A 111,542-nucleotide genomic window follows, 5' to 3' on the forward strand; every position below is an offset into this window, starting at 1 on the left:
GTCGGCCGCGTCGCGGTCGCCGCCGGGGAACAGCCCCTGCTCGACGACGAACGCCCGGTGCCGCAGCTGGTCGTGCGCCCGCCGCCCCGCCGCGTCGGCCTCCTCGATCCGCCACGCCGGTGCCCGCGGCGCGACGCGGTGGTCGACGAGCAGCACGTTGCGCACCAGCGACGCGGTGTCGGCCCGGCCCGCGCCGAGCAGGTCGTGGCTCCTCATGCCCCGGCTGCCTGCAACGCGCTGCACGCCCCGCAGGCCGCGCAGCCGGCGCCCTGGTCGGCGCCGAACATGCCGCGGGCCCGCAGGCCGGCCGCCACCCGCCGGGTGACGTCCTCCAGCACCCCAGGGTCGGGCGGCCCGACGCCGTCGGCCATCGCGAGCGTGCCCGCGAGCGGCCGGTAGGGCACCACGAACGGGTAGACGCCGCGGTCGGCCAGCCGCAGCGCGCCCGCGACGAGGTCGTCCGGGTCCTCGCCCAGGCCGACCAGGAGGTAGGTCGACACCCGGTTGGCGCCGAACACCCGCACCGCCTCGTCCCAGGCGGCCTCGTACTGCGCGAGCGGCACGGTGGCCTTGCCCGGCATCCAGCGGCGGCGCACGGCGTCGTCGAGCGACTCGACGTGGATGCCGATCGCCGTGGCGCCGGCGTCGCGCAGCTCGCGGATCACGGCGAGGTCCTCCGGGGCGGGTGGCTCGCACTGCACCTGGATCGGCAGCCCCGGCACCGCGGCGGCCACCGCCCGCACGCAGCGGGCGAGGTGGCGGGCGCCCCGGTCGCGGCCGTTGGTCGTGCCGGTGGTCATCACCATCTGGCGCACGCCGTCCAGCCGGACCGCGGCCTCGGCGACCTCGGCGAGCTGGGCCGGGGTCTTCACCGCGGTGGTGGCACCCGCCTGCAGGGACGCCTCGATCGCGCAGAACCGGCACCGCTGGTCCTCGGCGTAGCGGATGCAGGTCTGCACGACCGTGGTGGCGAGCACGTCGCGGCCGTGCAGGCGGGCGAGCTCGGCGTAGGGCACCCCGTCGGTCGTGGTCAGGTCGTAGAACCGCGGCCGCTGCACCGGCTGTGCCGAAAGCCCCAGGTCCGCCCCGTCCAGCAGCAGCCTGCCGCCGCTGATCGAGTACGGGCTGGTGGGGTCGATGGGCAGGGCGGCGGGGCGGCCGCCCAGCAGCACGTGGCCGTCGTCGCTGGGGCCTGCCCCGGCGCGGCGGGAGACGGGGGCGTCCACCCGGACGCCCCGGATCGCGACGTCCACGCGGGTGGACGGTCGGGTGCGGATGCCCGTCACGGCCGGCTCAGAGGTTGTAGGTCGAGTTGATGATGGCGCCCTTGCGCGCGTAGTGGATCAGCGCGTCCTGGACGTCGAGCGGGTGGCACGGGATGCACCCGGCGATCAGGTCCTCCTCGCGCAGGCCGTGCAGCGAGAGCCCGAACCGGCAGACGTAGACGGTGCCGCCCTCGGCGATGAACCGCTCGATCTGGGTGTTGATGTTGTGCTCGCCGGGGAACGCGGAGTCGCCGGTCGTCGGGAAGCCGCGGGTGGCCATCGCGTTCATCGCGCCGGGGCCGTAGAAGTACAGCACCGACTCGAAGCCCTTCCGCAGCGCGCGCAGCGCCTGCAGGATCGCCACGAAGCTCACCGAGGACTCGTGGGCGATGCCGTGGACGAGGGTGAAGTAGCACTCGCCCTCGCCGGCCTGGTAGTCGGGGAAGATCTTGGTGGAGCCGTAGAGGTTGGTGCCCGCGGGCAGCGACGGGTGCGGGATCTCGGCCAGGCTGGCCTGCTGGTTGGCCTTGAGCTCCTCGTCGGGGATCAGCGGCGTGCCGGTGGTGGCGGGGGCGGTCTGGGTCATGGCGGTTCCTCTCATCGGGTGGTGTCAACCGAGGCCGTGCAGGGCCTCGAAGTTTCCGGAGAAGGCGAGCGCGGCGAGCTCGCCGTCGCCGAACGCGGCGGCGAGGCGGGCGTGCTCGCCTGCGAAGTCGCCCCACGGCTGGTCGGAGGCGAACAGCACGCGGTCGGCGCCGATGCCGCGGCGTTCGATCTCGGCGGCGAGCCATCGGGGTGCGAACCCGACCGCCCAGCTGGTGTCGGTGTAGACGCGCTTGCCGGCGGCGATCCAGTCGAAGAACCGGTGGCCGATCAGCTTGATGTGGCCGCTCACCCCGCCGCCGAGGTGCACCAGGTGCAGCGGCACCTCGTCGGCGTAGCGCTCGACCAGGAGCGCGATCTCGTCGACGTCGCTGGCCGCGCCGGGGCTGGTGTGCACGTGCACGACGAGCCCGTGGGTGCGGGCCGCCGCGAAGATCGCGTCGAGCTGCGGGCGGCACGCCTCGTCGCCCGCGCGGCCGCCGAGCAGGAACGACACCTTGAGCGCGGCCACCCCGCGCTCGCCGGCGAGGGCGAGCGCTTTGTCGGTGGCGGCGGCGTCCTGTGGCCGCGGCGAGGTCCACAGCCCGGCCAGCACGCGGTCGTCGCGCTGCGCGGCCTCGATCACGAGGTCGTTGAGCGCGAACGACGTGCTCGGGTCCGGCACGCCGTAGTTCGGCAGCACCAGCGCCCGTTCGGTGCCCTCGCGGTCGAGGTCGGCGAGGAGCTCGTCGATGGTGGCGCGCGCCGTGGTGTCGGGGTTGACCGGCGGCCCGCCGTAGAACGGGTGCGCGGGCAGCACCCCGAGGTGCCGGTGCGCGTCGTGCACCCGCAGCGGGCTCCGCGTCGTCATGGTCGAAGCGTCGGGTGCGGGTGTGTCCTCGTGGTGACGTTCGGAACGAGTTCGTGTTGCCGGCGACGCCGCTGCGTTGCAACGCAGTTGCCCACGGTTACCGCGCAGGCACACGACCACCGCGTGGCTCCTGACGATCGCGCGACGGCCGTTGCGGCGCTGTCGCAGATATGCTGCCTGCGTGAAAGCGCGCTCGCTCGTGTTCGACCTGTTCGGCGACTACCTGCGCTACCGGGGCGGCGAGGTGCGGCTGCGGGCGCTGGTCGCGCTCATGGCCTGCTTCGACGTGCCGGAGCCCACGGTGCGGGTGGTGGCGGCCCGGTTGCGCAAGGAGGGCTGGCTCGACAGCCGCCGCGACGGGCGCGAGACCGTCTACGTGCTCACCGACACCGCGTGGCGGCTGCTCGACGAGGGCCGCTCGCGGATCTTCGACCGCGTCACCGGACCGTGGGACGGGGTGTGGCACACGGTGATCTACCAGGTGCCCGAGACCGAGCGCGCGCTGCGCGAGGGGCTGCGCAAGCAGCTCGCGTGGCTCGGCTTCGGCCCGCTCGCGCCCTCGGTCTGGATCAGCCCGCACGACCGGACGGCCGCCGTGCGCAGCCACGTGGACGGGCACGCCTCGGTGCGGCTGGACATCCTGCGGTCGCGCTCGGAAGGGCCGGCCGCGGACCGGGACATGGCGGGTCGCGCCTGGGATCTCGCCGGGCTCGACCGCGACTACGCCGCGCTGCTCGGCACCTACCGGCCCCGGCTCGAGGCCTACCGCCGCGGGCTGCCGGGCCGGGAGGCGCTCGTCGAGCGGATGCGGCTCGTGCACGACTACCGGCGCTTCCCGTTCCGCGACCCCGACCTGCCGCCCGAGCTGCTGCCCGAGGGTTGGTCCGGCCGGGCGGCGCACGAGGTGTTCCTGGAGGCCCACGGCCTGCTGCGGGCGCCCGCCGAGGCGTTCGTCGACGGGGTGCTGGCCGACCTCGCCCAGGTGTCGTGAGCTGCTAAGCGTTACGAAATCTAGACGGCCGTCGGCGCGCTGTTGTACCGTTCGGGCGCGCCGCCGACGGGGGCGGCGCTCGACGTCCCGGAGGTGCGTGCCCGTGAGCGTCCCGCCGCCCCGATCGGGGCTCGCCGTCGTCGCCATCTGCTTCCTCACGATCGTCAGCGACGGCTACGACCTGATCGTCTACGGCTCGGTGCTGCCGAGCCTGCTCGCCGAACCCGGGTGGGACCTCGGCCCGGCCGAGGCCGGTGCGATCGGCAGCTACGCGCTCGCCGGCATGCTGATCGGCGCGCTCGTCGCCGGCGCGGTCACCGACGCCGTCGGCCGTCGCCGCATCGTGTTGGTGGGGATCGCGTGGTTCTCCCTGGCCATGGCGCTGTGCGCGCTCGCGCCGTCGCCCGGGCTGCTCGGCCTGTTCCGCTTCCTCGCCGGGCTCGGCCTCGGCGGGGTGCTGCCGAGCGCGATCGCCCTCACCGTCGAGTACGCCCCGCGCGGGCGGCGGCAGCTGTACAACGCCGTGATGTTCGCCGGCTACTCGGTGGGCGGTGTGCTCGCCGCCGTGCTGGCGCTCGCGCTCGTGACCGGCCACGGTTGGCGGATCATGTTCTGGATCGGCGTCGTCCCGCTCGTGCTCGTGCTGCCGCTCGCGGTGCGCTACCTGCCGGAATCGGCGGGCTACCTGCTGGCGAGGGGGCGGCGGGCCGAGGCGGAGGCGCTCGCCGCCCGCTACGGCGTCGAGCTCGACGAGCCGCCCGCCGAGCGGGCCGGCCCGCGGGTGCTGTTCACCCCCGCCTACCGCACCGCCACCCTGCTGTTCGGGGCAGCGAGCTTCTGCGGGCTGCTGCTGGTCTACGGGCTCAACACCTGGCTGCCGCAGATCATGCGCCAGGCCGGCTACCCGCTCGGGTCGGCGCTGCAGTTCCTGCTCGTGCTCAACCTCGGCGCGATCGCGGGCGCGGTCGGCGCCTCGGCGCTCGCCGACCGGTTCGGGCCCAAGCCGGTCACCGTGTCGGCGTTCCTCGCCGCCACCGGGTGCCTGCTGCTGCTGTCGCTGCGGCTCGACACCGCGGTGCTGCTCTTCGCCGTCGCGATCGCCGGCCTGGGCAGCGTCGGCACGCAGATCCTCGTCAACGGCTACGTCGCCGTGCACTACCCGGCCGCGGTCCGGGCGACGGCGCTGGGCTGGGCGCTCGGCGTCGGCCGCGCGGGCGCGATCGTCGGCCCGCTGTTCGGCGGCTGGGTCGCCGGCTCCGGCCTCGGGTTCGAGTGGAACTTCTACGGCTTCGCACTCCCCGCCCTCGCCGGCCTGGTGTTCATCGCGCTGGTGCCCCGGCCGGCGCGGGTGCGCGCGGGGGCGGTCGCGGGGGAGGTGGCCGCCTGATGCGCGTCGCCGTCGCGGGCGGGGGACCGGGCGGGCTGTTCCTGGCCTCGCTGATCCGCAAGCGGGACCCGTCGATCGAGGTCACGGTGTTCGAGCGCAACCGCGCCGACGACACGTTCGGGTTCGGCGTGGTGTTCTCCGACCGCACGCTCGCCGCGATCCACGAGGCCGACCCGGTGCTGCGCGAGGCCCTCGACGCGCACGGCAGGCACTGGGACGCCATCGAGGTGCGGCTCAAGGGCGAGCGGATCCGCTGCGGCGGCAACGGCATGGCCGCGATCGTGCGCCGCACGCTGCTCGGGCTGCTGCAGGAGCGCGCCCGCGGGCTCGGCGCCGACCTGCGGTTCTCCACCGAGGTCGGCCTCGCCGACCTGCGGGGCTACGACCTCGTGGTGGCCGCCGACGGCACCGGCTCGCGCATCCGCACGGCGCTGGAGCCCGCGTTCGGCTCCACGGTCGACACCGCGACGGCGAAGTTCATCTGGTTCGGCACCGACTACCTGTTCGACGGCCTCACGTTCGTGCACGAGCGCGGCCCGCACGGGGTGTTCGCGGTGCACGGCTACCCGATCAGCCGGGAGGTCTCCACGTTCATCGTCGAGACCGATGAGGCGTCGTGGCGGGCGGCCGGGCTGGACGAGTTCGACGTGACCGCCCCGCCCGGGTCGAGCGACGAGAAGACCCGCGCCTACCTGGAGGAGGTCTTCGCCGAGCAGATCGAGGGCCACAAGCTCCTGGTCAACAACTCCCGCTGGGCCAACTTCCGCACCCGGCGCACCGCCCGCTGGACGACCCTCGAACCGCAGCCGGTCGTGCTGCTCGGCGACGCGGCCCACACCGCCCACTTCTCGGTCGGCTCCGGAACGAAGATGGCGATGGAGGACGCGATCGCGCTCGCGGGCGCCCTCGCCGCCCACCCCGGCGACCTGCCCGCCGCGCTCGCCGCCTACGAGGCCGCCGCGCGGCCGTCGGTCGACGCGATCCAGGCGTCGGCGCGCCCGTCGCTGTCGTGGTGGGAGCACTTCGGGCGCTACCACGACGCGTTCGAACCCTGGCAGTTCGCCTACCACTTCCTGTCCCGCAGCATCACCGACGCCCGCCTCGCCCGCCGCGACCCCGCCTTCGTCGCCGCCACCCACCGCGCGTGGGTGCAGCGGTACGGGGCCGAGCCCCTCGACACCCCGCTCGAGGTCGGCGGCACGACGCTTCCGAACCGGCGGCCGGAGCGGGTCCCGGACGGGGCCGCGTGGGTGGAGGCGCCTGCCGACGAGTCCGGCCTGCCCGCCGCCACCGCGCGGGTGCGGGAGGCGGTCGAGGGCGGGGCGCAGCTGGTCGCGGTCCACGGCGGCGCCGCGTTCACCCGCACCCTGCTCTGCGAGGAGGTGCGCCTGGTGCACGGGCGCACGGCGGTCCTGGTCGACCCGCAGGCCGACGCGCTCACGGTGGTCCTCTCCGGACGGGCCGACCTGGTGGTCGCCGGGTGAGCGCGCCGAGCAGCACCGCCCCCGTCGCGGGCGACGGCCGCGCGGTGCCCGCTGCGCTGTTCGACCCGCGGGGCATCGCCGTCGTCGGGGCGTCGCGGGAGCCGGCCAAGCTCGGCGCCGTCATGGCGCGCTCGCTCGCCGCGTTCCCCGGCCCGGTCGCGCTCGTCAACCCCCGCGACGGCGCGATGGCCCCGTCGGTCGCGGCCGCCGCCGGCGAGCACGGGCCGATCGACCTCGCCGTGCTGTGCGTGCCCGCCGCCGCCACCGCGGGCGCGCTCGCCGACGCGGCGGCCGGGGGCGTGCGCGCCGCCGTGGTGTGCGGGGGCGGGTTCGCCGAGGCCGGGCCGGAGGGGGAACGCCACCAGCGGGCCCTCGCCCGCACCGCCGCGGAGACCGGCGTCCGCGTGCTCGGCCCGAACACCTCGGGGTTCCTCGCCCCCGGCCGAGGGCTCACCGCGAGCTTCGTGCCGGGCGCCGCGGCCGTGCCCGCGGGTCGGATCGCGGTCGTGGCCGCCTCCGGCGGGGTCAACCACGCGCTCGCCTTCCTGCTGGCCGAGGCCGGGCACGGGGTGAGCCTCGCGGTCGGGCTGGGCAACGCCATCGACGTCGATGCCCCCGACGTGCTCGACCACCTCGCCCGCGACCCGGACACGACGGCGGTCGCGCTGCACGTCGAGTCGGTCGCCGACGGGCCCCGGCTCACCGCGGCGGTGGCCCGGCTGGCCGCCCGCAAGCCGGTGGTCGCGCTCGTGGTCGGCCGGCACGACGTCGGCGCGTTCGCCCGCTCGCACACCGGTGCGCTCGCCACCTCGTGGCGCACCACCCGGGCCGCGCTGCGCCAGGCCGGCGCCGTGCTCGTCGACTCGGAGCGGGAGCTGGTCGACGCCGTCGCCGCGCTGTCGCTCGTGCGGCTGCCCCCGGGCGCATCCGGTGTCGGGGTGCTCACCGCGCAGGCCGGCCCCGGCCTGCTGCTGCTCGACGACCTGCGCGGCCGCGGCGTCGACGTCCCCGAGCTCACGCCCACGACCCAGGCGGCCGTCGCCGAGCTGCTGCCGCCGCTGACCTACCAGCGCAACCCGGTCGACACCGGCCGCCCCGGCCCGGAGTTCGCAGCGGTGCTGCGGGCGGTGGCCGCCGACCCCGGCGTGGACGTCGTCGCGGCGTACGCGCTGCACGAGCCCGACGCGGTCGACCTCGCCGCCGCGGTCGATGCCGCCCGGCCGGGCGTGCCGCTGGTCGTCGGCGTCGGCGGCACCGGCCCGCAGGTGCAGGCGGCGCGGCGCGCGCTGCTGGCCCGCGGCATCCCGGCGCTCGCCGACCCGACCGGCGTCGCCGCGGCGGTGCACGCCCTGCTGTCGGATGCCCGGCGTCGGGACGGCGGCCCTGCGGCACCGGGATCGCTGGACGGCCACCTTCGGACCATCTCCCTCGGGCCCGGGCCGTGGGACGAGGACGCCGCCAAGGCCGTCGTCGCCGCGCTCGGGGTCGCGGTTCCGGACCGGCGGGTGTGCGCCGACCGCGCCGCCGCGCACCGGGCGCTCGCCGAGCTCGGCGGCCCGGTCGCGGTGAAGCTGCTCGACCCGGCCGTGCTGCACAAGACCGAGGTCGGCGGCGTGCGGCTCGGGGTGCGTACCCCCGCCGAGCTGGACGAGGCGCTGTCGGCCATCGGGGCCGAGCGGGTGCTCGTCGAGGCGATGGCCGCGCCCGGGGTGGACCTCGTCGTCGGCGCCCGCCGCGACCCCGTGTTCGGCCCCGTGGTGCTCGTCGGCCTCGGCGGCACGGTCGCCGAGGCGCTCGCCGACGTCGCGGTCCGCGTCGCCCCGGTCGACGAGCGCGCCGCGGCCGTGATGGTCGACGAGCTGGCCGGGCGCGCCCTGCTCGACGGCTGGCGCGGCGGCCCGGTCCTCGACCGCGCCGCGCTCGGCCGGTTCGTCGCCGCCCTCGGGGCGCTGCTCTCGGCCCACCCGCACCTGCAGGACGTCGAGGTCAACCCGCTGCGTGTCACCGCGGACGGGTTGGTCGCGCTCGATGCCGTGATCACCGCCGATACGGAGGACTCGTGATGGTCCGCGAAGGTGTCGTCCCCTGGCCCGAGGAGTTCGCGGCGCGCTACGTCGCGGCCGGCTACTGGCAGGGCCGCGCGCTCGGCGAGCTGCTGCGCGAGGCGGCCGAGGCGAACCCGGACGCCGTCGCGCTCGTCGACGGGCCGCTGCGGCTCACCCACGCCGAGCTGGCCGGCCGTGCCGACGCGATGGCCGCCCGCCTGGTCGGCCTCGGCCTCGCGCCCGGCGACCGGGTCGTCGTGCAGCTGCCCAACACCTGGGAGTTCGTCGTCCTCACCCTCGCCTGCCTGCGCGCGGGGATCGTCCCGGTGATGGCGCTGCCCGCCCACCGGCGCACCGAGCTCGCCCACCTCGCCGGGCACGCCGAGGCGGCCGCGATCGCGGTGCCCGACCGGCTGCGCGACTTCGACCACCAGGCGCTCGCCGCCGAGCTCGTCGACGAGGTGCCCCCGCTTCGGCACGTCCTCGTCGCGGGCGACACCGTCGCGCCGGACCACCACGACCTGCGCGCGCTCGGCGCACCGGGGCCCGCCTTCGCCGGGCCGCACCCCGACAGCCGGGACGTCGCGGTGTTCCTGCTCTCCGGCGGGACGACCGGGCTGCCGAAGCTGATCGCCCGCACCCACGACGACTACGCCTACAACGCGCGCGCCAGCGCCGAGGTCGCCGGCCTCGGCCCGGACACCGTCTACCTGGTGAGCCTGCCCGCAGGCCACAACTTCCCGCTGGCCTGCCCCGGCATCCTCGGCACCCTGCTCGCGCGCGGCCGCGTCGTGATGCTGCCCTCGCCCGAGCCGGCCAGGGCGTTCGCGACGATCGCGGCCGAGGGCGTCACGCACACGGCCGTGGTGCCCGCCGTCGCGGGCCGGTGGCTGGAGCACGCCGCCGGGCACGGGCCGCTCCCGTCGCTGCGCGTGTTGCAGGTGGGCGGCGCCCGGCTGGCCGACGAGCTGGCCCGCCGCGTCCGCCCGGTGCTGGGGGCGACGCTGCAGCAGGTCTTCGGCATGGCCGAGGGCCTGCTCAACTACACCCGCCTCGACGACCCCGAGGAGATCATCTGCACCACCCAGGGCCGCCCGCTGTCGCCGGACGACGAGGTGCGGCTGGTCGACGAGGCCGGTGAGGACGTGCCCGACGGCGAGCCGGGGGCGTTGCTCACCCGCGGCCCCTACACCCCGCGCGGCTACTACCGGGCCCCCGAGCAGAACGCGCGCGCGTTCACCCCCGACGGCTGGTACCGCTCCGGCGACATCTGCCGCCGCACCCCGGAGGGCTACCTCGTCGTCGAGGGCCGGGACAAGGACATGATCAACCGCGGCGGGGAGAAGATCTCGGCCGAGGAGGTGGAGAACCTCGTCTACCAGCTGCCCGCCGTGAGCCAGGTCGCCGCGGTCGCGATGCCCGACCCCCAGCTGGGGGAGCGGGTCTGCGTCTACGTCGTCCCGCGCCCCGGGGCCACGCTCACCCTCGACGAGGTGCGGGAGTCGATGGACGCGGCCGGCGTGGCGCGGTTCAAGCTCCCCGAGCGCCTCGAGCTGGTCGGCGAGCTCCCGACCACGAAGGTCGGCAAGATCGACAAGAAGGCCCTGCGCGCCGACGTCGCCGCCCGCGTGTCCGCCGTCCCGCGCTGACCCGGAAGGGCTCGGGTGCTCAGCCCTCGAGGTTGGGGGCGATCCGGTCGGCCAGGGCGCCCAGGTCGACCTCGTGCACGCTGTCCTTGCCCACGAGGTCGAGCACGTGCGCGGCGGCGAACCCCTCGGCGCCGCACGGGCCCATGACCCGCACGCTCGACAGCGCCGCCGCGTCGCCGTCGATGCAGCGGCCCGCGACGAGGAGGTTGTGCACCAGCGGCGGGGTCATCGCGCGCAGCGGCACGTAGTGGACGTGGTCGGGGCCGAACGTCTCCCACACGTACCCCTCGGGGGCGTCGTGCAGCTCGATCGGCCACGCCGTGCGGGCGACGGCGTCGGGGAAGCGGGTGCCCGCCCGGACCTCGTCGACGGTGAGCTGGTGGGCCGCGGCGACCCACCGGGTCTGCCTGCGGCCGGGGAAGCCGTAGCTGCGCACCCGCGCCCGGCCGAACACCTCGGGGAACTCCGCGCGCAGCAGGGCGACGGCGCGGTCGGCCTGCTCCTTGCCGCGGATCTGCGCGTCGGCGGCGGCGATCGGGTCCAGCGGCGCCTCGATGTGGGTCATGTTGAGCACGGCGGTGCCGCGGCCCGGGAAGAAGAAGGCCAGCCCGTCGTGTCGCACCAGGCCGAACGCGGCGGCCTTCGCGCCGATCCGCGCGGCCAGCTCGCCGGGATCGGGGCGGCGGTCCTCGTCGACGTCCTCCACGACGACCTGCTGGCTGCCGTAGATCTCCCGCTCGGGCAGCCGGCACGGCAGCCCCGCCTCCCAGGCCAGCGCCGCGTCGCCGCTCGCGTCGACGAACCCGGTGGCGGTGACCTCGAGGTCGCCGTAGCGGGTGGCGAAGCGGACCGCGTCGATCCGGTCCGCCGAGCGGGTCACGCCGACGATCACCGCCCCCGTCACCGCCTGGATGCCGTGCTCCGCCACGGTCTGCTCGACCCACCGGCCCAGGCGCACCTCGTCGTAGCCCACGGTGATGGTGTGGCCGCGCCGGTAGAACAGGTCGCCGGTGGAGCCGAGGTCGGCGAAGATGTCGTCGAACAGCCCGTGGGTGAGCTGGCGGTAGTCCGGGGCGTTGCCGAAGACCCCGCAGAACAGCCCGATCAGCGAGTTGACCATCTGCCCGCCGAGCACCGGCAGCGCGTCGACCAGCACCACCGAGCGGCCCAGCCTGGCCGACTCGACCGCCGCGGACAGGCCCGCGATGCCCGCGCCGACGACGCAGACGTCGGCGCTGACCCGGTGCCTCGCGCTCCCCGGGGGCCGGGTGACCGTGCGGACCGGGAGGTCGGTGAGCGGGTGCGGCATGGGCCACACGGTAGGGATCACCGCCGTGGGTGCGGAAATAGCGATTCCGTCTGCCCGCCATCAGCCGGACGGATGGTCGCGGTTGCACGGCGGCAGGGCCGTGCCCCCGTTCGGGGGCTCGCGCGCGTCCCGCCCGACCTGGATCGTGGTGAGCCCGACCGAGGAGATGGCCATGGCCGCGTGGACCCAGCAGGCCCTGCGCCGCAAGCCGGTCGAGCTCATGGCGGCGGAGACCGGGCTCGACGGCCACGGCGGCGGGCAGCTCGCCCGCACCATCGGGCTGTTCCCGCTCACGATGATCGGGGTCGGCGCGACGATCGGGACGGGGATCTTCTTCATCCTGAGCGAGGCGGTCCCGGTCGCCGGGCCCGCGGTGGTCTGGTCGTTCGCCATCGCGGGTGCCGTCGCGGGCCTCACCGCGCTCTGCTACGCCGAGCTGGCCGGCGCGGTCCCCGTGTCCGGGTCGTCGTACTCCTACGCCTACGCGACGCTCGGGGAGGTCGTCGCCATGGGCGTGGCCGCCTGCCTGCTGCTCGAGTACGGCGTGTCCGGTGCGGCGGTGGCGGTGGGGTGGTCGCAGTACCTCAACCAGCTGCTCGACAACGTCCTCGGCGTCCGCATCCCGGACGTGCTGGCGCAGTCGCCGGAGGGCGGCGGGTTGATCAACCTGCCCGCCGTGGTGCTCATCGCGCTGTGCGCGCTGCTGCTCATCCGGGGGGCGAGCGAGTCGGCCACGGTCAACGCGATCATGGTGGTGATCAAGGTCGCCGTGCTGGTGATGTTCGTGATCATCGGCATCACCGGCTGGAACACCGACAACCTCGCCGACTTCGCGCCGTTCGGCCTCGCCGGCGTCACCGGGGCGGCCGGGATCATCTTCTTCGCCTACGTGGGCCTCGACGCCGTGTCGACGGCGGGGGAGGAGGTGAAGAACCCGCGCCGGAACATGCCGCTGGCGATCATGCTGGCCCTGGTCACCGTCACGACCGTCTACGTCGCGGTCGCGCTCGTCGCGGTCGCCGCCCAGCCGCAGGGCATGTTCGCCGGCCAGGAGGCGGGCCTCGCCGCGATCCTGCAGGACGTGGTCGGTGCCAGCTGGCCCGGCACGGTCCTCGCCGCCGGGGCCATCGTGTCGATCTTCAGCGTCACCCTCGTGGTGCTCTACGGCCAGACCCGCATCCTGTTCGCCATCGGCCGCGACGGGATGCTCCCGGCCTTCTTCGAGCGGGTCCACGCCCGCACCAGGACGCCGGTGAACAACACGGTGGTCGTCGCGGTCGCGATCGCGCTGCTCGCCGGGTTCCTGCCGATCGACTTCCTGGCTGAGATGACGAGCATCGGCACGCTCGTCGCCTTCCTCGTGGTGTCCATCGGCGTGATCGTCCTGCGCCGGACCGCGCCCGACCTGCCGCGCGGGTTCACCGTCCCCGGCTACCCGGTCACGCCGATCCTGTCGGTGCTCGGCTGCCTCTGGATCATCAAGGACCTGCGGCCGGTCACGATCGGGGTCTTCGCAGTCTGGGTCGTCGCCGTGCTCATCTGGTACTTCACCTACGGGATCCGGCACTCGCGGCTGCGCGAGCAGGCGGCGGGGGCCTAGCGATGACGATCCTCGTCGGCCTGCCCCGCGACGAGCGCGCGCGGACCGCGATCCACCTGGGGGTGATGCTCGCCCGCTCGCTCGACGAGGACCTCCTCGTGTGCACCGTGGTGCCGCCGCCGTGGCCGCCCGGGATGGCGCGGATCGACGCGGAGTACCAGGCCTACCTCGACCGCAGCGCGCAGGAGGCGATCGACGAGGCCCGCACGGTGGTGCCGGACGACAGGCCCGCCTCGTTCGCCGTCCGGAGGGCGGGGTCGACCGCGGCCGGCCTGCTGGACGTGGCCGCCGAGCACGGGGCCCGGCTGCTCGTGCTCGGCTCGTCCACCGCCGGGGTGCTCGGCCGCGTCGCGTTCGGCAGCGTCGCCGACCGGCTGCTGCACAGCTCGCCGATACCGGTGGTGCTCGGGCCCCGCGGGTTCCGCTGCCGCGACGGCGCCGTCGTCCGCCGGGTGACGGTCGCGTACGGCGCCACGGAGGGGGCCGACGAGCTCGTCGTCGCCGTCGCCGGGGTGGCCGCGCGGGCCGGGGCGGCGCTGCGGGTGGCGTCGTTCGCGGTGCGCCCGCGCCCCCCGCTCACCGCCGGGGTCGGCTCGCGGGCCGAGGACGCCGTGGCCGGCGCGTGGCTCGCGGACGTCGGGCGGGCCCAGCGGGCCGTCCTCGGCCAGGTCGAGCGCCTGCCGCAGCGCCCGCCCGAGATCACCGCGGCGGTGGGGCACGGCACCGACTGGGCGGCGGCGATCGAGGACATCGGCTGGACCGACGGCGACCTGCTCGCCGTCGGCTCCAGCACGGCGGGACCGCTCGAGCGGGTGTTCATCGGGTCGCGCTCGTCGCGGATCACCCGGCACGCGCCGGTGCCGGTCGTCGTGGTGCCGCGTGGCGCGGCTCACGCGCTCGCGGAGCGCGCGGAGCGACCGGCGTAGGTTGAGCGCATGACGATCTCCGTTGGTGACCGCATCCCCGACGCCGAGCTGCGCACGATGACCCCGGAGGGTCCGAAGGTCGTCAAGAGCGGGGAGGTGCTCGGCAGCGGCAAGGTCGTGCTGTTCGCCGTGCCGGGCGCGTTCACGCCCGGGTGCTCCAACGTCCACCTGCCCGGCTTCGTCGAGCGGGCGGGGGAGCTCAAGGCCAAGGGCGTCACGACGATCGCCTGCGTCGCGGTCAACGACCCGTTCGTGATGGACGCGTGGGGCAAGGCCCACGGCGTCGGCGACGACATCCTGCTGCTCTCCGACGGCAACTGCGAGTTCACCGCGGCCATGGGCCTGGAGATGGACGGCAGCGGCTTCGGGCTCGGGACGCGCTCGAAGCGCTACGCGGCGATCATCGAGGACGGCGTGGTGACCAGCCTCGACGTCGACGAGAAGGGCATCGAGCTGTCGACCTGCTCGAACGTGCTGCTCAAGCTCTGAGCGCGGGCGCGCTCTACAGGCCGAACGCCTGACGCAGCTGCGACGCGTGCCGGCGCGAGACCGGCACCGTCTCGCGCGTGCGGGCGTCGGTGGCCAGGAAGAGCGCGCCCTTGAACCCCTGCTCGACCTCCCGCACCCGCCCGAGGTTCACCAGGAACCGGCGGTGGACGCGCAGGAAGCCCTTGTCCTCGAGCTGCTGCTCGAGCCGGTCGAGCCCCCGCGTCGCGGCCACCATGCGCCCCTGGTCCGTGGTCAGCCACACGGTGTTGTGGTCGGCCTCCGCGTACCGGATCTCGCGGGGGTCGAGCAGCACCCAGCGGTCGTCGCGCATCCCGACGACCCGGTTCGGCAACGGGCCCGACGTCGTGGTGGGGACGAGGTAGCCCGCCGGCTGGTTGCAGCCGTGGTCGCCCTTGGCCGAGCCGAACGCGAGCAGCATGCCGATCAGCTGGCTCCCGGTGAACACCGGCCGGACCACCAGCGGGACGGTGAGGTCGAGGAACGGCACGTAGACCTGCGTCGACCCGGTCCAGTCGGGATCCTTGCGCGCCCGCTCGACCGCCCGCCGCACGAGCACCGGCAACGCCGGGACCTGCGGCTGGTAGCGGTGCGCGGGTGAGTAGGCGGGCTGGTCGGCGGGCGTGCCCAGCAGCACGGCGGCCTCGCTGTTGGCCAGCACGACGTTCCCGGCGAGGTCGACTGCGGCCAGGCCGGTCTCGGGCGCCACGCGCAGGTCGCGCAGCGCCGCCGCGAGCAGCACCCCGCCCTGGTGGGCCCGCTGCCGCAGCTTGGCCTCGGTGGACGCGGCGACCTTGCCCAGCCAGGGCACCACCTCCGGGGAGAGGTCGGACTTCCAGCAGGAGACGTTGAGCACCGCCAGCGGCTCCTGGGTGACGACGTCGCGGACCGCGACGCCCGCGCACACCCAGTTGTGGAAGCCCTGGCACCAGTGCTCGGGACCGCGCACCAGCACCGGGCGGTGGCTCTCCAGGGCGGTGCCCATGCCGTTGGTGCCGCTCGCCCACTCCGACCAGGTCGACCACGGGGCGAGGTTGCTGTCGGCGGCCTGGTGCAGGAGCCGCCTGCTGCCCCACGTCGCGAGGATCCGCCCCCCGCCGTCGGCCACCGTGACGATGCCGTCGAGGCCATCCACCTCGCGGGCCGCCGAGGCCGCCATCCCACCCAGCTCGGCGTACACGACGTCGTGGTCGATCGAGTGCGTGGTCACCTCGGCCGCGGGTGGTGCGCGGTCCAGGCGCGGGTCCACCTCGTACTCCTCGCGGCAGCGGTACCAGGACATGAGGATCTCGGGGCGCACCCCGTCGACCGACTCGGCCCCGGTGGCGAAGCGTTCCCAGGCCTGGGTGGTGGCCCGGAGGTCGTCCTCGGCGAGTGCCACGCCGCTCGTTGCGGCGAGCGCCCCGTTCGTTGGGCTCTTGGCGCCGTTCATCCCACCTCCCTGTCGGTGACCGACCAGGCGCTCCAGGATCGGAGATCACCAGGCGCACCGTGGGAGGCCGACCTGATGAACGCCGCCCGGATGCCCGCCGCCACACCGAGGCAGAACCCAGGCTAACGAGCGAGTGGCCTCGCTCACAGGTCTGAACGCACGAACGACGGCCACGACAGGGTGAGGGGTCCGTATGCGGGCAGTCGTGTACCGGAAACCCTTCGACGTCGCCGTCGAAGAGGTTCCGGACCCGCGCATCGAGCACCCGAACGACGTGGTCGTGCGCATCACGTCGACCGGCATCTCCGGTTCCGACCTGCACGTCTACGAGGGCCGCAGCCCGGCCGAGCCGGGCACCGTCTTCGGGCACGAGGTCGTCGGCGTCGTCGAGGACGTCGGCAGCGCCGTCACCGGCCTCGAGCTGGGCGACCGGGTGGTGGTGCCGTGCACGATCGCCTGCGGCTTCTGCAAGAACTGCGTCGCGGGCACGAGCGGGTTCTGCCTCACGACGAACCCGCACGGCGTCGCGCTCGGCGTGTGCGGCAACTCCGCGATCGGGCCGCACCCCGGCGGCCAGGCCGAGTACGTGCGGGTGCCGTACGCGGACTACAACTGCGTGCTCCTGCCGCGGGGGCTCGACCACGAGGCGGACTACGCGCTGCTCGCCGAGGTCTTCCCCACCGGCTACCACGGGTGCGAGCTCGCGGGTGTGTCGCCGGGCGAGACCGTCGCCGTGTTCGGCGCCGGACCGCTCGGGCTCATGGCGTCCTACTCCGCCCTGCTGCGCGGCGCCTCCCGGGTCCTCGTGCTCGACCGCGTCCCCGACCGGCTCACCGTGGCGGAGCGGATCGGCGCGGTCGGGATCGACATCGCCGACGGCGACCCGGTCGAGCAGGTCATGGACCTCACCGGCGGCGAGGGCGCCGACCGGGGGATCGACGGGACCGGCCACCGCCTCGCCGGAGGACCGACCACCAACGAGGCGCTGAACCTGCTCGTGCAGGTCGTGCGCCCCACGGGCACCATCGGCGTGCCCTGCCACTGCGCCCCACCGGACCTCGGCCGGTTGCCGCTGCCGTTCGACGTGCTGTTCGAGAAGGGCCTGCGCGTGGCGTGCGGGCAGGCGAGCGTCAAGCGCTACGACCGCCAGCTGCGCGACCTGATCACCCAGGGCAGGGCGAGCCCCGGGTTCCTCGTCTCCCACGAGCTTCCCCTCGCCAAGGCACCCGACGCCTACGACAGCGTCGAGCGGCAGGCCGAGGGCTACCTGAAGGTCCTGCTCAAACCCGAGGACCCATGACCGCCGCCGCGGCGAGCGACGTCGACGAAGTGTTCCTACGAGGAGGTGGAGCCGGTGACGAGTACAGCGCAGGAGCGATCAGCCCTGCTCAGCAAGCTCGGCCTGGACGGCCAGAACAAGGCCGCGCTGGGTCGGGTGCTGGCGACGGGAAACATCGCCCAGGCGACCGAGCGGTCCGACGGCACGATGGAGGCGACCGTCCGGATCAATCCCGACGAGCTGTGCTGGGACCCGTCGGTCCTGGTCATGCCGCACGGCGGTGATCTCGAGCTGACGCTCATCAACGACGACAGGAACACGCACTGCGCGCTCCTGCCCAGCAACGGCGACCGCAAGTTCATCTGGTTGGTCAACCACTCCAGGGGACGCGCGAAGCTCAACCTGGACGGTCCCGGCTACTACTGGTTCAGCTCGCCGACCGGCAACGACGAGGGGCGAGGGCTCACCGGGGCGATCGTCGTGCTCGGCGAGGTACCCCCGGAGGCCAAGCTCGACCGACCCGAGCAGCCGCGGCCGTAGGGAGGAGGACAGGACATGACGACAGCCGATTACGCCGACGCGGGCGAGGCCATCGACCAGGGCCTGCTCAACTACAAGACCCCCGGCGCCGATGTCGCCCCTCCCGTTGTGGAAGGGGTCACCTACGAGCGCATCCTGAGGGCCCGTGAGGACGAGCCGCACAACTGGCTCACCTACTACGGCGCCTACGACGGCAAGCGCTACAGCCCGCTCGACCAGATCAACACCGACAACGTCAAGCGCCTCACCCCGGCCTGGGTGTTCCAGGCCGGCACCACCGGCCTGATCGCGGGGGCGTCGACCTACTCGTTCGAGGCCACGCCGATCGTCGTCGACGGGGTCATGTTCTGCTCCGGCTGGGACGGCTGGATGTGGGCCATCGACGCGAAGACGGGCCGGGAGATCTGGCGCTACAAGCACGCCATCCCGTTCGACGTGTCCCTGTGCTGCGGGAACGTCAACCGCGGGGTCGCCGTGGCGAAGGGGAAGGTCTTCTTCGTCACCGCCAACGCCCACGTGCTGGCGCTGGACGCCACCAACGGCAGGAAGGTGTGGGACAAGACCTACGGGGATGTGCGGGCAGGCGAGAGCGCCACGGTCGCCCCGCTGGTCGTGAAGAACATGGTCATCGTCGGCAGCTCCGGCGGTGAGTTCGGGGTGCGCGGCCACATGGACGCGTTCGACGTCGACACCGGCGAGCACCATTGGCGCTGCTACATGGTGCCCAAGCCGGGTGAGCCGGGCTCGGAGACCTGGCCCGCCGACGGCGAGGCGTGGGCGCGCGGTGGCGCGAACTGCTGGCTGACCAGCACGTTCGACCCGGAGACGAACCTGCTGTACGTGGGCACCGGCAACCCGGCGCCCGACTTCGACGGCGAGGTGCGCCCCGGCGACAACCTCTTCACCGACAGCATCGTCGCCGTCGACGTCGACAGCGGGCAGATCCGCTGGCACTACCAGTGCACCCCGCACGACGTGTGGGACTACGACAGCATCTCCGAGTGCATCCTGTTCGAGTCGCAGGGGCGCAAGCTGCTCGGCCACTTCGACAAGAACGGGTACTTCTTCGTCCTCGACCGCACCAACGGCGAGCGGGTCAGCATCACCCCGTTCGTGGACCGCATCACCTGGGGTGCGATCACCCGCGACGGCCAGGTGACGCCGAAGATCTACCCGGACAAGGAGGGCGAGCCGGTCCACTTCTACCCGGGCCCGGCCGGGGCGAAGGAATGGACCCACGCGTCCTACAGCCCGAGGACGGAGCTGTTCTACGTGCCGGTGCAGGACACCGGGGCGACCGCGACGCGCCGCCGTCGCGAGTTCAAGGAGAGCATCCCGTACTGGGGCGCGGGCGTTCAGGTCGACATCGAGGACATGCGGGGGTCGATCAGCGCGTTCGACGCGAGCGGCGACGAGAAGTGGCGCTACCGCAACGACCTGCCGATGTGCGCGTCGACGCTCGCCACCGGCGGCGACCTCGTGTTCGCGGGCAAGCCGACCGGCGAGTTCGTGGCGCTCGACGCGCGCTCCGGCGAGGAGCTGTGGTCGTTCCAGTGCGGCAGCGGCCACCACAGCAGCCCCTCGACCTACAGCGTGGACGGGCGGCAGTACGTCGCCGTCCCCGTCGGCTGGGGCGGCTGGGCCGAGGGCTTCCTGCCCGGGATGCTCGGCGCCGGCCACGGCAGCGCGCTGATCGCCTTCGCACTCCCGGAGTGAGTCGGCGCCACCCGCGATCCAGCGACGGAAGGAGGTGACACCCGTGGAGCTCACCGAATGGGAGACCCCTGAGTTCGAAGAGTTCGCGTGCGCGCCCGAGGTGACGATGTACGTCGCCCGGATGGACGACTGACATCGGGCAACGGGGGGCGCCGTCCGCGGCGCCCCCCGGTGGGAGGGGAGCACGACGTGTGGATCCGCGTGCTGGGGTCGGCGGCGGGTGGCGGGTTCCCGCAGTGGAACTGCGACTGTCCGTGCTGCCGGGCGGTGCGGGACGGCAGCAGGCCGTGCCGGCCCCGCACGCAGTCGTCGGTGGCGGTGAGCGCCGACCGGCGGCACTGGTTCCTGCTCAACGCATCGCCCGACGTCCTGACCCAGATCGAGGCGTTCCCCGCGCTGCGCCCGCGCGCGGGGCGCACCACGCCGCTGCAGGGCGTGCTGCTCACCGACGCCGAGCTCGACCACACGCTGGGCCTGCTGCTCCTGCGGGAGGGCCGTGGCGTCGACGTGCACTGCACCGAGGCCGTGCGTTCCACGCTCGCCGACGGCACGGCGATCCTGCGCACGCTCGAGGCCTACTGCCCGGTGCGCTGGCACCCGGTGGTCCCCGACGCGGAGGCCACGCTGACCGACGGCCTGTCGTTCCGGGCCTTCGACGTGCCGACGAGCAAGCCGGCGCGGTTCGGCTCCAGCACCGAGAAGGGCCGGGTCGTCGGCTACCGACTGACCGACGAGCGCACCGGGCGGACGGCCGTCCACCTGCCGGTCGTGCAGGCCCTCACCCCCGTGCGCGACCAGCTGGAGGGCTGCTCCTGCCTGCTCGTCGACGGCACCTGCTGGAGCGACGACGAGCTGATCGCGCTCGGCCTGGCGCAGAAGACCTCGCGCGACATGGGGCACCTGCCCATCGACGGCCCCAGCGGGAGCCTCGTGCAGCTCGCCCCGCTGCCGATCCCGCGCAAGATCTACATCCACGTCAACAACACCAACCCGGTCCTCCTCGACGACTCGCGGGAGCGGCGCATCGTCGAGGACCACGGCATGGAGGTGGCCGTGGACGGCATGGAGATCCAGATATGACGGCAGCCCTCGCCGCCGACGAGTTCGTGGCCTCGCTGCGCGCCCAGTCCGAGCGATACCACTCGCTGCACCCGTTCCACCGGCGGATGAACGAGGGGTCGCTGCGCCCCGAGCAGCTGCGGGGCTGGGTGGCCAACCGCTTCTACTACCAGGCCAACATCCCGCGCAAGGACTCGGCGATCCTGTCCAACTGCCCGCTGCCGCACGTGCGCCGCCGCTGGATCCGCCGCATCGTCGACCACGACGGCGCGGCCGAGGGGGAGGGCGGGATCGAGGCCTGGCTGCGCCTCGCCGAGGCCGTCGGGCTCACCCGGGAGGAGGTCCTGGACGAACGGCACGTCGTGCCGGGCGTGCGGTTCGCCGTCGACGCCTACGTGACGTTCGCCCGCACCCGGCCGTGGGTCGAGGCGGTCGCGTCGTCGCTGACCGAGCTGTTCGCACCGGACCTCATGGCGCAGCGGCTCGCGGCGTTCGAGAAGCACTACACGTGGATCGACCCGTCCGGGCTCGCCTACTTCCGGGCGCGGCTCACCCAGGCGCCCCGTGACGCCGAGCACGCGCTGGAGATCGTGACCGAGCACTGCCGCACCCCGGCCGAGCAGGCCGCCGCGGTGGCCGCGCTCGCGTTCAAGAACGACGTCCTGTGGAGCGTGCTGGATGCCATCGACCGTGCCTACCCGGATTGACGCGGGCGACCGGCCGCGCCTGGCCCGCGGGGTCCGCCTCACCTTCGACCGGGCCAGGCAGCGGCACGTCCTGCTGTCACCGGAGACCGTCGTCGTGCTGAACGCGACCGGCACGGCGATCGTCGAGCTGTGCGACGGTGAGCGCACCGTGGCCGACATCGTGGCCGACCTGGGCTCCCGCTACTCGAAGGTCGTCGACGCCGACGTGCGGGAGTTCCTCGCGGGCCTGGTCGGCCGGCGCTGCGTGGAGGTCGAGCGCGATGACCGTTGACGGGCCGTTCGCCCTGCTCGCCGAGCTCACCTACGACTGCCCGCTGCACTGCGCGTACTGCTCCAACCCGATCGAGCTCGCCCACTACCGGGACGAGCTGTCCACCGGGGAGTGGCAGCGGGTGTTCACCGAGGCCCGCGACCTCGGCGCGCTGCAGCTGCACCTGTCCGGCGGTGAGCCGCTGCGCCGCCGCGACGTCGTCGAGCTGGTGCGGACCGGCCGCGATCTGGGGATGTACTCGAACCTCGTCACCAGCGGGCTCGGCCTCTCGGCCGCCCGCGCCGAGCAGCTGCGCGACGCCGGCCTCGACCACGTCCAGATCAGCGTGCAGGCCGACGAGCCGGTCCGGTCCGACGAGCTCGCCGGCACGCCCTCCTTCGAGCGCAAGCTCGCCGCGGCGCGCACGGTCAAGGAGATGGGCTGGCCGCTGACGGTGAACGTGGTGCTGCACCGGCAGAACCTCGACCGCATCCACGGGATACTCCGCCTCGTCGAGGAGATGGGCGCCGACCGCGTCGAGCTGGCCAACACCCAGTACTACGGGTGGGCGTGGCGCAACCGGGAGGCCCTCCTGCCGAGCCGGGCGCAGCTGGAGCGCGCCGAGGCGGTGGTGCGGGCCGCGCGGGAGCGCCTGCGGGATCGGATGCAGATCCTGTGGATCCTCCCCGACTACTACGAGCGCTACCCGAAGCCGTGCATGGGCGGGTGGGCGAGCCGCCAGCTCGTCGTCACGCCCAACGGCGACGCGCTGCCGTGCCTCGCCGCCCACGAGCTGCCCCTGCCCCGCGCGAACGTGCGCGAGCACGCGGTGAGGTGGATCTGGGAGTCCTCGCCGCTGTTCACCCGGTTCCGCGGAACCGACTGGATGCCCGAACCGTGCCGCAGCTGCGAGCGCCGCGAGGTCGACTTCGGCGGCTGCCGCTGCCAGGCGTTCCTGCTCACCGGCGACCCGGCGCACACCGACCCGGTCTGCCACCTCTCCCCGGACCACGGGCTCGTCGAGGCCGCGGTGCGCGCCGCCAACGATCCGGAGCGGCCGGGCGAGCTCGCGCTCACGCCCCGGCCGGATCCGCGGTCGGGGGCGCGGGGGGCGGTGGCGCCGGCTTCCGCAGAACCCGGCGCCTGACCTCACCGGCCGAGGTGCATGCCGCCGCTGACGTGCAGCACCTGGCCGGTGATGTGGGAGGCCCGCGGTGAGGCCACGAACGCGACGAGGGCGGCGACCTCCTCGGCCCGGCCGAGCCTGCCGTCGGCGCTGCGGCTCTCGGCGAACGCGCGCCGCGCGGGAGGGAAGTCGGCACCGCCGAAGAAGCCGGTGCCCTCGGTCGGGCCGGGGGAGACGACGTTCGCCGTGATGCCCCGCTTCCCGAGCTGGAACGCCAGCTCGCTGGTCCAGGGTTCGAGGGCGGCCTTGACGGCGCCGTAGCTGCCGCCGCCCGCGCGCGCGGTCACCGAGCCGAGGTTGACGATCCGGCCGCCGTCGGCGATCCGCGGCAGCAGGGCGGTCGTCACGAGCACCGCGGTGAGCACGTTCGCCTCGAAGTTGGCCAGCCACGATGCGCGGGTCGCTTCGAGCTCGTCCGCCGGCCGGTCGGCCGCTCCCAGGTCGGTGTTGGCGCCCGCGGCGTTGACCAGCACGTCGACGCGTTCGGGCAGCCGCGGCAGCGCGGCCGCGACGGCGGCGGGGTCGGCGGCGTCGAACGGCACCGCCTCCGCGCCGATCTCGGCCGCCGTCGCCGCGAGGACGTCGCGCCTGCGCCCGACGATCGTGACCGCGGCGCCGTCCTTGACGAGCTCGGCGGCGACCGCGCGCCCGATCCCCGTCGCACCGCCGGTCACCACTGCGGTCCGTGCCATGACGTCTCCTCTTTAGGTCTAAAGACTGGGACGCCACGACGGTAGCAAAGTCTTTAGAGCTAAAGTTCGTGGCGTGGGCCACGACGAGCGCGACGCGGTGGACGAGATCGCCGACCAGTGGGCGCGCGAGCGCCCGGACGTGCCCACGTCGGCGATCGGGGTGGTGGCGCGCGTCCTGCGCATCGCGAAGGCATTCGCCGACCACCGCAGGCGCACCCTCGCGGCGCTCGGCATCGACAGCGCCACGTTCGACCTGCTCGCCACGCTGCGTCGGACGGGGGCGCCGTTCCGGTTGAGCCCGGCCGAGCTCGCGCAGGCGTGCCTCGTCACGGGCGGCGCGATCAGCCAGCGGGTGGCCCGGGCCGAGGCCGCCGGGTTCGTGCAGACCCGGCGCACCTCGGGCGGGCACACCACGGCCGTCGAGCTCACGCCCGCGGGCCGGGAGCGGATCGACCGCGACATCGCCGAGTTCCTCGCGGCCGAGGAGCGGCTCGTCGCCCACCTGTCGCCGGGCGACCGCGCCGAGCTCGCCCGGCTGCTGCGGGCGCTCGGCGCCGGTCTCTAGGCCGTCAGTCGACGCTGCGGGCGAACTCCACGATCGCGGCGCTGACCTCCTCGGGGCGTTCCTGCTGGGTCCAGTGGCCGCAGTCCGGCAGGATCGTGGCGCCGCGCAGGTCCGGGAGACCGGCGCGCAGCGCGTCGAGGAGCGCGTCGCGGGGGATGCCGGCGATCACGAGGTCGTGCTCGCCCGCGAGGAACAGGGCGGGCCGGGTGATCGGCGTCTCGTACCACGCGCCGGTGAGCTCCCAGTTGCGGTCGAGGTTGCGGTACCAGTTGAGCCCGCCGGTGAACCCGCGGTCGCGGTACTCGTCGACGTAGGTGTCGATGTCCTGCTCGGTCAGCCAGGCCGGGAGGGCATCCGGCTCCGGCAGGAAGCCGAGGAAACCGCCGCCGGGTTCGACGACGGGCCGCGGCGGGGCGGTGCCGCCCGACGTGGCCGCGAGCAGCCGCCGGAACGTGGTGCGGGGGTCGGCCGCCAGCTCGGCGTCGGCGACCCCGGGGGTCTGGAAGTACAGCATGTAGTAGCCGGGGCCGAAGCGGCTGGCGAACACCTCGGTGGGGCGCGCCGGGCCGCGGGGGCGGGGCGGCACCGACAGGCCGACGACCCCGCGCACGCGGTCGGGCCGCAGCAGCGCGGTGTGCCAGGCGACGGGGGCGCCCCAGTCGTGCCCGACGACGATCGCCCGCTCGGCCCCGAGGGCGTCCAGCAGTCCGACCACGTCGCCCACCAGGTGGAGGATCGTGTAGTCCTCGATCGCGGCGGGCGCGTCGGTGCGCGCGTAGCCGCGCTGGTCGGGGGCCACCGCGTGGAAGCCGGCCGATGCGAGGGCCCCCAGTTGGTGGCGCCACGAGTACCAGCACTCGGGGAACCCGTGCAGCAGCAGCACGACGGGCCCGTCGTCCGGACCGGCCTCGGCCACGTGCATCCGCAGGCCGTGCGCGTCGACGAACCGATGCCTGATCGCGGTGGCGTCCATGGTGGACGAACCTAGAGCGGCGCTAGCGTGAGCGGGTGGACGCCACACCGGGAGCGCCGCGGGTCCTGATCATCGGCCTCGACCCCTACCGCGTGCCGGGGCCGTGGGACCCCGCCCCGGTGGCCCGGGCGATCGACGCCGAGATGGCGCGGTTCGCCGACGCCGGCATCGCGGCCGAGAGCTGCCTGGTCGGCCTCGACGGGAGCGACGACGTCGCGGCGGTCGTCGCCGCGGCGCTCGACCGCGGGCCGTGGGACGTGGTGCTGGTCGGCGGCGGCATACGCAAGGACGAGGACCAGCTGGAGCTGTTCGAGGACGTCGTCAACCTCGTGCACCGCCGCGTCCCCGGCGCCGCGATCGCCTTCAACAGCACGCCGGGGGACACCTTCGCCGCCGTACAGCGCGGGCTCGACCGGTCAGGAATCGTGAAGCGCAGGTCGACCGCGTGGCCCTAGCGTGGCTCGTGGTGCGGGGCGGTCGCACGCAACCGACCCGCTGGAGCGACCGTGGCTGTGCAGGTGAGCGTCATCCTGCGCGGCGTCTCGGACGGCGACCGCGCCGGGAAGTTCTCCGTGGACGGCCTCGGCTGCGTGGTCGAGCAGGACTATCCCGGTTTCGTGTCCGGTGCACGTTCGGCGACGGACGGCTACTCCAGCGACCCCGACGGCTACCTGTGGAAGGTGACGACCTCGGCGTGACCGGGCGCGAACACGCCGAAGGCCCGGCCCCGGACCGTCCGAGGACGGAACCGGAGCCGGGCCTCCACCCGACGATCAGACGTCGTAGTAGAGCGCGAACTCGTACGGGTGCGGGCGCAGCCGCAGCGGGTCGATCTCGTTCTCCCGCTTGTAGGAGATCCACGTCTCGATCAGGTCGGGGGTGAACACGCCACCCTCGAGCAGGTAGTCGTGGTCGGCCTCGAGCCGGTCGATGACCTCGGAGAGGCTGGAGGGCACCTGCGGGATGTCCTTGGCCTCCTCCGGCGGCAGCTCGTAGAGGTCCTTGTCGACCGGGGCCGGCGGCTCGATCTTGTTCTTGATCCCGTCGAGGCCGGCCATGACCATCGCGGAGAACGCGAGGTACGGGTTGCCGGACGAGTCGGGGCAGCGGAACTCGATGCGCTTGGCCTTCGGGCTGCTGCCGGAGATCGGCACCCGGATGCAGGCCGAGCGGTTGCGGGCCGAGTAGACCAGGTTCACCGGGGCCTCGAAGCCCGGCACCAGGCGGTGGTAGGAGTTCACCGTCGGGTTGGTGAAGGCCAGCAGGCTCGGCGCGTGGTGCAGCAGGCCGCCGATGTAGTAGCGGGCGGTGTCGGACAGGCCGCCGTAGCCGGACTCGTCGTGGAAGAGCGGCTCCCCGTCCTTCCACAGCGACTGGTGCACGTGCATGCCCGAGCCGTTGTCGCCGAACAGCGGCTTCGGCATGAACGTCGCGGTCTTGCCGTGCTCCCACGCCGTGTTCTTGACGATGTACTTGAACAGCATGATGTCGTCGGCGGCGTGGAGCAGGGTGTTGAACTTGTAGTTGATCTCCGCCTGGCCCGCGGTGCCGACCTCGTGGTGCTCCCGCTCGACGGTGAAGCCCATCCTGGTCATGTTGGTGACGATGTCGGCGCGCAGGTCGGCGTAGTGGTCGACCGGCGGCACCGGGAAGTAGCCACCCTTGTAGTTGACCTTGTAGCCGAGGTTGCCACCCGGCTCCTCGCGGCCGGTGTTCCACCAGCCCTCGACGGAGTCGATGTGGTGGAAGGTCTCCTGCGGGTTGGAGCCGAAGCGGATCGAGTCGAAGATGTAGAACTCGGCCTCGGGTCCCACGTAGGCGGTGTCGGCGATGCCGGAGGCGCGCAGGTACTGCTCGGCCTTGCGGGCGACGTTGCGCGGGTCGCGGCTGTAGGGCTCACCCGTGATCGGGTCGTGCACGAAGAAGTTGATGTTCAACGTCTTGTGCTTGCGGAACGGGTCGAGCCGGGCGGTCGCCGGGTCCGGGAACAGCGCCATGTCGGACTCGTTGATGGCCTGGAAGCCGCGCACGGACGATCCGTCGAAGGCCACGCCGTTCTCGAGCATGTCAGCGGCGTTGGCGACGGGGACGGTGAGGTGCTGCATCACTCCAGGGAGGTCGCAGAACCTGATGTCGATGTACTCGACACCCTCGTCCGAGATGTACTTCAGGACCTCTTCGGAGTTGCTGAACACCCAGGTACTCCTTCATGACATGCCTGGTGGGGCCGTTCTGGCTTCGTCGACGGCGAACCTATGGGGGCGTTGTTGCCCAGCGGTCACTCGTTCGTTTCGCAGACGTTAACGGCGTCGCCGGCCGCACGGGTCCTCGTCACACCGCATAGGCTGGGCCTATGGCCCGCTGGATCGAGTCCTGGCTGCCCGGCGCCGCGGCGCAGGAGGGCGGGCGGTACCCGGGGGAGCGGCTGGGGCTGCCGGCCGAGGGAGCCAGCTCGGTGGCGGGGATGGGCCGCCGGTTCGCGGCGCTCGCCGTCGACTGGCTGCTGGCGTACGGGATCGCGGCGCTGGTCACCGGGCCGAACGCGCTCGGCGACCCCGACCTCGGCTGGTGGGTGCTCGGGGTCTGGTACCTGCTCACGGCGGTGCCGGTGGCCGTGTTCGGCGCCAGCGCGGGGATGACGGCGCTCGGCATCCGGGTGGCGTCGCTGGACTCCGCCGCGGTGATCGGGGTGCCCCGTGCGCTGCTGCGGACGGCCCTCATCGCGCTCGTGCTGCCCGCGCTGGCCCGGGACGAGGACGGCCGCGGCTGGCACGACCGCGCGACCCGCACGGTCGTGGTCCGCAGCCGCGCCTAGCGCGGCACCGGGCACCGGACAGCGGATCGTCAGCGGAGCGGACCGTCAGCGGCGGCGGACGGTGCGCTGGACGCTGCGCATCTTCGCGCCGGTGGGCAGGGGGCCCTTCGGCATGGCCGCGGCGCGGTTGCCGAGCGCGGACAGGCGCGTCTCCAGCTGGTCCATCTCCTGGCGGCTGATGTTGCGCGGCAGCTTCATGAGGTAGCGCTGCAGCTTGTGCAGCGGCACCTGGCCCTCGTCGTTGCCGACGATCACGTCGTAGATCGGCGTGGTGCCCGCGACGCGCGCGGTGCGCTTCTTCTCCTGCGCGAGCAGGCCGCGCACCCGGTGCGGGGCGCCCTCGGCGACGAGGATGATGCCCGGCCGGCCGATGACCCGGTGGACGGCGTCGAGGTGGGTGGTGCCCGCGACGCCGGGGGTGACCCGCCACTGGCCGCGCAGGTTGTCCAGCGCCCAGCCGGCGGCGCCCGGTTGCCCCTCGGCCTTGCTGAAGACGTTGCGCTGGACGCGCCGCCCGAAGATGCTGACCGCCACCAGCACGCCGACGGCGATGCCGAGCGGCAGCAGGATCCAGTGCAGGTCGAAGATCAGCCCGATCCCGAAGAAGACCGCGATCGACACCAGCAGCGCGCCGATCATCAGCGGCAGCAGCGCCTTGTCCTCGCGGCGCTGCATCTGGAACGCCTGCCAGATCTGCTTGTAGCGCGCCCTGGACGCCTCGCGCCGCGCGCGCTTGGCGGCCTTCTTCGCTTCCTTGTCGGGCTTCCCACCGGCCATGGCGTCGAGGATACGGGGTGGGAGCCGGACGGCTCAGCGCGCCAGCAGCGAGCTCGCCTCCTGCGCGGCCGGGCCCTCCGCCGCGAGGTGGGCGAGCTGGGGCGGCAGCTCCTCGCCGCGGTGGGCGATGGTCTGCGCGTAGAGCCGCCCCGCCCGGTAGGACGAGCGCACGAGCGGCCCCGCCATCACGCCCGCGAAGCCCATCTCCTCGGCCGCCTTGGCGTGCTCGACGAACTCCTCCGGCTTGACCCAGCGCTCGACGGGGTGGTGGCGCACCGACGGGCGCAGGTACTGGGTGATCGTGACGATCTCGCAGCCGGCGTCGTGCAGGTCGCGCAGCGCGGCGGTGACCTCGTCGGGCGTCTCGCCCATGCCGAGGATGAGGTTGGACTTGGTGACCAGGCCTGCGGCCCGCGCCTTGGTGATCACCTCGAGCGAGCGCTCGTAGCGGAACGCGGGGCGGATCCGTTTGAAGATCCGCGGCACGGTCTCCAGGTTGTGCGCGAGCACCTCGGGCCGGGAGCCGAACACCTCGGCCAGCTGGTCGTCGCGGGAGTTGAAGTCGGGGATCAGGAGCTCGACGCCGGTGCCCGGGTTGAGCGCGTGGATCTGGCGCACGGTCTCGGCGTACAGCCATGCCCCGCCGTCGGGCAGGTCGTCGCGGGCCACCCCGGTGACCGTGGAGTAGCGCAGCCCCATGGCGCGCACCGACTCGGCGACGCGGCGCGGCTCGTCGCGGTCGAGCTCGGCCGGCTTGCCGGTGTCGATTTGGCAGAAGTCGCAGCGGCGGGTGCACTGCTCACCGCCGATGAGGAAGGTCGCCTCCCGGTCCTCCCAGCACTCGTAGATGTTGGGGCAGCCGGCCTCCTCGCACACCGTGTGCAGCCCGCCCGAGCGCACCAGCGACTTGAGCTCGGTGTACTGCGGGCCGGTGCGGGCCTTCGTGCGGATCCAGGACGGCTTGCGCTCGATCGGGGTCTGGCTGTTGCGGACCTCGAGGCGCAGGAGCTTGCGGCCCTCCGGTGCGATCGTCACGGCCCCAGGCTACGCCCCGTCGGCGAGGGGCTCAGGGGTTGCACCGCAGCTGCACGCCGGGCGGCGTAGGTTCGCGGCGTGGACCTGAGGATCTTCATCGAGCCCCAGCAGGGGGCCAGCTACGACGACCAGCTGCGCGTCGCGACGACCGCCGAGGCGGCGGGCTACGACGCGTTCTTCCGGTCCGACCACTTCCTGGCGATGGGCGGGGCGTCCGGTGAGCCCGGACCGACGGACTCGTGGCTGACGATCGCCGGGCTGGCGCGCGAGACGTCGCGGATCCGGTTGGGCACGCTCGTGAACTCGGCCACGTTCCGGCTGCCGGGGCCGCTCGCCATCGCGGTGGCCCAGGCCGACCAGATGTCCGGTGGCCGGGTGGAGCTGGGGCTGGGCGCCGGGTGGTTCGAGGCGGAGCACGCCGCTTACGGCATCCCGTTCCCCGACGTGCGCGAGCGGTTCGACCGGCTCACCGAGCAGCTCGAGATCGTCACCGGGCTGTGGAGCACGCCGCCGGGGGAGCGGTACTCGTTCGCCGGGCAGCACTACACCGTCACCGACTCGCCCGCCCTGCCCAAGCCGGTGCAGCGGCCGCACCCGCCGGTGATCGTCGGTGGGCACGGCAAGAAGCGCACGCCCGAGCTCGCGGCCCGCTTCGCCGCCGAGTTCAACGTGGGCTTCTCGCCGATGGACGTGGTGGCGGCGCAGTTCGCGCGCGTCGACGCCGCGTGCCACGCGATCGGCCGCGACCCGGCCGAGGTCGTCCGCTCGGTCGCGCTCGTGATCGCCGTCGGCCGCGACGACGCCGAGGTGGCCCGCCGGGCGGGCGCGATCGGCCGCGAGGTCGACGAGCTGCGCGCCAACGGGATCGCGGGCACCACGGCCGAGGTCGTCGACCGGCTGGGGGAGTGGCGGGAGAAGACCGGTATCACCCGGATCTACCTCCAGCTGCTCGACCTCACCGACCTCGACCAGGTCGAGCTGATCGCCTCGGACGTGGTGCCCCAGCTGGATCGATGACCGGCTAGCGCAGCTGGCCCGCCACGTCGGACGCGGCGGTGAGCAGCACCAGCGCGGGCACGACGGCGCGGGCGTCCACCCGGTACGACCCGCGGCCGTCCTGCTCGACCAGCCCGCAGTGGGTGAGCGCGCGCAGGTGGTGGTAGAGCTGGCCGGTCGAGGCCAGCCCTGCCGCCTCCTGCAGCGCGGAGGTGCCGCTCGGCCCGCGGGCCAGCAGGAGGCGCACGAGCCGCGCGCGGACCGGGTGGCCGAGCGCGGCCAGCACGGCCACGCGCGGCTCGTCGGGCAGGTCGAGCGCCGCGGCGGGGTCGACGGCGATCTCCCACGTCACGTCGCCGTGCAGGTGCACGTCGCCGGCGTAGCGGACCGTGCCCGCTCCCCGGCCGGCGGGGGCCGGGGCCTTCCCCCCTTCCAACGCCGCGACCCGGCGCTCGAGGTCGGCCAGCCGCTCCAGCACGCCCAGCTCGTCGGTCATGCGATCAGCATGCCAGGTCTGCAGATTTTCCGTAATTACGGAAATCCGGTACCGTGGCGGGATGGCGAACACCAGGTGGATCGACGCGAGCTCGATGGCGATCGGGCTGCCGATCGGGGTCGCGATCGGCCTCCTGCTCGGCAACGTCGCCTTCGGCATCCCGATCGGGCTGATCTTCGCGATGGCGCTCGCGTGGGAGAAGGGCAGCGGCCCGGCCCGCGAGGACGGCGCCCCGGAGGACGACCGCGGCGCCTAGTGCAGGGCCGGGTGCAGGCGCAGGTCCAGCCCGGCCGGCGCGGCCCGCCGCGGGACGGGGTGCTCGACCACCGGCAGGGCGCCGTCGAGCACCGCCTCGACGGTCTCGGCCACGGCGTCGATGACCTCCGCCACCGGCACCGAGCGGCCCAGCTCGGCCGCGAGCGACGTGACGCCCGCGTCCTTGATGCCGCACGGCACGATCCGGTCGAACGCGGTGAGGTCCGGCTCGCAGTTGAGGGCGAACCCGTGCAGGGTCACCCCGCCCTGCACCCGCACGCCGATGGCGGCGATCTTGCGTTCGGGGCGGTGGTCGTCGGCGGGCAGCCACACGCCGCTTCGCCCCTCGACACGGCCCGCGGTCGGGATCCCGGCGTCGTGCACGACGCGGATGAGGGCCTCCTCGAGGCGCCGCACGAAGTCGACGACGTCCAGCGGCTCGGCCAGCCCGATGATCGGGTAGCCGACCAGCTGGCCCGGCCCGTGCCAGGTGATCCGGCCGCCGCGGTCGACGTCCACCACCGGGGTGCCGTCGGTGGGCCGGTCCTCGGGCTGGGTGCGCTTGCCCGCGGTGTAGACGGAGGGGTGCTCCAGGAGCATCAGCACGTCCGGGCCGGCGCCGGCGCGGCGGGCGTCGGCGTTGGCGCGCTGGACGTCCCAGGCGGTGAGGTACTCGACGGTGCCGAGACGGTCGATCCGCAGGGGCTCGGTGCTGGCGCGGCAGGAGCGGGTCACCATGCCGTTCACGCTACCTCGGCCGGGGCGCGGGTCGGAGCGCCCGAACCACCGCACGTCTCAGGGGCGCTCGACGGCCGCCTGGAGCGCGTCGCGGATGGTGGTGTGCCGGAAGGGGTAGCCGTGCTTCTGCAGCACGGCGGGGACCGCGTACGGCCCGGTGAGCACGAGCTCCTCGGCGAGCTGCCCGAGCACCTTGCGCAGCACGGCCGCGGGCACCACGAACGGCGCGGGGCGGTGCAGCACCTCGGCGAGCGCAGAGGTGAACTGGGCGTTCGACGCCGGCTCGGGGCCCGCGAGGTTCACCGGCCCGGCGACCGCGTCGTTCTCGAGCAGGAACCGCATCGCCCCGACCTCGTCATCGAGCGAGATCCACGGGAACGCCTGTTCGCCGGAGCCGATGCGGCCGCCGAGCATCAGGGAGAACAGCGGGCGCAGCCTGCCCAGCAGCCCGCCGTGCGGGGCGAGCACGCCGGCCGAGCGCATCAGCACGACGCGGGCGCCGGCCTCGGCGGCGGGGGCGGTGGCCGCCTCCCAGTCGCGGCAGACCTCGGCGAGGAAGCCGGTGCCCGCCGGGGCGGTCTCGTCCACGACGCGGGTGCCGGTGTCGCCGTAGAAGTGGATGCCCGACGCGCTGAGCAGCGTGGGGATCCCGTGCCGCGCGACCGCGGTCGCCAGCACCTCGGTGGGCACGTTGCGGCTGTCGCGCAGCAGCTGCTTGCGGGCCCCGCTCCACGGCCGGTCCCCGATGCCCGCACCACCGAGGTTGATCACGGCGTCGACGGCGTCGAACGTCCCGTCGTCGATGCGCCCGGCGGGCGGGTCCCAGCCGCGTTCGTCGGGGGCGGCGGGCGCTCGCCGCACGAGCCGCAGGACCTCGTGGCCCGCGTGCCGCAGGTCGGCGACGAGGGCGGTACCGATCAGGCCGGACGAGCCGGCGACGACGACGCGCACAGGTCAGATCTTCTCCGAACCGGGCCCGTCCCGCGAGTCCGGGCCCGGGTGGGTGCGGACGCCGCCCGCACCCACCCGCGGCGGACTACAGGCCCAGGTCGGCCTCGAAGGCGCCTTCCTCGAGCCGGGCCTTGATCGCGCTCACGAACCGGCCGGCGTCGGCGCCGTCGATGATCCGGTGGTCGTAGGTGAGCGGCAGGTAGCAGACCGAGCGGATGGCGATCACGTCGTCCCCGTCGGGGCCGGTGACCACCGTGGGCTGCTTGGTGATCTTGCCGGTGCCGAGGATGGCGACCTGCGGCTGGTTGATGATCGGCGTGTCGAACAGCGCGCCGGCGCTGCCGATGTTGGTGATCGTGAACGTGCCGCCGGACAGCTCGTCCGGGCCGATCTTGTTGTCCCGCGTGCGCTGCGCGACGTCGGCGATGCGGCGGGCGAGGCCCGCGATGTTCAGGTCCTCGGCGTTCTTGATCACCGGCACGACCAGGCCGCGCGGGGTGTCCACGGCGATCGCCAGGTGCACGGCGCCGTGGTAGGTGACCTCCTTGGTCTCCTCGTTGATCGACGCGTTGACCTGCGGGAACGCCTTGAGGGCCTCGATGGTGGCCTTCGCGAAGAACGGCAGGAACGTGAGCTTCACGCCCTCGCGCCGCTCGAACTCGGCCTTGGCGCGGGCCCGCAGCGCGGCGATCCGCGTGACGTCGACCTCCTGCACCGTGGTGAGCTGCGCGGAGATCCGCAGCGACTCGGTCATGCGCTGGGCGATGACCTGGCGCAGGCGCGGCATCTTCACCGTGGTGCCCGGCTCCGGGGCGCCCGGAGCCGGCCGCGGCACCGCCTGCGGGGCGGCGGGAGCCGACGCCGCCGCCGGGGCCGCCGCCGGGGCGGCCGCAGCCGGGGCCTCGGCGGGCGCCGCGGCGGGCGCCGAGGCGGCCTTCTTCGCCTCGGCCGCGGCCAGCACGTCCTGCTTGCGGATGCGGCCGCCGACGCCGGTGCCCTTGATCGTCGACAGGTCCACGCCGTGCTCGGCGGCGAGCTTGCGCACCAGCGGCGTGACGTACGGGGCACGGGTGCCGTCCTCCCCGCCCGCGGGCTGTGCCGCTGCGGGCTGTGCCGCTGCCGGCTGTGCCGCTGCGGGCTGGGGGGCCGGCTCGGGCTCCGGCTGTGGGGCGGGCTCCGGGGCCGGTGCGGCGGCGGCCGGCGCCGCGGCGCCGTCGCCGGACGGCTCCTCCTTCGCCTCCGGCTGCGGGGCCGGCTCGGGCGCCGGGGCGGGGGCCTGGGCCTGGCCGCCGCCCGCCGACGGCTCGCCGATGACGGCGAGCTGCGCGCCCACGTCGACCGTCTCGTCCTCGTTCACCGAGATCTCGAGCAGGGTGCCGGCCACGGGGGAGGGGATCTCGGTGTCGACCTTGTCGGTGGACACCTCGAGCAGCGGCTCGTCGACCTCGACCCGGTCGCCGACCTGCTTGAGCCAGCGGGTGACGGTGCCCTCGGTGACGCTCTCGCCGAGCTCGGGCATCCGCACCGGGGTGCCCTGGGCGGCGGGTGCGGCGGCGGCCTGAGGCGCCTCGGCGGGCTCCTCCGCGGCCGGAGCCGCGGCGGGCTCGGGCGCGGGCTCGGGCTCGGCCGCGGCGACCTCCTCCGCGGGTTCGGCGGTGGGCTCGGCGGTGGGCTCGGCGGTCCGGGTGTCGCCGCCGGAACCGCCGCCCTCCACCTCGTCGGCGTCGGCGATCACGGCCAGCTCGGCGCCCACCTCGACGGTCTCGTCCTCGGCCGCGACGATCCGCTGCAGGATGCCTGCGGCGGGCGAGGGGATCTCGGTGTCGACCTTGTCGGTGGACACCTCGAGCAGCGGCTCGTCGACTTCGACCCGGTCGCCCTCCTGCTTGAGCCACCGGGTGACGGTGCCCTCGGTGACACTCTCACCGAGGGCGGGCATCTGGACGGAGAAGGCCATTTCGGGTCGGAGCTCCTCTTCCTGCGGGTTCGGGGTTCTTCTGGGCCGGGCCGGTTCAGCTGTGGCTGTGGAGCGGCTTGCCGGCGAGCGCGAGGTGCGCTTCCCCGAACGCCTCGTTCTGGGTGGGGTGAGCGTGCACGAGTGCGGCGACGTCCTCTGCCTGGGCGTCCCAGTTGTAGACGAGTTGGGCCTCGCCGATGAGCTCGCCGACGCGGGCGCCGACCATGTGGATGCCGACGACCGGGCCCGGCGTGCCCTCGGCGCCCGCCTTGACGAGCTTGATGGCGCCCTGGGTCTGGAGGATCTGGCTCTTGCCGTTGCCCGCGAGGTCGTACACGAGCGTCTGGACGTCGCCGTGCTTCTCCCGCGCCTGCGCCTCGGTGAGGCCGACCGAGGCGACCTCCGGCTCGCAGTAGGTGACGCGCGGGATGCCCGCCTCGTCGATCGGCGCGGGGGACAGCCCCGCGATCTCCTCGGCCACGAAGATGCCCTGCTGGAACCCGCGGTGGGCCAGCTGCAGGCCGGGGACGATGTCGCCGAGGGCGTACACGTTCGGCAGGTTGGTGCGCAGCCGCTCGTCGACGAGCACGAACCCGCGCTCCATCGTGATGCCCGCCTCCTCGTAGCCGTGGCCCGCGGTGTTGGGGCCGCGGCCGACGGCGACCAGCAGGAGGTCCGCCTCGATCTCCTCGCCGGACTCGAGCGAGACGGTGACCGACTCGTCGGTCTGCTTCGCGCCGGTGAACTTCACCCCGGTCTTGAACGCGATCTTGCGGCGGCGGAACGCGCGCTCGAGCTGCTTGGAGGAGAACTCGTCCTCGGCGGGGACCAGGCGCGGCAGCGCCTCGACGATGGTGACCTCCGCCCCGAAGCTGCGGAACACCGACGCGAACTCGACGCCGATCACCCCGCCGCCGAGCACGACGACCTTCTCGGGCACGGACTCGAGGTGGATGGCCTCGTTGCTGGTGATGATCCGGCCGCCGATGTCGAGGCCGGGCAGCGACTTGGCGTAGCTGCCGGTGGCGAGCACGACGTTGCGGCCGGTGTAACGATCATCACCGACGACCACGGCGTTCGGGGCCTCGAACCGCCCGGTGCCCTCCACCACGGTGATCTTGCGCGACTTCACGAGCCCTTGCAGGCCCTTGTACAGCCGGGCGATGACGCCGTCCTTGTAGCTGTTGACCCCGGCCATGTCGATGCCCTCGAGCGAGGTCTTGACGCCGATCTTGTCGCCCTCGCGCGCGGCGTCGGCCACCTCGGCGGCGTGCAGCAGCGCCTTCGTGGGGATGCAGCCGTAGTGCAGACAGGTGCCGCCCAGCTTGTCGCGCTCCACCAGCACGACGGACATGCCCAGTTCGGCGGCGCGCAGCGCGGCGGCGTAGCCGCCGGAACCCCCGCCGAGAACGACCAGGTCCGCGTTGTGCTCGGGCACGTGAGTACTCCCCTACCGATCGGCTGCCACCACTGTGGACGCGGCATGTCGCGCCGCCGGAGCCATCTTGTCATCCGCGGGCTCCGGGCGCGGCGCCTGGTGGTCCGGGAGACAATCACCGCCCTCGTGCGTTGAGGCGGGGGGGAGGTGGGTGGATGGGCCTGCTCGCGAGATTGACGAGAGGACGGTTCGGCGCGCGCAGATCGGCCCGCGACGACGGGCTGGAGCACCTGCGCGCGTGGGCGGCGTCGCACGAAGGGGTGGAGGGGTTCGTGGAGCCGCGGACCACGGTCACCGAGACGACGCTGCTCCTGGTCGACAAGGACGGTGCGTGGACGCGGCGGCGCATCTCGGGCCCGGCCGCGGCGCGCAAGTTCGCCCGGTCGTTGGCGATGCCCGTGTACGACGTGCAGCTGGTCGGCTATCCGCAGCGGATGCGCGACTACGACGCCCGCCAACGCATCCTGCGCAAACGGGCCCGCGAGGCCGACCTCGACCGCTGACCGGGCCGGGCTCGCGGGCGCCGCGGCGCGGGTCAGCCGTTGCGCGCGATGTCGGCGAGCAGGGCGTGCAGGGTGCGCACCGGAACCCCGGTGCCGCCCTTGGTCACGTAGCCGTACGGGGAACCGGTGTGGAAGCTCGGGCCCGCGATGTCGATGTGGGCCCAGGGAAGGCCGTTCGGCACGAACTCGCGCAGGAACGTGCCGGCCACGAGCATGCCGCCCCAGCGGCTGCCGGTGACGTTGGCGATGTCGGCGATGCGGGAGTCGAGCTCGGAGCGCATGTGCTCGGGCAGGGGCATGGCCCAGCCGTCCTCGCCGGTGGCCCGGGCGTGGGCGGCCACCCGGTCGCGGAAGTCGTCGCTGCCCATCACGCCCGCCGTGCGCATGCCGAGCGCCACCTGCTGGGCGCCGGTGAGCGTCGAGGTCTCCACCAGGTAGTCCGGCTCGTCCTCGGCGGCGCGCACGATCGCGTCGGCGAGGATGAGCCTGCCCTCGGCGTCGGTGTTGAGCACCTCGACGGTCTTGCCGCCGTAGATCCGCAGCACGTCGCCCGGCCGGTAGGCGGTGGCGCTGGGCATGTTCTCGGCCATGGGCACGGTGGCGGTGACGGCCACCGGCAGCTGCAGCTGCGCCGCGAGCACCGTGGTGGCGATCACGGCGGCGGCGCCGCTCATGTCCGAGGTCATGTGGTCCATGTTCGCGGCGGGCTTGATCGAGATGCCGCCGGTGTCGAACGTGATGCCCTTGCCCACGAGCGCGACCTTCGCCCGCGGGTTCGACCCGCCCGCGTAGCGCAGCCGCACGAGGCGGGGCTTGCGCGACGAGCCGCCCCCGACGCCCAGCACGCCCCCGTAGCCGCCCGCGGCGAGCGCCTCGTCGTCGAGCACCTCGACCTCGACGCCCGCGGCCTCGGCGAGCTCCTTCGCCCGGGCGGCGAACGTCTCCGGGTACAGGTCGTTGGGCGGGGTGTTGACCAGGTCGCGGGCCGTGCGCACGGCGCCCGCCACCGTGACGGCGGTGCGCAGGACCTCCTCCTGGCCGTCCTCGGCGAGCAGCCCGACGCTGCCGACCGGGGCCTTGCCGTTGCCGTTGGAGCGGTAGGCGGTGAACGTGTAGGCGCCCAGCAGGGTGCCCTCGGCCGCCGCGCCGAGGTCGAGCCGCCCGAGCGTGCTGACCGCGCGCCCCTTGCCCGCGAGCGCGCGAGCCGCCGCCCCGGAGGCGCGCCGCACCTGCTCGGCGGTCGGCTCCCCGCCCTCGTCGGGCGCGCCGAGCCCGGTGGCGACCAGCAGCGGTGCCGTGATCGCCCCGCGGGTGGGCAGCTTCACCACGTCGTCGGCCTTGCCGGTGGCCCCGAGCACCCCGAGCAGCTCGGCGAGCTCCGCCTCGCCGCCGAAGGCCTCGGCGATCTCCGTGGCACCCGGTGCGAGGCGCGGGCGATCCTCGCCCTCGCCCGCGGGCAGCAGGCCGATGACCACGGCGTCGACGTCGGCGGTGACGGGCGAGCCGTCGGCGAGGTGCAAGTCGGTGGACACGCGTCGGGTCCTCTCGGGAGTACTGGGGCTTGAGACCGCTTCGAGATGCTAATGACACCCACGTGGCGTCGGCCCGGGCAGGCCCGGGTGCAAAGGTGAACGCCGTGTCCTCGAGCCTGCAGCGCCGCCTGGGTACGGCCGACGCCACGGTGCTCGGACTGGCCGCGATGCTCGGCACCGGGGTGTTCGCGGTGTGGGCGCCCGCCGCGTCCGCCGCCGGACCGTGGCTGCTCGTCGCCGTCCTGCTCGCCGCCGTCGTCGCGACCTGCAACGCCGCCTCCACCGCCGACCTCGCCGTCGCCCACCCCGAAAGCGGCGGCGGCTACGTCTACGGCCGGGAACGGCTCGCCCCGGCGGCCGGGCGGCTCGCCGGTGTCGCGTTCCTGGTCGGCAAGACCTCGTCGGCGGCCGCGGCGGCGGGCGTGTTCGGCGAGTACGTGCTGCCGTCGCAGCCGCTGCCCGCGGCGATCCTGGTGATCGCCGCGGGCACCGCGCTCAACACCGCGGGCGTGCGCTGGACCGCGCGCGGGGCGTACGCGCTCGTGGGCGGCACGCTCGCCGTGCTCGTGGTCGTCGTGGTGATCGGGTTGCTCGGGCCGGACCCGGCCGCGCCGGGCACGGCGGCGGCCCCGGACGCCGAGGCGGTGCCCGCCCCCGGCGGCGGGCTCGGCGTGCTGACGGCGGCCGGGCTCGTGTTCTTCGCCTTCGCCGGGTATGCGCGCATCGCGACGCTCGGCGAGGAGGTGCGCGATCCCCGGCGCACCATCCGCCGCGCCGTCGCGCTCGCGCTGGGCATCACGCTGTTGACCTACCTGCTCGTGGCCGCCGCGCTCATGGTCGGGCTGGGCACCGACCGGCTCGCCACCGAGGCCACGCCGCTGGTCACGGTGGTCGACGCGGGGGAGGCGAGCGCGCTGGGCGTGCTCGTCCGCGCCGGGGCCGCGGTGGCCGCCGGCTCGGCGCTGCTGTCGGTGCTGGTCGGGGTGAGCCGCACGGCGCTCGCGATGGCCCGGCGCGGGGAGCTGCCGCGCGGGCTCGCCGCGATCTGCGCGCGCGGCACCCCGCGGCGCGCCGACATCGCGGGCGGCCTCGTCGCGATCGGCATCGCGGTGCTGGCCGGGCCGGTTGCGGCGATCGCGCTCTCGGCCTGCTGCGTGCTGGTCTACTACGCCGTGATCAACCTGGCCGCGCTGCGGCTCCCGGCGGCGGAGCGCAGCTGGCCGGCCTGGACCTCCGGCCTCGGCCTGCTGCTGTGCGTCGTGTTCGCCGCGCTGCTGCCGACCCGGCAGGTGGTGATCACCGCGGTGGCGCTCGCCGTCGGCTGGACGCTGTGCACGCTGCTGGGCCGCGCGGCTGCATCCGGCGAGAGGGCATCCGGGTAGGTTCGCCGCCGTGGCCGATCTCCTCACCAGCCCGCTGCACGACAGGCACACCGCGCTCGGCGCCACCCTCGGGGCGTTCGGGGGTTGGTCGATGCCGATCTCCTACCCCGCGGGGACGGTGGCCGAGCACACGAGCGTCCGCGAGGCCGTCGGCGTGTTCGACGTCAGCCACCTGGGCAAGCTCGCGATCACCGGGTCCGGCGCCGCCGATTTCGTCAACCGCTGCTTCACCGCCGACCTGTCCCGGATCGGGCCGGGGCAGGCGCAGTACACGCTGTGCTGCAGCGAGTCCGGCGGCGTGATCGACGACATCATCGTGTACCTGGTCGGCCCGGACGAGGTGCTCGCCGTGCCCAACGCCGCCAACGCGGCGCGTGTCGCCGAGCTGTTGCGCGCCGCGGCGCCGGAGGGGGTGCGCATCACCGACCGGCACCGCGAGCTCGCGGTGCTCGCCGTCCAGGGGCCGAAGTCCGCCGAGGCGCTGGCCGCCGTCGTGCCCGCATCCGAGGTCGAGGGGCTGGACTACATGGCCTTCGCCGACGTCGCCGGCCTGCGGGTGTGCCGCACCGGCTACACCGGCGAGCGCGGGTACGAGCTGCTGGTGCCCGCCGACGACGCGCCGCGCGTGTGGGACGCCCTGCTCGCCGCGGCCGAGCCGCTCGGCGGCGGCCCCGCCGGGCTCGGCGCCCGCGACACCCTGCGCACCGAGATGGGCTACCCGCTGCACGGCCAGGACCTGTCGGAGGACATCACGCCGGTGCAGGCGGGCAGCGGGTGGGCCGTCGGCTGGTCCAAGCCCGAATTCTGGGGCCGCGAGGCGCTGCTCGCGGAGAAGGAGGCCGGCCCGGCGCGGCGGCTGCGCGGGCTGCGGGCCACCGGCCGCGGCGTGCCGCGTCCCGGCATGGCCGTGCTCGTGGACGGCGAGCGGGTCGGCACCACCACGTCCGGCACGTTCTCCCCGACGCTGCGCACCGGCATCGCGCTCGCGCTCATCGACACCGGCTCCGGGGTCGGCCTCGACGACACGGTGGTGATCGACGTGCGCGGGCGCCCGCTGGAGTGCACGGTGGTCAAGCCGCCGTTCGTGCCCTCGCGGGTCCGCTGACGCGAAGGGACAGTCGGACGTCCGACCGTTGTGGCGCCTAGTACCGTCTGCGTTATGAGCGAGCCGTTCTCCCGCACCCCCAACCCCTCCCCGGTGCCGGCAGCCCGGCGGGCGGAGATGGTCGCTGATCCGGGGTTCGGCCGGTACTTCACCGACCACATGGTCACCATCAAGTGGACGGCCGGGGTGGGGTGGCACGACCCGGCGGTGGTGCCGTACGGCCCGCTCAGCTTCGACCCGGCCACGATGGTGCTGCACTACGGCCAGGAGATCTTCGAGGGCCTCAAGGCCTACCGGCAGCCCGACGGGTCGATCGCCAGCTTCCGCCCGGAGGCCAACGCGGCTCGCTTCCGGGCCTCCGCGGCGCGGATGGCGATGGCCGAGCTGCCCGACGAGCTGTTCCTCGCCTCGCTCGAGGAGCTCGTGAGCATCGACCGCGAGTGGGTGCCCCCGGCGGGCGGCGAGGAGTCGCTGTACCTGCGCCCGTTCATGATCGCCACCGAGGTCGGGCTCGGCGTGCGCCCGTCGGCGGAGTACCTCTACGCCGTCATCGCCTCGCCCGCGGGCCCCTACTTCCCCGGTGGCATCAAGCCGGTGGACGTCTGGCTGTCCACCGACTACACCCGCGCCGCGCTCGGCGGTACCGGCACCGCCAAGTGCGGCGGGAACTACGCGGCCTCGCTGCTGCCGCAGGTGCAGGGCGCCGAGCACGGGTGCGCCCAGGTCGCCTACCTCGACGCCGAGGAGCGCCGCTGGGTCGACGAGATGGGGTCGAACAACCTGTTCTTCGTGTTCGGCTCGGGCGACGACGCCGAGCTCGTCACGCCGTCGCTGACCGGCAGCATCCTCGCCGGCATCACCCGCGACTCGCTGCTCGTGCTGGCCAAGGAGATCGGCTGCCAGGTCACCGAGCGCCGGATCTCCGCCCAGGAGTGGCTCGAGGGCGCCGCCGACGGGCGGATCACCGAGGTGTTCGGCTGCGGCACCGCCGCGGTCATCACGCCGATCGGGCGGGTCAAGCACAACGAGGGCGAGGTCGTGATCGGCGGCGGCGAGCCCGGCCCGATCACGCTGAAGCTGCGCAAGCTGCTCACCGACATCCAGCGCGGCGTGGCTGCGGACACGCACAGCTGGATGCGGACGCTGGTCCCGGCCTCCTAGCCCGTCTCAGCCGGTCGCCACCGCGAGCAGCACCGCGGTCACGGCGAGCTCGTTCGCCGCGCCCAGCACGTCACCGGTCATGCCGCCGAACCGGCGCGCCGTGTGCGCCGACAGGGCGACGACGAGCGCGGCCCCGAGCGCCACGCCGACCGCGGCGCGCGGGCCGATCACGAGCCCGGCCGCGGCCAGCGCCGCCCACCACGCCACGGGCACCCACCACGACTGCGAGCCCGCCACGAGCGCGCCGAGGCCGCCGGGCCGCGCCGGGGGCACCCCGCGGCGGGCCACCCAGCCGAACCCGGCCCTGCCGGTCGCCGCGGCCAGCGCGACGGCGGCCACCGCCCACGGCCCGGCGCCCGCCAGCGCGCCGAGCGCCACGGCCTGCACCCCGAGCACCACCACCAGCGCCGACACCGCGAACGCGCCGACCCCGCCGTCGCGCATCACGGCGAGCGCCCGCTCCGGCGGGCCGTAGCAGCCCAGCCCGTCCGCGGTGTCGGCGAGGCCGTCGACGTGCAGGCCGCGGGTGGCGAGCGCGAGGAACCCGACGCCGAGCAGCCCCGCGGCGAGCGTGGGCACCCCGAGCGCGGCCAGCCCGACGAGCAGCCCGCCCGCGAGCGCCCCCAGCGCGGCCCCGACGACAGGGGCCCAGCGCAGGGCCCCCGCCCCGAGCCGCGGGGTCGGGGCGGGCGATCGCACCGGCAGCACGGTCAGCAGGGCGAGCGCGAACGCGAGCGACCTCACCCGGTCTCGGCCATGAGTCGCGCCGCCATCTGCAGCAGGGGGACGGCGGCCACCGCGCCGGTGCCGTCGCCGAGGCGGACGCCGAGGTCGAGCACGGGCGACAGCGACAGGTGCTGCTCGACGACGGCCATCGCCGGGTCGGGCGAGCGCTGGGCGTAGAGCCACCAGTCCCGGGCCCCCTTCGCGAGCTGGTCGGCGACGAGCGCCGCCGCCCCAACCACGAGCCCGTCGAGCAGGACCGGGGTGCGCCGCAGGGCGGCCTGCACGCACAGCCCGGTGAGCGCGGCGATGTCGGCGCCGCCCGCGACGCGCAGCAGGGCGAGCGGGTCGCGCACGTGCGGGCGGGCCCGGCGCAGCGCGTCGCGCACGGCGGCCGCCTTGCGCATCCACCCCGCGTCGTCGATCCCGCTCCCGCGCCCGATCACGGCGACCGGCTCGGTGCCGGTGAGGGCGGCCACGAGCGTCGCCGCCGGGGTGGTGGCGCCCACCCCGAGCGAGGCGGGGACCAACAGGTCGGCACCCGCATCCACCTCCTCGTCGGCGAGCGCCCTGCCGACGGCGAACGCCTTCTCGACCTCGTCGGCGCTCAACGCGTCCTCGCGGTCGATGCGGCCGCTGCCCCGCCGGACGCGGTGGCGGCCCGGGTCGACGGCGCCCTCCTCGGCGTCCAGCGCGACGTCGACGACCCGCACCGACACGCCCGCGACCGAGGCGAGGACGCCGACCGGTGCGGTGTGCTCGCGCACCGCGGCCACCTGCCGCGCGGTGTCGCCGGGCGGGTGCGCCGACACCCCGGCCGCGGCGATCCCGTGGTCGCCCGCGACCACCACCACGCGGGGCCGGGCCAGCGGGCGGGGCGGGCAGGTCCCCTGGGCCGCGGCGAGCCAGACGCCCAGCTCGGCGAGCGTGCCGAGGGCAGCGTCGGGCACGTCCATCTCGGCGTGGCGGGCGACCGCGGCCCGCCGGGCGTCGACATCGGGGGCGGTGACCGGAGGCAGATCCACGGGGAGTTCTTACCGCCCCCGGTTCACTTCAGCCGCAGCGGGAGGCCCGCGACCAGCAGCACGACCTCGTCGCACACGGCGGCGAGCGCGGCGTTGAGCGCACCCAGCTCGTCGCGGAACAGCCGACCGGCCCTGGTCGCGGGCACGACGCCGAGGCCCACCTCGGCCGAGACGAGCACCACGCGCCCCGGCGCCCGCTCGATCGCCGTCACCAGCTCGTCGACCGCGGCGCCGACGGCGGGCGGGACGGAGGGCGCCTCCCACGCGCCCGCGTCGTCGAGCACGCCGGTGAGCCAGGTGGCGAGGTCGTCGACCAGCAGCGGCCCGCCGCCCGCGCGCACCACCGCGGCCACGTCGACGCCCTCGAGCGTGGACCAGGCCGCGGGGCGGCGGGCGCGGTGCGCGTCGATGCGGGCCGACCACTCGGGGTCGTCGGCCCGCGCGCGGGCGGTGGCGACGTAGCGCACCGGCTCGTCGGCGGGCAGGAGGTCCTCCGCGTGCCGCGACTTGCCCGAGCGGGTGCCGCCGAGCACCAGCGTGCGGGTCGGCATCGGGCGCGCGTTCCGGCTAGACGTCGGCGCCCCGCGCGACCCGCGGCTTCGGGATGCGCAGCCGCCGCAGCTGGCTCGCCCGGGTGAAGGCGTACCAGCCGGTGGAGAAGGCGCCGATCTTCTCGTCGGGGAACTTCGCCCGCGCCTTCCGCGTGACCGACGCGCCGAGGAAGATGCCCTCGATGATCATCGTCGTGAGCGCGACGAGGCTGAACAGGCTCAGGTACTGCTGCACGGCGGGCACCGGGATCAGCAGCGAGAGCACCACGAGGATCGCGAGCGGCATGAACAGGCCCATGATGTGCGGGCGCGAGTCGACCACGTCGCGGATGTAGGCCCGGACCGGGCCGCGGTCGCGGGGCAGCAGGTAGCGATCGTCGCCCGCGGCCATCCGCGCGCGCCGCTCCTCGGCCAGCCGGCGCCGTTCCTCCTTGCTCGGGCGGTTCATCTTCGCCAGGCGAGCGGCCTCCCGCTGCGTGCGCGGCGGGGGCGGCGCCGGACCCCGCCTGCGGCGCTCGACGTCGCGGCGCTTCGGGGTGGGACGGCCCTTGCCCCCGGTCCGCTTGGCCTCGGCCTGCGCGGCCTGCTCCGACTCGGTGGGCGCGGACGCCGCGGACTCGGACGAGTCGGCGCCGACCTTCGACGGCGTGGAACGGCGCAAGAACCTCACACATCTCACCTTACGGGCGATAGCGTGCGGCCCATGCGAGTGGTCGTGGCACCTGATTCGTTCGGCGGGACCCTGAGCGCTACGGCGGCCGCCGAGGCGATCGCGGCGGGGTGGCGCCGCACCGCCCCGGACGACGAGCTGCGCCTGCTGCCGCTGGCCGACGGCGGCACGGGGTTCGTCGAAGTGCTGCACGCGGCCCTCGGCGGCGAGTGGCACGAGCTCGAGGTCACCGGCCCGTTCGGGGACCCGGTGGCGGCGCGCTGGCTGCGCATCGGCGACACCGCCTACCTCGAATCCGCCGCGGCGTGCGGGCTGCACTTCGTACCGCGGGAGCGGCGGGTGCCCGAGGTGGCGCGCACCGTCACCTCCCGCGGGGTCGGCGAGCTGGTCGCCGACGCGCGGGACGCGGGCGTCGCCGAGGTCGTGATCGGCCTGGGCGGCTCGGCCACCACCGACGGCGGCGCGGGCATGCTCGCGGCACTGGGCGCCGTGCCCGTCGACGACGCCGGCGCGCCGCTGCCCGACGGCGGCGCCGCGCTGGCCCGCTGCGCCCGGCTCGAGGGCACCGTGCAGCTCGGCGGGGTCCGGCTGGTGGCCGCGGCCGACGTGGACAACCCGCTGCTCGGGCGGCACGGGGCGGCCGCGGTGTTCGGGCCGCAGAAGGGCGCCGACGACGCGGCCGTCGCGGAGCTGGACGCCGCGCTCGCCCGCTTCGCCGACGCGCTGGCCGCCGCCTTCGGGGTCGACGTCCGCGACGAGCCGGGGGCGGGCGCCGCGGGTGGGCTCGGGGCCGCGCTGCTCGCGTGCGGGGCGAAGCGCGTGTCCGGCGCGGGTCTGGTGCGCGAGCTGGTGGGGCTGGACGCCGAGCTCGACAAGGCCCAGCTCGCCATCACCGGCGAGGGCAGCTTCGACTGGCAGTCGCTGCGCGGCAAGCTCATCACGGCCGTCGCCAGGGGCGCCGCCGACCGCGGGCTGCCGTGCGTCGTGCTCGCGGGGCAGGTGTCGGTGGGGCGGCGCGAGGCCGCCGCGGTGGGCGTCGACGCCGCCTACGGGGTGGCCGAGCACGCGGGCGGGGTCGAGGCGTCGATGGCCGACCCGGCGGGCACCCTCGCCGCCCTCGCCGAGCACGTGGCCCAGAAGTGGAGCACGAAGCGGTGACGGTGCTCGACCACGCGGCGCAGCCGCAGGTGGCGCCCGTCACGCGCGTGCCGGTCCCCGGGCGGGAACGGGTACCGGAGGTACGCTGGGAACAGGAACGCGCCGCACGCTGTTGGGGAGAACCATGACTGTCGAGAACACCGCCGTCGAGAACAAGACGCACGGCGTCGAGCTCACCGACGCCGCCGCCCTCAAGGCGAAGGCGCTGCTCGAACAGGAGGGCCGCGACGACATGCACCTGCGCATCGCGGTCCAGCCCGGTGGCTGCGCCGGCCTGCGCTACCAGCTGTTCTTCGACGACCGCGAGCTCGACGGCGACCTGTTCCGCGAGTTCCACGGGCTGCGGGTGGGCGTCGACCGGATGTCGGCCCCGTACCTCGAGGGCGCGGTCATCGACTTCGTCGACAGCATCGAGAAGCAGGGCTTCACGATCGACAACCCGAACGCGGGCGGCTCGTGCGCCTGCGGCGACTCGTTCCACTGAGCGCCGTCCACCACCAGGGCCTCGCGCCCGAGCGCGCCTGAGGCGAGCGCGGCATCCCACCGACCCCGGCCGGACCTTCGGCCGGGGTCGGTTGCGTCTGTAGGGTGACTGTCCGTGCCTATCGCCGTGACCGGGTCCATCGCGACCGACCAGCTGATGCACTTCCCGGGTCGGTTCGCCGACCAGCTCGTCCTCGACCAGCTCGACCGGCTGTCGCTCAGCTTCCTGGTCGACGACATGGTGATCCGCCCCGGCGGCGTCGCGGGCAACATCGCCTACGCGCTCGGCGTGCTCGGCCGCAAGCCGCTGCTGATCGGCGCGGTCGGGGCGGACTTCGGCGAGTACCGGGCCCGCCTCGAGGCCAACGGGGTGGACTGCTCGGCGGTGCTGGTCTGCCCGGACGTCAACACGGGCCGCTTCGTGTGCACCACCGACGACGACATGCGCCAGATCGCGTCGTTCTACACCGGCGCGATGGCCCGCTCCCGGGAGATCTCGCTGCGCCCGCTCGCCGACCGGATCGAGCTCGTGCTCGTCGGCGCCAACGACCCCGAGGCGATGCTGCGCCACACCGACGAGGCGCGCGAGCTGGGCATCCCGTTCGCGGCCGACCCGTCCCAGCAGCTCGCCCGCATGGAGGGCCCGGAGATCCGCAGGCTCGTCTCCGGGGCCCGTTACCTGCTCACCAACGACTACGAGTGGGAGCTGTTGCTCAAGAAGACCGGCTGGACCGAGGCGCAGGTCGCCGACGAGGTCGAGATCCGGATCACGACGCACGGCGAGAACGGCGTGGAGATCCACGGGCCGCAGACGCTGAAGGTCGGCGTGGTCCCCGAGACCGGCAAGGTCGACCCGACCGGCGTCGGCGACGCGTTCCGCGCGGGCTTCCTCGCGGCCGTGACGGGCGGCCTGTCGCTGGAGCGCGCGGCCCAGCTGGGCTCCCTGATCGCCGTGCAGGTGCTCGAGACCGACGGGCCCCAGGAGTGGACCTGGGACCGGGTGACGGCCCTCACCCGGCTGCGGGACGCCTACGGGCCCGAGGCGGCCGCGGAGATCGAGGCCGTCCTCCCCGCTTGAGGGGCCGACCCGGGCCGGTCCCCGGCGGATTGCTCGGCTAGTCTCTACGCGTGGTCGAAGTCGGCCGGTTTGACGCAGGCGACAAGGCAGGAGGGCGGCGAGCAGTGGGCCGAGCACAGCGCGGGGGAGACCGCCGCTCAGCGACGAGGCGGGTTCCGGTGAGGCGCGCGGGCAAGCTGGCCGGTCTGGCGCTGCTGGTCGTTCCGCTCACCACCGGTTGCTCGGTGGAGGAGGTCCTGCGCTTCGGGTGGCCGGAGGGCGTCACGCCGCAGGCCGAGTCCATGCGCCAGCTGTGGACCTGGTCGGCGGTCGCGGCCCTGGTCGTCGGCGCCGTCACCTGGGGCGCGATGTTCTGGGCGGTGATCTTCCACCGCAAGCGCAAGGGCGACGACAGCCTGCCGCGGCAGACGCAGTACAACCTGCCGCTCGAGATCACCTTCACGGTGATCCCCACGATCATCGTGGCGGTGCTGTTCGCGGGCACCGTGGCCGTGCAGAACTACGTCGACACCGACGGCGCGGAGCCCGACGTGCGGGTGGACGTCACGGCGTTCCAGTGGAACTGGGAGTTCGAGTACCCCGACGCCACCACTCCGGACGGGCGCCCGGTGAGCACGCTCGGCACCAGCGACACGATCCCGCTGCTCGTGCTGCCGACCAACCGGCGCATCGAGTTCACGCAGGTCTCCAACGACGTCATCCACAGCTTCTTCGTGCCGGAGTTCCTGTTCAAGCGCGACGTCTTCCCGATGCCGGAGACGAACGACCAGGACAACGTCTGGCAGATCGACTCGATCGACCGCGAGGGCGCGTTCGTCGGCCGGTGCGCCGAGCTCTGCGGCACCTACCACGCGATGATGAACTTCGAGGTCAGGGCGATCTCGCCGGAGCTGTTCGACCAGTGGCTCGCGCTGCGCCAGCAGGTGAACCCGGACACCGGCGCCCCGTACACCGCGGGTGAGGCCCTGCAGCAGCTCGGCTGCGGGCAGCTGTGCACGCCGGAGGCCTACACCACCTATCCGTTCAACACCGACCGGACCCTCCGCTCGGCGTCGCAGCCGGTCACCGCGGGGAGCTGAGGCACGCCATGAAGATCGAGTCCCGCATCTTCGAGATCATCACCGCGTTCTTCTTCCTCGCGGCGATCGTCTACACCGTCCTGGCCCAGGAGCCCGTCGGCATCGCGGTGCTGTTCCTCACCGGTGGCCTGTCGCTGATCATCGGCACGTACTTCCGGTTCATCTCCCGGCGGCTCGAGCAGCCGCGACCGGAGGACAACCCCGAGGCCGAGGTCTCCGACGGGGCGGGCGAGGTCGGTTTCTTCTCGCCGGGCAGCTACTGGCCGATCGGGGTGGCCGCCTCCGCCGCGCTCTGCGGCGTCGCGCTCGCCTTCTGGCACGTGTGGCTGCTGGTGATCGGCGGCGTGGTGCTGCTGCTCGCCGTCGCCGGGCTGGTCTTCGAGTACCACATCCGGCCCGCGGAGCATTAGCCTCACCCCCGTGCCGGAGGGGGATCAGCAGTCGGCGCTGCGCGTCGAGGAGAACGGTATCAACGTCATCTCCGACGCCGAGCGCCACGGACGGCCGAGCCAGCTGTTCTGGCCGTGGTTCGCCGCGAACGTCTCGGTGCTCGGGCTGAGCTACGGGGCGTTCGCGCTCGGCTTCGGGATCTCGTTCCCGCAGGCGCTCGCCGCCGGGATCGTCGGCATCGTGTTCTCGTTCCTGCTCGTCGGGTTCGTCGCGATCGCAGGCAAGCGGGGCTCGGCGCCGACGATGGTGATGAGCCGGGCGGCGTTCGGCGTGCGGGGCAACCGGCTGCCCTCGGCGATCTCGTGGCTGCTCACCGTGGGCTGGGAGACCGTCCTCACCACGCTCGCCACGCTCGCGACGGCCACCGTGTTCTCCCGGCTCGGCTGGGGCGGGGGCACCGGGACGCTGGTGGTGGCGCTGGTCGTGGTCGCCGCCCTCACCGTGGCGGCGGGCGTGCTCGGCTTCCAGCTGATCATGCGCCTGCAGACGGTGATCACGGTCGTGACGGGCGTGCTCACCGTGATCTACGTCCTGCTCGCCCTCGACGACGTCGACTTCGCCGCCGTGGCGGCGCTGCCGAGCGGGTCGGCCCAGGAGGTCCTCGGCGCCCTGGTGATGCTGATGACCGGGTTCGGCCTCGGCTGGGTCAACGCCGCCGCCGACTACTCCCGCTACCTGCCGCGCTCGGCGTCCACGCGGGGCGTCGTGGTGTGGACGACGGTGGGGTCGGCGTCCGCGCCGCTGCTGCTCTTCGCGTTCGGGCTGCTGCTCGCCGGCTCGTCCGCCGAGCTGTCGGAGGCGATCGCCGCGGACCCGATCGGCGCGCTCACGGGGACGCTGCCCACGTGGTTCCTCATCCCGTTCGCGCTGGTCGCCGTGCTCGGCCTGGTCGGCGGCGCGGTGCTGGACATCTACTCGTCCGGCCTCGCGATGCTCGCCATGGGCGTGCGCATCCCGCGCTACGCCGCCGCGGCCATCGACGGCGTGATCATGATCCTCGGCACCACCTACGTGGTGTTCTTCGGCGGTGAGTTCCTCGGCCAGTTCCAGGGCTTCCTCATCACGCTCGGGGTGCCCGTCGCGGCCTGGTGCGGGGTGATGCTCGCCGACATCGCGCTGCGCCGCCGCGACTACGACGAGGCCGCGCTGTTCGACCCACGCGGGCGCTACGGCGACGTGCGCCCGTTCCCGATCGCCGTCGTGGTCGTCTGCACGGTGATCGGGTGGGGTCTCGTCGTCAACACGTACGCGGAGTGGCTCGCCTGGCAGGGCTACCTGCTCGGCCCGCTCGGCGGGCGCGAGGGGCCGTGGGCGTACGCCAACCTCGGCGTGCTGGTGGCGCTGGCGCTCGCGTTCGTCGCCACCCTGATCGGCACCAGGTCGGCCGTGCGCGCGCAGGAAGGGCGGACCGCGCCGACGGGGGCGTGACGCGGGCCGCAGGCAGTACCTACTGTGGTGGTCGGCCTGTGACGTGCGCAACCAAAGGCGGTTCGCCATGACGGATGTACAGCGGAGCCCGCAGACCGCCGTCGACGAGCGCAGCGGAGGCGGGCTCGGCCTGCCGGCCCCGGCCGCCCCCCGCGGCAACCTGCAGCGGCCCGCGCGCAACCGCGACTGGTGGCCCAACCAGCTCGACCTGAGCATCCTGCGCAAGAACGCGCCCTCGTCCGACCCGATGGGCCCGGACTTCGACTACGCCGCCGAGTTCGCGACCCTCGACCTCGACGAGCTGGCCCGCGACGTCGACGAGGTGCTGACCACCTCGCAGGACTGGTGGCCCGCCGACTTCGGCCACTACGGGCCGCTCGTGATCCGGATGACCTGGCACTGCGCCGGCACCTACCGGGTGGGTGACGGCCGCGGCGGCCCCAGCTCGGCGATGCAGCGCTTCGCGCCGCTCAACAGCTGGCCCGACAACCGCAACCTGGACAAGGCGCGCCGGCTGCTGTGGCCGGTGAAGCAGAAGTACGGCCGCAAGATCTCCTGGGCCGACCTCATGGTCTTCGCGGGCAACCGGGCGCTGGAGTCGATGGGCTTCACGACCTTCGGCTTCGCCGGCGGCCGCGAGGACGTGTGGGAGCCCGAGGACGCCTACTGGGGCCCGGAGAACGCCTGGCTCGGCGACGAACGCCACGCCGGGGTCCGCGACCTCGAGGAGCCCCTCGCCGCCGACCAGATGGGCCTGATCTACGTCAACCCGGAGGGCCCGAACACCGTGCCGGACCCGATCACGTCGGCGCGCGACATGCGCGAGACGTTCCGGCGGATGGGGTTCAACGACACCGAGACCGTCGCCCTGATCGCGGGCGGGCACACCTTCGGCAAGACCCACGGCGCCGCCGACCCGGAGAAGCACCTGGGCCTGGAGCCGGAGGCGGCCCCGCTCGAGCAGCAGGGCCTCGGCTGGACGAGCAGCTACGGCAGCGGCAAGGGGTCCGACACCATCTCCAGCGGCCTCGAGGGGACCTGGACCCCCACCCCGACGACGTGGGACTCGAGCTTCCTCGAGACCGTGTTCAACTACGAGTGGGACGTCGAGCTGTCCCCGGGCGGGCTGTGGCAGTGGATCCCGCGGGGCGGCGCGGGCGAGGGCACCGTGCCCGACGCGCACGACCCGTCGAAGCGCCACCACCCGACGATCCTGACCACGGACCTCGCGCTGCGCTACGACCCGGACTACGAGAAGATCGCGCGCCGGTTCCTCGAGCACCCCGAGCAGCTCGCGGACGCGTTCGCCCGCGCCTGGTACAAGCTCACCCACATCGACATGGGCCCGAAGCAGCGCTACCTCGGTCCGCTGGTGCCCGAGGAGACGCTGATCTGGCAGGACCCGGTGCCGGAGGTCGACCACGAGCTCGTCGACGCCGACGACGTCGCCGCGCTCAAGCGGCAGATCCTCGCCACCGGGCTGCCGATCTCGCGGCTGGTCGCCACCGCGTGGGCCTCCGCCTCGACGTTCCGCATCAGCGACAAGCGCGGTGGGGCGAACGGGGCCCGCATCCGGCTCGAGCCGCAGCGCAGCTGGGAGGTCAACGAGCCGGAGGAGCTCGCGCGGGTCCTCGAGGTGCTGGAGGCCGTCCAGGAGGCGTTCCACGGCGCCCAGACCGGGGGCAAGCGGGTCTCGCTCGCCGACCTGATCGTGCTCGGCGGGTGCGCTGCCGTGGAGGAGGCGGCCCGCCGTGCCGGCCACGCCGTCGAGGTGCCCTTCACCCCCGGCCGCACCGACGCCACGCAGGACCAGACCGACGTCGAGTGGTTCGCCCCGCTCGAACCGCGCGCCGACGGGTTCCGCAACTACCGCGGCCCGCGGGCGGGCCGGATGCCGTCGGAGTTCCTGCTGGTCGACCGGGCGGACCTGCTCGACCTCTCCGTCCCGGAGATGACCGTGCTGGTCGGCGGGCTGCGGGTGCTGGGCGCCAACCACCGGCAGTCGCCGCTGGGCGTGCTCACCGACCGGCCGGGCGTGCTCACGAACGACTTCTTCGTGAACCTGCTCGACATGCGCACCGCCTGGGAGCCCACGGCGAAGGGCGCGGAGACCTACGAGGGCCGCGACCGCGCCACCGGCGAGCTCAGGTGGACCGCGAGCCGCGTCGACCTGGTCTTCGGGGCCAACTCGGAGCTGCGCGCGGTGGCCGAGGTCTACGGGTGCCGCGACGCGGGGGAGAAGTTCGTGCACGACTTCGTGGCGGCGTGGGACAAGGTCATGAACCTCGACCGCTACGACGTCAGGGGCCCGCTCAGCCGCGAGCGGCGTCACCCAGCGACTGTCGGGCGATGATCACCTGCTGGATCTGGCTGGTGCCCTCGTAGATGCGGAACAGCCGCGCGTCCCGGTAGAACCGCTCGACCGCGACGCCGCGGATGTAGCCCGCGCCGCCGTGCACCTGCACCGCCCGGTCGGCCACCCGGCCCACCATCTCGCTGCAGAAGTACTTGGCGACCGAGGGGCCCCGCACCCGGTCGGTGCCCTCGTCGTAGGCGCGGGCGACGTCGAGCACGAGGGCCCGGCCCGCCATGTGGTCGGTCACCGAGTCGGCGATCAGGCCCTGCACCAGCTGGAACGAGGCGATCGGGCGTCCGCCCTGCTCGCGGGTGCGGGCGAACTCGATCGACTCGTGCACGAGCCTGCCCGCCATCCCGACGCAGAGCGCCGCGATGTGGGCGCGGCCGTGGGCGAGGCACTTCGCCGCGGTCTGGAAACCGCGGTCCACCCCGTCCGCGCCGCCGACCAGCGCCTCGGCGGGCACCCGCACCTCGTCGAGGTACACGTCGGCGGTCCACGCGCCGAACTGGCCCATCTTGCGGTCCTTCGGGCCGATCGTGACGCCCTTCGCGTCCGTGGGGACGAGGAACGTCGAGATGCCCCGGTTGCCCGCCGCGTCCGGGTTGGTCCGCGCGAACACCATGATCACGTCGGCGACGGGGGCATTGGTGATGTAGCGCTTCGACCCGTTGAGCACCCAGTCCGAGCCGTCTCGGCGCGCGGAGGTGGTGAGCCCGGCCGGGTCGGAGCCCGCGTCGGCCTCCGTGAGCCCGAACGAGGCGGTGACCTCGCCGGAGGCCAGCCGCGGCAGCCACTCCGCCTTCTGCTCGTCGGTGCCCCCGACCAGCAGCACCTGCCCGGCGATGCCGTTGTTGGTGCCGAAGAGCGACCGCAGGGCGGGGGTGGTCCAGCCCAGCTCGAACGCGAGCTGCGCCTCCTCGGTGAGGTTCATGCCCAGCCCGCCGTACTCCTGCGGGATCGCGAACCCGTAGAGGCCCATGTCCTTGCACGCGGCGATCACGTGCTCCGGGATCGCGTCCTCTTCGTCGATCTGCTCCTCGAGCGGCACGACCTCCTTGCGGACGAAGTCGCGCACCGCGGACAGGATGTCGGCGAGGTCGGAGGGGTCCATGGTGGGGACGCTACCTCCGGACGTGATCAGGACGCGACCGCCGATGGCGATCAGCTCACGCGGGCCAGCAGGAAGCCGTCGTAGCCCTTGCTGCCCACGGTCTGCACGACCGTCGCCTCGACCCGCGGCTCGGCGCCGGCCAGCTCGACGACCGCGCGCGTGCCGCGGACGTCCGGGTCGGCGTCGTCGGGGTCGGTGACCCGCCCGCTGCGGACCACGTTGTCGACCACGATCAGCCCGCCCGGGCGGGACATGCGCAGCGCGTGCCGGAAGTAGTCGGGGTTCGAGCGCTTGTCGGCGTCGATGAACGCCAGGTCGAAGGGGCCGTCGAGGGTGGCGAGGGTCTCGAGGGCGGGCCCGACCCGCACGTCGACCACCCCCTCCAGCCCGGCTCGCGCGATGTTCGCGCGCGCCACCTCGGCGTGCTTCGGGTTGATCTCGCAGGTCACGAGCTCGCCGTCGGCCGGGAGCGCGCGGGCAAGCCAGATCGTGGAGTAGCCGCCGAGCGTGCCGACCTCCAGGATCCGGCGGGCGCCGACGGAGCGGGCGAGCAGGTGCAGCAGCTTGCCCTGGGCCGGGCTCACGTCGATCGCGGGCAGCCCGGCGACCGCGTTCGCCTCGGTCACCGCGTCGAGGACCGGGTCGGGGCCGAGGAGATGGCCGGTGAAGTAGGCGTCGACCCGCTCCCACGTGCGAGGTTCCATGGTGATCAGCCTATGCGGGCCGGGTTCGGGTTGGCCCTACCCTCGTCACGGAGGTGCTCCGGCTGGGTGGGGGTGCCCGGGGCGACGAGAGTGGGGGCATGACCGGACACGTGCCCGTTGCGGTGCTCGGCGGGCCGCTCACCGCATCCCAGCGGTTCTGGCGCGGCTACGGCTACCTGCTCGGAGGGCTTCCCCTGGCGATCGTCGCCCTCGTGGTCGCGGTCGTCGGCTTCGCCGCGGGCGTCGGCACGCTCGTGGTGTGGCTCGGCCTGCCGATCCTCGCCGGCACGCTGCGGGCATGCCGCGGCATGGCGGGCGTCGAGCGGCGGGGAGCCGAGTGGGCCACCGGCCGTGCGCTGCCCCCGCACCACTACCGGGAGCCGCGCGGGCGGGGGATCGGGCGGCTGTTCAGCATGCTGGCCGACCCGCAGTCGTGGCGCGACCTGCTGCACTGTGTGATCGCGTTCCCGGTGCGGGTCGCGATGTTCGTCATCACCGTGGTGTGGACGGTCGGCGGGCTCGGCTCGGCGCTGTCGGTCACCTGGCAGTGGGCGATCCCGCGGGACGACGGCGGCGGGCTGTACTGGCTGCTCACCGGTAACCAGTCGCTCTCCGGCGAGGTCGCGGTGAGCACCCTGCTCGGGATGTTCATGCTGGCCACGGCGCCGCTGGTGATCCGGGGGCTGGTCGCCACCCGCGCCGGCCTGGCCCGCGGCCTGCTCACCAACCAGACCGCGGCGCTGCGGGCCCGCGCCGCCCAGCTGGAGTCGAGCAGGCGCGCGGCCGTCCAGGCCGAGGCGCAGACCCTCCGCCGGCTCGAACGCGACATCCACGACGGCCCGCAGCAGCGGCTCGTCCGGCTCAACATGGACCTCGAGGCGGTCGCCCGGCGGCTCGACGACGATCCGGAGAAGGCGCGCCCGCTGGTGGCGGAGGCGCTCGCGCAGAGCCGCGAGGCGCTCGAGGAGCTGCGCGCCCTGTCCCGCGGCATCGCCCCGCCGATCCTCGCCGACCGCGGCCTCGGCCCCGCCCTCGCCGCCGCTGCGGCCCGCTGCCCGGTGGAGGTCTCCCTCGACGTCGCGCTGCCGCAGGGGCAGCGGCTCGCCGCCGCCGTCGAGAACACCGCGTACTTCGTGGTCACCGAGGCGCTCACCAACGTCGCGAAGCACTCCGGCGCCACCCTGTGCACAGTGGTCGTCACCGCCGACGCCGATCGCGTGCTCGTGCAGGTGCGCGACGACGGCCGCGGCGGCGCCCACCCCGGCAAGGGCCACGGGCTCGCCGGCCTCGCCGATCGCCTCGCCACCGTCGAGGGCGAACTGGACGTGGCGAGCCCACCCGGTGGCCCGACCGTCCTGACCGCCGAGATCCCGCTGCGCGGTGTGGGGGATGATCGGTAGATGCGCGTCGTGCTGGCCGAGGACTCGCTCCTGCTGCGGGAGGGGCTCGTCCGGCTCCTCGACGAGGCCGGGGCGAGTGTCGTCGCGGCCGTCGGGGACGGCGACGGGCTCGTCGCCGCCGTGCAGGAGCACCGCCCCGACGTGGCCGTGGTCGACGTGCGGATGCCGCCGACCTTCACCGACGAGGGCCTGCGCGCCGCGCTCGAGGTGCGCCAGACCGTGCCGGGCACCGCGATCCTGGTGCTCTCGCAGTACGTCGAGGAGTCGTACGCCTCCGACCTGCTCGCCGCCGGCGGGGGAGTGGGCTACCTGCTCAAGGACCGCGTCTCCCGCCTCGCCGACCTGTCGGACGCCCTGCAGCGTGTCGTCGACGGCGGCACCGTCCTCGACCCCGAGGTCGTCTCCGCCCTGTTCTCCCACCGCCGCCGCCGCGACCCCCTCGCCGACCTCTCGCCGCGCGAGCGCGAGGTCATGGCCCTGATGGCCGAGGGCCGCACCAACACGGCCATCGGCCGCGCCCTGGTGATCAGCCAGGGGGCGGTGGAGAAGCACATCTCGTCGATCTTCACCAAGCTCGGCCTCCCGCCGTCGGGCGACGACCACCGGCGGGTGAAAGCGGTGCTGACCTGGCTGGGTGTTTAGGTTCCGCGGAACCTGCTTTTCACGCGGCCGCTGGGATCCGCTTCGGTAGCAGGAGCAGGCCGAGGACGTAGTCGATGTCGAGGTTGTCACCCTGCCATTTCGAGCTGATCGTCTTGTGGTTGATGTGCAGGCCGGCGCGGGTGTGCATCTCCACCAGGCTTTCTGCTTTCCCGCTCAGTGGCTCGGCCGCCTCGGGCACGAGGGTTCCGGGGCGCTGGAACTCGCACCGACCGTCCACGCGGTGGATCCGGTAGCCGTGGTCGTGCACGACCGTGTGGTGGAACGAACAGATCATGATCAGGTTGTCGACATCGGTCGTACCACCCAGCTCCCACGGGATGATGTGGTGGGCGTTCAGGTAGCGGGTGTGCGGGCAGCCCGGGAATTGGCACCGTTCTCCATCCCGCGCGGTGAGCGCCCGGACCTGAGCATCGGAGGCGAGGCGGTGGGAGCGGCCGAGGTACATGCGGTTGCCTGACCGGTCGTCGAGCAGCAGTTGCACCTTCGCATCACAGGCAGCCGGGCGGCCGTGGCGGGGGCGAGCGCCGGCCCGCCGTCGAGGCGGGCCGTGCCGGTGGAGGCGTCGACGTGGATGATCACCTCGGCGTTGCCCCGCTCGACCACCTTTCCGTCTTCGGTGTGGCCGGTGACCAACGTCATGAGCGCGTCGGCCCGGCGGGCGGCGATGCCATCCGCTACGAGGCCCGGTTCCTGTTCGCGGGCCCGCTCGACCAGGTCCGCCGGCTGGGGTGCGGGGTCGGGGGTGGGCGGTGTGCGTTTCGGTACCTGTGCGGAGGAACCGGCATTGGGCGGCGGTGATGTGACCGGCGATCCCGAGCAGCCCGGTTTCGACCTGGTGATCGCTCAGCGCGTGGAACTGGGTGGGGAACGGGACGATGGCGCCGGGCATCGGGGATTCCTCCGCACCGGGTGTGTGGGGTGAGGATCCCACCCGGGTCCGACGATTTCGGGGCCCGCATTCGGGTTCCGCGGAACCCGAGGTGAGACCGCCTCCTGGTGGCGCCGCGGGCGAATCCGGGCAGGCCCGCGGCCTGCCCGGCGAAGCCTGCCCGAACAGGGGCCGCAGAGGCTCACCGGTCAAGGGTCGCGATAGCGATCCCGAAGGGACACGCGGCGCCCTGACCGGTGAGGAGCGGCCCCGCACCGCGCGGCGCCATCCCGGCGGAGTCAGGTCCCGCGGAACCCAGGAGGCGACCCGCCTACCCCCTCCCCACGAACACCCCCGCCCCCGCAGCCCGAGCGGCATCGGTCGCGCACCGCACCGCGAGCGCGTCGTCGGCGCCCCGCCCCATCAGCAGGATCTCGTGGTAGATCGGTGCGGTCGCGGCGACGAGCAGCCGCCGCGCGTCGGTCCCCGCCGGCGCCTCGCCCCGCTCGATCGCCCGCTCGACCACCACCTCGCAGCGCCGGTACCGGTCCTCGAGGAAGTCCCGCAGGGCCGCTGCGGCGGCGGAGGACCGGTACGACGCCAGGATCAGCGCCCGGCTGACCGGGCGGGGGCCCGCGAGGTGCTCGACGACCTCCCGGTTGAGCGCGACCAGGTCCGCGGTGAGCGAGCCGTGGTCGCCGGGCCGCCAGTCGTCCTCCCGGCCCGCGACGAGCGCGTCGGCGAGCAGGCCACCGACGTCGCGCCACCGCCGGTACACCGTCGCCCGGTGCACGCCTGAGCGCTCGGCGACGGCGTCTACGGTGAGCCGGTCGACGCCGTGCTCGAGCAGCTCGGCCTCCACGGCGGCGAGCACCGCGGCCCGGGTGCGGGCGGTGCGGCCCCCTGGTCGGCGCGTGGTCGGCACGCCCCCTATCCTCCTATTGCGACAACTGTCGCGTCTAGGAGGTCACGTGATCACTCGAACCGCCGTCGGTGCACCCGGCGCCGGCCCGTACGCCGTGGCCGTCGACGCGTCCGGCGTCGCGTGGATCACGCTCGTCCACGCGGGCCAGGTGGCCGGCCTGCCCCGCGGCGGGGAGGCCACGCTCCACGACCTCGGCAACCCCGCCTGCCGCCCGTCGCTCCTCGCGGTCGGGCCGGACGGAGCGGTGTGGGTCACCCGCGGCGGCGACGACCGCATCGACCGCATCGACCCCGACGGCGCGCGGCGCAGCTTCCCGGTGACCGGCGGGCCGTACGGGATCGCGGCGGGGCCGGACGGGACGGTGTGGTTCACCGCGATCGGCGCCGACGCCGTCGGCCGGCTCGCGCCGGACGGGCAGGCCACGCTCACGCCGGTGCCCGAGGCCGGCGGCATGCCCGCGATGATCACGGCGGGCCCCGACGGTGCGATGTGGTTCACCCTCAACCGGGCCGCCGCGCTCGGCCGGGTCGACGCGACCGGTGAGATCACCCTCCACCCGCTGCCCGACCCCGCGTGCGGTCCGGTCGGCATCGCCGCCGACGGCGAGGCGCTGTGGTTCGCCGAGATCGGGGCCGGGCGGGTCGGGCGGCTGGTGCCGGGGGAGCCGCCGCAGGAGTTCGACCTGCCCGACCGCGCGGCCCGGCCGCACGCCGTCGCCCCCGACGGGGCGGGCGGCTGCTGGGTCACGCTCTGGGCCGCCGGCGCGCTCGCCCACCTCGACGCGCACGGCACCGTCACCGCGGTGCACGACCTCGGCGAGGGCACCGAACCGCACGGGGTGGCCGTCGCCGCCGACGGCGCGGTGCTCGTCGCCCTGGAGACCGGCCACGTGGTCACCCTGGCCCCGGCGACCGCGCCGTGACCCCGCACCTCCACCGCCGGGCGGTCCTCCGCGCGGCGCTGCTGCTGCCGCTCGCCGGCTGCGCCGCCGCGCCCGCTGCGCCGCCCCCGAGCGAGCCCACGCCCGAGCCGCCACCCGCCACCCCGGCCCCCGCCGCGACCGACCGGCTGGCCGAGCTGGAGCGGCGCTTCGACGCCCGCCTCGGGCTGTACGCGGTCGACACCGGCTCCGGCCGGGAGCTCGCCCACCGCGCCGACGAGCGCTTCGCCATGTGCTCGGTCTTCAAGGCGCTCGCCGCGGCCGCCGTGCTGCACCACCACCCGCCCGAGGACCTGGACCGGCGCATCCGCTTCGACGCGGCCGACCTCGTCGACCCCTCGCCGATCGCGCGGCGGCACGTCGGCGGCGGCATGACGGTCCGCGAGATCTGCGACGCCGCCGTCCGCCACAGCGACAACACCGCGGGCAACCTGTTGCTCGCCGAGCTGGGCGGGCCGACCGCGATCACGGAGTTCGCCCGCTCCGTGGGCGACGACGTCACCCGGCTCGACCGCACCGAGCCCGCCCTGAACGCCGCCGTCCCCGGCGACGAGCGCGACACCACGACCCCGCGTGCGATCGCGGGCACGTTCCGCGCGCTCGTGCTCGGCGACCACCTCGACCCGGCCGACCGCGCCCTGTTCACCGAGTGGCTGGTCGGCAACACGACCGGCGACGAGCGCATCCGCGCCGGCCTGCCGCCCGGCTGGCGGGTCGGCGACAAGACCGGGACCGGCGCCTACGGCACGGCCAACGATGTGGCGGTCGCCTGGCCGCCCGGCGGGGCGCCGATCGTGCTCGCGGTGCTGACCTCCCGAGCGACGGAGGACGCACCGTGGGACGCGGCGCTGATCGCCGAGGCGGCGGCGGTGGTGGCGCAGGAGCTGGCCTGATCACCACCGCCGGTTTTCGGTAGTTTCGAGCTGGTGTCCACCGCCCGCGACGCTCGGACGAGGGATGCGCTGATCGGCGTGCTCATGGCCGCCGTGTCCGGGGCCGCGGCCGCGCTGGGGGTGCTCGGCGCCGCCGGGCAGGTGGTCGAGCGGGTCGCCGGGCGGCCGGTCGCGATCGTCGCCGAGATGCCCGGGGCGGAGTCCGGCCCGCCGTGCCCGCTCGACGACCGCTACGTCGACGAGCCCCCCGAGCGCCTGCCGCCCGACACGCTCGCCGCCTGGGAGCGGCTGCGGGCCGCGGCGAGCGAGCACGGCGTGCACCTGTGCCTGAACGACGGCAAGCGCAGCCGCGAGCAGCAGGCCCGCCAGTTCGCCGAGGCCGTGCAGCGGTTCGGCACCGCCGAGCTCGCCTCCCGGTACGTGCTGCAGCCCGACGAGTCGATGCACGTCGTCGGGATCGCCGTCGACATCCAGCCGCTCGCCTCCGCGGCGTGGGTCGAGCGCAACGGCGCCGGCTACGGGTGGTGCCGCCGCTACGAGAACGAGCCGTGGCACTTCGAGTACGACCCCGCGCACGCGACGTCCGGGTGCCCGCCGCTGCTGCCGAGCGCCACCGGCTACTGAGACCGGTGCACCGCCCGCAGATCCAGCACGAGCTCGCCCGGGGCGCCGTCGACCAGGCGCACCGGGATGCCCCAGTCCTGCTGGTAGCGGTGGCAGGCGGCGAACGCGCCGTCGCCGTCGTCGCAGGCCGCGGCGGCCACGCTCACCTGCAGCACGCCTTCTCGCGGCGCGTCCGGGGCGAAGCGCAGCGTGCGGGCGAGCCCCGGCGCGGTGCCCGCGCCCTCGGCCAGCAGCTCCGGCGGGGAGGCGGCCACGGTGAGCGAGGTCGGGTCGCCGAAGCGGGTGTCGAGGTGCTGGCCGGTGGGCGGGGTGAAGTCGATGCGCAGCTCCAGCTTGTCGCGGGCCAGGTCGGTGCGCGCTCGCCGCACGCGGTGCGCGCCCGCGTCCACCTGCGTGCTCGCCGGGATCGCGAGCCGGACGAGCCGGTGCGCGGCGGACTCGACCACGACGAGCGTGTCGCCGTCGACGATCAGGTCGCTCGGCTCGCGCAGGTCCCTGGCCAGGGTGCTCACGGTGCGGGTGGCCGGGTCGTAGCGGCGGACGGCGCCGTTGTAGGTGTCGGCGACCGCCACGGAGCCGTCGGGGAGCACGGCCACCCCGAGCGGGTGCTGCATGAGCGCCTCGTCGGCGTCCCCGTCGCGGAAGCCGAAGTCGAACAGCCCCGTCCCGACCGCGGTCGACACCTGCGACCCCACCGCGGGCGCCGCCTGCACCGACCGCAGCGCGGACACCTCGGAGTCGGCCACCCACAGCGTGCCGTCGGGGCCGGTCGCGAGCCCGGACGGCTGGGCGAAGAACGCCTCGTCCGGGGAGCCGTCGCGCAGGCCCTCGTTGGTGGTGCCCGCGAGCACCTGCACCGCGCCGGACGCCGGGTCGAACGACCACAGCTGGTGGCTGCCCGCCATCGCGACGACCACGCGGCCCTCCCACCAGGCGAGGTCCCACGGCGACGACAGGGCGGCCGCGGTGGCGCCGACCTCCACCCGGGTGCGCAGCTGCTCGCCGGTGCCCGCGAGCGTGGTGACCGCGCCGTCGGACAGCCGCACCCCGCGCAGGGCGTGGTTGACGGTGTCGGCCACCACGACGTCGTAGCCCGCCACCGGCTCCGGCAGCAGCAGGAGGCCCTGCGGCTCGGCGAAGCGGGCGGGGGAGTCGGTGAACCCGCGCTCGCCGGTGCCGATCCGCCGCCGCTCGGTGACCAGGTCGGCCTCGAGCTCGACGAGTTGGTGGTGCGCGGTGTCGGAGACGAGGAAGGTGCCGCCGGGCAGCGCGATCACCTTGCCGGGGAAGCGCAGCGCCGTGGCCGGCGCGGGCGGCGGGACGTACGGGCCGTCGCCGCGGTGCAGGGTGCCCGCCGCCTCGTGCTCGGCGACCAGCTCCTCGATCAGCACACCGAGCCCGTGCGCGTGCCCCTCGCCGGCCAGGTGCGCGACGACGTAGCCCTCGGGATCGACGACCACCAGCGTCGGCCACGCCCGCGCCGCGTAGGCGTCCCAGGTGACGAGCTCGGGGTCGTCGAGCACCGGGTGGTGCACCGCATACCGCTCGACGGCGGCCTCCACCGCGTCCGGGTCGGCCTCGTGCACGAACTTCGGCGAGTGCACGCCGATCGTGACGAGCACGTCGGCGTAGCGCTCCTCCAGCTCCCGCAGCTCGTCGAGGACGTGCAGGCAGTTGATGCAGCAGAACGTCCAGAAGTCCAGCAGCACGATCTTGCCGCGCAGGGCCCCGAGCGTGAGCTCCTCGCCCCCCGTGTTCAGCCAGCGGCGCCCGCGCAGCTCCGGCGCCCGCACGCGTGATCGACCCACGTCGGGGATTCAACCGAACCGCGGGCGCCGGTGTTCCGGGGCGTCAGCGCTTGTCGCCGTGCCGCTCCCGTTCGCAGATGGACACCAGCATGAACACGATCGTGCAGAGCACGATGATGCCCACCAGGTCGAGCCAGCCCATGGAGACCACTTCCCGGGGGCCGCTGATCGGATCGCCTGCCACCCCGAGCGGGGGCGGCCGCGCGCGGCCCACGTGGTGTTCTCGCTCACACGGCGCGCGGGGTTACGCGGGTGCGCCGGCGGCTGCGGACCACCACGCAGACCGCGAGCCACGCCCCGCCGACGAGCCAGCCGGCGAGCACATCGCTGAGCCAGTGCACGCCCAGGTAGATGCGGGTGAGGCCGACGGCGCCCACCCACAGCGCCGCCGCGGCCACCAGCGCGGCCCGCGTGGCGGCGGTGCGGCCGGGCCAGGCCAGCACGACGAGCGCGCCGATCACGACGACCGCCGTGGTGGCGTGGCCCGACGGCAGCGACTCGCTCACCACCGGCACCAGGTGCCCGTCCGCCGGCGGCCGCGGCCGGGCCAGCAGCAGCTTGAGGCCCCGGAACACGAGGTTGGCGCCCGCCATGGCGGCGAGCACGAACACGGCGTCGCCGGGCCGGCCCGTACGCCACAGCCGGATGCCGACCGCCACGGCGAGGACCGCCATCGCGGCCGTGCTCCCGAGGTGGGTGACGGCGACCGCGAGCACCGTGAGCGGGTCGGTGCGGGACGCGACCGACTCGGCGAGCACGGCGGCGTCGAGCCGGGCCGGGCCGAACCCCGCGGCCGCGGCCCAGAGCCCGGCGAGCGCTGCGAGCCCGAGGAGGACGGCGACGACGCCGGCGCCCCGGCGCGGGCCCGGCAGCGGCACCGGCTCCCGCAGCCCGGCCGGGTGGTCCTCCGGCGGTCGGGCCATCCCTCGCCCTCCGGGGTCAGGCGGGGCGACCCCGCATCTCCCGGTAGCGGCGCACCAGCGCCGCGGTCGACGCGTCGAGCCCCGCGGTGTCGGCCCGTTCGGCCGCGAGCACGGGGGCGAGCTGCTTGGCGAGCACCTTGCCCAGCTCCACACCCCACTGGTCGAACGAGTCGATGCCCCAGATGGTGCCCTCGACGAACGTGACGTGCTCGTAGAAGGCGATGATCTGGCCGAGCGTGGACGGGGTGAGCTTCGGCGCGAGGATCGTCGACGAGGGCCGGTTGCCCGGCATCACCTTGTGCGGCACCAGGTGCTCCGGCGTGCCCTCGGCCGCGATCTCCTCGGCGGTCTTGCCGAAGGCGAGCGCCTGGGTCTGGGCGAACAGGTTGGACATGAACAGGTCGTGCATGTCCCCGCCGCCGGTTCCGTCGGCGCCGCTACCGTCCACGGCGATCTCGTGGTTGGGCTGGGCGAAGCCGATGAAGTCGGCGGGCACGAGCCGCGTGCCCTGGTGCAGCAGCTGGTAGAAGGCGTGCTGGCCGTTGGTGCCCGGCTCGCCCCAGAAGATCTCGCCGGTGACCGTGGTGACCGGGGCGCCGTCGCCGCGGACGGACTTGCCGTTGCTCTCCATCGTCAGCTGCTGCAGGTAGGCGGGCAAACGGTGCAGGTACTGGCTGTAGGGGAGCACCGCGTGGGTCTCGGCGCCGAAGAAGTTGGCGTACCAGACGTTGAGCAGCCCCTGGATGACCGGGAGGTTCTCCTCCAGCGGCGCCGTGCGGAAGTGGGTGTCCATCGCGTACATGCCGGCGAGGAACTCGGCGAACCGCTCCTTGCCGATCGCGACCATGAGCGAGAGCCCGATCGCGGAGTCGACGGAGTAGCGGCCGCCCACCCAGTCCCAGAAGCCGAACATGTTGGCCTCGTCGATGCCGAACGCGCGGACCTCCTTCGCGTTCGTCGACACGGCCACGAAGTGCTTCGCCACCGCCGACTCGTCCCCGCCGAGGCCGTCGAGGAGCCAACGGCGGGCGACCTTGGCGTTGGTGAGCGTCTCGAGCGTGGTGAACGTCTTCGACGAGACGATGAACAGGGTGGTCGCGGGGTCGAGGTCGCGGGTGGCCTCGGCGATGTCGGTGGGGTCGATGTTCGAGACGAACCGCATCGTGAACGAGCGGTCGGCGTAGGCCCGCAGCGCCTCGTAGGCCATCACCGGGCCGAGGTCGGAGCCGCCGATGCCGATGTTGACCACGGCGCGGATCCGCTCACCGGTGTGGCCGGTCCACGCCCCGGACCGCACGGCGTCGGTGAACTCGCCCATCCGGCCGAGCACCCGGTGCACGTCGGCGGGCACGTCCTGGCCGTCGACGGCCAGCGCGGTGGCCCGCGGGGCGCGCAGCGCGGTGTGCAGCACCGCGCGGTCCTCGCTGGTGTTGATGTGCTCACCGGCGAACATCGCCTCGGTGCGCTCCGGCAGCCCCGCGGCGCGGGCGAGCGCGGTGAGCAGCGGCAGCGTGTCGCGGGTGATGCGGTGCTTGGAGTAGTCGAGCACGAGGTCGGCGCCGGTCGCGGTCAGCGCGGCGGCGCGCTCGGGGTCCTCGGCGAACAGCTCACGCAGGTGCTTGCCGGAGATGGCGGCGTGGTGCTCGGCGAGTGCCTTCCATTCCGGGGTGGCGGTGATGTCGGTGGCGGACACCCCGCCAATACTGCCGGGTCCTCAACTCGCCGCGCCGGTCGGGACGCGTGGACGATCACCCGTCCGCTCCCACAGCGCGATGCCGCCCAGCAACCCGGAGATGTTCGGCACGATCGTCCGGTTCGGCCCGATGGTGTCCGGGTCGAGCTTCTTGGCGTTGCCGCCGCCGATGTAGAGGTGGTCGGGCAGCACCATGGCCTCGAACGCGTCGAGCGCCTCGAGCACCCGCTTGCGCCACTTCTCCTTGCCGATCTTCTGGCGCTCGTTGTCGCCGCAGGCCACCTCGATCGAGGTGCCGCCGAACGTGCCGTGCGACAGCTCCATGTGCGGCAGCAGCACGCCGTCGTAGAACACCGCGGTGCCGACGCCCGTGCCGAGGGTGATGACGAGCTCCATCCCCCGTCCCGAGATGACCGCGCAGCCCTGGACGTCGGCGTCGTTGGCCACGCGGGTCGGCTTGGCGAACCGCTCGGCGAGCGCGGTCTCCAGCTCGAAGCCGGCCCACATGGCGACCAGCTTCGGGTCCGGCGGCTTGCCCGGCCCGCGCCGGGAGAACGCGGGCACCTCGCGGACGCGGCCGTTGCGGATGGCGCCCGGGAACCCGACGGAGACGCGGTCGTGCTCGGGCTGGGTGGCCGCGAGCGCCGAGAGCTCGTCCAGCAGCACCTGCGGCGTGCAGGGGTACGGCGTCTCGCGGCGGGTGCGCTCGGAGGCCATCTCGCCGTCGTGGGTCAGCACGATCGCCTTCAGCCCGGACCCGCCGATGTCGATCGCCAACGTGCGCGGTCCGTCCATGGGTGCGTCCTCCTCGTGCTCCGCGCCGCGCGGCGCGGGTCTGTCACAGCAGCGCCCTATTGTGGCCCGCGTGCCGTGGAGCGTGGAGGACGTGCGCGCTCTCGCGCCGGATCCGACGTCCGCGGCCGCCGGCCGCGCGCAGGCGCAGGCCGACAGGTGGACGGGCCTGGGCGCCTCCGACGCCGCGGTGTGGGGCGCCTGCCGCGGCCGCGGCGAGGCGGAGTACCTGACCTGCGTCGAGCCGGCCGGGCCCGCGTTCCGGTGCTCGTGCCCGAGCCGCAAGGTGCCCTGCAAGCACGCGCTGGGCCTTGCGTTCCTGTGGGCCGACGGCGCGGTGCCCGCCGGCGAGGAACCGCAGTGGGTCGCGGCGTGGCGCGCCGGACGGGGCGAGCGGCGCAGGGGGCGGCCCCCGGGGCCGCCGCGCGACCCGGAGGCCGCGGCGCGTCGGGCCGAGCGGCGCGGAGAACGCGTCGCCGCCGGGGCGGCCGAGCTGCGGGAATGGCTGGCCGACCGGATCCGCGGCGGGCTGGCGGGCGCGGCGGCCGACGAGGTGCACGGCGTCGCCGCCCGCATGGTCGACGCCCAGGCGCCCGGCCTCGCGAGCGGGTTGCGCCGCGCCGCGGCCCTGATCGGGCAGGGCCGCGACTGGCCCGGCCTGCTGCTGACCGAGCTCGCCCTGCTGCACGTGCTCGCCGAGGCGGCCACCCGGCTGCCCGAGCTGCCCGACGACCTCGCCGCCACCGTCCGGGCCCGGCTGGGTTTCCCGGTCGACACTGCCGAGGTGCTCGCCACCGGGGAGCGGGTCACCGACGAGTGGCTGGTCGCCGCCGTCACCGACGAGGTCGGCGAGCGGCTCACCACCCGCCGCACCTGGCTGCGCGGGCGGACGAGCGGCCGCCCCGCGCTGGTGCTGGCGTTCGCCCCGTTCGGCCGGCCGCTGCCCCGCACGTTCCCCGCGGGCCACGCCGTCCGGGGCACGCTCGCGTTCTACCCGGGCGCGGCGCCGCTGCGGGCGCTGGTCGCCGACGCCGACGAGCCCGTCCGCGCCGGCCGGCCCGCGGGCGACCCGGTGGGCACGGCGCTCGCGCGGTACGCCGACGCGCTGGGCGCCGACCCGTGGCTGGAGCGCTGGCCGGTGCTGCTCGCCGACGTCGCCCCGGTGGCCGAGGAGGAGGGCTGGGTGCTCGTCGACCCCGAGGGCGCCGCCCTCCCGCTGGCCGACCGCGTGGACCCGTGGCCGCTGCTCGCGGTGTCGGCGGGCGCGCCCGTCACCGTCGCCGGCGAGTGGAGCACCGCCGGGCTGCGCCCGCTGACCTGCTGGGACGGCGACCGGGTGGTGCGGCTGTGAGCGCGTGGGACGACCTGGTCGGCGCCGCCCTGCTCGGCACCCAGCGCCGCCGCCCCGACCCGACCCGGCTGCCCGCGGCGGTGCGCCCGCTCGTGGCCGCGGCACCGGAGGAGGCCCTGCTCACCGCGGCCGCGGCCCTGGCGAACTACCGGCGCGCCGGGTACGTGCCGGCCCGCCCGGCCCAGCGGTCGCCCGTGGCCGAGCCGGACGGGCGCCCGCTCGTCCCGCCCGCGGCCCGGCGGCGGCTGCACCGCGTGCCGCCCGACCTGCTCGGCGAGTGGCTGGAGGCCGTGCACGCGCGCGGGATGCGGGTGCCGCCGGAGCACCTGCCCGCGCTCGCCGAGGCCGCGCGCACCCGGCCGGCGCTGCGCCCGCTGCTCGCGGCCGTCGCGGGCCCGGCCGGCAGCTGGCTGGGGGAGCGCAACCCGGACTGGTCGTTCCTCGTCGCGGTGCCCGAGCCCGAGGCGTGGGAACGCGGCGGCCCGCTGCAGCGGCGCGCGTGGCTGCGCCGCAGCCTCGCCACCGACCCGGGCGCCGCCCGCGACGCGCTGAGGGCGACCTGGTCGCGGGAGCAGGCGGGCGACCGGGCCGACTTCCTCGCCCTCCTGCGCCCGCACGTCGCACCCGCCGACGAGCCGTTCCTCGAGGCGGCCCTCGACGACCGCGCCGGCCCGGTGCGCGAGGCCGCGGCGGACCTGCTCGCCCGGCTGCCGGGTTCGCGGCTCGCGGCCCGGATGCGCGAGCGCGCCGCCCGGGTCGTGCGGCCGGACGGTGACCGGCTGGTCGTCGAGCCGCCCGACCCGGGGGACGCCGCGCTGCGGCGCGACGCCGGGGGCGCCCGCGACCCGCGGCAGCTGCTGCGGTGCGTCGTCGGCGCCACCCCGCTCGACCACTGGTCGGCCTGGGGCCGCCCGGAGCAGCTGGTCGACCGCGCCGGCGCGCCGCGGGCCGGCTGGACGCTCGCCGCGGGCAGGCAGCGGGACGCGCTCTGGGGTGCCGCCCTGCTCGCCACCGCCGACCCCGCCGAGGTGGACGGCGCGTTCGCGGAGATGGTCGGCGGGCTGCCCGCCCGGCTGCACAGACCCGCGGTCGCGGTGCTCGCCGAGAGGCTCCCGCCGCAGGCGATGACCTCCCTCGTGGGCCTGCTGCCCGTGCCGTGGACGCCCGAGCTCGGCACCGCCGTGCTCGACTGGCTCGCCGCCCACGCCGGCAACCGGGGCCTCGGCGCGGCCGCCCGCACCGCGGGCCGGACCGCCCCCACCCGCTGCCTGCGCCACCCGGTCGCCACGGCGGCGCTGCCGGTCGGGGCCGCGCCCTGGTACCGGGAGCTGGCGGCCACCCTGACCTTCCGCCGCGAGATGCACGAGGAGCTGTCGAGATGACCGAGGCGATGAACGGGGCCGGGGCCGTCCTGCGCCCGCACGCGGAGCAGGAGCACGCCGCCGAGCTCGCGGCGCTCGCCGCCGCCGACGACCGCCCGCGCCCGCCGTCGTGGCGGCTCTCGCCGTGGGCGGTGGTCACCTACCTGCTCGGCGGCACCCTGCCGGACGGCACCGAGATCACGCCCAAGTACGTCGGGCCGCGGCGGCTGGTCGAGGTCGCGGTGGCCACCCTCGCCACCGACCGCGCGCTGCTGCTGCTCGGCGTGCCCGGCACGGCCAAGACGTGGGTCTCCGAGCACCTCGCGGCCGCGATCAGCGGCGACTCCACGCTGCTCGTGCAGGGCACGGCGGGCACCGCGGAGGAGGCCATCCGCTACGGCTGGAACTACGCGCGCCTGATCGCCGAGGGTCCGAGCCCGGCCGCGCTCGTGGAGAGCCCGGTGCTGCGCGCCATGCGCGACGGCAAGATCGCCCGGCTCGAGGAGCTCACCCGCATCGCCGCGGACGTGCAGGACTCGCTGATCACGATCCTGTCCGAGAAGACGATGCCGATCCCGGAGCTGGGCGCGGAGGTCCAGGCGCGGCCCGGCTTCAACCTCATCGCCACCGCCAACAACCGCGACCGGGGCGTCAACGAGCTGTCCAGCGCGCTGCGCCGCCGGTTCAACACCGTGGTGCTCCCGCTGCCGGACTCGGCCGAGGCCGAGGTCGAGATCGTCGCCCGGCGGGTGGCGCAGCTCGGCGCCTCGCTGCAGCTGCCGTCCGACGTCGCGGCGCTGGCCGAGATCCGCCGCGTCGTCACGGTGTTCCGCGAGCTGCGGTCGGGGCGCACGGAGGACGGGCGAACCGCGGTGAAGTCGCCGTCGGGCACCCTGTCGACGGCCGAGGCGATCAGCGTGCTCACCGGCGGCCTCGCGCTCGCCGCCCACTTCGGCGACGGCGTGCTGCGGCCGCACGACGTGGCGGCGGGCATCGTCGGGGCGGTCGTGAAGGACCCGGTGGCCGACCGCGCCGTGTGGGTGGAGTACCTGGAGACGGTGGTGCGCGAGCGCGAGGGGTGGGCCGACTTCTACCGGGCGGGCCTGGAGGTCACCGGGTGACCACCCGCCTGTTCGGGATCCGCCACCACGGGCCGGGCTCGGCGCGGGCGCTCGACGGCGAGCTCGCCGCGTTCCGCCCGGACATCGTGCTGATCGAGGGCCCGCCGGAGGCCGACGCCGTGGTCGCGACGGCGGCCGACCCCCGCCTGGAACCGCCGGTGGCGCTGCTCGCCTACGCCGTCGACGACGTGTCGAGGGCCGCGTTCTGGCCGTTCGCCGCGTTCAGCCCGGAGTGGCGGGCCATCCGCTACGCCGTGGACGCCTGCGTGCCCGTCCGCTTCTGCGACCTGCCCGCGGCGCACCAGCTCGCCCTCGCCGGCCGCGCGGGCGGCTCCGGCGACCCGCTGGCCCGCCTCGCGGCCGTCGCCGGCTACGACGACCCCGAGCGCTGGTGGGACGACGTGATCGAGCACCGCCGCGGCGGCGAGCCCGCGTTCGACGTGATCGCCGAGGCGATGGCGGCGCTGCGGGCCGACGAGCCGGTCGGCGACCACGGCGATCTGCACGACGCGCGGCGCGAGGCCCACATGCGCACCGTGCTGCGCCGCACCCGCAAGGACGGCTTCGCGCGCATCGCCGTGGTCTGCGGGGCGTGGCACGTCCCGGCGCTCGCCGACCCGCTGCCGCCCGCGTCGCGCGACCAGGCCCTGCTGCGCGGGCTGCCGAGGCGGAAGGTCGCCTGCGCGTGGGTGCCGTGGACGCACGGGCGGCTCGCGACCTCCAGCGGCTACGGCGCGGGCGTGACCTCTCCCGGCTGGTACCACCACCTGTTCACCACCGACGCCGACGTCACCGCGCGGTGGCTCACCGCCGTGGCGGGCGTGCTGCGCGCCGAGGACCTGCCGGTCTCCACCGCGCACGTGATCGAGGCGGTGCGCCTCGCCGAGACGCTCGCCGCGTTGCGCGACCGCGGGTCGCCCGGGCTCGCCGAGGTCACCGAGGCCACCCTCGCGGTGCTGTGCGGCGGCGACGAGGTGCTGCTCGACCTCGTCACCCGGCGGCTGGTGGTGGGGGAGCGGATGGGCTCGGTGCCCGACGACGCCCCGCTCACCCCGCTCGCGGCCGACCTCGCCGCCACCGCTCGGCGGCTGCGCCTCAAGCGCGACCCGGCGCCGAAGGAGCTCGACCTGGACCTGCGCACCCCCGGCGGGCTGGACCGCTCCCGCCTGCTGCACCGGCTGCGCGTGCTCGGCATCCCGTGGGGGCGGCCCGCCGCGAGCGCCCGGCGCAGCACCGGCACCTTCCGGGAGACCTGGCACCTGGCCTGGCACCCGGAGTTCGAGGTGGACCTGGTGGCGGCGGGCGTCCACGGCACCACCGTCGCCGGGGCCGCGGCCGCGCGCCTGCGGGCGGTCGTGTCCCCGGACAGCGGGGAAGCTCCCGCGCTCGCCGACGTCAGCGCCGCCGTCGAGCGTTGCCTGCTCGCCGACCTGCCCGACGCCCTACCGGACGTGCTCGCCGCGCTCGACGCCCGCGCCGCGGGGGACGCCGACGTCGCCCACCTCATGGCGGCCTTCCCGGCGCTCGCCCGCGCCACCCGCTACGGCGACGTGCGCGGCACCGACACCGGCGCGCTGCGCGCCGTGGCCGAGCGGGTGCTCGCCCGCATCTGCGCGGGCCTGCCACCCGCGGCGCACGGGATCGACGACGACGAGGCGGCCCGGCTGTCCGGGCTGGTCGACGGCGTGCACGCGGTCACCGGCCTGCTCGGCGAGGAGGCCACCGAGCGCTGGCTCTCTGCGCTGGCGCGCCTCGCGGAGCGCCCGGCGCTGCCCCCGCTGCTCGCCGGCCGGCTGGCCCGGCTGCTCGCCGACACCGACCGGATGGCCCCCGACGAGGTCGAGCGGCGGCTCGCACGGGCGCTCACGCCCGGCACGCCCGCGGCGCACGCCGGCGCGTACGTCGAGGGCTTCTTCGCCGGCGGCGCGCTGCTGCTCGTGCACGACGAGCGGCTGCTGCGCATCGTCGACCGCTGGCTCGCCGAGGTGGCCCCCGACCAGTTCGACGAGGCGCTGCCCCTGCTGCGGCGCACGTTCGGCGCGTTCGCCGAGCCCGAGCGGCGCGCGATCGGGGAGCGGGCCGCCGCGCTCGCCGCGGCGGGCCCGACCGCCGGGGAGACCGACGCGGTCGACATCGAACGGGCCGAGCGGGCGGTCGGCGTGTTCGCCCGGCTGCTGGGGGTGGGCGGGTGAGCGACGACGAACGGCTGCGGCGCTGGCGGCTCGTCCTGGGCGCGGGCCCGGACGGCACCGCGGACGGCACCGGCGTCCGGCTCGGCCCCGACGACCGCCGCCTCGACGCCGCCCTGTCCGCCCTTTACGACGCCGCCGCGGGCGAGCGGAGCGGCCCCCGGACCGGCGGGCTGGGCGGGTCCGCGCCGCAGGTGGCGCGCTGGCTGGGCGACATCCGCCGGTACTTCCCGACGCCGGTGGTGCAGGTGGTGCAGCGCGACGCCGTCGAGCGGCTGGGCCTCACGCAGATGCTGCTGGAGCCCGAGCTGCTCGCGGCCGTGGAGCCGGATGTGCACCTGGTCGGCACGCTGCTGTCGCTCAAGGGCGTGCTGCCGCAGGAGACGGTGGAGACCGCGCGGGAGGTCGTGCGCACGGTGGTGGCCGAGCTGCAGCGCCGCCTCGTCGACCGCACCCGCGCCGCCGTCACCGGCGCGCTGGACCGCTCCGCCCGCACGCGCCGCCCGCGCCCCGCCGACGTCGACCTGGCCCGCACCATCCGGGCCAACCTGCAGCACTTCTCCCCGGACCTGGGCACGATCGTCCCGGAGCGGCTGATCGGGCACGGGCGGCGGCGCCGCAGCGTGCAACGCGACGTCGTCCTCGCCGTCGACCAGTCCGGCTCGATGGCCGAGTCGGTCGTCCACGCGGGCCTGTTCGGGGCGGTGCTCGCGTCGATGCCCTCGCTGCGCACCCGGTTCGTCGCCTTCGACACGGCCGTCGCCGACCTGACCGACGAGCTGGGCGACCCCGTCGAGCTGCTGTTCGGCACGCAGCTGGGCGGCGGCACCGACATCAACCGGGCGATCGCCTACTGCCAGTCGCTCGTCACCCGGCCGACCGAGACGCTGCTGGTGCTGATCAGCGACCTGTACGAGGGCGGGTCGCGGGCCGAGTTGCTGCGCCGGATCGGGGCGCTGGTGGCGGCGGGCGTGCAGGTGGTGGTGCTGCTCGCGCTCTCCGACTCCGGCGCGCCCGCCTACGACCACGACAACGCGGCCGCGCTCGCCGCGCTGGGCGTGCCCGCGTTCGCCTGCACGCCGGACCTCTTCCCCGACCTGATGGCGGCCGCGATCCGGGGCGAGGACGTCGGGCGGTGGGCCGCCGCGGCCGGCGCCGGTCTGGCTTAGCCTGCGTCCATGCGGGCCCTCGTCCTGGACGACTTCTGGAAGCTCTCCGTCGGCGACATCCCGGAGCCGGAGCCCGGCCCGGCCGACGCCCTGGTCGAGATCGTCGCCACCGGGATCTGCGGGTCCGACCTCCACGGCTACACCGGCGAGAACGGCCGTCGGGTCCGCGGGCAGGTCATGGGGCACGAGACCGTCGGGCGGGTGCTCGCGGTCGGGCCCGAGGCCGGGGTCGACTACACCGTCGGCACCCCGGTCGCCATCAACCCCGTGCTCTGGTGCGGGGAGTGCCGGCAGTGCGCGGTGGGGCGCGAGCAGGCCTGCCCGAACAAGAAGGTCGTCGGCGTGACGCCGGAGCTGCGGTCGGCGTTCGCCGAGCGGATGGCCGTGCCGGCGCGCAACCTCGTCGAGCTCCCCGCCGGCATGCCGGTCGAGCACGGCGCGCTGGTCGAGCCGCTCGCCGTCGGCTACCACGCGCTGGTCCGCGGCGGCTGCTCACCGGGCGAGGCCGTCCTCGTCCTCGGCGGCGGGCCGATCGGGCAGGCGTGCGCGCTCGCGGCGCGCCGCCTGGGCGCCGACCGCGTCGCCGTCTCCGAGCCCGCCCCGCACCGGCGGGAGCTCAACGCCCGGCTCGGCGCCGCCGTCGTCGACCCGTCGGCCACCGACGACCTCCCCGCCGCCGTGCGCGCCGCGCTGGACGGCGAGCCGACGCTGGTCGTCGACGCGGTCGGCAGCCCCGAGACGCTCGCGGCGGCGTTCGCCTGCGCGCCGATCGGCGCCACCGTCGTGCTGGTCGGGATGGCCGCGCCCACGCTCGACGTCGCCGCGTACGAGATCTCCACCAAGGAACGCTCGGTCGTCGGCAGCTTCTGCTACAGCGCCGCCGAGTTCCGCGACACCGCGCAGTGGGCGGCGACCGTGCCCGACGCCCTCGACGCCCTGATCGAGGGCCGCACCGACCTCGACGGCGGGCCCGCCTCCTTCGAGGCCCTCGCGCGCGGCACCGCGCAGGCGAGCAAGATCCTCGTCTTCCCGCACGGCTGGACCCCCGCATGAAGATCGTCGGGTACGAGCTGTTCCCGGTCGCACCCCGGTGGCTGTTCCTGCGCCTCGACACCGACGAGGGCGTGAGCGGCTGGGGCGAGCCCATCGTCGAGGGCAGGGCGGCCACCACGGCCCGCGCCGTCGAGGAGGCCATGGAGTACCTGGTCGGCCAGGACGCCACCCGCATCGAGGACCACTGGCAGGTGCTCACCAAGGGTGGCTTCTACCGCGGCGGGCCGGTGATCAACTCGGCGGTCGCGGGCATCGACCAGGCGCTGTGGGACATCGCGGGCCGCGCGCTCGGCGTCCCGGTGCACCGGCTGCTCGGCGGCGCGGTGCGCGAGCGGGCCCGCGTGTACGGCTGGGTGCGCGGCGGCGAGCCCGCCGAGCTCGCCGACTCCGCGCAGGCCCAGGTCGAGAAGGGGCTCACGGCGGTGAAGATGACCCCGTCCGAGCTGCTCGCGCCGCTCGACACCCCGGCCGCGATCCAGCGCGTGGTCGACCGGGTGAGCGCGGTCCGCGACGCCGTCGGCCCGGACGTCGACGTCGCCCTCGACTGCCACGGCCGCTTCTCCACCGCGATGTCGCGGCGGGTCCTGCCGCTGCTGGAGCCGCTGCGGCCGCTGTTCGTCGAGGAGCCGGTGCTGCCCGAGCACACCCGCGACCTGGGCGCCGTGGTGGCGGCGACGACGATCCCGATCGCCACCGGCGAGCGGCTGTACTCCCGCTGGGACTTCCGGCCGGCGTTCGAGGCCGGGATCGCCGTCGCCCAGCCCGACGTCAGCCACGCGGGCGGCATCTCGGAGACCCGCCGGATCGCGGCCATGGCCGAGACCCACGACGCGCTGCTCGCCCCGCACTGCCCGCTCGGCCCGATCGCGCTCGCCGCCTGCCTGCAGGTCGACTTCGCCGTGCCGAACTTCCTCATCCAGGAGCAGTCGCTCGGCATCGGCTACGGCGACGACTCCGGCCTGCTGGGCTACCTGGTCGACACCGCCCCCTTCACGTTCGTCGACGGCGGCATCGCGCGGCCCACCGGCCCCGGGCTCGGCATCGAGGTCGACGAGGCCGAGGTCCGGCGGGCGGCCGAGCGCGGCCACGACTGGCGCACGCCGCTGTGGCGGCACGCCGACGGCTCGCTCGCGTCCTGGTGACGGCGCGGCGGGGTGGAGGGTGAGCCCATGCCGACGACCCCGACCGCAGGCTGGTTCCGCACCCCGGACGGCGTCACGATCGGGGTCGAGCAGTTCGGCGACCCCGCGGCCCCGCTGGTGATGCTGGCGGGCGCGCCGACGCTGCTGTCCTGGCCCGACGCCCTGTGCGCGGCGCTCGCGCGCGAGATCCCCGGCGCGCGGCTGCTCGTCCTGGAGCGGGCCGGCACCGCGATCCCCGAGGCCGCCGTCGACGAGGTCGCCGCCGCGATGCTCGCGCTCCAGCCCGGCTACCGCGGCAGCGCCGACCGCTCCCACGAGCCGTTCGAGTCCAGCACGAGCAGCTCGTCGTGGAACCGGCGCAGCGAGCTGCGGTGCCCGACGCTCACGATGACCAGGTCGGGCAGCTCCTCGCGCAGCAGCGTGTAGAGGCTCTGCTCGAGGCCCTCGTCGAGCGCCGAGGTGGCCTCGTCGAGGAACACCACCTTGGGCTGGACGACCAGGACCCGGGCGAAGCCGAGGCGCTGCTGCTCGCCCGGGGACAGCCGGCGGGCCCAGTCGTCGACCTCGTCGAGCCGGTCGATCAGCTGGGGGAGCTGCACCTTGCGCAGCAGCTCGGCCGCGCGGGCGTCGTCCATCTCCGAGCCGGGCCCGGGGTAGGCGAGCGCGTCGCGCAGCGTACCCAGCGGCAGGTAGGGCTGCTGGGGCAGGAAGAGCGACCCGTCGTCGACCGGGCGGCGCACCGAACCGGCGGTGTACGGCCACAGCTGCGCGATGCTGCGCAGCAGCGTGGTCTTCCCGCCCCCGGACGGCCCGGTGACCAGCAGCGACGATCCGGCGGCCAGCTCGAGGCCCAGGTCGTCGACGAGCACCCCGTCGTCCGGGCGGCGCACGGTGAGGTCGCGGATCTGCAGGTCGCCGTCCTCGACCTCGGCGGCGGGCAGCGCGCGGGCGGCGGCGTTGGCGTCGAGCAGGCCGGTGAGGCGGTCGAGGATCGCACGGTAGCTCGCGAAGTCGTCGTAGGCGTTGCGGAAGAACGACAGCGCGTCGTGCACCTCGCCGAAGGCGGTGGCGGTCTGGTTCAGGTCGCCGAGCGTGATCTGCTGGGAGAAGAACCGCGGGGCCTGGATGATGTAGGGGAACACCACGGAGACCTGGCTCACGCCGAGGTTGAAGCCCTGGAACTTCAGGCTCCGGAACACGATCGCCCACGCGTTGCTGATCACGTCTCGGAAGCGGGTGCCGAGGATCCCGCTCTCCACCCGCTCACCGCGCTGGAAGGCGACGTTCTCCGAGTTCTCCCGCAGGCGCACCAGCGCGTAGCGGAAGGTCGCGTTGAAGCGCTCCTGGAGGAAGTTGAGCAGGATCAGCGGGCGCCCGATCCGGAACGCGATCACCGACGCGACGATCACGAAGATGTAGGCGAGGAACGTCATCGCCCGCGGGATCTCGATGCCGAACACGCTCAGCGGCCCGGACAGCGCCCAGAGGATGAGCGTGAACGACACCAGCGACACGAGCGAGCTGACCGCGCCCACGGCGAGCGTCACCGACACCTGCGGGAACGAGGCGGTGTCCTCCTGGATGCGTTGGTCGGGGTTGTCGACCGCGGCGTCGGTGTAGCGGCCCTTGTGGTAGGCGCGCCCGTCGAGCCAGTCACCGATCAGCCGGTTGGTGGTCCACACCCGCCACCGGATGACGAGCGCCTGCTGGACGTAGAACTCGACCAGAACCCGGGTGACGTGGATCGTGGCGAGGATGGCGAAGATGCCGATGTAGAACCAGAACGACGGGGCGTCGAGGTTCTGCAGCGCGGTGAGCATGCCGTTGCCCTGGTAGGACAGCAGCACGTTCAGGCGCACCGACGCGATCGCCAGGAGCAGCACCAGCAGCACGCTGATCAGCGGGCGCCAGCCCTCCGGCCCGCGTGGGGAGAAGTAGGGGAAGGCCAGGCGGCGGAACTGCCGGCCCCACACGGTGTAGCGCGACAGCAGGGCGACGAGGACGGCGCATCCGAGTGCCGTCGCGGTGAACACGCCGACGATCCACAGGGCGCTGGTGAGCCACTCGGTCGACCAGTCCAACTCAGTGCCCACGGGGCCTCCCGCTTCTCCCGATCCACCTGCGGGATCTACAGGGCGGGCAGCCTATCCGGCGCTGTCACGGGCGGTCGTGAGGACCGGGCGGGGACGCATTCCCGTAACACACGGGCCGTAACGGCTTGATCACGATGAGCGGTCAGTCGCGCGGGGTGACTGACCGAGCACGTGCAGTTGCACGTTCAGTTCGTCAGCGGGGGTTCAGCTCGTCGCGAGGATCCGTTCGGCCGCCGCCGCCATGGGCCGACAGGGCGTGTGCACACGGCTCCGTCGGGTTAACTGCGATCACTCCTTGAGGTAATTCGATCACAGACCGTATGGAGGCACCTGTTGAACCGCCCGCTTCCCGCCCCAGCTCGTGACTGGGCCCTGCTGTTCACCCGCGTGATCATCGGCGTCGTGATGTTCGCCCACGGCTACCAGAAGATGGTGATCAACGGCATCGGCCGCACGACGGAGGGCTTCGAGAACCTGAGCATCCCGCTCGCGATCGTGTCCGCGTCGTTCGTCACGGTCGTCGAGTTCGTGGGCAGCGCGCTGCTGATCCTGGGCGCCCTCACCCCGCTGATGTGCGGGCTGCAGCTGATCATCATGACCGGCGCCTTCGTCTTCGTGCACGGCGCCAACGGCATCTTCATCGCCAACGGCGGGTGGGAGCTCGTCGGCGTGATCGGCGCAGGTCTCGTGGCCCTCGCGGCGGTCGGCCCCGGCCGCTACAGCATCGACCACCTCGTGCGCGGGCGGCAGGCGCAGCACCGCCGCGAGATCGAGCGGTTCCACGCACCGCAGCCGATGATGGCCCAGCAGGTGTCGCACGTGGGGATCCACCGCCGCTGACGGAGGCGGGCATGACGCGGGGTCGCTCGGGGAGAGCGGCCCCACGCGGTGCGAGGATGATCCGGTGCTCCGCCACGTCACGGCCACCCGATACGTCACGCCGCTGCGTGAGGGCGGGTCGCTGCCCGGGCTGATGGAGGCCGACGACCTCGGTACCTACGTCGTCAAGTACACCGGCGCGGGGCAGGGCCGGAAGGTGCTCGTCGCGGAGGTCGTCACCGGCGAGCTCGCCCGAGGCCTGGGGCTGCCGGTCCCGGAGCTGGTCACCGTCCAGCTCGACCCGGCGCTCGGGGCCGCCGAGCCCGACCAGGAGGTTCAGCAGCTGCTCCGCGCGAGCCCGGGGCTCAACCTCGGGATCGACTTCCTCCCCGGCGCCCTCGACCTCGACCCGGCGGCGTTCCCGGTCGACCCCGGCTTCGCCGGGCGGGTCGTGTGGTTCGACGCGCTCGTCGGCAACGTCGACCGGTCGTGGCGCAACTCCAACATGCTCTACTGGCACGGCAGCCCGTACTTGATCGACCACGGGGCCACGCTGACCTTCCAGCACGCCTGGTCCGCGGCGGCTGCGTGGGTGGAGCGGGCCTACGACGCCGCCGACCACGTGCTGCTGGGCTGCGCGCCCGACCTGGAGGCCGCCGACGCCGCGCTGGCCGAGAAGATCACACCGGAGCTGGTGCGGGCGGCGGTGCGGTCCGTGCCCGAGCCGTGGCTCGCCGACGAGCCCGGCTTCGCCGGCGTCGACGAGGTGCGCGAGGCGTTCGTCGCCCAGCTGGTCGCGCGCCGCGACGCCCGCGCCGCCTGGCTGCCCGGGGTCAGGGCGGCGATCGAGGAACGGGCCGCCGCGGGTGCGCCGCCGCAGACCCGCGGACCGGGCACGCCGTTCTGGGCGGAGCGGTGATGCACCCGTTCGAGTACGCGGTGCTGCGCGTCGTGCCCCGGATCGAGCGCGGCGAGTGCCTCAACGCCGGGGTCGTCCTCTACAGCCGCCCGCTCGACTACCTCGGCGCCCGGGTGCACCTCGACGTGCAGCGCCTGCACGCGCTCGACCCGACCGCCGACGCCGAGCGGATCGCGGCCGCGCTCGAGGCCGTGCGCGCCCACTGCGCGCAGGAGCGTGTCGAGGCGCGGCACGCCTCACCCGCGGGCCGGGAGGACCGCGGCAGGCGCTTCCGCAGGCTCACCGCGCCCCGCAGCACGATCGTGCAGGCCGGGCCGGTGCACACCGGCCTCACCGCCGACCCGGAGGCGGAGCTGGAGCACCTGTTCGCGACCCTGGTCCTGCCGCTGCGCCAGTAGGGTGGGGCGCGCCATGGACGACGCCGTCGCGCCCGGTCCCCTCACCGATTGGCTGCGCCGCGAGGTGCCGCAGGTGGCCGTCGGCGACGGTCCGGTGGCGGTCGAACCCATCTCCGGTGGCCACTCCAACCTCACCTACCGGCTCACCGACGCGGTGGGCCGCCGGTTCGCGCTGCGCCGTCCACCCACCGGGATGGTGCTCGCCACCGCGCACGACATGGGTCGGGAGTGGCGGTTCATCACCGCGCTCGCGCCCACCGCGGTGCCGGTGCCCCCGCCGGTCGCGTTCTGCGCCGATCCGGACGTGATCGGCGCGCCGTTCTACCTCACCGCGTACATCGACGGCGACGTGCTCGGCGACGTGGCGGCGGGCCACCGGCTCGCGCCCGCGGCGCGCCGCGCGGCGGGCCTGCACCTGATCGACGTCCTGGCGGACCTGCACGCCGTCGACCCGGACGCGGCGGGCCTCGCCGACCTGCGCCGCCCGGGCCGCTACCTGGAGCGCCAGCTGCGCCGCTGGCACCGGCAGGTGCACGCCTCGGCCGTGCCGGACCTCTCGGTGATCGACGCCGCGCACGCCCGGCTCGTCGAACGCGTCCGCGAGCTGCCCGAGCCGGGGGAGGGCATCACCCACGGCGACTACCGGCCCGGCAACCTCGCCTTCGGCCCCGACGGCCGGGTCCGCGCCGTGTTCGACTGGGAGCTCGCCGCCATCGGGGACCCGCTCGCCGACCTCGGCTGGCTGCTCGCCTCGTGGGGCCGCCCGGGCGACGAGGTGCCGCCCACCATCCCGGGGCCCAGCCTCGTCGAGGGCTACCCGGACCGCGGCGAGCTCGTCGCGCGCTACGCCGAGCGCTCGGGCCGCGATCTCGCGGCGCTGGCCGAGGAGCTCGAGGTCTACATCGCCTTCGCCCGGTGGCGGTCGGCGTGCATCAGCGCGGGCGTCTACACCCGCTACGCCGCCGGCGTGATGGGCGGCCGGGGCGAGGCCGACGGCGGCGCCGCCCGCCTCGCCTCCCTGCAGGCCCAGGCCGAGGCCGCCCTCGCCGCGCTGGGCGGCTGACTAGGACGAGACCGTGGCGGGGGACAGGCGTACCGGCATCGACGCGTAGCCGCGCAGCACCCGGGTGGGGCGCCGCCGCGGCGGGCCGGCGAGCGCGAGGTCGGGGAAGCGGTCGAACAGGGCCCGAAGGCCGACCTCGCCCTCCATCCGCGCGAGCGCGGCGCCCAGGCAGAAGTGCGGCCCGCTGGAGAAGGCGAGGTGGTCGCCCGCGTTGGCGCGGGTGACGTCGAACCGATCCGGGTCGGGGAAGACGGCCGGGTCGCGGTTGGCGCCGCCGAGCAGCAGGACGACGAACTGGCCCGCGCGGAACCGTTCCCCGGCCGCCTCGGTGTCGCGCTGGGCGATCCGGCCCGTGCGCTGGACGGGGGAGTCGTAGCGCAGGATCTCGTCGACCGCGCGCGGCCACAGCTGCGGCTCGGCGCGCAGCGCGGCGAGCTGGTCGGGGTGGGCGGTGAGCAGCCCGACGCCGTTGCCGATGAGGTTCACCGTGGTCTCGAAGCCCGCGGCGAGCAGGAGCATCGCGATGTTGATCAGCTCGTCCTCGGTGAGCTTGCCCTCGTCGGCGTGGGCGTGCACGAGCGCGGAGAGGATGTTGTCACCCGGGTTGCGCCGCAGGTGGTCGAGGTGGTTCTCCATCCAGTTCTGCAGGGCCGCGAGGTCCCGCTCGGACCGGCGGAACTGGGCGAAGCTCAGGCCGGCGTCCAGCGACAGCGCCGCCCCTTCGCCCCAGTGCAGGAACTGCCTGCGCATCTCGACCGGGGCGCCGAGCATCTCGGCGATGACGGTGGCGGGCAGCAGGCTCGCGTAGTCCTCGATCACGTCCGCGGACGGGCCCTTCGCCGCCATCGCGTCGAGCAGCTCGGTGGCGATCTCCTCGGTGCGCGACCGCAGCCCGGCCACCGCCTTCGCGCTGAACGCCCTGGCGACGAGCTTGCGGTAGCGGGTGTGGTCGGGCGGGTCGGTGGCCAGCATGGACGGCGGCTCCACCGGTCCGTGCGGCCCGCGGCCACCCGCGGCCACCGCGAGGCGCAGGAACGCCGGGGCGCGCCCGCTCGGGCCGCCGACCACCCCGAAGTCGGGGCTGCGCAGGATCGCCGTGGCGAGGTCGTGGTGGGCGGTGTTGAGCACCACCCCGTTGTCGACCAGGCGGCCCATCGCGCGGACCGTGGCGTAGGCCGGGAACGGGTCGGCGACGTAGTCGGCGTCGAGCACCAGACGGGCCGTCACGTCGCCCGCCTCGCGGCGCTTGCCCAGCGTCCGCCGGACGAACCCGTGCCGCACGCCCCACCGGATCGCCTGGCGCACCGGCGCCACGGCGTCCACCAGGGTGTTCCGCACGGTGTTGACCACGGTGTCGACCACGGTGCTCACCACGACCTCCCGCTCGTCGCCCCGCGACCGAAGTTACCGCCGGTAAGTCGATCCTGGCCACCCTGATCGGCGTCGGGTACGACTGTGGGGGTGAGCGATCCCCGGCTCGTGGCCGTCAGCGACCTGCACGTGCGCTACCCCGACAACCGCGCGGTCGTCGAGTCGTTGCGCCCGACCGGCGACGGGGACTGGCTGATCGTGGCGGGCGACGTCGCCGAGCGGGTGGAGGACGTCACCTGGGCGCTCGGCCTGCTGCGGGAGCGGTTCGCCCGGGTGCTGTGGGTGCCGGGCAACCACGAGCTGTGGACGCGCGGGAAGGATCCGGTGCAGCTGCGCGGCGTGCAGCGCTACGAGGCGCTCGTCCGGGCCTGCCGCGAGCTCGACGTGCTCACCCCGGAGGACCCGTTCCCGGTCTGGGACGGCCCGGGCGGCCCGGCCACGGTCGCGCCGCTGTTCGTGCTCTACGACTACTCGTTCCTCCCGGCGGGCACCACGACCAGCCAGGAGGGCCTCGCCGCCGCGTACGCCGCCGGCGTGGTGTGCACCGACGAGCACCTGCTGCACCCGGACCCGTACCCGGACCGGGCGGCGTGGTGCGCGGCCCGGATCGAGGAGTCGCAGCGCAGGCTCGACGCCTGCGACCCGGACCTGCCGACCGTGCTCGTCAACCACTGGCCGCTCACCCGCCACCCGACCCGGGTGCTGCGCCGCCCCGAGTTCGCGCTCTGGTGCGGCACGACGCGCACCGCCGACTGGCACGTGCGCTACCGCGCGGCCGCCGTCGTGTACGGGCACCTGCACATCCCGCGGGTGACCTGGGAGGACGGCGTGCGCTTCGTCGAGGCGTCGCTGGGCTACCCGCGCGAGTGGCAGCCGCGCGACGCCCGCAACGGCACGGTCGTCACGCAGCTGCTGCCGCGCCAGGTGCTCCCCGCGCCGTAGCTCAGGCGCGGGTGCGGCCGCCGTAGCGGCGGCGGAACTTCTCCACCTGACCGGCCGAGTCCAGCACGCGCTGGGCGCCTGACCAGTACGGGTGCGAGTAGGCCGTGACGTCCATCCGGACCAGCGGGTAGGTGTTGCCGTCCGCCCAGGTGATCGTCTCGTTGGACGTCGCCGTGGAACGGGTGAGGAACGCCTGCCCGGTGGACCGGTCCTGGTAGACGACGGGCCCGTAGGCGGGGTGGATGTCGCGACGCATGGCGACCTCCTGCATCGGCTGTGCTTCTCGGACCCCTGCCAAACGACAACGATTGTCGTTGTATTCCGGTGGTCGGGGGGTGGGGGACCGCCGACGGCGCGCGGGGTGCCGCCGAGCGACTGCGGCGGCGCTTCCCGGCACACCGGCGCGACCGTGACGCAGGATCGGGCCCCGTGACGCGTTCCGCCCTGTTCCGGATGATCTTCGGCCTGCTCTGCGGGCTCGTCCTGGTCGGTGCCACCGCCTGCGGCGGTGCAGAGCCGGAGTCGGCCGCCGATCCCTCGCCCGCCCCGTCCGCGGCGGCCGACGGCCCCGACGGCGGGCACGACGGCGGGCACGGTGGTGCGCACGGCAGCGGGCACGGCGGCCACGGCGGCCCGGCGCCTGCGCTCTTCGCCGTGCAGACCGGACCGCTCGGCGTCGTCGTCACCGACGGGTCGGGTCGGCTCGTGTACCGCTCGGACGCCGACAGCGCCGACCCGCCCACGTCGAACTGCGTCGACGAGTGCGCGCAGACCTGGATCCCCGTCACCGCCCCCGCGGACCAGGAGCTGGAGCTCGCGGGCGTCAAACGGGACCTCGTCGGCCGGCTGCAGCGCCCGGACGGCAGCTCCCAGCTCACGCTGGCCGGATGGCCGCTCTACTACCACCGCGACGACGACGGCACGCTCACCGACGCCGGGCACAACGGCGAGGGCGGCACGTGGTTCGTCGTCACGCCGAAGGGGGAGAAGGCGAGCCCGGCCTAGCGGTCGGTCTCCGGCGCCCCGGCGCGCAGCCCGGCGAGGTGGATCCGGGCGAAGCGGCGCCAGGCGTCCGGTTCGCTCTCCGCGGTGGCGCCGACGACCGCGCGGATCGCGACGATGAGCGCCTCGACGTCCCGGCCGGTCGTGCCGGGGGCGAGGACGCCCGCCTCGACGGCCCTGCGGGTGAGCCGCTCGACCTTCTCCATGATCCGCCGGCTCACCTCCTCGCTGGTGACGCGTTCGGTGAGGGCGGCCGCGTAGCGCCGCTTCTCGGCGTTGAAGGCCCCGACGAAGTCGATGAAGCGGTCCAGGCCGCGGGCGGGGTCGGGGTCGGCGAGCGCGTCCGCGGCCGCCGCGTCCATCTCCTCGACGAACAGCCGGGCGATGGCGTCGAGGAGGTCCTCCTTGCCCGCGAACCTGCGGTAGATCGTGCCGACGCCGAGCCCGGCGCGGGCCGCGATCGACTCCATGCTCGCCTGTGGCCCCTGTTCGGCGAAGACCGCGCGTGCCGCGTCGATGATGATCGCGTCGTTGCGCAGCGCGTCCCGTCGTGGACGGCGGGTGGTGCCGGAGGCGGGCGGCGACATGATCCCAGGGTACCGAAGCGGAACCTGCATTCACTTTCGGTGCTAAGGTGAATCCATATTCCGCTTCGACGAGAGGATCTCCCGTGAGGACCACCACCGGTTGGCAGAGCCTGGAGCCCGGGTCCACGAACCTGACGCGCGTCGGCATCGAGCGGCGGGACCTGCGTCCCGACGACGTCGCCGTGCGGGTCGACCACTGCGGTGTGTGCCACAGCGACTTGCGCCGTCTCCAGGGGCTGCTCGGAGAGACGCACCTCGTCCCCGGGCACGAGGCGACCGGCGTCGTGACCGCCGTCGGCCCCGCGGTCACCCGGCTCGCCGTCGGGGACCGGGTCGCCATCGGCACGATCGTCGACTCCTGCGGCGAGTGCGCCATGTGCCGGGTCGGCCAGGAGAACTACTGCTACGAGCGTCCGACCAGCACCTACGGCGGCACCGACCGCGTCGACGGGTCGACGACGCTCGGCGCCTACAGCCGCGAGTACGTGCTCCGCGAGGCGTTCGCGTTCCCCCTGCCCGACGGGCTCGACCCGGCCGCGGCGGCGCCGCTCATGTGCGCCGGGGTCAGCGTCTGGGAGCCGCTGCGCGCCGCGGGCGTCGGCCCCGGCAGCCGGGTCGCCGTGGCCGGGCTGGGCGGCCTGGGGCACCTCGCGGTGAAGTTCGCGGCCGCGTTGGGGGCCGAGGTCACCGTGCTCACCCGCAGCCCTGCGAAGGAACGGGACGCCCTCGCCCTCGGCGCCACCGACGTCCTCGTCACCACCGACGACGCCCAGGTGGCCGCGGCGCGGGGTTGCTTCGACCTCATCGCCGACACCATCCCCGACGACCACGACCTGACCCCGCTGCTCGGGATGCTCGGCCTCGACGGCACCCTGTCCGTCCTGGGCAACCCGGTGCAGGCGGGGCCCCCGGTGATGACCCTCACCGCGGGGCGCAAGAAGCTCAGCTCCTCCGGTACCGGGGGCCGGCGCCACACCGTCGAGATGCTCGGGTTCTGCGCCGAGCGCGGCATCACCGCCGATGTCGAGGTGCTGCCCTCGAGCGAGGTCGGCACTGCGCTGAAACGGCTCGCCGCGGGGGACGTCCGCTACCGGTTCGTGCTCGACCTGTCCGACCTCGACGCGCCGGCCGCGTGACCTCGTCCCGGTTGCAGTTGCGCGCACATGTGCCGCTGAGATATGCAGATGCGGACTGATTCGCGGTGGCTACGCCGCGGATGCGGATCTGTGTCGGGTGTGAGGGAGGCCGGTGGTGGGGACGCGACTGCGGGTGCTGCTCGCCGGCGTGGGGGTGGCGCTGCTGGCCGGGTGCGGCGCGGACGGGGGTGCGCCGCGGGTACTGAACGTCTTCGCGGCCGCGTCGCTCACCGACGCGTTCACGGCGGTGGGGGCGCGGTTCGAGGCGGACAACCCGGGCGTGGAGGTGCGGTTGAACTCGGCCGGGTCGTCCGATCTGGCGCAGCAGATCGTGAACGGTGCGCCGGCGGACGTGTTCGCGGCCGCGAACGAGTCGACGATGAAGACGGTCGCGGACGCGGGCCTGGTCGACGGGCAGCCGACGGTGTTCGCCACGAACGTGCTGCAGATCGCGACCCCGCCCGGGAACCCGAAGGGGGTGGCGTCGTTCGCCGACCTGGCCCGCCCGGACGTGGCGGTGGTGGTGTGCGCGCCGCAGGTGCCGTGCGGGGCGGCCACCGAGCGGATCGAGCAGGCGACCGGGGTGGCGTTGTCGCCGGTGAGCGAGGAGCCGGACGTGCGGTCGGTGCTCGGGAAGGTCTCGACCGGCGACGCGGACGCGGGCCTGGTGTACGTCACCGACGTGCGGTCGGCGCGCGGTTCGGTCGAGGGGGTGAGCTTCCCCGAGTCGGACCGGGCGGTGAACAGCTACCCGATCGCGGCGTTGACCGACGCACCGGAGCCGGAGCTCGCGCGGTCGTTCGTCGAGCTGGTGACCGGGGAGTTCGGCCGGGAGGCCCTCGAGGACGCCGGTTTCGGCGCGCCGTGATCAGCGCGGTGGTGGGCGATACTGGGATTGAACCAGTGACCTCTTCCGTGTCAAGGAAGCGCTCTCCCACTGAGCTAATCGCCCGAGGTCTCCGCGAGCGGACGACGGGACTCGAACCCGCGACCCTCACCTTGGCAAGGTGATGCGCTACCAACTGCGCTACGTCCGCGTGTGCAGCCTTCCGCTGCGACGGGTGCAGTTTACCCGGTCGCCGTGTGGGTCAAGATCGCGGGTCGGCGAGGCCGGGTCACTCGTGACGGGCGAGGCACCGCGGGCGGGGGGTCCCTAGCGTCGAGCGCCACCGTTCCGAGGAGGAGAGGTGGCACCGTGTCCAACGACCCCACGCCCGCCACGGTGGCGGCCAACCGCGCCGTCCGGGAGTACTTGCCCTTCGCCGACGACGCGGACTTCGCGCAGGCCGAGCGGGGGCTGATCGGGACCGAGGCGCACCTGGCGGTGAGGGACGGGAACGGCGGCGTCGTGTGGGACCTCGACCGGTGGGCCTTCCTCACCGGTGACGCGCCGGACTCGGTCAACCCGAGCCTGTGGCGGCAGGCGCGGCTCAACGCGATCCACGGGCTGTTCCGGGTCGTCGACGGCGTGTACCAGGTGCGCGGCTACGACCTGTCGGTGATGTCGGTGATCGAGGGCGACACCGGCTACATCGTCGTGGACCCGTTGATCTCGGCCGAGACCGCGGCGGCGGCGATGGCGCTGGTGCGCGAGCTCCTCGGTGACCGGCCGGTCGTCGCCGTGGTGCACACCCACAGCCACGTCGACCACTACGGCGGGGTGCGGGGCGTGGTCGCCGACGAGGACGCGGGCGAGGTTCGCATCGTCGTGCCGCACGGGTTCTTCGAGCACGCGATCAGCGAGAACGTGATGGCGGGCACCGCGATGTCGCGCCGCGCCAGCTACATGTACGGCAACCTGCTGCCGAAGGACCCGACGGGAACGGTGGGCGGCGGGCTGGGCAAGGGCACCTCGGCGGGCAGCATCGGGCTGCTCCCGCCCACCGACGTCATCCGCGAGACCGGCGAGACCCTGACGGTCGACGGCGTCGAGCTCGTCTTCCAGGACACGCCCGGTGCCGAGGCACCGGCCGAGTTCTGCTTCTACCTGCCCCGCTACACGGCCCTGTGCATGGCCGAGATCGCCTCGCACACGCTGCACAACTGCTACACGCTGCGCGGCGCCGAGGTCCGCAACGCGCTGCTGTGGTCGAAGTACCTCGGCCAGGCGGTCGAGCTGTTCGGGGACGATGCCGAGGTCGTGTTCGCCAGCCACCACTGGCCGACCTGGGGCAACGCCGAGGTCCGGGAGTACCTCACCTCGCAGCGGGACCTGTACCGCTACATCCACGACGAGACCCTCCGGCTGGCCAACCACGGCTACGTGTCGGAGGAGATCGCCGAGATGGTGCGGCTGCCGGATTCACTGGCCACGCAGTTCGCCAACCGCGGCTACTACGGCACGCTCAGCCACAACGTGAAGGCCCAGTACCAGCTCTACCTCGGCTGGTTCGACGGCAACCCGGCCAACCTCGAGCCGCTGCCCCCCGTGGAAACCGCGACCCGCCGGGTCGCCTACATGGGCGGCGCCGACGCCGTGCTCGAACGGGCCCGCGCCGACTTCGACCGCGGCGACTACCGTTGGGTCGCCCAGGTCGTCAACGACGTCGTCTTCGCCGACCCCGACAACACCGTGGCCCGCGAACTGCAGGCCGACGCCCTCGAACAGCTCGGCTACCAGGCCGAGTCGGGGCCGTGGCGCAACTTCTACCTGTCCGGCGCGCAGGAGCTGCGCCACGGCGTGCGGCCGCTGCCCACACCCGTGACCGCCTCACCCGACACCGTTCGCGGGATGTCGCTGGAGATGTACTTCGACTACCTCGCGGTGCGCCTCAACGGGCCGGCGGCCGCGGACGAGGAGCTGCGGTTCACCGCGACGTTCAGCGACCTCGACGTCACCTACGACCTCGTCGTGGCCAACGGCGTGCTCAACCACGCGAAGGGCCGCGGCGACCCGGGCGCGGACGCCGTGCTGACGCTCACGCGCACCGCGCTCGACGACGTCACGCTCGGCGTGGCCACGCTCGACGAGAAGGTCGACAAGGGCGAGATCGCGATCGACGGTGACCGGGCCGCGTTCACCCGCTTCCTCGGCCTCCTCGACACGTTCGAGTTCTGGTTCGACATCGTCACGCCCTGACCCGAGTGGAGAAGACGCCATGAGCACGACCCGCCCCCAGCCCGCCGACCGCACCTCGGCCGCGGTGTCCGGTCCGTGGGTGACCGGGCTCGCCCTGTTCGCCGGGATCCTGATGGTGGTGCTCGGGATCTACCACGCGCTCGGCGGCATCGCCGCGATCATCGGGGACCGGCTCTACGTCACCACGCCCGACTACACCTACACGCTCGACATCACCGGCTGGGGCTGGATCCACCTGGTGCTCGGCGTGCTCATCGCCGTCGTCGGCGGTGGCGTCGTGACCGGTCGGGCGTGGGGTCGGGCCGTCGGGGTCCTCGTCGCGGCCCTCAGCATGGTCGCGAACTTCATGTTCATCCCGTACTACCCGATCTGGTCGGTCGTGATGATCGCGCTCTGCGTGGCGGTCATCTGGGCGCTGGCGGTGTGGGACCCCTCCTCCTCCTGAGCTCCGCACCCGAGCACGCGCGACTCACCCGGTGGATCGGTTGCCCTCGACCGGCTTCGCGTACGGGAACCCGCGTCGGGGTGGGGGCGTCGGCCGCGGGTCGTCGTCGGGCGCCTCCGGGGCCCCCATGGTCACCAGCGACGTCATCCACCGCGTGTGCGGGTCGATGTCGAGCAGCAGCGCCTTCGTGAGCAGGGTCAGCGGGATGGCCAGCAACGCGCCGAGCGGACCGATGATCCACGCCCAGATCACCAACGACAGGAACGTCAGCGTCAGCGACATGTCCACGGCGTCCCCGACGAACTTCGGTTGGATCACCGACTGGATCACGAAGTTGATGACGATGTAGACCACGATCACCAGCAGCATCAGGCGCGGGCCGCCCTCGAGCAGTGCGAGCAGGGCCGGTGGCACCAGCCCGATGACGAAGCCGATGTTCGGGATGTAGTTGGTGATGAAGGCCAGCAGCCCCCACAGCACCGCGAGCGGGATGCCCATCCACCACAGTGCGATCCCGTCGAACACCGCGACGATCAGGCCGAAGACCGTCGATACGACCAGGTAGCTGCGGGTGCCGCGCGCGAAGGAGGAGAACGCCGCGGCGACGTCCGGGCGTGCCCATCCGACCGCGCGCATGCGCGCGGGGAAGCTCGCAGCGTCCAACCCCATGAACAGCAGGACGGCGAGGATGAACACGAGGTTGGAGAACGCGCCTGCCAGGCCGAGCAGCGCTTCGGCGAGCATCCCCGCGACCGCTGAGAAGTCGACCCGGCCGAGGGCGGTGCGCACCTGGTCGGCCCCGACGCCCAGCCCGCCCAGCCACGCCACGAGGTCCTGGACCAGGCCCGCGAACCGGTCCTGGTAGCTGGGCAGCAGCGTCGCCAGCTGCGCGATCGACAGCGCCAGCGACGCGGCGAGCCCCAGCACGATCACGAAGACGGACAGCAGCGACACCGTCACCGCCGCCCACCTCGGCGCGCCGGCGCGGTGCAGCCGGTTCGTCAAGGGGTGGACGGCCACGGTCAGCATCAGCGCGAGGAAGACCGGCCCGAGGATCTCGGCGAACGCGCGCAACCCGGCGATGACGACGACCATCGCGGCGAGCGCGAGCAGCACGATCAGGCCGCGGGGCAGGGGCCAGCGGGGAGCCGGCGGTGCGGCGGCGGCCGGCTCGGTCGAGGTGGTCACGGTCGCATGCTCCGCGCCCGTGGCGGTCCGGCACGTCATCCCCCGCAGATGACGCAGCCCGCCGTGCGGCGGCGCGTCGGCGGCGGGCGTCCCGGCCCGGACCGTGGGAGCGGGACGGTCGCGGGGCGGCCTCCCCCGTCGCGGGGGATGTGGCGTTCCCACCGCTCTCGCCGGCCTCGGGCCGACGACGCGGGCGGCGGGTTCACCGCCGTTCCCGGCTGCGTGCGGACCTCGTGGGAGGGCCGGGCGCCAACGGTCGACGACGCCCGCCGCGTCACCCCCGACGGGGGAGGTGAGGGGCGGTCCCCGCCGGGGAGGCTCGCGACCGTGACCGCGGCGGAGGCGGGCGTGACGGGCGCCGACGTCGACCGGATGGCCGGCCGGCTCTTCGTCGAGACCCCCGGGCAGCGCTCGGCGTTCTGGGTGCTGCTCGTGCTGGCGGCGGTCATCGCGGGTGCGGGGGTGGTGGCCGATTCGACGGCCACCGTGATCGGCGCGATGATCGTGGCCCCGCTGATGACCCCGATCCTCGGCGCCGCGTTCGCGCTCGTGCTCGCCGACGCGCGCCGGGTGACCACGAGCACCCTGCTCGTCGTCGGCGGCGCCGTCGCCGTCGTCGCGATCGGGTACGCGCTCGGCCTGCTCGTCCCCGAACCGCTGGTCGCAGAGACGAACTCGCAGATCGCCGGGCGGGTCGCGCCCAGGTTGATCGACCTCGTCGCCGCCCTCGCCACGGGCGTGGTGGGAGCGTTCGCCCTGGTGCGCTCCGACGTCTCCGACACCCTGCCCGGGGTGGCGATCGCGATCTCGCTGGTCCCGCCGCTGGCGGTGGTCGGGCTGACCCTGGAGTCGGGGGCGCCCGGCCAGGCCGCGGGCGCGCTGCTGCTGTTCGCCACGAACGTCACCGCGATCATCGCCACCGGCACGGTCGTCCTGATCGGCTACCGGGTGCGCGCCGCCGCCATCGCCGCGGGCCGGCCCGTCGGGCAGCTGCGCGCCCGGACCGTGGCCGTCGTCGGGTCGCTCGTCCTCGTCGTGGCGGTGCCGCTCGGGATCGGCAGCTACCGGGTCTTCCGCGACCACGTGATCGTCGCGACCGCCCGGCCCGTGGCGGAGGGGTGGGCCGCGAGCCGGTCGTGGGCCGTCGTCGGGGTGACGCTCCAGGAAGGGGTCCTGCAGGTGACCGCCACCGGGCCGCCGCCGGACGCGGACGGTGCGGCGCTGCGCCGAGCGCTGGACGAGGCGGGGCTCGAGGACCTGCCGGTACGCCTCTCCTCGGTCTTCGGGGGGTCGCACGACCTCCCGGTGCAGCAGCCCGGATAGCCGGGTCATCTGCGAGGGGTGACGCGGGGGCGGCCGAACGGCGGACACGCTCGGGTCACCTGATGGACATCGGAGGAGATGACATGGCCACCCTGAGCGTCTGGAAGTTCGACAGCGAGACCGGCGCCGACGATGCCGTCCGGACGCTGGAGGACCTCGCGAGGCAAGAGCTGATCACGATCCACGACGCGGCGACGGTGTCCTGGGCGTCCGACGCCAGGAAGCCGAAGACACGGCAGCTCCACAACCTCGCCGGCGCCGGCGCGCTCGGCGGCATGTTCTGGGGCCTGCTGTTCGGGCTCATCTTCTTCGTCCCGCTGCTCGGCGCCGCGGTGGGCGCCGCCACCGGCGCCCTCAGCGGTGCCCTCACCGACGTCGGCATCGACGACGACTTCATCAAACAGACCCGCGACCAGGTCACCCCGGGCACGTCCGCCCTGTTCCTCATGTCGTCGGGCGCGGTCATGGACAAGGTCCAGGACGCCTTCGCCGGGCAGGCCAAGCCCCAGCTGATCTCGACCAACCTGTCCCACGACCAGGAGGAGGCGCTGCGCTCGACGTTCGCCGAGTGAGATCCGGACCGCCGGGTGCCGGACCGCGTTCGCCCCGCTCAGCGGTAGGTGATCCGGCCCCCGGACCGGCCCGCGACTACGGCCGTGCCGCCCGTTCGGCCCCCGGCGCCGCCCCGTCCGTCGCGCCGGCCGCCGCCGCGGCGGCGCCGTGGCGCCCGACCACGAGCCCCCGGACCACGAGGACGACGCCGACCACGACCAGCACGGTCCCGAACAGCCAGGTCAGGACGATCAGGCTGGTGCCGGGGTAGACGAGCACGACGGCCCCGCCGATCACCGACAGTACCCCGGCGGCGATCCCCCAGCCGCGCGCCGCACCCCGCTCCGAGCTCGCCGCGTCCACCACCCCGGCGATACCCTGCAGAACCCACAACGCCCCGATCATCAGCCCCAGCACGAGGGCCGTCTGCAGCGTCGCCCGCAGGCACAACAACCCGACCAGGACCGACAGCGCCCCGAGCAGCACCGACAGCACGCGCCCCCCGCCTCCCCGGCCCGCCCCGAACGCCGACACCAGCTGCAGCACCCCGGCGACGATCAGTTGCACGGCGAACAGCCACGCGATGACCGCGACCGTCGCGCCCGGCCACGCGAGGACGAGTACGCCGATGAGGACGCTCAGCGCGCCGCCGCCGAGCTGCAGGGCCGGTGACTCGGCGAACCCCGCGAGGTCCCGCACCCCGGCCGGCGCGTCGGACGGGTCTGCGCCCATGGCTCCTCCTGGATCAGTCGGTTCCCCGAGCCGGCGAGCGTCCTCCACGGCGCGGGTGCCCGCCTCGCCCGCGCCGGATGACCTCGGACCCCAGGGCCGGCCGGGTGCGGGCGTCACGGACGGGCGGTGGTCGCGAGCAGGCCGTTCTCGTAGGCCGCGCGCACCGCCAGCCGCCTGCTGCTGACGCCGAGCTTGGTGTAGATCGACCGCACGTGGGTCTTGACGGTGTGCACCGAGACCATGAGGTCGTCGGCGATCTCATCCAGTGACAGCATCGACGGGAGCAACCCGAGCACGGTGAGCTCCCGTTCGCTGAGCATCGCCTGCCGCTGCTGCATGCCACGCCCCGCGGTGAGCGCGTGCTCGGCGAACCCGTTCGAGGCGCCGAAGGTGCCCAGCTGGTGCACCAGCAGCTCCCGGACCCCCGAGCCGGCGTACGCGAAGGGCCGAACCGCTTCGAGCGGCTCCGCGAGGCGGAGCGAGCACCGCACCGCCCGGCGGGCGGCGGGCCGGTCCCCGTGCCCGACGGCGAGCGAGGCTTCGAGGAGCCACGCGTCGACGGGGGTGTGCGGGACGACGGCTGCCACCTCGTCGCCCAGTACCGGTCGAAGGACCGACCGAGCCTGCTCGAGCCGCCCGCTCGCTGCGATCAGCCACGCCTGCATCACCAGGAGCTCCGCGTTCTCGCCGGCGCGGTCGGCGAACCACCCGCAGACCGTTCGCGCCGCCGTGGAGTGACCGAGTAGCAGCGCCGCGCGGAACTCGAGCATCGCGAGCGCACCGGCTTGTCGCGCTGTCGACGGGTGATCGCCGAGGTCGGTTCGCGTCTGCTGCAGTTCCGCGAGGCCGTCGGCCCGGTCACCGCGGTCGAACGCGGCGGCGCCGCGGATGCCGCGCAGCATGCAGGACAGCTGGGGGGACGACCCCGCGGCGCGGAGGTCCAGCCCTTCCGATGCGAGGCGTTCGGCAGCGGCGGTCTCCGCGCGCATCAGCGCGGCATAGGCCAGCATCGCCGTGGCAGCGCCGGACCACGACGTGTCCGTCCACCCGTGCTCGGCCGCGGCCGCTCGGGCCCGGTGGCTCGTGGTCCGCATGGTCTGCAGGTCGCCCGCCACACCCGCGACGGCGGCCAGGAGGCTGAGGCTCTGCATCGTCAGGTACTCGAAGCCGTGGGACCGGCTCAGCTCCAACGCGGCTTCGAGCTCGTCGCGCGCTCCGTCGAGGTCGTCCTGGGCCAGTCGGGCCGTGCCGCGACTCAGGTGCGCGAGGGCCTCCAGCTCGGGCTCGGCGGGCAGTTCGTGGGGTTCGTCGTCACCCGAGACGTCGAACGAGGCGGCGGCCGGGACGTCGGGGGCGGACGGGAGCGGGGCGTCCGCCGTGGCGCTGAACTGCTCGGCCACCGCGCGCAGCACCGCGAGGCCCGCTTCGTCGTGGGCGGGCCAGGACCGCCGAGCGCGGCCCAGGGCCTCACGAGCGACGACGTGCTCACCGGCCTCGAGGTGGGTGAGCGCCGACGTCAGGGCGAGCCACGGGTCGGCGTCGACGGCTGGGGTGCCGGCGGCGGCGAGCGCACGTCGCAGCGGCCCGTGGTCCCCGGCGACGATCAGCGCAACCGAGAACCGGTGCAACAGCTCCGGCAGCAGGTCGGGATCCTCGCCCTGCGCCGCGTGCTCGAGCGCGGGAACGGGTTCGGCCCTACCGGCCCACCACCTGGCGGCGGTCTGGTGCAGCTCGGCCTCCCGTTCCGCGCCGTGCCTGCGCAGATCCGCCCGCAGGTACGTCCGCAGCAGCTGCTGGAGGCGGTAGGAGTCGCGGGGGCCGCCGCACGACGAGAGCAGGGCGGAGCTGTGCTCGAGCTGGTCGAGCAGGTGGCCGGCGTCCTGCCGGCCGGACAGCTCGGCAGCGAGCTGGGTGGGGACGGGCTGGCTGATGCTGATCACCCGCAGGAAGTCCTGCACGTCGTCGGGGAGCCCGGAGAGAACCTCGTCCACGAGGTAGTCGGCGACGCTGCGCTCGTCGCCGGAGAAGCGGTCGACGAAGCCCTCCGGATCGGGGGAGGCCATGGCGCCGGACGCGGCCAGGCGCAGACCGGCCGCCCACCCCCCGGTCTGCCGGTGCAGGGCGTCGACCGCGGCGCGCGTGAGGTGGAGCCCCGACCCCTCCAGGAGCGCCTGCGTCTCCGAACGCGTGAACCGCAGCTGCGCCGCCCGCAGTTCGCACAACCGGCCGGCGAGGCGCAGCCGCGGGAGCGACAGGGGAGGGTCGGAGCGGCTGGAGAGCACGAGCTGCACGCCGGGGCAGCGGTTGCGGATGAGGATCTGCAGGCCGTGCAGCACGTCGGGGTCGGTCAGCTCGTGGACGTCGTCGAGCACCAGCCGGATCGGTCGGGGGAGCGCCATGAGCGCGTCCACGAGCTCGCCGAGGAATTCCGGCTGGGCGTCGGGTCGCCAGGCCCGGGGCTGGGGCAGGCGGCCGGTGCTCGGGACCTCCGCGCGCGCCGCCACCGAGCCGACGACCGACGCCCACAGCCGCCTCGGGTCGTTGTCGTCGCGGTCGAGGCTCACCCAGGCCGTGTCGGTCGAGGTGTCGGTCCGTGCCCAGTCCGACAGCAGCGAGGTCTTGCCGTACCCGGCCGGGGCGCAGACCAGCACGACCTCGGCGGGACGGGCCGCCCGGAGGTGCCCGATCAATTCGGTCCGCGCGACGAGATCGGGCGTATTCGGAGGAATTCCGATCTTGGCGTTCGAAACGAACGTCACGGCGATCGCCTCCCGGTCGGGGCCTCGTGTCGACACGATCACCGCGTTCGCCGTCCGACAGATCTTGAAAACGGTCGACCGAGGCGTGATCGCTCCGTGGTGGCGCGAACACGACAGGGTATCGATGCTGGTAGCGGGTGTCCACCGGAGCAGAAACCGGGCGGAGGTGGGAGCCGTGTGATCGTCGCGCGCTGCTCATTCCGGGTGCGGTGCAACCGGGGGAAGGAATGCGTGCTCAAGCAATTGGTATTTGATGCGGCATCCGCCGACGGAATCGGTCGTTCGCCACGTCGGGGCGGTCGTCTCGCTCGCGGGGGTGAGGTGGCCGCCGTTCGCGACCAGCGGTGGCCGGGTGGCGCTGGTCGCAACGGGGGACGGCCGGGGAGGGGACGTCACGGACGCCGAGCAGGCGGACCTGCCCCGCCCGTGCGGTGGGGCAGCCGTTGCACGGAGACCACCTGCAACCCCAGGGCGTCGCAGAGCGCGAGCAGATCACGCAGTCCGGACGGCTCCGACACCTCCCCGAACACGATCGTCTGCGGCGGGACGGAGCGGACGTCCATCGGGCGGAGGGCGCTTCGGGCTCGCTCGGAGAGGTGGCCGTTCAGCCGGACCTCGTAGCGCGCAGGATCCATGGTCGACCTCGCCTCCTCCCGCTCCACCGGGGCCGGCCGGGAAGTCAAGCGCCGCCCGTCGAAGCGGGCATCGCTCCGCGCAGGTGAACTCGTCGGGGTGCTCACTCCGGGATGGGGTGCGCCGACACGACGGTGACCCCGAGCGCCTGGAGCTGGACGATGATGCCGTGCAGGTGCGACTCGTCGACCACTTCGCCGTCGAGGACGGTCTCCGGTGGGACCTCGGTGATCCGCATCGCCCCGATGGCGGTCCTGGCCTCCTGCGTCAACCGGCCTTCTACTCGGAACTCGTAGCGCGTCATCCTCGGACCTCTTCCGTGTCGAGGCGGTGCGTCCGCGCGCGGGCACGACCGGTGGGCAGGGCGACGCTCCCGGGAGGGCCGGTGGCGGGCATCACCCGTGATGGACGAGCGGCCGGAGGGCTCCCGGGAGCGCGGAGACGGCGGGCCGGATCGAGCACGAAAAAAAAGATCAGCCCCGGCGTCGGCCGGGGCTGATCTCGTTCACTCCAGTGGTGGGCGATACTGGGATTGAACCAGTGACCTCTTCCGTGTCAAGGAAGCGCTCTCCCACTGAGCTAATCGCCCGAGGCGGAGGCGGGAATCGAACCCGCGTACAGGGCTTTGCAGGCCCTTGCCTAAGCCACTCGGCCACTCCGCCGGAGCCTGGATCCTCGTCCTGGAGAGGTCCGTGGATTTCGATCCTTGGAGGTCCGACGGGACCCGTGGTTCCTCCGAGCGGACGACGGGACTCGAACCCGCGACCCTCACCTTGGCAAGGTGATGCGCTACCAACTGCGCTACGTCCGCGTGTGCAGCGTTTCCGCTGCGGTGATGAGAGAACCTTAGCGCAGGCCCCGAGGGGGGTTCAAACCACCCCCCTCGTTCCGCGCGGAGGGCCTCTGACCTGCGGTTTCAGTCGCGCGCGGGGTCGTTGAGGAGATCGGCCAGCGCCACGTCGAAGTCGAGCCAGTCGTACTCCCGCCCGGCCGGCACGGCGTGGTAGGTCCGCTGCAGGAAGTCGCCCAGCGTCTGCGCGCAGGTCGTGAAGACGGCGTGCCCGGACGGCGAGGACAGCTCGAGCTGGACCTTGCCCGGGTGCAGCGGCATCGGCCGCACCTGGACGTCACCCGTCCCCGCGGGGGCGATCAGTCCGTCGTGGAGGAGATCGCGGGCGAAGACCCACTCGACGGCGGTCGTGGAACCGGTCCGGAACGAGGCCTTGACGGCGTAGGGGTCCCGGCTGCTGTAGGTCAGTTCGACGTTGACGGGCACCGCCGGGGCGTCCGGACCGATCAGTTCGAACACCGCCGGTGAGCAGATGACCGTGTGCTCGTCGCGCATCGTGCGTCCTCTTTCTGGTCCCGCGTGGTTCGTCATGCGGGAAAACGACCGTCCGTGGATGGCGTGACGGGTGCGTGGTCCAAGTCCCCTCGACGCGGGCCATCGGTCACCCTGACGGCGCAGTCAGCCACGATGAGCGGTCCCGCTCGTGCGATCTGCGGTACGGCGACGGCACGGAGAGTGCGAACCGGGGTGAACGTCGCCTGAACGGCGGAACGCGGCCCTCCGCGGTCCCCGTCCCGCGTCGGGCCGCGGCGGTACTCTGGGCCCGCAGACGTGACGAGCATCGCGTGGCGTTCCAGCCGCGTGCCCGCGAGAGATGAGTGGCGATCTGAGCAGCACCGAGAGCGAGGAACAGCAGGTCGGCGGCCTCCGCAAGGCCGTGGACCGGCTGGTGGCCGGATACAAGCGGTTCCGCTCCGGGATCGCCCGCAACCCGGTCACCGACCTGACCTACCGCGCCGTCGTCGGCGTCGTCGGCGTCGCGATCGTGATCTTCGGCATCATCGCGCTGCCCGCCCCCGGCCCCGGTTGGGCGATCATCTTCCTCGGTCTCGGCGTCCTCGCCGCCGAGTTCGAGGGCGCGCGGCGGTTCCTGGTCTGGGTTCGGGCGAAGTACCAGGCGTGGGCCGACTGGCTCGCGCGCCAGCGGCGGGTCGTCCAGCTGCTCGTGCTGACCGGCATCCTGCTCCTCGTCGCCGTCTGCGCCTGGTTCGTGGGCGCGTTCGCGCTGGTCGGCGCGTTCCTGCACCTCGAGTGGAGCTGGCTGAGCTCGCCGGTCTCCACCTACTTCGGCCTCTAGGCCCGTGATGATCATCACGCGGCTGGTCTTCGCCCGACGCCGGCCAGGTCAGGGGCCTGCCGGGGTGTGCAGGGGAGAGGGCGGGGTGGTTGCTCGCGGCCGACGGGGGCCATGTAAAGTGCTTCCCAGCAAGGGCGATTAGCTCAGGGGGAGAGCGCTTCGTTCACACCGAAGAGGTCACTGGTTCGATCCCAGTATCGCCCACTCGCACGAGACCCCCTCTGACCCACACGGGCAGAGGGGGTCTCGCGTTTCGCGGGGCAGTGGGGGAGCGCCGGATCGGGCTCCGGTGCCCGACGTGGCGCCCGCGTCCGCAGCGGGTCGGGCAGCACGGTTTTCAGGTGTCTTCTTCCTGCTGCTCCCAGTCCTCCGGCAGTTCCCAGATGTCGGCGACCAGTGGGAAGCCGGCGGGGTCGAGGTAGGCGCCGTCGTGCACGATGCGGCTGTGGGCGTGGCCGAGCGTGTGCAGGTTGAAGGCTGCCTGCACCGCGTTCCACTGGCCCTGGATCTCCAAGGTCTGGTTCACGGCCTTCTTGGCCATCTTCAGCCCGGCGGTGGGGCGGGCTGCGATCCGCTCGGCGAGCGCCAGCGTCGTCGACTCCAGGTCCGCCCGGGGGACGACCCGGCTGACCATGCCCAGCCCCGCGGCCTCCTGGGCCGTGAGGGTCTCGCCGGTGAACAGCAGTTCCTTCGCTCGGCGGGCACCGAACTCCCAGGGGTGCATGAACAGCTCGACGGCGCCGATGCCGAACGCGGTGACCGGGTCGGCGAAGCGCGCGTCCTCGCTGGCCACGATCAGGTCGGCCGGCCACATGATCATCATGCCGCCGGCGAAGACCCGCCCCTGGACCGCGGCGATGGTCGGCTTGGGGAAGTTGCGCCAGCGCCAGTGCAGCTGCAGGAAGATCTCGTTCTCCCAGGCCATGTCGCCCTCGACGCCGCCGAGGCCGAGGCCGCCCTCGAGCGTGACCTGGTCCATCCCGTCGGTGCTGAACAGCGTCTCGACGTCGTGCCCGATCGAGAAGTCGTCGCCCTCGGCGGCGAGCACGAACACGGAGATCGAGTCGTCGGCCGCGGCGCGCCGGTAGGCGGCGTCGAGCTGGTAGAGGAGGTGGACGTCCTGCAGGTTGCCCTTCTCGGGCCGGGTGAGCGTCGCGCGGGCGACCCGGGCGACGGGCACGTCGTAGGTCACGCGGCCACCGAGGTCTACCGGCTGGGGCGGGGTGTTGTCGGTCATCGTCGTTCGTCCCTTCGGACAGTTGTGGGTACAGCGCTTGTCGGATGTGGCCGTGGCGTCGTCCTCGGTGGGGGCGCGCGCAGAGCGCGGTCTCGTGGAGGTCGCCGAAGACGGGGTCAGGCGGCCGGTGTCGTCCTGGTGCCGGTGGCGCGGGCCCGCAGGAGGTCCGCCACGTCGGTGAGGCCCATCTCGATGCGCCCGTGCACGCGGGGGTTGAGCAGCAGCGTGCCGTCGAAGTCCCCGGCGGACGCGAAGATCGCGACGGGCACGGTCAACGCCTGGAAGAAGGCGAACAGGGGCCGCAGGGCGTGGTCCAGGACGAGCGCGTGGTGGTCGCCCCCGCCCGTCGCCGCCAGGAGGACCGGCTTGTTGGCGAGCGCGTACTGCTCGACGAGGTCGAAGAAGTGCTTGAACATGCCGGGGTAGGACCCGCGGAACACCGGGGTCGCCGCGATCAGCAGGTCGGCCTGTTCGGCGAGCCGGAGCGCGGCCTCGACCTCCGGCGTGACGTCGTCGCGCTCGAGCGCCCCGGTGAACCCCGGGCCGAGGCCGTACACGTCGATCCGGGAGCTCTCCACGGGGAGCATCCCCGCGAGCGTCTCGAGGATGACGTCGACGAGACCCATGGTCCTGGACGGCCGGCTGGGGCTGCCGTTGACGACGACGACCCGCAGCGCGGGTCCGGCATCGACGACCGGCGCGGTGGCGGTCATGCCGCGCCCCGTCCACGCGCGGCGATCTCGCGGCGCACGACCGGCGCCACCTCGGTGCCGAGCCGCTCGATGCCCTCGAGGTGCTCGGTCTGCGGCATCCCGCCGAACCCCGTGTGGAACAGGGCGCGGGTCAGGCCGTACAGCTCGTGGTAGGTGAGGAGTTTGTCGATGATCTCCTGCGGGCTGCCCACCAGCAGGCCCGCCCCCGGCGAGGTCTGTGCCTCGAACGCAGCCCTGGGCAGCGGGAAACCCCGGCCGCGCTGGTGGTTGTTGTCGAACATGCCCTTGGCGAAGTAGGGGTACATGGCGTCCCTGGCCTGCTGGCTGGTGCGCCCGACGTGGCCGTGCGCGTTGATGCTGATCTGCAGGCCGTCCACGTCGTGCCCCGCCTTCGCGGCGGCGTCCCGGTAGAGCGCCACGGTCTGCTCGTGCGAGGTGATCGGGCCCATCAGCAGGGCCATCGCCATGGGCAGGCCGAGGCGGCCGGTGCTGATGGCCGACGCGGGCGACCCGCCGACCCCCACCCAGATCGGGATCGTGGCGCCGTCGGCGCGGGGCGCGATGTCGGCGTCGACCAGCGGGCTGCGGAAGCGTCCCTCCCAGGTGAGCGGGTTCTGCTCGCGGATCCTGAGGAGCAGGTCGAGCTTCTCCCGGAAGAGGTCGGCGTAGTCGCGTAGGTCGTACCCGAACAGGGGGAAGGACTCCGTGTACGAGCCGCGACCGGCGATGATCTCGGCCCGGCCGGCCGAGAGCAGGTCGATCGTCGCGAACTGCTCCCACACCCGGACCGGGTCGTCCGAGCTGAGCACGGTGACCGAGCTCGTCAGCTTGATGCGCTTCGTGCGTTCCGCGGCGGCGGCCAGCAGGATCGCAGGCGCTGACCCGACGAAGTCGCTGCGGTGGTGCTCACCCACGCCGAACACGTCGAGTCCCACCTCGTCGGCGGCCTGCGCGAGCTCGATCGTCTCGCGTGCGCGCTGCCGCGGGGTCGGCAGGATCCCGGTGACCGGGTCCTGGGTGATCTCACCGAAGGTGATGACGCCGATCTCGAATGCCATTTCCGGTCCTCTCCGACGTCGGTGGCCCACGCCTCCGACGGCTGGTCGGCCCCCTGGTCCGCCGGCCGCCCGACGGTCGGCCCCAGGCAGGGTACGACCGCAAAAACCTGTCTGCGCAGACAGATATTCCGCGCCCTGACCAGTGTGGTCGGTCACGTCGGAGGCCGTGCCGGATGCCTGCGCAGACAGGTGTCGGCCGTGGTCGTGGTGGAGCGGTCCGGTTACCGTGCGCCCATGGCGACCGACGACCTGCGAGACCTCGAGAACGAGGCGTGGAGCGGGTTCCTGTACACCCACGATCGGCTCTGGCGCACGCTGGAGGCGGGGCTCGCCGAGTTGAACGTCAGCATGGGCGAGTACAGCGTGATGGCGCTGCTGTACGCCGCCGGCCCGAAGGGCATGCGGATGACCGACCTCGCCAAGCGCCGCGTCATGTCCACGGGTGGGTTCACCCGGCTCGCCGACCGGCTCGAGCGACGCGGGTTGATCGAGCGCAGACCGTCGGCCGTCGACGGCCGGAGTTTCGAAGCGACCTTGACCCCCAAGGGGCGGGCGCTCATGCGCAAGGCGCGGCGCCGGCATCACAGCGATCTGCGTGCGCTCTTCTTCGACCGCCTCGACGACGACCAGCTCCGTTGCCTGACCAGGATCTGGGCCGACCTCGACCCGTCCGCCGACACCAGCCGTGGTGAGGACGCAAGGGCGGACGTGGAGCAGCGCTGCGGCCCTGAGCAGGACGGACGCGCGGCGTCCCGGCCCGGCTGCCCGTAGGCCTGCACCGAGCCGGGGTGATGCGGCCGGCGGATGATCGGGCGAGGAGACTGGGGCCCGTGCCCGCACGCCGCAACCATGGTGAGGAGACCCGTCCCCGCATCCGCGATGGCCGCCCGCGGGGACGCGGCCCGATCGGCGGCGCGCTGCGGATCTCGCGGCCGAACGCGCGGTTCCAGCAGTGGGAGGCGCTGCTGCGGAGCCGGAACAAGCGGCAGCGGGCGGGCGAGTTCCTGGTGCAGGGCGTCCGGCCGATCACCATGGCGGTGGAGCGCGGCTGGCCGGTGCGGGCGCTGATCCACGACGCCGACCGACCGCTGTCGCGGTGGGCCGTCGGGATCCTGGCGAGCGCCCGCGGCGAACGCGTCGCCATGGCCCCCGAACTGCTGCGCGAGCTGAGCGGCAAGGACGAGGAGGTCCCCGAGCTGCTGGCGGTGCTCGAGCTGCCGCCCGACGAGCTGTCCCGCATCCCGGTCGCGCCGTCGTTCCTCGGAGTGGTCTTCGACCGGCCGACCAGCCCGGGCAACATCGGCACGATCGTGCGGTCGGTGGACGCCTTCGGCGGTGCCGGTCTCGTCGTCACCGGGCACGCCGCCGATCCCTACGACCCCAAGGCCGTGCGCGCCTCCACCGGGTCGCTGATGGCGGTGCCGGTGGTCCGGGTCCCGTCCCACCGCGAGGTGCTGGAGTGGGTCGAACGGGAGCGGGCGGCCGGCCGGCCGCTGACGATCGTCGGCACCGACGAGAACGGCGCCGCCGACATCGCCGACGTCGACCTGACCGGGCCCACGCTGCTGGTGATCGGCAACGAGACCGCCGGGTTGAGCGCGGGCTGGAGGCAGAGCTGCGACACGATCGCGCGGATCCCGATCGGCGGTGCGGCGAGCTCGCTCAACGCCGCCACCGCCGCCACCGTCGCCCTGTACGAGGCCACCCGCCAACGCGGCGGCCCGCCGTAGTGGCGCGTCCGCTCCCGGCGATCACGATCACCCCGGGAGTCGGGCCCCACCGGTGGAGGTGGTGCCGGGCACCGGCCGCGGGCCGACCCGTGATCACAACGGTCAGCAACTGACCGGTAGGCCGGTCAGGGTGGGTTCATGGACAGCGAGATCCTGCTCCCTCACCACTCCGTCCCCGGCGGGGTCGCCGTGCTCAACCCGTTCGTGGTCGTCGACGACGCCGCCGGCCTGATCACCTTCGTGTCCGAGGTCTTCGGCGTCGCCGAGACGACCGAGGCCAGAACGCCCATGCCGGACGGCAAGCTGATCCACGCCGAGCTCAAGCTCGGCACCGTCGCCCTGATGGTGGCCGACCGCCTCGACGGGTGGCCGTCGCGACCCGCACTGCTGCAGGTGTGGGTGCGCGACGTGGCGACGGTGCTGGAGCGGGCCACCGCCCGCGGCGCCACCACGATCACCGAACCGACGCCGTTCTACGGCGAGACGACGCTCGGCCGCATCCTCGACCCCTGGCAGAACATCTGGTGGCTGTGGGCACCCGCGCCTGGGCAGCCGGACCCGACGCCCCACTGGGACGGCGGTTCGGACGTGATCTTCTCCACGCTGGACCGGGCGCTGCGGTCGCTGGCGACGCGCAGCTGACCACCCCGCTACCGACCTGACGCGAGCACGATCGGGTTCGTCAGCGCCGCCACCGAGCCGTGCTGGTCTCGAACGGCGGCTCGGACGAACCCGGCTTCGTCCGAGGGGGTCTCCCAGGCCACGGTGCCGGCCCCGCCCGGCGGAAGCGCCGCGGGGTGAACGGTCCCGCGCTCGGTGTGGAAGCTGACCCGCCCCGAGGGAACCCCGCGGACACTCGCTGTCACCGTGGCCCTCTCCGCGCGGAGCCCGCGAGCACGGCGGCCGGGGTGAGCGCGTCGGCGAGGACGACGGTGTGCTGCGTGCCGAGCTGACCCTTCAGGTGGGCGTCGCTGTTGCCGACGGCTGGGAGCCATCGTCCGGACGCGGCGCCGCCGCCAACCCGCGACCCCATTCGGCCAGGGCCGCCTCGTTGCCCGCCTGCCACGGCAGGGTCGAGGTCCACCGGCCGTTCCAGACCTCGACGGCGTCGAAGAGCTCGAACGGGTATCCGAGCTGGCCACCCGGATACGGGGCGTGGGGGTGCGCGGCGACGCAGAGCCCGCTGGCCGCCCGGACCCGGTCGAGCTGGGCGGTCAACCCGCCGTCGCGCACGCCGTACCGCCAGTCGATCACACCCGCCTCGAGTCCCAGGGCCAGCCGGTGCCCGGTTCGGGTGGTCACCTCCTGGTCCAGGATCACCAGCAGGTCGTTGCCGTGGGGTGCCCAGTCCGCATGGCCGTCGACGGTGTTGTGCTCGGTGGAGGCGATGAGATCGAGACCCGAGTGCAGCGCGGAACGCACGATCTCATCGACGGTGAGGTCCGCATTGTTCGAGCGCACGCCGTGGACGTGGCAGTCGCCCCGGAACCATTCCGGCATCCGCTCCCGTCCTCCCGCGCTCGACGCGCCATACTCTGCCAGGCGGCGGAGGCGGCTGAGGCGAGCGGCGGCATGGCGTGGTTGCAGGTGGCACACGAAGCGACGGCGGGTCCGCCGGACGGTTCCGATGTCGGTGAGATCCTCCGCTGGTACCGCAAGCGGGAGAACCTCACGCAACAGGACGTCGCGGCGCTTCTGAACACGACGCAATCGCGCGTTTCCAAACTGGAGAGAGGAACACAGGCGCTCCGCGACGTCACCGAGCTGCGCCAGATCGCGCGGACGCTCGGCATCCCCCCGGAACGGCTCGGCGTTCTCCCCGACAACTCGCCGGACGCGACCCCGTCCCCGGTGCACGTGAGCGACCGGCCGGGACCGGTCCGCGACAGCCAGCAGCTGTGGCGGCGCGTGCGACGGGAGCTGAACACCCACCGCGCTCCCCTCGGCGACCTCGCGGCCGAGCTGTACCCCGAGGACTGGCGGCTGCCTGGCACGACGGTGCTCGCGCCACCGAGCTGGCTCCCGCACGGTCCGGTGGACCTCACGGACATCACGTTGGCCTGGCTCCCCGGGGCGCCGACGCCGACGGTCGACGGCAGGGCGCCCGAGTCCGCCGGGGCCCGGCCGCTGATGGCGAGCGGCGCGCGCTACGACCGGTACTCCCGCGCTCTGCGGGATCTGGCGCGGCCACGGCTGTTCGACAACCGCGTCAGCTACCGCCTGCTGAGCGTCGACTGGGCCGAAGGCCGCGGGCGCCTCGGGTTCAACTACACGAGCTACTTCGACGCGCTCGACGTCGGCGAGGCCCTCGGGCACGAGTTCGCGCAGGCGTGGCTGAGCGCGGGACGGAAGCGGCCCAGCCCCGCCTCCCTGCCGTTCCGGAGGAGCATCGACGACCCGTTCGACCTCGCGGCACGCCCCATGCTGCCCAGCATCAACACCCTGACGATCCGGCGCGACGCCATCGACGGTCACCGCATGTTCCTGCACCGGCGCGACGCGAGGTCCGTGGCGGCCGCGGGCGGGATGTACCACGTCGTACCCGCGGGGGTCTTCCAGCCCGCGGCGCTCGCGCCCGGCCACCAGCGCAACGACTTCTCCCTGTGGCGGAACGTGCAACGCGAGTACTCCGAGGAGTTCCTCGGCACCGCCGAGCACGACGGCAACAGCACCGACCCGATCGCCTACGACACCGACGAGCCGTTCGCCTCGTTCGAATGTGCCCGCCGGGCGGGGGACTTCCAGGTCTACGCCTGCGCGGTCGTGCTCGAACCGCTGACCTTGTGGGTGGAGCTGCTCACCGTCGCCGTCATCGCGGCGCCGGCGTTCGACCGCCTCTTCGCCGACATGGTCGCGGTCAACGAGGAAGGCGCCGCCCTCAGCACGGCGTCCGACCGGTCGACGATCGGCGTCCCCTTCACGAGCGAGGCGCGCGAGCGCCTCCGCCAGGAGCCCTTGTCACCGATCTCCCGCGCGTGCATCGAGCTCGCGTGGCGGTACCGGCACGAGCTGCTGGGGCGATGAGGGTTCTCGTCACCGGCGCCAGCGGGTTCGTCGGGTACGCGGTCGCGGCGGCTCTCACCGAGCGCGGCCACACCGTGGTCGGGTTGACCCGGTCCACCACGTCGGCCCTGCCCGAGGGCGTGCGGCGGGCGCACGGAGACCTCAGCCCGGACTGCCTCCGTGACGCTCTCGCCGACGTCGACGGCGTGTGCCACCTCGCGGCGCGCACGCGGGCGCGCGACTCCCGCGCCGACCCGCTCGGCTACTGGCGGACCAACGTCGGTGGGACGCTCGCCCTGCTGGAGGCGATGACCGCGACCGGCGCCCGCCGGTTGGTCCTCGCATCGACCTGCATCGTGTACGGCGAGCGGGACACCCGGCCCATCGACGAGACCGCCGTCACCGCACCGACCAGCCCGTACGGCACCAGCAAGCTCGCCGCCGACAACGCGGCCATGGACCTCGCCGCTACCGGCGCCATCGGCGCGATCAGCCTGCGCGCTTTCAACATCGCGGGCGCCCTACCGGGCCACCCGGATCCGGACGAGACCCGGCTCATCCCTCGCGCGATGGCGGTCCAACGCGGCACGGCACCGGAGTTGGTCGTCAACGGCGACGGCGGCGCGATCCGCGACTTCGTGCACGTCGTCGACGTGGCCGACGCGTTCGCCCGCGCCCTGGAGGCCTGCGAGCCGGGCACCGCCCGCGTCTACAACATCGGCAGCGGCCGACCGACCCGCGTGCGTGACGTCATCGACGTGGTCGAACAGGTGACGGGCCGACCGGTCGCCCGCCGGCACGTTCCCCCGGCCGGGGAACCGCAAGTGCTGCTCGCGGACAGCAAGGCGATCCGAGCGGACCTCGGGTGGGATCCGCGACGATCCGATCTGCGGGTCATCGTGGAGGACGCCTGGACCGCGGTGTGCGACAGGTAGTCGCCCAGCGAATATTCCGGTTCGCGATATTCCGACAACGCGTGCCGATCGCCTGTCGAGCAGCGGGCGGTGCGTGTTGCATGACAGGTCGTGAGCGGCTCTGACACGCGCGACGTGAACAGCGGTGACCGGACCATTCCGAGCGAGCCGCCATCGGTCGGACGCGGCGTGCAACTGATCGGGGCACGCGTCGACCTGGGCATGCCGCTCACGTCGACGTCACCGGTTGTCGGAAGCCAGCACTTCCGCATCGTCGTTCACCTGAACCACGGCGTCCGACTGGTTCTGGACGTGGCCGGTGCGGACGTGCCGTCCGTTCGCCGCTGCGCCACCGTCCTCCTGCGGATCGCGTCCGTCGGCGGCCTCCCCGCGGCCGGCGGCCTGTGCTGGTGCGAGGTCTGGGCCCCCGACGAGACGGGCGAATTCCTCGATTCGGCCCAGGTCGACGAGACCACCGGGGGCATCGAGTGGGAGTCCGACCCGGACTCCGGGACGCGGCCCTGATGGTGGCGGAGCCCGGCTCCCCGTCCCGAGGACCGCTGCGGCTCCTCGCTTCCTGGGGCGCCTCGCAGGAGGAGAATCCGCCGCCGCCTCGCTCGCGGGCGACTGATCGGCGCCAAACCGATGGCGTCCCGGTCCCCGCCCCGGGCAAGGTGATGACCGTGAGCGCCAAGCCGACGTTGCACATCACGGTCGGCCTGCCCGGGGTCGGCAAGACGACGCTCGCCCGCGAGCTGGAGCGGACCCGCGGTGCCCTGCGGCTCACGCCCGACGAGTGGCTGCTGCCGCTGCTCGGCGTGCGGTGGACCTACTTCGGCGACAAGCGCGACGTGCTGGAGGGCCGGCTCATCTGGGTCGCCCACCAGGTGCTGCGGGCGGGCGGGTCGGTCGTCCTCGACTTCGGTTTCTGGTCCCGCGAGGAGCGCTACGCGATGCACGCGATCGCCGACCTCGCCGGTGCCGACTTCGCGCTGCACCACGTCACCCTCCCCGAGGACGAGCGGAGGAGGCGGGCGACGGAGCGGTGGCGCCGGGCCCCGCACGAGACGTTCGCGATGACCCCCGAGGACCACGAGCGGTTCCGCGCCATGTTCACCCCGCCCGACGCCGAGGAGCTCGAGGGCCGCCCGCCCCCACCGCCGCCCGCGCCGTACGAGAGCTGGCCCGCCTGGGCCGCCGACCGGTGGCCCACGCTCCCGCGCCTGGACGCCTGAGCGGCACCCTCCGGTATTTCTATCCCGGCCCCGTGCTAGCGTGCCGGTATAGAAATACCGGATACGGGGGGGACTCGTGATCGAGCTCAAGACACCCGGCGAGATCGCCCGGATGCGGGTGACGGGGCGGTTCGTCGCCGAGGTGCTCGCCGAGGTCGGGCGGATCGCCGACGTCGGCGTGAACCTGCTGGAGTTGGAACACCACGTGCGCGGGCTGATCTCGCGGCGCGGGGCGGAGTCGTGCTACTGGGACTACGCGCCCTCGTTCGGTGAGGGGCCGTTCCGCAACGTCATCTGCCTGTCGGTCAACGACGCGGTCCTGCACGGCCTGCCGCACGACTACACCCTGCGCGACGGGGACGTCCTCAGCGCCGACCTCGCGGTGGGCATCGACGGCTGGGTGGCCGACGCGGCGCGCACGTTCGTCGTCGGTACGCCCGCCGAGGAGGACCTGCGGCTCGTGCACGCCACCGAGCAGGCGCTGGCGGCGGCGATCGACGCGGCTCGGCCGGGCAACCGCCTCGGTGACGTCTCGGCGGCGATCGGGGCGGTGGCGCGCGAGCACGGCTACCCGGTCAACACCGAGTTCGGCGGCCACGGGATCGGCCGCACCATGCACGAGGACCCGCACGTGCCCAACACCGGCCGCGCGGGGCGCGGCCTCGAGCTGCGGCCCGGGCTCACGCTCGCGCTCGAGCCGTGGTTCGCGCGCACGACCGGCCGCATCGTCTACGACCCCGACGGCTGGACGATCCGGTCGGCCGACGGCTCGCGCACGGCGCACTCCGAGCACACCGTGGCGATCACCGAGGGCGAGGCCCTCGTGCTCACCCGGGGCGAGGACGAACCCGAATAGCGTGCAGCAGCCGCCTGGCCCTGCGGGCCGCGGTGGCGACCGGCCCGGGCCGGACGTGCAGCGCGTCCGGCGGCAGCCGCCGCGCGCGCAGGGCCGCCCGCGTCGCCGCGGCGTCGTACGGCTCGGCGAAGAAGCGCACTCGGGCGTGGTCGAGGTCGAGCAGGGCGAACCGGGCGAGCGGCACGCGTTCGCGCTCGCGGGACTGGCCGACCGACCCCGGGTTGACCAGCTGCCGCTCGTGGCGCGGGAGTGCGAACTCGGCCGAGCCCGGCGCCGCGCCGGGGGAGGGGAACAGCGTCCGCGCGCCGTAGAGCCACGGGTGGTGGGTGTGGCCGAGCACGAGCACCCGCCCCGGTGGGAGACCGGCCAGCAGCTCGGCGGCCCGCGCCTCGGAGCGGACGTACTCCTGTGGGTCGACGGGCGAGCCGTGCGCGAGGTCGACGCCGGCGACGCTCGCCGTCCGGGGCAGCGCCGCGAGGTGGGCGCGGACGTCGGGCCGCACGACCTCGCGGGTCCAGGCGAGGGTGCGGCGGGCGAGCCGGCCCGCCCGCGCGTCCGGCAGCGCCCCGACCAGCATCAGGTCGTGGTTTCCCGCCACGCAGGTCGCGCCGAGCTCGGCGATCGTCTCGACGCACTCGTCGGGGTGCGGGCCGTAGCCGACGAGGTCGCCCGCGCACAGGAACGCGTCGACCCCCTCGCCGCGGAGCCGGGCGATCGCCGCCCGCAGCGCGGGCAGGTTGGCGTGGACGTCGCTCAGCAGGCCGATCCGCACGCGATCACTCCTCGCTGCCGCTCGTCCTGCGCAGCACGGCGTCCCGCGCCCGGACCGCGGCCATGCCGAGCAGCGGCCCCGGATCGTCCCACTTCCACACGCCGGTGACCGGGTGCGCGCGGGCGAGCCACGACACCCACCGCGCCACCGGGATCCCGTGGGCGCGGGCGGCGAGCACGTCCTTCGGGTGCACCCAGTCGACGCGGCGCCGGACGTTCGCGCCGGTGGGCCGGGGCCGGCCGGTGAGGTCGGCGTGCACGAGCGCGGGGAGGTTGACCCCCGCCCGCGCGCCCGGGTGCGCCCACAGCGTGAGCCGCGCGTTGATCTCGAACAGGTGGAGCCGCCCGTCGGGCCCGTACTTGAAATCGATCTTCGCGACGCCGCGGAGGCCGAGCACGCGGCAGACGTGCCTGCCCAGCCGGGCCACCTCGTCGTCGTCGGTGATCGACAACGCGCTGGTGTGGCCGTACTCGGCCGGGATGGTCCGGATCTTGCGCCCGGTGAACTCGCCCGCGATCCCGCCGTGCTCGTCGACGTAGACGTGGTAGCTGACCACCGCGGTCTCGGGGCCGGGCACGCTCTGCTGCGCGATCGCGGGCTTGCTCAGCTCGCGCAGGCGCGGCCAGAACCGCCGCAGCTCGTCCTCCGTTCCGATCCGCACCGCCTTGGCCGAGCCGCCCACCGCCGCGACCCAGCTGCGGTCCCGGGCCGTCGGTTTCACGATCACCGGCAGGCCGAGGGCGCGCAGCTCGTCGGGGGGTTCGGGCGAGCGGCCGTCGACGACGACGGTCGGCGGCACCGGCAGCGCGTGCGCCGCGGCGAGGGCGGCGAACCGCGCCTTGTCCTCCATGGCCTCGACCAGGCATGCGTCCGGGAGGACGAAGCGGAACCCCTCGGCGAGCCGGTCGCGGTGACGGGAGACGAAGAGCATCGACTGGTCCGAGCA

At 74.1% G+C, this 111,542-nt stretch carries 112 protein-coding genes and 6 tRNA genes (2 of these 118 only partly in view); 67 read left to right on the forward strand and 51 right to left on the reverse strand.

Annotated features, from left to right (window positions below; translation table 11 throughout):
- The 4 genes in view from VKZ81_RS29195 to VKZ81_RS29210 are tightly spaced (at most 40 nt apart) and all read right to left on the reverse strand, a layout consistent with a single transcriptional unit that may run on beyond the window.
- Positions 1-216 carry the start of an MSMEG_0567/sll0787 family protein gene (locus tag VKZ81_RS29195; protein ID WP_324244940.1) on the reverse strand. It extends 1,242 nt beyond the left edge of the window, so the window shows 216 of its 1,458 coding nt (coding positions 1-216); it begins with the start codon at positions 214-216; its stop codon lies beyond the left edge, outside the window.
- Positions 213-1,253, reverse strand: a complete 1,041-nt coding sequence (locus VKZ81_RS29200; protein ID WP_324244941.1) for an MSMEG_0568 family radical SAM protein — start codon at positions 1,251-1,253, stop codon at positions 213-215. Before VKZ81_RS29200 ends, VKZ81_RS29195 begins: the two co-directional genes overlap by 4 nt.
- A gap of 40 nt (positions 1,254-1,293) precedes the next feature.
- Positions 1,294-1,851, reverse strand: a complete 558-nt coding sequence (locus tag VKZ81_RS29205; protein WP_324244942.1) for an MSMEG_0572/Sll0783 family nitrogen starvation response protein — start codon at positions 1,849-1,851, stop codon at positions 1,294-1,296.
- Between the two features lie 24 nt (positions 1,852-1,875).
- Positions 1,876-2,718 (reverse strand): amidohydrolase family protein, encoded by an 843-nt coding sequence (locus VKZ81_RS29210; protein ID WP_324244943.1) that lies wholly within the window; start codon positions 2,716-2,718, stop codon positions 1,876-1,878.
- Between the two features lie 181 nt (positions 2,719-2,899).
- On the opposite strand from VKZ81_RS29210, the gene VKZ81_RS29215 reads away from it, so the two are divergent.
- The 5 genes from VKZ81_RS29215 to VKZ81_RS29235 all read left to right on the forward strand — a co-directional run bounded on the left by VKZ81_RS29215 (position 2,900) and on the right by VKZ81_RS29235 (position 10,274).
- On the forward strand, positions 2,900-3,709 hold the full coding sequence (locus VKZ81_RS29215; RefSeq protein ID WP_324244944.1) for a PaaX family transcriptional regulator: 810 nt from the start codon (positions 2,900-2,902) through the stop codon (positions 3,707-3,709).
- Positions 3,710-3,812: 103 nt separating this feature from the next.
- Entirely contained in the window at positions 3,813-5,096 is a 1,284-nt protein-coding gene (locus VKZ81_RS29220) for an MFS transporter (protein WP_324244945.1), read from the forward strand.
- Entirely contained in the window at positions 5,096-6,580 is a 1,485-nt protein-coding gene (locus VKZ81_RS29225) for an FAD-dependent monooxygenase (RefSeq protein ID WP_324244946.1), read from the forward strand. Before VKZ81_RS29220 ends, VKZ81_RS29225 begins: the two co-directional genes overlap by 1 nt.
- On the forward strand, positions 6,577-8,643 hold the full coding sequence (locus VKZ81_RS29230) for an acetate--CoA ligase family protein (RefSeq protein WP_324244947.1): 2,067 nt from the start codon (positions 6,577-6,579) through the stop codon (positions 8,641-8,643). Before VKZ81_RS29225 ends, VKZ81_RS29230 begins: the two co-directional genes overlap by 4 nt.
- Positions 8,643-10,274, forward strand: a complete 1,632-nt coding sequence (locus tag VKZ81_RS29235) for a (2,3-dihydroxybenzoyl)adenylate synthase (protein ID WP_324244948.1) — start codon at positions 8,643-8,645, stop codon at positions 10,272-10,274. Before VKZ81_RS29230 ends, VKZ81_RS29235 begins: the two co-directional genes overlap by 1 nt.
- A 19-nt stretch (positions 10,275-10,293) precedes the next feature.
- Here VKZ81_RS29235 and VKZ81_RS29240 read toward each other — a convergent pair whose 3' ends face one another.
- On the reverse strand, positions 10,294-11,583 hold the full coding sequence (locus VKZ81_RS29240) for an FAD-dependent oxidoreductase (RefSeq protein ID WP_324244949.1): 1,290 nt from the start codon (positions 11,581-11,583) through the stop codon (positions 10,294-10,296).
- Positions 11,584-11,731: 148 nt separating this feature from the next.
- On the opposite strand from VKZ81_RS29240, the gene VKZ81_RS29245 reads away from it, so the two are divergent.
- From VKZ81_RS29245 to VKZ81_RS29255, 3 genes are read left to right on the forward strand one after another with little or no spacing between them, the layout of a single operon-like run.
- The gene (locus tag VKZ81_RS29245) at positions 11,732-13,183 is read left to right on the forward strand and encodes an APC family permease (protein ID WP_324244950.1); all 1,452 of its coding nucleotides are present in this window, start codon (positions 11,732-11,734) and stop codon (positions 13,181-13,183) included.
- A gap of 2 nt (positions 13,184-13,185) precedes the next feature.
- Positions 13,186-14,109, forward strand: coding sequence for a universal stress protein (locus tag VKZ81_RS29250; RefSeq protein WP_324244951.1), 924 nt, complete (start codon positions 13,186-13,188; stop codon positions 14,107-14,109).
- A 9-nt stretch (positions 14,110-14,118) separates the two neighbouring features.
- Positions 14,119-14,598, forward strand: coding sequence for a peroxiredoxin (locus VKZ81_RS29255; RefSeq protein ID WP_324244952.1), 480 nt, complete (start codon positions 14,119-14,121; stop codon positions 14,596-14,598).
- 13 nt (positions 14,599-14,611) lie between these two features.
- On the opposite strand, the gene VKZ81_RS29260 is transcribed toward VKZ81_RS29255, so the two are convergent.
- Entirely contained in the window at positions 14,612-15,997 is a 1,386-nt protein-coding gene (locus tag VKZ81_RS29260) for a DNA-binding protein (protein ID WP_324244953.1), read from the reverse strand.
- A gap of 244 nt (positions 15,998-16,241) precedes the next feature.
- Between VKZ81_RS29260 and VKZ81_RS29265 the strand changes: the two genes are divergently transcribed.
- The 8 genes from VKZ81_RS29265 to pqqE are packed head-to-tail and all read left to right on the forward strand — an operon-like array spanning position 16,242 to position 22,746.
- Positions 16,242-17,348 carry an alcohol dehydrogenase catalytic domain-containing protein gene (locus VKZ81_RS29265; protein ID WP_324244954.1) on the forward strand — a complete coding sequence of 369 codons (1,107 nt, stop codon included), beginning with the start codon at positions 16,242-16,244 and terminating at the stop codon, positions 17,346-17,348.
- Positions 17,349-17,402: 54 nt separating this feature from the next.
- On the forward strand, positions 17,403-17,867 hold the full coding sequence (locus VKZ81_RS29270; RefSeq protein ID WP_324244955.1) for an MSMEG_3727 family PQQ-associated protein: 465 nt from the start codon (positions 17,403-17,405) through the stop codon (positions 17,865-17,867).
- Positions 17,868-17,882: 15 nt separating this feature from the next.
- Positions 17,883-19,583 carry a PQQ-dependent dehydrogenase, methanol/ethanol family gene (locus tag VKZ81_RS29275; RefSeq protein WP_324244956.1) on the forward strand — a complete coding sequence of 567 codons (1,701 nt, stop codon included), beginning with the start codon at positions 17,883-17,885 and terminating at the stop codon, positions 19,581-19,583.
- A 43-nt stretch (positions 19,584-19,626) separates the two neighbouring features.
- Positions 19,627-19,716, forward strand: coding sequence for a pyrroloquinoline quinone precursor peptide PqqA (gene pqqA / locus VKZ81_RS29280; protein ID WP_324244957.1), 90 nt, complete (start codon positions 19,627-19,629; stop codon positions 19,714-19,716).
- A gap of 56 nt (positions 19,717-19,772) precedes the next feature.
- Entirely contained in the window at positions 19,773-20,663 is an 891-nt protein-coding gene (pqqB, locus tag VKZ81_RS29285) for a pyrroloquinoline quinone biosynthesis protein PqqB (protein ID WP_324244958.1), read from the forward strand.
- Entirely contained in the window at positions 20,660-21,349 is a 690-nt protein-coding gene (pqqC, locus tag VKZ81_RS29290) for a pyrroloquinoline-quinone synthase PqqC (RefSeq protein ID WP_324244959.1), read from the forward strand. Before pqqB ends, pqqC begins: the two co-directional genes overlap by 4 nt.
- Positions 21,333-21,620, forward strand: coding sequence for a pyrroloquinoline quinone biosynthesis peptide chaperone PqqD (gene pqqD / locus VKZ81_RS29295; RefSeq protein ID WP_324244960.1), 288 nt, complete (start codon positions 21,333-21,335; stop codon positions 21,618-21,620). Before pqqC ends, pqqD begins: the two co-directional genes overlap by 17 nt.
- Positions 21,610-22,746, forward strand: coding sequence for a pyrroloquinoline quinone biosynthesis protein PqqE (gene pqqE, locus VKZ81_RS29300; protein WP_324244961.1), 1,137 nt, complete (start codon positions 21,610-21,612; stop codon positions 22,744-22,746). Before pqqD ends, pqqE begins: the two co-directional genes overlap by 11 nt.
- Before the next feature lie 2 nt (positions 22,747-22,748).
- Here pqqE and VKZ81_RS29305 read toward each other — a convergent pair whose 3' ends face one another.
- Positions 22,749-23,477, reverse strand: a complete 729-nt coding sequence (locus VKZ81_RS29305; RefSeq protein ID WP_324244962.1) for an SDR family NAD(P)-dependent oxidoreductase — start codon at positions 23,475-23,477, stop codon at positions 22,749-22,751.
- Between the two features lie 73 nt (positions 23,478-23,550).
- Here VKZ81_RS29305 and VKZ81_RS29310 point away from each other — a divergent pair, with 73 nt between their 5' ends.
- Positions 23,551-24,042, forward strand: coding sequence for a MarR family winged helix-turn-helix transcriptional regulator (locus VKZ81_RS29310; protein ID WP_324244963.1), 492 nt, complete (start codon positions 23,551-23,553; stop codon positions 24,040-24,042).
- A 4-nt stretch (positions 24,043-24,046) separates the two neighbouring features.
- Here the strand turns inward: VKZ81_RS29310 and VKZ81_RS29315 are convergent, their stop codons facing one another.
- Complete coding sequence (locus VKZ81_RS29315) at positions 24,047-25,015, reverse strand: alpha/beta fold hydrolase (protein ID WP_324244964.1); 969 nt, start codon at positions 25,013-25,015, stop codon at positions 24,047-24,049.
- A 35-nt stretch (positions 25,016-25,050) separates the two neighbouring features.
- Between VKZ81_RS29315 and VKZ81_RS29320 the strand changes: the two genes are divergently transcribed.
- Positions 25,051-25,470, forward strand: a complete 420-nt coding sequence (locus VKZ81_RS29320) for a hypothetical protein (protein ID WP_324244965.1) — start codon at positions 25,051-25,053, stop codon at positions 25,468-25,470.
- Between the two features lie 51 nt (positions 25,471-25,521).
- The gene (locus VKZ81_RS29325) at positions 25,522-25,713 is read left to right on the forward strand and encodes a hypothetical protein (protein ID WP_324244966.1); all 192 of its coding nucleotides are present in this window, start codon (positions 25,522-25,524) and stop codon (positions 25,711-25,713) included.
- 75 nt (positions 25,714-25,788) lie between these two features.
- Here VKZ81_RS29325 and glnA read toward each other — a convergent pair whose 3' ends face one another.
- Entirely contained in the window at positions 25,789-27,210 is a 1,422-nt protein-coding gene (glnA, locus tag VKZ81_RS29330) for a type I glutamate--ammonia ligase (RefSeq protein ID WP_324244967.1), read from the reverse strand.
- A 158-nt stretch (positions 27,211-27,368) separates the two neighbouring features.
- Here glnA and VKZ81_RS29335 point away from each other — a divergent pair, with 158 nt between their 5' ends.
- Complete coding sequence (locus tag VKZ81_RS29335; RefSeq protein WP_324244968.1) at positions 27,369-27,830, forward strand: RDD family protein; 462 nt, start codon at positions 27,369-27,371, stop codon at positions 27,828-27,830.
- 45 nt (positions 27,831-27,875) lie between these two features.
- Here the strand turns inward: VKZ81_RS29335 and VKZ81_RS29340 are convergent, their stop codons facing one another.
- Both VKZ81_RS29340 and lipA read right to left on the reverse strand, forming a co-directional pair.
- On the reverse strand, positions 27,876-28,607 hold the full coding sequence (locus VKZ81_RS29340) for a DUF4191 domain-containing protein (protein WP_324244969.1): 732 nt from the start codon (positions 28,605-28,607) through the stop codon (positions 27,876-27,878).
- 33 nt (positions 28,608-28,640) lie between these two features.
- A complete protein-coding gene (lipA, locus tag VKZ81_RS29345) occupies positions 28,641-29,642 on the reverse strand; it encodes a lipoyl synthase (RefSeq protein WP_324244970.1) in 1,002 nt (333 codons plus the stop codon).
- A gap of 78 nt (positions 29,643-29,720) precedes the next feature.
- Here lipA and VKZ81_RS29350 point away from each other — a divergent pair, with 78 nt between their 5' ends.
- Positions 29,721-30,659, forward strand: coding sequence for an LLM class F420-dependent oxidoreductase (locus VKZ81_RS29350; protein WP_324244971.1), 939 nt, complete (start codon positions 29,721-29,723; stop codon positions 30,657-30,659).
- A 4-nt stretch (positions 30,660-30,663) separates the two neighbouring features.
- On the opposite strand, the gene VKZ81_RS29355 is transcribed toward VKZ81_RS29350, so the two are convergent.
- Positions 30,664-31,134 carry an ArsR/SmtB family transcription factor gene (locus VKZ81_RS29355; RefSeq protein ID WP_324244972.1) on the reverse strand — a complete coding sequence of 157 codons (471 nt, stop codon included), beginning with the start codon at positions 31,132-31,134 and terminating at the stop codon, positions 30,664-30,666.
- A gap of 61 nt (positions 31,135-31,195) precedes the next feature.
- Here VKZ81_RS29355 and VKZ81_RS29360 point away from each other — a divergent pair, with 61 nt between their 5' ends.
- Complete coding sequence (locus tag VKZ81_RS29360) at positions 31,196-31,390, forward strand: hypothetical protein (RefSeq protein WP_324244973.1); 195 nt, start codon at positions 31,196-31,198, stop codon at positions 31,388-31,390.
- Here VKZ81_RS29360 and lipB read toward each other — a convergent pair.
- From lipB to lpdA, 4 genes are all read right to left on the reverse strand, one after another.
- Positions 31,387-32,127: a lipoyl(octanoyl) transferase LipB gene (gene lipB / locus VKZ81_RS29365; protein WP_324244974.1), complete on the reverse strand. Its 741-nt coding sequence runs from the start codon at positions 32,125-32,127 to the stop codon at positions 31,387-31,389. The genes VKZ81_RS29360 and lipB overlap by 4 nt on opposite strands.
- 57 nt (positions 32,128-32,184) lie before the next feature.
- The gene (locus VKZ81_RS29370) at positions 32,185-33,078 is read right to left on the reverse strand and encodes a TIGR01777 family oxidoreductase (RefSeq protein ID WP_324244975.1); all 894 of its coding nucleotides are present in this window, start codon (positions 33,076-33,078) and stop codon (positions 32,185-32,187) included.
- Positions 33,079-33,163: 85 nt separating this feature from the next.
- Positions 33,164-35,035 carry a 2-oxoglutarate dehydrogenase, E2 component, dihydrolipoamide succinyltransferase gene (gene sucB / locus VKZ81_RS29375; RefSeq protein ID WP_324244976.1) on the reverse strand — a complete coding sequence of 624 codons (1,872 nt, stop codon included), beginning with the start codon at positions 35,033-35,035 and terminating at the stop codon, positions 33,164-33,166.
- 55 nt (positions 35,036-35,090) lie between these two features.
- Entirely contained in the window at positions 35,091-36,473 is a 1,383-nt protein-coding gene (gene lpdA / locus VKZ81_RS29380) for a dihydrolipoyl dehydrogenase (protein WP_324244977.1), read from the reverse strand.
- Between the two features lie 155 nt (positions 36,474-36,628).
- On the opposite strand from lpdA, the gene VKZ81_RS29385 reads away from it, so the two are divergent.
- On the forward strand, positions 36,629-36,976 hold the full coding sequence (locus tag VKZ81_RS29385) for an oxidoreductase (RefSeq protein ID WP_324244978.1): 348 nt from the start codon (positions 36,629-36,631) through the stop codon (positions 36,974-36,976).
- A 32-nt stretch (positions 36,977-37,008) separates the two neighbouring features.
- Here VKZ81_RS29385 and VKZ81_RS29390 read toward each other — a convergent pair whose 3' ends face one another.
- Positions 37,009-38,508: a leucyl aminopeptidase gene (locus VKZ81_RS29390; RefSeq protein ID WP_324244979.1), complete on the reverse strand. Its 1,500-nt coding sequence runs from the start codon at positions 38,506-38,508 to the stop codon at positions 37,009-37,011.
- A 104-nt stretch (positions 38,509-38,612) separates the two neighbouring features.
- Between VKZ81_RS29390 and VKZ81_RS29395 the strand changes: the two genes are divergently transcribed.
- From VKZ81_RS29395 to VKZ81_RS29405, 3 genes are read left to right on the forward strand one after another with little or no spacing between them, the layout of a single operon-like run.
- The gene (locus VKZ81_RS29395) at positions 38,613-39,890 is read left to right on the forward strand and encodes an APC family permease (protein ID WP_324244980.1); all 1,278 of its coding nucleotides are present in this window, start codon (positions 38,613-38,615) and stop codon (positions 39,888-39,890) included.
- 10 nt (positions 39,891-39,900) lie between these two features.
- Positions 39,901-40,995: a glycine cleavage system aminomethyltransferase GcvT gene (gene gcvT, locus VKZ81_RS29400; protein ID WP_324244981.1), complete on the forward strand. Its 1,095-nt coding sequence runs from the start codon at positions 39,901-39,903 to the stop codon at positions 40,993-40,995.
- A 54-nt stretch (positions 40,996-41,049) separates the two neighbouring features.
- On the forward strand, positions 41,050-42,156 hold the full coding sequence (locus tag VKZ81_RS29405) for a branched-chain amino acid aminotransferase (RefSeq protein ID WP_324244982.1): 1,107 nt from the start codon (positions 41,050-41,052) through the stop codon (positions 42,154-42,156).
- 6 nt (positions 42,157-42,162) lie between these two features.
- On the opposite strand, the gene VKZ81_RS29410 is transcribed toward VKZ81_RS29405, so the two are convergent.
- From VKZ81_RS29410 to VKZ81_RS29425, 4 genes are read right to left on the reverse strand one after another with little or no spacing between them, the layout of a single operon-like run.
- Entirely contained in the window at positions 42,163-42,900 is a 738-nt protein-coding gene (locus tag VKZ81_RS29410; RefSeq protein ID WP_324244983.1) for an adenosylcobinamide-GDP ribazoletransferase, read from the reverse strand.
- Positions 42,897-43,904 (reverse strand): nicotinate-nucleotide--dimethylbenzimidazole phosphoribosyltransferase, encoded by a 1,008-nt coding sequence (gene cobT, locus VKZ81_RS29415; protein ID WP_324244984.1) that lies wholly within the window; start codon positions 43,902-43,904, stop codon positions 42,897-42,899. Before cobT ends, VKZ81_RS29410 begins: the two co-directional genes overlap by 4 nt.
- 23 nt (positions 43,905-43,927) lie before the next feature.
- Positions 43,928-44,455, reverse strand: coding sequence for a bifunctional adenosylcobinamide kinase/adenosylcobinamide-phosphate guanylyltransferase (cobU, locus tag VKZ81_RS29420; protein ID WP_324244985.1), 528 nt, complete (start codon positions 44,453-44,455; stop codon positions 43,928-43,930).
- A gap of 16 nt (positions 44,456-44,471) precedes the next feature.
- The gene (locus tag VKZ81_RS29425; protein ID WP_324244986.1) at positions 44,472-45,125 is read right to left on the reverse strand and encodes a DUF3043 domain-containing protein; all 654 of its coding nucleotides are present in this window, start codon (positions 45,123-45,125) and stop codon (positions 44,472-44,474) included.
- Positions 45,126-45,158: 33 nt separating this feature from the next.
- Between VKZ81_RS29425 and VKZ81_RS29430 the strand changes: the two genes are divergently transcribed.
- From VKZ81_RS29430 to katG, 7 genes are all read left to right on the forward strand, one after another.
- The gene (locus tag VKZ81_RS29430) at positions 45,159-46,283 is read left to right on the forward strand and encodes a glycerate kinase family protein (protein ID WP_324244987.1); all 1,125 of its coding nucleotides are present in this window, start codon (positions 45,159-45,161) and stop codon (positions 46,281-46,283) included.
- A gap of 124 nt (positions 46,284-46,407) precedes the next feature.
- Positions 46,408-46,767 carry a HesB/IscA family protein gene (locus VKZ81_RS29435; RefSeq protein ID WP_324244988.1) on the forward strand — a complete coding sequence of 120 codons (360 nt, stop codon included), beginning with the start codon at positions 46,408-46,410 and terminating at the stop codon, positions 46,765-46,767.
- 156 nt (positions 46,768-46,923) lie between these two features.
- A complete protein-coding gene (locus tag VKZ81_RS29440) occupies positions 46,924-47,844 on the forward strand; it encodes a carbohydrate kinase family protein (RefSeq protein WP_324245094.1) in 921 nt (306 codons plus the stop codon).
- 158 nt (positions 47,845-48,002) lie between these two features.
- Complete coding sequence (gene ctaC, locus VKZ81_RS29445; RefSeq protein ID WP_324244989.1) at positions 48,003-48,923, forward strand: aa3-type cytochrome oxidase subunit II; 921 nt, start codon at positions 48,003-48,005, stop codon at positions 48,921-48,923.
- Between the two features lie 8 nt (positions 48,924-48,931).
- Complete coding sequence (locus tag VKZ81_RS29450) at positions 48,932-49,333, forward strand: cytochrome c oxidase subunit 4 (protein ID WP_324244990.1); 402 nt, start codon at positions 48,932-48,934, stop codon at positions 49,331-49,333.
- A gap of 10 nt (positions 49,334-49,343) precedes the next feature.
- Entirely contained in the window at positions 49,344-50,801 is a 1,458-nt protein-coding gene (locus tag VKZ81_RS29455; protein WP_324244991.1) for a purine-cytosine permease family protein, read from the forward strand.
- A gap of 67 nt (positions 50,802-50,868) precedes the next feature.
- A complete protein-coding gene (katG, locus tag VKZ81_RS29460) occupies positions 50,869-53,154 on the forward strand; it encodes a catalase/peroxidase HPI (RefSeq protein ID WP_324244992.1) in 2,286 nt (761 codons plus the stop codon).
- On the opposite strand, the gene VKZ81_RS29465 is transcribed toward katG, so the two are convergent.
- Together VKZ81_RS29465 and VKZ81_RS29470 are read right to left on the reverse strand one after the other, a co-directional pair.
- Positions 53,114-54,271: an acyl-CoA dehydrogenase family protein gene (locus VKZ81_RS29465; protein ID WP_324244993.1), complete on the reverse strand. Its 1,158-nt coding sequence runs from the start codon at positions 54,269-54,271 to the stop codon at positions 53,114-53,116. The genes katG and VKZ81_RS29465 overlap by 41 nt on opposite strands.
- Before the next feature lie 50 nt (positions 54,272-54,321).
- Positions 54,322-54,975: an O-methyltransferase gene (locus VKZ81_RS29470; protein WP_324244994.1), complete on the reverse strand. Its 654-nt coding sequence runs from the start codon at positions 54,973-54,975 to the stop codon at positions 54,322-54,324.
- A 98-nt stretch (positions 54,976-55,073) separates the two neighbouring features.
- Here VKZ81_RS29470 and VKZ81_RS29475 point away from each other — a divergent pair, with 98 nt between their 5' ends.
- Complete coding sequence (locus VKZ81_RS29475; RefSeq protein ID WP_324244995.1) at positions 55,074-56,375, forward strand: sensor histidine kinase; 1,302 nt, start codon at positions 55,074-55,076, stop codon at positions 56,373-56,375.
- Complete coding sequence (locus VKZ81_RS29480; protein ID WP_324244996.1) at positions 56,376-57,017, forward strand: response regulator transcription factor; 642 nt, start codon at positions 56,376-56,378, stop codon at positions 57,015-57,017. It abuts the gene before it with no gap.
- 19 nt (positions 57,018-57,036) lie between these two features.
- Here VKZ81_RS29480 and VKZ81_RS29485 read toward each other — a convergent pair whose 3' ends face one another.
- A complete protein-coding gene (locus VKZ81_RS29485; RefSeq protein WP_324244997.1) occupies positions 57,037-57,519 on the reverse strand; it encodes an HNH endonuclease in 483 nt (160 codons plus the stop codon).
- Between the two features lie 718 nt (positions 57,520-58,237).
- The gene (locus VKZ81_RS29490; protein ID WP_324244998.1) at positions 58,238-58,831 is read right to left on the reverse strand and encodes a TetR/AcrR family transcriptional regulator; all 594 of its coding nucleotides are present in this window, start codon (positions 58,829-58,831) and stop codon (positions 58,238-58,240) included.
- Positions 58,832-58,877: 46 nt separating this feature from the next.
- On the opposite strand from VKZ81_RS29490, the gene VKZ81_RS29495 reads away from it, so the two are divergent.
- The 3 genes from VKZ81_RS29495 to VKZ81_RS29505 are packed head-to-tail and all read left to right on the forward strand — an operon-like array spanning position 58,878 to position 61,288.
- A complete protein-coding gene (locus VKZ81_RS29495) occupies positions 58,878-59,753 on the forward strand; it encodes a Vgb family protein (protein WP_324244999.1) in 876 nt (291 codons plus the stop codon).
- Complete coding sequence (bla, locus tag VKZ81_RS29500) at positions 59,750-60,664, forward strand: class A beta-lactamase (protein WP_324245000.1); 915 nt, start codon at positions 59,750-59,752, stop codon at positions 60,662-60,664. The genes VKZ81_RS29495 and bla overlap by 4 nt, the downstream gene beginning before the upstream one ends.
- 33 nt (positions 60,665-60,697) lie before the next feature.
- Entirely contained in the window at positions 60,698-61,288 is a 591-nt protein-coding gene (locus VKZ81_RS29505) for a D-alanyl-D-alanine carboxypeptidase family protein (RefSeq protein WP_324245001.1), read from the forward strand.
- On the opposite strand, the gene VKZ81_RS29510 is transcribed toward VKZ81_RS29505, so the two are convergent.
- The 4 genes from VKZ81_RS29510 to VKZ81_RS29525 form a co-directional block, all read right to left on the reverse strand.
- Complete coding sequence (locus VKZ81_RS29510; RefSeq protein ID WP_324245002.1) at positions 61,282-63,096, reverse strand: NHL domain-containing thioredoxin family protein; 1,815 nt, start codon at positions 63,094-63,096, stop codon at positions 61,282-61,284. The genes VKZ81_RS29505 and VKZ81_RS29510 overlap by 7 nt on opposite strands.
- 227 nt (positions 63,097-63,323) lie before the next feature.
- Positions 63,324-64,019 (reverse strand): phosphatase PAP2 family protein, encoded by a 696-nt coding sequence (locus tag VKZ81_RS29515; RefSeq protein WP_324245003.1) that lies wholly within the window; start codon positions 64,017-64,019, stop codon positions 63,324-63,326.
- A gap of 16 nt (positions 64,020-64,035) precedes the next feature.
- Positions 64,036-65,712, reverse strand: a complete 1,677-nt coding sequence (gene pgi / locus VKZ81_RS29520; RefSeq protein WP_324245004.1) for a glucose-6-phosphate isomerase — start codon at positions 65,710-65,712, stop codon at positions 64,036-64,038.
- 21 nt (positions 65,713-65,733) lie between these two features.
- Positions 65,734-66,507, reverse strand: coding sequence for an ROK family protein (locus tag VKZ81_RS29525; RefSeq protein WP_324245005.1), 774 nt, complete (start codon positions 66,505-66,507; stop codon positions 65,734-65,736).
- A 70-nt stretch (positions 66,508-66,577) separates the two neighbouring features.
- Here VKZ81_RS29525 and VKZ81_RS29530 point away from each other — a divergent pair, with 70 nt between their 5' ends.
- The 7 genes from VKZ81_RS29530 to dgoD are packed head-to-tail and all read left to right on the forward strand — an operon-like array spanning position 66,578 to position 75,890.
- Positions 66,578-67,855, forward strand: coding sequence for an SWIM zinc finger family protein (locus VKZ81_RS29530; RefSeq protein WP_324245006.1), 1,278 nt, complete (start codon positions 66,578-66,580; stop codon positions 67,853-67,855).
- Entirely contained in the window at positions 67,852-69,237 is a 1,386-nt protein-coding gene (locus VKZ81_RS29535; RefSeq protein ID WP_324245007.1) for a DUF5691 domain-containing protein, read from the forward strand. The genes VKZ81_RS29530 and VKZ81_RS29535 overlap by 4 nt, the downstream gene beginning before the upstream one ends.
- Positions 69,234-70,337, forward strand: a complete 1,104-nt coding sequence (locus tag VKZ81_RS29540; protein ID WP_324245008.1) for an ATP-binding protein — start codon at positions 69,234-69,236, stop codon at positions 70,335-70,337. The genes VKZ81_RS29535 and VKZ81_RS29540 overlap by 4 nt, the downstream gene beginning before the upstream one ends.
- Positions 70,334-72,529 carry a DUF5682 family protein gene (locus VKZ81_RS29545; protein WP_324245009.1) on the forward strand — a complete coding sequence of 732 codons (2,196 nt, stop codon included), beginning with the start codon at positions 70,334-70,336 and terminating at the stop codon, positions 72,527-72,529. The genes VKZ81_RS29540 and VKZ81_RS29545 overlap by 4 nt, the downstream gene beginning before the upstream one ends.
- On the forward strand, positions 72,526-73,695 hold the full coding sequence (locus VKZ81_RS29550) for a VWA domain-containing protein (RefSeq protein WP_324245010.1): 1,170 nt from the start codon (positions 72,526-72,528) through the stop codon (positions 73,693-73,695). Before VKZ81_RS29545 ends, VKZ81_RS29550 begins: the two co-directional genes overlap by 4 nt.
- Positions 73,696-73,704: 9 nt before the next feature.
- Entirely contained in the window at positions 73,705-74,748 is a 1,044-nt protein-coding gene (locus VKZ81_RS29555) for a zinc-dependent alcohol dehydrogenase (protein WP_324245011.1), read from the forward strand.
- A complete protein-coding gene (dgoD, locus tag VKZ81_RS29560; RefSeq protein ID WP_324245012.1) occupies positions 74,745-75,890 on the forward strand; it encodes a galactonate dehydratase in 1,146 nt (381 codons plus the stop codon). The genes VKZ81_RS29555 and dgoD overlap by 4 nt, the downstream gene beginning before the upstream one ends.
- A 287-nt stretch (positions 75,891-76,177) precedes the next feature.
- Here dgoD and VKZ81_RS29565 read toward each other — a convergent pair whose 3' ends face one another.
- A complete protein-coding gene (locus VKZ81_RS29565) occupies positions 76,178-77,983 on the reverse strand; it encodes an ABC transporter ATP-binding protein/permease (RefSeq protein ID WP_324245013.1) in 1,806 nt (601 codons plus the stop codon).
- Between the two features lie 333 nt (positions 77,984-78,316).
- Between VKZ81_RS29565 and VKZ81_RS29570 the strand changes: the two genes are divergently transcribed.
- The 4 genes from VKZ81_RS29570 to VKZ81_RS29585 all read left to right on the forward strand — a co-directional run bounded on the left by VKZ81_RS29570 (position 78,317) and on the right by VKZ81_RS29585 (position 81,182).
- On the forward strand, positions 78,317-78,823 hold the full coding sequence (locus tag VKZ81_RS29570; protein WP_324245014.1) for a DoxX family protein: 507 nt from the start codon (positions 78,317-78,319) through the stop codon (positions 78,821-78,823).
- Positions 78,824-78,887: 64 nt separating this feature from the next.
- A complete protein-coding gene (locus tag VKZ81_RS29575; protein WP_324245015.1) occupies positions 78,888-79,721 on the forward strand; it encodes a HipA family kinase in 834 nt (277 codons plus the stop codon).
- Positions 79,721-80,119: a DUF3037 domain-containing protein gene (locus tag VKZ81_RS29580; protein WP_324245016.1), complete on the forward strand. Its 399-nt coding sequence runs from the start codon at positions 79,721-79,723 to the stop codon at positions 80,117-80,119. The genes VKZ81_RS29575 and VKZ81_RS29580 overlap by 1 nt, the downstream gene beginning before the upstream one ends.
- Before the next feature lie 13 nt (positions 80,120-80,132).
- Positions 80,133-81,182, forward strand: a complete 1,050-nt coding sequence (locus VKZ81_RS29585) for a phosphotransferase family protein (RefSeq protein WP_324245017.1) — start codon at positions 80,133-80,135, stop codon at positions 81,180-81,182.
- Here the strand turns inward: VKZ81_RS29585 and VKZ81_RS29590 are convergent, their stop codons facing one another.
- Complete coding sequence (locus tag VKZ81_RS29590) at positions 81,183-82,553, reverse strand: cytochrome P450 (RefSeq protein WP_324245018.1); 1,371 nt, start codon at positions 82,551-82,553, stop codon at positions 81,183-81,185.
- Positions 82,554-82,643: 90 nt separating this feature from the next.
- Between VKZ81_RS29590 and VKZ81_RS29595 the strand changes: the two genes are divergently transcribed.
- On the forward strand, positions 82,644-83,495 hold the full coding sequence (locus tag VKZ81_RS29595) for a metallophosphoesterase family protein (protein WP_414709505.1): 852 nt from the start codon (positions 82,644-82,646) through the stop codon (positions 83,493-83,495).
- Between the two features lies 1 nt (position 83,496).
- Here the strand turns inward: VKZ81_RS29595 and VKZ81_RS29600 are convergent, their stop codons facing one another.
- On the reverse strand, positions 83,497-83,751 hold the full coding sequence (locus VKZ81_RS29600; RefSeq protein WP_324245095.1) for a type B 50S ribosomal protein L31: 255 nt from the start codon (positions 83,749-83,751) through the stop codon (positions 83,497-83,499).
- 173 nt (positions 83,752-83,924) lie between these two features.
- On the opposite strand from VKZ81_RS29600, the gene VKZ81_RS29605 reads away from it, so the two are divergent.
- Positions 83,925-84,500 carry a hypothetical protein gene (locus tag VKZ81_RS29605; RefSeq protein ID WP_324245020.1) on the forward strand — a complete coding sequence of 192 codons (576 nt, stop codon included), beginning with the start codon at positions 83,925-83,927 and terminating at the stop codon, positions 84,498-84,500.
- Here VKZ81_RS29605 and VKZ81_RS29610 read toward each other — a convergent pair.
- Entirely contained in the window at positions 84,497-85,084 is a 588-nt protein-coding gene (locus tag VKZ81_RS29610) for a TetR/AcrR family transcriptional regulator (RefSeq protein ID WP_324245021.1), read from the reverse strand. The genes VKZ81_RS29605 and VKZ81_RS29610 overlap by 4 nt on opposite strands.
- 83 nt (positions 85,085-85,167) lie before the next feature.
- On the opposite strand from VKZ81_RS29610, the gene VKZ81_RS29615 reads away from it, so the two are divergent.
- Positions 85,168-86,220, forward strand: coding sequence for an NAD(P)-dependent alcohol dehydrogenase (locus VKZ81_RS29615; RefSeq protein ID WP_324245022.1), 1,053 nt, complete (start codon positions 85,168-85,170; stop codon positions 86,218-86,220).
- Positions 86,221-86,335: 115 nt separating this feature from the next.
- Positions 86,336-87,088, forward strand: a complete 753-nt coding sequence (gene modA / locus VKZ81_RS29620) for a molybdate ABC transporter substrate-binding protein (RefSeq protein ID WP_324245023.1) — start codon at positions 86,336-86,338, stop codon at positions 87,086-87,088.
- 9 nt (positions 87,089-87,097) lie between these two features.
- Here the strand turns inward: modA and VKZ81_RS29625 are convergent.
- Both VKZ81_RS29625 and VKZ81_RS29630 read right to left on the reverse strand, forming a co-directional pair.
- Positions 87,098-87,172, reverse strand: a tRNA-Val gene (locus VKZ81_RS29625).
- A gap of 12 nt (positions 87,173-87,184) precedes the next feature.
- A tRNA-Gly gene (locus VKZ81_RS29630) sits at positions 87,185-87,257 on the reverse strand.
- Between the two features lie 158 nt (positions 87,258-87,415).
- On the opposite strand from VKZ81_RS29630, the gene VKZ81_RS29635 reads away from it, so the two are divergent.
- Together VKZ81_RS29635 and VKZ81_RS29640 are read left to right on the forward strand one after the other, a co-directional pair.
- Entirely contained in the window at positions 87,416-89,299 is a 1,884-nt protein-coding gene (locus VKZ81_RS29635; protein WP_324245024.1) for an alkyl/aryl-sulfatase, read from the forward strand.
- 19 nt (positions 89,300-89,318) lie between these two features.
- Entirely contained in the window at positions 89,319-89,744 is a 426-nt protein-coding gene (locus tag VKZ81_RS29640; RefSeq protein WP_324245025.1) for a DUF7144 family membrane protein, read from the forward strand.
- Positions 89,745-89,768: 24 nt separating this feature from the next.
- Here VKZ81_RS29640 and VKZ81_RS29645 read toward each other — a convergent pair whose 3' ends face one another.
- Positions 89,769-90,932 (reverse strand): AI-2E family transporter, encoded by a 1,164-nt coding sequence (locus VKZ81_RS29645; protein ID WP_324245026.1) that lies wholly within the window; start codon positions 90,930-90,932, stop codon positions 89,769-89,771.
- A gap of 327 nt (positions 90,933-91,259) precedes the next feature.
- Between VKZ81_RS29645 and VKZ81_RS29650 the strand changes: the two genes are divergently transcribed.
- Both VKZ81_RS29650 and VKZ81_RS29655 read left to right on the forward strand, forming a co-directional pair.
- Positions 91,260-92,255, forward strand: a complete 996-nt coding sequence (locus tag VKZ81_RS29650; RefSeq protein WP_324245027.1) for a DUF389 domain-containing protein — start codon at positions 91,260-91,262, stop codon at positions 92,253-92,255.
- Between the two features lie 83 nt (positions 92,256-92,338).
- On the forward strand, positions 92,339-92,827 hold the full coding sequence (locus VKZ81_RS29655; protein ID WP_324245028.1) for a DUF1269 domain-containing protein: 489 nt from the start codon (positions 92,339-92,341) through the stop codon (positions 92,825-92,827).
- A 76-nt stretch (positions 92,828-92,903) separates the two neighbouring features.
- On the opposite strand, the gene VKZ81_RS29660 is transcribed toward VKZ81_RS29655, so the two are convergent.
- From VKZ81_RS29660 to VKZ81_RS29695, 8 genes are all read right to left on the reverse strand, one after another.
- On the reverse strand, positions 92,904-93,539 hold the full coding sequence (locus VKZ81_RS29660) for an HdeD family acid-resistance protein (protein WP_324245029.1): 636 nt from the start codon (positions 93,537-93,539) through the stop codon (positions 92,904-92,906).
- Positions 93,540-93,652: 113 nt separating this feature from the next.
- Positions 93,653-96,229, reverse strand: coding sequence for a winged helix-turn-helix domain-containing protein (locus VKZ81_RS29665; RefSeq protein WP_324245030.1), 2,577 nt, complete (start codon positions 96,227-96,229; stop codon positions 93,653-93,655).
- Between the two features lie 461 nt (positions 96,230-96,690).
- Complete coding sequence (locus tag VKZ81_RS29670) at positions 96,691-96,933, reverse strand: DUF8691 family protein (RefSeq protein WP_324245031.1); 243 nt, start codon at positions 96,931-96,933, stop codon at positions 96,691-96,693.
- Positions 96,934-97,034: 101 nt separating this feature from the next.
- Entirely contained in the window at positions 97,035-97,235 is a 201-nt protein-coding gene (locus VKZ81_RS29675; RefSeq protein ID WP_324245032.1) for a DUF8691 family protein, read from the reverse strand.
- A gap of 210 nt (positions 97,236-97,445) precedes the next feature.
- A tRNA-Val gene (locus tag VKZ81_RS29680) sits at positions 97,446-97,520 on the reverse strand.
- 1 nt (position 97,521) lies between these two features.
- Positions 97,522-97,593 (reverse strand) — tRNA-Cys (locus VKZ81_RS29685).
- Positions 97,594-97,669: 76 nt separating this feature from the next.
- Positions 97,670-97,742, reverse strand: a tRNA-Gly gene (locus VKZ81_RS29690).
- Between the two features lie 105 nt (positions 97,743-97,847).
- Positions 97,848-98,276, reverse strand: coding sequence for an SsgA family sporulation/cell division regulator (locus tag VKZ81_RS29695; RefSeq protein ID WP_324245033.1), 429 nt, complete (start codon positions 98,274-98,276; stop codon positions 97,848-97,850).
- Positions 98,277-98,595: 319 nt separating this feature from the next.
- Here VKZ81_RS29695 and VKZ81_RS29700 point away from each other — a divergent pair, with 319 nt between their 5' ends.
- Both VKZ81_RS29700 and VKZ81_RS29705 read left to right on the forward strand, forming a co-directional pair.
- Positions 98,596-99,078 (forward strand): TIGR02611 family protein, encoded by a 483-nt coding sequence (locus tag VKZ81_RS29700; RefSeq protein WP_324245034.1) that lies wholly within the window; start codon positions 98,596-98,598, stop codon positions 99,076-99,078.
- 132 nt (positions 99,079-99,210) lie between these two features.
- Positions 99,211-99,282, forward strand: a tRNA-Val gene (locus VKZ81_RS29705).
- Positions 99,283-99,415: 133 nt separating this feature from the next.
- On the opposite strand, the gene VKZ81_RS29710 is transcribed toward VKZ81_RS29705, so the two are convergent.
- The 3 genes from VKZ81_RS29710 to VKZ81_RS29720 all read right to left on the reverse strand — a co-directional run bounded on the left by VKZ81_RS29710 (position 99,416) and on the right by VKZ81_RS29720 (position 102,086).
- Positions 99,416-100,315, reverse strand: a complete 900-nt coding sequence (locus VKZ81_RS29710; RefSeq protein WP_324245035.1) for an enoyl-CoA hydratase — start codon at positions 100,313-100,315, stop codon at positions 99,416-99,418.
- A gap of 116 nt (positions 100,316-100,431) precedes the next feature.
- Positions 100,432-101,028, reverse strand: a complete 597-nt coding sequence (locus VKZ81_RS29715; protein ID WP_324245036.1) for an NAD(P)H-dependent oxidoreductase — start codon at positions 101,026-101,028, stop codon at positions 100,432-100,434.
- Entirely contained in the window at positions 101,025-102,086 is a 1,062-nt protein-coding gene (locus tag VKZ81_RS29720; protein WP_324245037.1) for an LLM class flavin-dependent oxidoreductase, read from the reverse strand. The genes VKZ81_RS29715 and VKZ81_RS29720 overlap by 4 nt, the downstream gene beginning before the upstream one ends.
- 234 nt (positions 102,087-102,320) lie before the next feature.
- Here VKZ81_RS29720 and VKZ81_RS29725 point away from each other — a divergent pair, with 234 nt between their 5' ends.
- The 3 genes from VKZ81_RS29725 to VKZ81_RS29735 all read left to right on the forward strand — a co-directional run bounded on the left by VKZ81_RS29725 (position 102,321) and on the right by VKZ81_RS29735 (position 104,458).
- Positions 102,321-102,857: a MarR family winged helix-turn-helix transcriptional regulator gene (locus VKZ81_RS29725; protein WP_324245038.1), complete on the forward strand. Its 537-nt coding sequence runs from the start codon at positions 102,321-102,323 to the stop codon at positions 102,855-102,857.
- Positions 102,858-102,916: 59 nt separating this feature from the next.
- Positions 102,917-103,816 carry an RNA methyltransferase gene (locus VKZ81_RS29730; RefSeq protein ID WP_324245039.1) on the forward strand — a complete coding sequence of 300 codons (900 nt, stop codon included), beginning with the start codon at positions 102,917-102,919 and terminating at the stop codon, positions 103,814-103,816.
- A 138-nt stretch (positions 103,817-103,954) separates the two neighbouring features.
- Positions 103,955-104,458 (forward strand): VOC family protein, encoded by a 504-nt coding sequence (locus VKZ81_RS29735; RefSeq protein ID WP_324245040.1) that lies wholly within the window; start codon positions 103,955-103,957, stop codon positions 104,456-104,458.
- Positions 104,459-104,678: 220 nt separating this feature from the next.
- Here VKZ81_RS29735 and VKZ81_RS35275 read toward each other — a convergent pair whose 3' ends face one another.
- Both VKZ81_RS35275 and VKZ81_RS29740 read right to left on the reverse strand, forming a co-directional pair.
- Positions 104,679-104,849 carry a PHP-associated domain-containing protein gene (locus VKZ81_RS35275; protein ID WP_414709507.1) on the reverse strand — a complete coding sequence of 57 codons (171 nt, stop codon included), beginning with the start codon at positions 104,847-104,849 and terminating at the stop codon, positions 104,679-104,681.
- Positions 104,774-105,412, reverse strand: coding sequence for a CehA/McbA family metallohydrolase (locus tag VKZ81_RS29740; protein ID WP_324245041.1), 639 nt, complete (start codon positions 105,410-105,412; stop codon positions 104,774-104,776). The genes VKZ81_RS35275 and VKZ81_RS29740 overlap by 76 nt, the downstream gene beginning before the upstream one ends.
- Here VKZ81_RS29740 and VKZ81_RS29745 point away from each other — a divergent pair.
- From VKZ81_RS29745 to map, 5 genes are all read left to right on the forward strand, one after another.
- The gene (locus tag VKZ81_RS29745; RefSeq protein WP_324245042.1) at positions 105,404-106,840 is read left to right on the forward strand and encodes a helix-turn-helix domain-containing protein; all 1,437 of its coding nucleotides are present in this window, start codon (positions 105,404-105,406) and stop codon (positions 106,838-106,840) included. The two genes, VKZ81_RS29740 and VKZ81_RS29745, sit on opposite strands and share 9 nt — an antisense overlap.
- Positions 106,837-107,754, forward strand: a complete 918-nt coding sequence (locus VKZ81_RS29750) for an NAD-dependent epimerase/dehydratase family protein (protein ID WP_324245043.1) — start codon at positions 106,837-106,839, stop codon at positions 107,752-107,754. The genes VKZ81_RS29745 and VKZ81_RS29750 overlap by 4 nt, the downstream gene beginning before the upstream one ends.
- A gap of 90 nt (positions 107,755-107,844) precedes the next feature.
- Complete coding sequence (locus tag VKZ81_RS29755; RefSeq protein ID WP_324245044.1) at positions 107,845-108,258, forward strand: hypothetical protein; 414 nt, start codon at positions 107,845-107,847, stop codon at positions 108,256-108,258.
- Between the two features lie 158 nt (positions 108,259-108,416).
- Complete coding sequence (locus VKZ81_RS29760) at positions 108,417-108,968, forward strand: P-loop nucleotide/nucleoside kinase family protein (protein ID WP_324245045.1); 552 nt, start codon at positions 108,417-108,419, stop codon at positions 108,966-108,968.
- A 76-nt stretch (positions 108,969-109,044) separates the two neighbouring features.
- Positions 109,045-109,824: a type I methionyl aminopeptidase gene (map, locus tag VKZ81_RS29765; protein ID WP_324245046.1), complete on the forward strand. Its 780-nt coding sequence runs from the start codon at positions 109,045-109,047 to the stop codon at positions 109,822-109,824.
- Here map and VKZ81_RS29770 read toward each other — a convergent pair.
- Both VKZ81_RS29770 and VKZ81_RS29775 read right to left on the reverse strand, forming a co-directional pair.
- Entirely contained in the window at positions 109,796-110,596 is an 801-nt protein-coding gene (locus VKZ81_RS29770) for a metallophosphoesterase family protein (protein WP_324245047.1), read from the reverse strand. The two genes, map and VKZ81_RS29770, sit on opposite strands and share 29 nt — an antisense overlap.
- A gap of 4 nt (positions 110,597-110,600) precedes the next feature.
- Positions 110,601-111,542 carry the 3' portion of a carboxylate--amine ligase gene (locus tag VKZ81_RS29775; RefSeq protein WP_324245048.1) on the reverse strand. 246 nt of this gene lie beyond the right edge of the window, so 942 of the gene's 1,188 nt are visible here — the last part of the coding sequence; the start codon falls outside the window, past its right edge; the stop codon is at positions 110,601-110,603.

It is taken from the genome of Pseudonocardia sp., from assembly GCF_035305885.1.
In the GTDB taxonomy this organism is placed as follows: domain Bacteria; phylum Actinomycetota; class Actinomycetes; order Mycobacteriales; family Pseudonocardiaceae; genus Pseudonocardia.

Excerpts from the sequence above, each read along its gene's own strand:
- cobU (WP_324244985.1), bottom strand. The coding sequence starts at position 44,455 with ATGCCGACCCGCACGCTGGTGCTCGGCGGCACCCGCTCGGGCAAGTCG.
- VKZ81_RS29265 (WP_324244954.1), top strand. The coding sequence starts at position 16,242 with ATGCGGGCAGTCGTGTACCGGAAACCCTTCGACGTCGCCGTCGAAGAG.
- VKZ81_RS29435 (WP_324244988.1), top strand. The coding sequence starts at position 46,408 with ATGACTGTCGAGAACACCGCCGTCGAGAACAAGACGCACGGCGTCGAG.
- VKZ81_RS29355 (WP_324244972.1), bottom strand. The coding sequence starts at position 31,134 with ATGACCGACGAGCTGGGCGTGCTGGAGCGGCTGGCCGACCTCGAGCGC.
- VKZ81_RS29700 (WP_324245034.1), top strand. The coding sequence starts at position 98,596 with ATGAGTGGCGATCTGAGCAGCACCGAGAGCGAGGAACAGCAGGTCGGC.
- VKZ81_RS29735 (WP_324245040.1), top strand. The coding sequence starts at position 103,955 with ATGGACAGCGAGATCCTGCTCCCTCACCACTCCGTCCCCGGCGGGGTC.
- VKZ81_RS29450 (WP_324244990.1), top strand. The coding sequence starts at position 48,932 with ATGAAGATCGAGTCCCGCATCTTCGAGATCATCACCGCGTTCTTCTTC.
- VKZ81_RS29305 (WP_324244962.1), bottom strand. The coding sequence starts at position 23,477 with ATGGCACGGACCGCAGTGGTGACCGGCGGTGCGACGGGGATCGGGCGC.
- pqqC (WP_324244959.1), top strand. The coding sequence starts at position 20,660 with ATGACGGCAGCCCTCGCCGCCGACGAGTTCGTGGCCTCGCTGCGCGCC.
- VKZ81_RS29250 (WP_324244951.1), top strand. The coding sequence starts at position 13,186 with ATGACGATCCTCGTCGGCCTGCCCCGCGACGAGCGCGCGCGGACCGCG.
- VKZ81_RS29475 (WP_324244995.1), top strand. The coding sequence starts at position 55,074 with ATGACCGGACACGTGCCCGTTGCGGTGCTCGGCGGGCCGCTCACCGCA.
- VKZ81_RS29655 (WP_324245028.1), top strand. The coding sequence starts at position 92,339 with ATGGCCACCCTGAGCGTCTGGAAGTTCGACAGCGAGACCGGCGCCGAC.
- VKZ81_RS29610 (WP_324245021.1), bottom strand. The coding sequence starts at position 85,084 with ATGTCGCCGCCCGCCTCCGGCACCACCCGCCGTCCACGACGGGACGCG.
- VKZ81_RS29275 (WP_324244956.1), top strand. The coding sequence starts at position 17,883 with ATGACGACAGCCGATTACGCCGACGCGGGCGAGGCCATCGACCAGGGC.
- VKZ81_RS29715 (WP_324245036.1), bottom strand. The coding sequence starts at position 101,028 with ATGACCGCCACCGCGCCGGTCGTCGATGCCGGACCCGCGCTGCGGGTC.
- VKZ81_RS29585 (WP_324245017.1), top strand. The coding sequence starts at position 80,133 with ATGGACGACGCCGTCGCGCCCGGTCCCCTCACCGATTGGCTGCGCCGC.
- VKZ81_RS29540 (WP_324245008.1), top strand. The coding sequence starts at position 69,234 with ATGACCGAGGCGATGAACGGGGCCGGGGCCGTCCTGCGCCCGCACGCG.
- pqqE (WP_324244961.1), top strand. The coding sequence starts at position 21,610 with ATGACCGTTGACGGGCCGTTCGCCCTGCTCGCCGAGCTCACCTACGAC.
- VKZ81_RS29515 (WP_324245003.1), bottom strand. The coding sequence starts at position 64,019 with ATGGCCCGACCGCCGGAGGACCACCCGGCCGGGCTGCGGGAGCCGGTG.
- VKZ81_RS29720 (WP_324245037.1), bottom strand. The coding sequence starts at position 102,086 with ATGGCATTCGAGATCGGCGTCATCACCTTCGGTGAGATCACCCAGGAC.
- VKZ81_RS29335 (WP_324244968.1), top strand. The coding sequence starts at position 27,369 with ATGGCCCGCTGGATCGAGTCCTGGCTGCCCGGCGCCGCGGCGCAGGAG.
- VKZ81_RS29440 (WP_324245094.1), top strand. The coding sequence starts at position 46,924 with ATGCACTTCCCGGGTCGGTTCGCCGACCAGCTCGTCCTCGACCAGCTC.
- VKZ81_RS29240 (WP_324244949.1), bottom strand. The coding sequence starts at position 11,583 with ATGCCGCACCCGCTCACCGACCTCCCGGTCCGCACGGTCACCCGGCCC.
- VKZ81_RS29725 (WP_324245038.1), top strand. The coding sequence starts at position 102,321 with ATGGCGACCGACGACCTGCGAGACCTCGAGAACGAGGCGTGGAGCGGG.
- katG (WP_324244992.1), top strand. The coding sequence starts at position 50,869 with ATGACGGATGTACAGCGGAGCCCGCAGACCGCCGTCGACGAGCGCAGC.
- VKZ81_RS29470 (WP_324244994.1), bottom strand. The coding sequence starts at position 54,975 with ATGGAACCTCGCACGTGGGAGCGGGTCGACGCCTACTTCACCGGCCAT.
- VKZ81_RS29235 (WP_324244948.1), top strand. The coding sequence starts at position 8,643 with ATGGTCCGCGAAGGTGTCGTCCCCTGGCCCGAGGAGTTCGCGGCGCGC.
- VKZ81_RS29580 (WP_324245016.1), top strand. The coding sequence starts at position 79,721 with ATGCACCCGTTCGAGTACGCGGTGCTGCGCGTCGTGCCCCGGATCGAG.
- VKZ81_RS29710 (WP_324245035.1), bottom strand. The coding sequence starts at position 100,315 with ATGACCGACAACACCCCGCCCCAGCCGGTAGACCTCGGTGGCCGCGTG.
- lipB (WP_324244974.1), bottom strand. The coding sequence starts at position 32,127 with ATGGTGACCCGCTCCTGCCGCGCCAGCACCGAGCCCCTGCGGATCGAC.
- VKZ81_RS29640 (WP_324245025.1), top strand. The coding sequence starts at position 89,319 with ATGAGCACGACCCGCCCCCAGCCCGCCGACCGCACCTCGGCCGCGGTG.
- VKZ81_RS35275 (WP_414709507.1), bottom strand. The coding sequence starts at position 104,849 with ATGGGGTCGCGGGTTGGCGGCGGCGCCGCGTCCGGACGATGGCTCCCA.
- sucB (WP_324244976.1), bottom strand. The coding sequence starts at position 35,035 with ATGGCCTTCTCCGTCCAGATGCCCGCCCTCGGTGAGAGTGTCACCGAG.
- VKZ81_RS29385 (WP_324244978.1), top strand. The coding sequence starts at position 36,629 with ATGGGCCTGCTCGCGAGATTGACGAGAGGACGGTTCGGCGCGCGCAGA.
- VKZ81_RS29600 (WP_324245095.1), bottom strand. The coding sequence starts at position 83,751 with ATGCGTCGCGACATCCACCCCGCCTACGGGCCCGTCGTCTACCAGGAC.
- VKZ81_RS29315 (WP_324244964.1), bottom strand. The coding sequence starts at position 25,015 with ATGGACGCCACCGCGATCAGGCATCGGTTCGTCGACGCGCACGGCCTG.
- VKZ81_RS29675 (WP_324245032.1), bottom strand. The coding sequence starts at position 97,235 with ATGACGCGCTACGAGTTCCGAGTAGAAGGCCGGTTGACGCAGGAGGCC.
- VKZ81_RS29660 (WP_324245029.1), bottom strand. The coding sequence starts at position 93,539 with ATGGGCGCAGACCCGTCCGACGCGCCGGCCGGGGTGCGGGACCTCGCG.
- VKZ81_RS29525 (WP_324245005.1), bottom strand. The coding sequence starts at position 66,507 with ATGGACGGACCGCGCACGTTGGCGATCGACATCGGCGGGTCCGGGCTG.
- dgoD (WP_324245012.1), top strand. The coding sequence starts at position 74,745 with ATGAAGATCGTCGGGTACGAGCTGTTCCCGGTCGCACCCCGGTGGCTG.
- VKZ81_RS29340 (WP_324244969.1), bottom strand. The coding sequence starts at position 28,607 with ATGGCCGGTGGGAAGCCCGACAAGGAAGCGAAGAAGGCCGCCAAGCGC.
- VKZ81_RS29670 (WP_324245031.1), bottom strand. The coding sequence starts at position 96,933 with ATGGATCCTGCGCGCTACGAGGTCCGGCTGAACGGCCACCTCTCCGAG.
- VKZ81_RS29555 (WP_324245011.1), top strand. The coding sequence starts at position 73,705 with ATGCGGGCCCTCGTCCTGGACGACTTCTGGAAGCTCTCCGTCGGCGAC.
- VKZ81_RS29205 (WP_324244942.1), bottom strand. The coding sequence starts at position 1,851 with ATGACCCAGACCGCCCCCGCCACCACCGGCACGCCGCTGATCCCCGAC.
- VKZ81_RS29210 (WP_324244943.1), bottom strand. The coding sequence starts at position 2,718 with ATGACGACGCGGAGCCCGCTGCGGGTGCACGACGCGCACCGGCACCTC.
- VKZ81_RS29360 (WP_324244973.1), top strand. The coding sequence starts at position 31,196 with ATGGCGAACACCAGGTGGATCGACGCGAGCTCGATGGCGATCGGGCTG.
- VKZ81_RS29480 (WP_324244996.1), top strand. The coding sequence starts at position 56,376 with ATGCGCGTCGTGCTGGCCGAGGACTCGCTCCTGCTGCGGGAGGGGCTC.
- VKZ81_RS29405 (WP_324244982.1), top strand. The coding sequence starts at position 41,050 with ATGAGCGAGCCGTTCTCCCGCACCCCCAACCCCTCCCCGGTGCCGGCA.
- VKZ81_RS29225 (WP_324244946.1), top strand. The coding sequence starts at position 5,096 with ATGCGCGTCGCCGTCGCGGGCGGGGGACCGGGCGGGCTGTTCCTGGCC.
- VKZ81_RS29255 (WP_324244952.1), top strand. The coding sequence starts at position 14,119 with ATGACGATCTCCGTTGGTGACCGCATCCCCGACGCCGAGCTGCGCACG.
- VKZ81_RS29465 (WP_324244993.1), bottom strand. The coding sequence starts at position 54,271 with ATGGACCCCTCCGACCTCGCCGACATCCTGTCCGCGGTGCGCGACTTC.
- VKZ81_RS29695 (WP_324245033.1), bottom strand. The coding sequence starts at position 98,276 with ATGCGCGACGAGCACACGGTCATCTGCTCACCGGCGGTGTTCGAACTG.
- VKZ81_RS29430 (WP_324244987.1), top strand. The coding sequence starts at position 45,159 with ATGCGAGTGGTCGTGGCACCTGATTCGTTCGGCGGGACCCTGAGCGCT.
- VKZ81_RS29750 (WP_324245043.1), top strand. The coding sequence starts at position 106,837 with ATGAGGGTTCTCGTCACCGGCGCCAGCGGGTTCGTCGGGTACGCGGTC.